Source organism: Paraburkholderia silviterrae, from assembly GCF_004353915.1.
Lineage (GTDB): Bacteria > Pseudomonadota > Gammaproteobacteria > Burkholderiales > Burkholderiaceae > Paraburkholderia > Paraburkholderia silviterrae.
The window spans coordinates 376,512-488,067 of the sequence record NZ_SMRP01000002.1 but is presented as its reverse complement, the minus strand read 5'-3'; the positions used below and the strand labels follow the sequence as shown (position 1 = coordinate 488,067).

At 64.9% G+C, this 111,556-nt stretch carries 114 protein-coding genes, 1 tRNA gene, 1 other RNA gene and 1 pseudogene (2 of these 117 only partly in view); 44 read left to right on the top strand and 73 right to left on the bottom strand.

All coding sequences use genetic code 11. The features are described 5' to 3' along the window. A protein-coding gene (rlmD, locus tag EYW47_RS06435) for a 23S rRNA (uracil(1939)-C(5))-methyltransferase RlmD (RefSeq protein ID WP_240763589.1) crosses the window boundary here: on the bottom strand, positions 1–929 show its 5' portion. The gene continues 376 nt to the left of window position 1, outside the view; only the first 929 of its 1,305 coding nucleotides appear in the window; it begins with the start codon at positions 927–929; its stop codon lies off the left edge, out of view. Between the two features lie 448 nt (positions 930–1,377). On the opposite strand from rlmD, the gene EYW47_RS06430 reads away from it, so the two are divergent. The 3 genes from EYW47_RS06430 to EYW47_RS06420 all read left to right on the top strand — a co-directional run bounded on the left by EYW47_RS06430 (position 1,378) and on the right by EYW47_RS06420 (position 3,083). Continuing rightward, complete coding sequence (locus EYW47_RS06430) at positions 1,378–1,584, top strand: hypothetical protein (RefSeq protein WP_133194018.1); 207 nt, start codon at positions 1,378–1,380, stop codon at positions 1,582–1,584. A gap of 160 nt (positions 1,585–1,744) precedes the next feature. Then, on the top strand, positions 1,745–2,092 hold the full coding sequence (locus tag EYW47_RS06425) for a hypothetical protein (RefSeq protein ID WP_133194017.1): 348 nt from the start codon (positions 1,745–1,747) through the stop codon (positions 2,090–2,092). 82 nt (positions 2,093–2,174) lie between these two features. Next, entirely contained in the window at positions 2,175–3,083 is a 909-nt protein-coding gene (locus tag EYW47_RS06420; RefSeq protein ID WP_133194016.1) for an endonuclease/exonuclease/phosphatase family protein, read from the top strand. Positions 3,084–3,131: 48 nt separating this feature from the next. Here EYW47_RS06420 and EYW47_RS06415 read toward each other — a convergent pair whose 3' ends face one another. The 5 genes from EYW47_RS06415 to surE are packed head-to-tail and all read right to left on the bottom strand — an operon-like array spanning position 3,132 to position 7,802. After that, positions 3,132–3,911 (bottom strand): 3'-5' exonuclease, encoded by a 780-nt coding sequence (locus EYW47_RS06415; protein ID WP_133194015.1) that lies wholly within the window; start codon positions 3,909–3,911, stop codon positions 3,132–3,134. Positions 3,912–3,943: 32 nt separating this feature from the next. Next, positions 3,944–5,020: an RNA polymerase sigma factor RpoS gene (gene rpoS, locus EYW47_RS06410; RefSeq protein WP_133194014.1), complete on the bottom strand. Its 1,077-nt coding sequence runs from the start codon at positions 5,018–5,020 to the stop codon at positions 3,944–3,946. Between the two features lie 12 nt (positions 5,021–5,032). Beyond that, positions 5,033–5,908, bottom strand: coding sequence for a peptidoglycan DD-metalloendopeptidase family protein (locus EYW47_RS06405; RefSeq protein ID WP_133194013.1), 876 nt, complete (start codon positions 5,906–5,908; stop codon positions 5,033–5,035). A 5-nt stretch (positions 5,909–5,913) separates the two neighbouring features. Further along, entirely contained in the window at positions 5,914–7,044 is a 1,131-nt protein-coding gene (locus EYW47_RS06400; protein WP_133194012.1) for a protein-L-isoaspartate(D-aspartate) O-methyltransferase, read from the bottom strand. Next, positions 7,041–7,802: a 5'/3'-nucleotidase SurE gene (gene surE / locus EYW47_RS06395; RefSeq protein WP_133194011.1), complete on the bottom strand. Its 762-nt coding sequence runs from the start codon at positions 7,800–7,802 to the stop codon at positions 7,041–7,043. Before surE ends, EYW47_RS06400 begins: the two co-directional genes overlap by 4 nt. Positions 7,803–8,116: 314 nt before the next feature. On the opposite strand from surE, the gene EYW47_RS06390 reads away from it, so the two are divergent. Continuing rightward, complete coding sequence (locus EYW47_RS06390; RefSeq protein WP_133194010.1) at positions 8,117–9,088, top strand: NADPH:quinone oxidoreductase family protein; 972 nt, start codon at positions 8,117–8,119, stop codon at positions 9,086–9,088. 93 nt (positions 9,089–9,181) lie between these two features. On the opposite strand, the gene EYW47_RS06385 is transcribed toward EYW47_RS06390, so the two are convergent. The 5 genes from EYW47_RS06385 to ffs all read right to left on the bottom strand — a co-directional run bounded on the left by EYW47_RS06385 (position 9,182) and on the right by ffs (position 14,625). Further along, entirely contained in the window at positions 9,182–10,441 is a 1,260-nt protein-coding gene (locus EYW47_RS06385; RefSeq protein WP_133194009.1) for a CaiB/BaiF CoA transferase family protein, read from the bottom strand. Between the two features lie 105 nt (positions 10,442–10,546). Next, positions 10,547–11,143: a recombination mediator RecR gene (recR, locus tag EYW47_RS06380; protein ID WP_133194008.1), complete on the bottom strand. Its 597-nt coding sequence runs from the start codon at positions 11,141–11,143 to the stop codon at positions 10,547–10,549. A 199-nt stretch (positions 11,144–11,342) separates the two neighbouring features. Then, positions 11,343–11,669, bottom strand: a complete 327-nt coding sequence (locus tag EYW47_RS06375; protein WP_028204938.1) for a YbaB/EbfC family nucleoid-associated protein — start codon at positions 11,667–11,669, stop codon at positions 11,343–11,345. An 81-nt stretch (positions 11,670–11,750) separates the two neighbouring features. After that, a complete protein-coding gene (locus tag EYW47_RS06370; protein WP_133194007.1) occupies positions 11,751–14,231 on the bottom strand; it encodes a DNA polymerase III subunit gamma/tau in 2,481 nt (826 codons plus the stop codon). Positions 14,232–14,526: 295 nt separating this feature from the next. Beyond that, positions 14,527–14,625: signal recognition particle sRNA small type (gene ffs, locus EYW47_RS06365), an RNA gene on the bottom strand. A 520-nt stretch (positions 14,626–15,145) separates the two neighbouring features. Between ffs and trxA the strand changes: the two genes are divergently transcribed. The 8 genes and pseudogenes from trxA to EYW47_RS06325 all read left to right on the top strand — a co-directional run bounded on the left by trxA (position 15,146) and on the right by EYW47_RS06325 (position 24,258). After that, on the top strand, positions 15,146–15,472 hold the full coding sequence (gene trxA, locus EYW47_RS06360; protein WP_027818380.1) for a thioredoxin TrxA: 327 nt from the start codon (positions 15,146–15,148) through the stop codon (positions 15,470–15,472). A gap of 280 nt (positions 15,473–15,752) precedes the next feature. Next, positions 15,753–17,015: a transcription termination factor Rho gene (gene rho, locus EYW47_RS06355; protein WP_133194006.1), complete on the top strand. Its 1,263-nt coding sequence runs from the start codon at positions 15,753–15,755 to the stop codon at positions 17,013–17,015. A gap of 199 nt (positions 17,016–17,214) precedes the next feature. After that, positions 17,215–17,694, top strand: a pseudogene (locus EYW47_RS06350) (MerR family transcriptional regulator); the annotation flags it as partial. 173 nt (positions 17,695–17,867) lie between these two features. Then, positions 17,868–19,424 (top strand): MFS transporter, encoded by a 1,557-nt coding sequence (locus EYW47_RS06345; protein WP_133194004.1) that lies wholly within the window; start codon positions 17,868–17,870, stop codon positions 19,422–19,424. A gap of 53 nt (positions 19,425–19,477) precedes the next feature. Beyond that, a complete protein-coding gene (locus EYW47_RS06340) occupies positions 19,478–20,323 on the top strand; it encodes a M90 family metallopeptidase (RefSeq protein ID WP_133194003.1) in 846 nt (281 codons plus the stop codon). 182 nt (positions 20,324–20,505) lie between these two features. Beyond that, positions 20,506–20,769: a type B 50S ribosomal protein L31 gene (locus tag EYW47_RS06335; RefSeq protein ID WP_028219179.1), complete on the top strand. Its 264-nt coding sequence runs from the start codon at positions 20,506–20,508 to the stop codon at positions 20,767–20,769. A 359-nt stretch (positions 20,770–21,128) separates the two neighbouring features. Continuing rightward, positions 21,129–22,883, top strand: a complete 1,755-nt coding sequence (locus EYW47_RS06330; RefSeq protein ID WP_133194002.1) for an ArnT family glycosyltransferase — start codon at positions 21,129–21,131, stop codon at positions 22,881–22,883. A gap of 7 nt (positions 22,884–22,890) precedes the next feature. Beyond that, positions 22,891–24,258, top strand: coding sequence for an MATE family efflux transporter (locus tag EYW47_RS06325; protein ID WP_133194001.1), 1,368 nt, complete (start codon positions 22,891–22,893; stop codon positions 24,256–24,258). A gap of 70 nt (positions 24,259–24,328) precedes the next feature. Here the strand turns inward: EYW47_RS06325 and lipA are convergent, their stop codons facing one another. From lipA to EYW47_RS06300, 5 genes are all read right to left on the bottom strand, one after another. After that, positions 24,329–25,363, bottom strand: a complete 1,035-nt coding sequence (gene lipA / locus EYW47_RS06320) for a lipoyl synthase (RefSeq protein WP_133194000.1) — start codon at positions 25,361–25,363, stop codon at positions 24,329–24,331. A 2-nt stretch (positions 25,364–25,365) separates the two neighbouring features. Beyond that, the gene (locus EYW47_RS06315) at positions 25,366–26,487 is read right to left on the bottom strand and encodes an acetoin dehydrogenase dihydrolipoyllysine-residue acetyltransferase subunit (RefSeq protein ID WP_133193999.1); all 1,122 of its coding nucleotides are present in this window, start codon (positions 26,485–26,487) and stop codon (positions 25,366–25,368) included. 4 nt (positions 26,488–26,491) lie between these two features. After that, positions 26,492–27,496: an alpha-ketoacid dehydrogenase subunit beta gene (locus EYW47_RS06310; protein ID WP_133193998.1), complete on the bottom strand. Its 1,005-nt coding sequence runs from the start codon at positions 27,494–27,496 to the stop codon at positions 26,492–26,494. A gap of 46 nt (positions 27,497–27,542) precedes the next feature. After that, on the bottom strand, positions 27,543–28,520 hold the full coding sequence (locus tag EYW47_RS06305) for a thiamine pyrophosphate-dependent dehydrogenase E1 component subunit alpha (RefSeq protein WP_133193997.1): 978 nt from the start codon (positions 28,518–28,520) through the stop codon (positions 27,543–27,545). A gap of 118 nt (positions 28,521–28,638) precedes the next feature. After that, a complete protein-coding gene (locus EYW47_RS06300) occupies positions 28,639–29,715 on the bottom strand; it encodes an ATP-NAD kinase family protein (protein ID WP_133193996.1) in 1,077 nt (358 codons plus the stop codon). A 511-nt stretch (positions 29,716–30,226) separates the two neighbouring features. On the opposite strand from EYW47_RS06300, the gene EYW47_RS06295 reads away from it, so the two are divergent. The 3 genes from EYW47_RS06295 to EYW47_RS06285 all read left to right on the top strand — a co-directional run bounded on the left by EYW47_RS06295 (position 30,227) and on the right by EYW47_RS06285 (position 33,710). Next, positions 30,227–32,236, top strand: a complete 2,010-nt coding sequence (locus EYW47_RS06295) for a sigma-54-dependent Fis family transcriptional regulator (protein WP_133193995.1) — start codon at positions 30,227–30,229, stop codon at positions 32,234–32,236. Positions 32,237–32,470: 234 nt separating this feature from the next. After that, entirely contained in the window at positions 32,471–33,073 is a 603-nt protein-coding gene (locus EYW47_RS06290; protein ID WP_133193994.1) for a ComEA family DNA-binding protein, read from the top strand. 196 nt (positions 33,074–33,269) lie between these two features. Further along, positions 33,270–33,710, top strand: coding sequence for a YidB family protein (locus EYW47_RS06285; RefSeq protein ID WP_133193993.1), 441 nt, complete (start codon positions 33,270–33,272; stop codon positions 33,708–33,710). A 126-nt stretch (positions 33,711–33,836) separates the two neighbouring features. On the opposite strand, the gene EYW47_RS06280 is transcribed toward EYW47_RS06285, so the two are convergent. Continuing rightward, positions 33,837–34,109 carry a type II toxin-antitoxin system RelE/ParE family toxin gene (locus EYW47_RS06280; protein ID WP_240763588.1) on the bottom strand — a complete coding sequence of 91 codons (273 nt, stop codon included), beginning with the start codon at positions 34,107–34,109 and terminating at the stop codon, positions 33,837–33,839. Between the two features lie 5 nt (positions 34,110–34,114). Beyond that, positions 34,115–34,423 carry a type II toxin-antitoxin system RelB/DinJ family antitoxin gene (locus tag EYW47_RS06275; protein ID WP_133193991.1) on the bottom strand — a complete coding sequence of 103 codons (309 nt, stop codon included), beginning with the start codon at positions 34,421–34,423 and terminating at the stop codon, positions 34,115–34,117. A gap of 354 nt (positions 34,424–34,777) precedes the next feature. Between EYW47_RS06275 and EYW47_RS06270 the strand changes: the two genes are divergently transcribed. Beyond that, complete coding sequence (locus tag EYW47_RS06270) at positions 34,778–35,392, top strand: GIY-YIG nuclease family protein (RefSeq protein WP_133193990.1); 615 nt, start codon at positions 34,778–34,780, stop codon at positions 35,390–35,392. Positions 35,393–35,548: 156 nt separating this feature from the next. Here EYW47_RS06270 and clpB read toward each other — a convergent pair whose 3' ends face one another. Together clpB and EYW47_RS06260 are read right to left on the bottom strand one after the other, a co-directional pair. After that, positions 35,549–38,146, bottom strand: coding sequence for an ATP-dependent chaperone ClpB (gene clpB / locus EYW47_RS06265; protein ID WP_133193989.1), 2,598 nt, complete (start codon positions 38,144–38,146; stop codon positions 35,549–35,551). 259 nt (positions 38,147–38,405) lie between these two features. Further along, positions 38,406–38,906 (bottom strand): Rrf2 family transcriptional regulator, encoded by a 501-nt coding sequence (locus EYW47_RS06260; protein WP_133194224.1) that lies wholly within the window; start codon positions 38,904–38,906, stop codon positions 38,406–38,408. 221 nt (positions 38,907–39,127) lie between these two features. On the opposite strand from EYW47_RS06260, the gene EYW47_RS06255 reads away from it, so the two are divergent. Then, positions 39,128–39,688, top strand: a complete 561-nt coding sequence (locus tag EYW47_RS06255; protein ID WP_133193988.1) for a group III truncated hemoglobin — start codon at positions 39,128–39,130, stop codon at positions 39,686–39,688. Positions 39,689–39,856: 168 nt separating this feature from the next. Here EYW47_RS06255 and EYW47_RS06250 read toward each other — a convergent pair whose 3' ends face one another. From EYW47_RS06250 to EYW47_RS06225, 6 genes are all read right to left on the bottom strand, one after another. Then, entirely contained in the window at positions 39,857–40,336 is a 480-nt protein-coding gene (locus EYW47_RS06250; protein ID WP_133193987.1) for a molybdenum cofactor biosynthesis protein MoaE, read from the bottom strand. Between the two features lie 36 nt (positions 40,337–40,372). Then, entirely contained in the window at positions 40,373–40,630 is a 258-nt protein-coding gene (moaD, locus tag EYW47_RS06245; RefSeq protein ID WP_133193986.1) for a molybdopterin converting factor subunit 1, read from the bottom strand. Positions 40,631–40,640: 10 nt separating this feature from the next. Then, positions 40,641–41,909 carry a molybdopterin molybdotransferase MoeA gene (locus tag EYW47_RS06240; RefSeq protein ID WP_133193985.1) on the bottom strand — a complete coding sequence of 423 codons (1,269 nt, stop codon included), beginning with the start codon at positions 41,907–41,909 and terminating at the stop codon, positions 40,641–40,643. Between the two features lie 304 nt (positions 41,910–42,213). Next, the gene (thrC, locus tag EYW47_RS06235; protein WP_133193984.1) at positions 42,214–43,665 is read right to left on the bottom strand and encodes a threonine synthase; all 1,452 of its coding nucleotides are present in this window, start codon (positions 43,663–43,665) and stop codon (positions 42,214–42,216) included. A gap of 10 nt (positions 43,666–43,675) precedes the next feature. After that, complete coding sequence (locus EYW47_RS06230; protein WP_133193983.1) at positions 43,676–45,007, bottom strand: homoserine dehydrogenase; 1,332 nt, start codon at positions 45,005–45,007, stop codon at positions 43,676–43,678. A gap of 98 nt (positions 45,008–45,105) precedes the next feature. Beyond that, entirely contained in the window at positions 45,106–46,344 is a 1,239-nt protein-coding gene (locus EYW47_RS06225) for a pyridoxal phosphate-dependent aminotransferase (RefSeq protein WP_165976504.1), read from the bottom strand. A gap of 449 nt (positions 46,345–46,793) precedes the next feature. Here EYW47_RS06225 and EYW47_RS06220 point away from each other — a divergent pair, with 449 nt between their 5' ends. From EYW47_RS06220 to EYW47_RS06155, 13 genes are all read left to right on the top strand, one after another. Continuing rightward, positions 46,794–47,168 (top strand): Mth938-like domain-containing protein, encoded by a 375-nt coding sequence (locus EYW47_RS06220; RefSeq protein WP_133193981.1) that lies wholly within the window; start codon positions 46,794–46,796, stop codon positions 47,166–47,168. Positions 47,169–47,320: 152 nt separating this feature from the next. After that, a complete protein-coding gene (locus EYW47_RS06215; RefSeq protein WP_133193980.1) occupies positions 47,321–49,012 on the top strand; it encodes a glycosyltransferase family 39 protein in 1,692 nt (563 codons plus the stop codon). Positions 49,013–49,404: 392 nt separating this feature from the next. Further along, a complete protein-coding gene (locus EYW47_RS06210; protein WP_028219199.1) occupies positions 49,405–49,776 on the top strand; it encodes an SMR family transporter in 372 nt (123 codons plus the stop codon). A 133-nt stretch (positions 49,777–49,909) separates the two neighbouring features. After that, positions 49,910–51,085, top strand: a complete 1,176-nt coding sequence (locus EYW47_RS06205; protein ID WP_133193979.1) for a DegT/DnrJ/EryC1/StrS family aminotransferase — start codon at positions 49,910–49,912, stop codon at positions 51,083–51,085. Between the two features lie 123 nt (positions 51,086–51,208). Continuing rightward, the gene (locus EYW47_RS06200) at positions 51,209–52,303 is read left to right on the top strand and encodes a glycosyltransferase (RefSeq protein ID WP_240763565.1); all 1,095 of its coding nucleotides are present in this window, start codon (positions 51,209–51,211) and stop codon (positions 52,301–52,303) included. Continuing rightward, complete coding sequence (locus tag EYW47_RS06195) at positions 52,300–53,244, top strand: formyltransferase (RefSeq protein WP_133193978.1); 945 nt, start codon at positions 52,300–52,302, stop codon at positions 53,242–53,244. Before EYW47_RS06200 ends, EYW47_RS06195 begins: the two co-directional genes overlap by 4 nt. Further along, on the top strand, positions 53,241–54,305 hold the full coding sequence (locus EYW47_RS06190; protein ID WP_133193977.1) for a bifunctional UDP-4-keto-pentose/UDP-xylose synthase: 1,065 nt from the start codon (positions 53,241–53,243) through the stop codon (positions 54,303–54,305). Before EYW47_RS06195 ends, EYW47_RS06190 begins: the two co-directional genes overlap by 4 nt. A gap of 19 nt (positions 54,306–54,324) precedes the next feature. Next, a complete protein-coding gene (locus EYW47_RS06185; protein WP_133193976.1) occupies positions 54,325–55,221 on the top strand; it encodes a polysaccharide deacetylase family protein in 897 nt (298 codons plus the stop codon). A gap of 112 nt (positions 55,222–55,333) precedes the next feature. After that, positions 55,334–55,795, top strand: a complete 462-nt coding sequence (locus tag EYW47_RS06180; RefSeq protein WP_133194223.1) for a peroxiredoxin — start codon at positions 55,334–55,336, stop codon at positions 55,793–55,795. 90 nt (positions 55,796–55,885) lie between these two features. Then, positions 55,886–56,083: a hypothetical protein gene (locus tag EYW47_RS06175; RefSeq protein WP_133193975.1), complete on the top strand. Its 198-nt coding sequence runs from the start codon at positions 55,886–55,888 to the stop codon at positions 56,081–56,083. Positions 56,084–56,198: 115 nt separating this feature from the next. After that, positions 56,199–58,049: a PhoH family protein gene (locus EYW47_RS06165; RefSeq protein ID WP_133193974.1), complete on the top strand. Its 1,851-nt coding sequence runs from the start codon at positions 56,199–56,201 to the stop codon at positions 58,047–58,049. Between the two features lie 257 nt (positions 58,050–58,306). Then, the gene (locus tag EYW47_RS06160; RefSeq protein ID WP_133193973.1) at positions 58,307–59,485 is read left to right on the top strand and encodes a C40 family peptidase; all 1,179 of its coding nucleotides are present in this window, start codon (positions 58,307–58,309) and stop codon (positions 59,483–59,485) included. Between the two features lie 152 nt (positions 59,486–59,637). Next, on the top strand, positions 59,638–60,444 hold the full coding sequence (locus tag EYW47_RS06155; protein WP_133193972.1) for an SDR family oxidoreductase: 807 nt from the start codon (positions 59,638–59,640) through the stop codon (positions 60,442–60,444). 83 nt (positions 60,445–60,527) lie between these two features. Here EYW47_RS06155 and EYW47_RS06150 read toward each other — a convergent pair whose 3' ends face one another. The 10 genes from EYW47_RS06150 to EYW47_RS06105 all read right to left on the bottom strand — a co-directional run bounded on the left by EYW47_RS06150 (position 60,528) and on the right by EYW47_RS06105 (position 68,687). Further along, positions 60,528–61,538, bottom strand: a complete 1,011-nt coding sequence (locus EYW47_RS06150; RefSeq protein WP_133193971.1) for an inorganic phosphate transporter — start codon at positions 61,536–61,538, stop codon at positions 60,528–60,530. A 10-nt stretch (positions 61,539–61,548) separates the two neighbouring features. Beyond that, positions 61,549–62,175, bottom strand: a complete 627-nt coding sequence (locus EYW47_RS06145) for a DUF47 domain-containing protein (protein WP_133193970.1) — start codon at positions 62,173–62,175, stop codon at positions 61,549–61,551. A gap of 189 nt (positions 62,176–62,364) precedes the next feature. Continuing rightward, on the bottom strand, positions 62,365–63,747 hold the full coding sequence (locus EYW47_RS06140) for a replicative DNA helicase (RefSeq protein ID WP_133193969.1): 1,383 nt from the start codon (positions 63,745–63,747) through the stop codon (positions 62,365–62,367). Between the two features lie 211 nt (positions 63,748–63,958). Then, entirely contained in the window at positions 63,959–64,411 is a 453-nt protein-coding gene (gene rplI, locus EYW47_RS06135) for a 50S ribosomal protein L9 (RefSeq protein ID WP_133193968.1), read from the bottom strand. 27 nt (positions 64,412–64,438) lie between these two features. Further along, positions 64,439–64,714 (bottom strand): 30S ribosomal protein S18, encoded by a 276-nt coding sequence (gene rpsR / locus EYW47_RS06130; protein ID WP_133193967.1) that lies wholly within the window; start codon positions 64,712–64,714, stop codon positions 64,439–64,441. A gap of 2 nt (positions 64,715–64,716) precedes the next feature. Then, positions 64,717–65,016 (bottom strand): primosomal replication protein N, encoded by a 300-nt coding sequence (gene priB / locus EYW47_RS06125; protein ID WP_133193966.1) that lies wholly within the window; start codon positions 65,014–65,016, stop codon positions 64,717–64,719. 46 nt (positions 65,017–65,062) lie between these two features. Then, positions 65,063–65,434 (bottom strand): 30S ribosomal protein S6, encoded by a 372-nt coding sequence (rpsF, locus tag EYW47_RS06120; RefSeq protein ID WP_028216785.1) that lies wholly within the window; start codon positions 65,432–65,434, stop codon positions 65,063–65,065. A gap of 215 nt (positions 65,435–65,649) precedes the next feature. Next, positions 65,650–66,609: an anti-sigma factor family protein gene (locus tag EYW47_RS06115; protein WP_133193965.1), complete on the bottom strand. Its 960-nt coding sequence runs from the start codon at positions 66,607–66,609 to the stop codon at positions 65,650–65,652. Further along, positions 66,599–67,420, bottom strand: coding sequence for an RNA polymerase sigma factor (locus EYW47_RS06110; RefSeq protein WP_133193964.1), 822 nt, complete (start codon positions 67,418–67,420; stop codon positions 66,599–66,601). The genes EYW47_RS06115 and EYW47_RS06110 overlap by 11 nt, the downstream gene beginning before the upstream one ends. A gap of 355 nt (positions 67,421–67,775) precedes the next feature. Then, positions 67,776–68,687: a LysR family transcriptional regulator gene (locus EYW47_RS06105; protein ID WP_133193963.1), complete on the bottom strand. Its 912-nt coding sequence runs from the start codon at positions 68,685–68,687 to the stop codon at positions 67,776–67,778. A gap of 240 nt (positions 68,688–68,927) precedes the next feature. Here EYW47_RS06105 and gcl point away from each other — a divergent pair, with 240 nt between their 5' ends. The 4 genes from gcl (at position 68,928) to lysM (ending at position 73,711) form a co-directional block, all read left to right on the top strand. Then, positions 68,928–70,712, top strand: a complete 1,785-nt coding sequence (gcl, locus tag EYW47_RS06100; RefSeq protein ID WP_133193962.1) for a glyoxylate carboligase — start codon at positions 68,928–68,930, stop codon at positions 70,710–70,712. Positions 70,713–70,831: 119 nt separating this feature from the next. Next, positions 70,832–71,629, top strand: a complete 798-nt coding sequence (gene hyi, locus EYW47_RS06095) for a hydroxypyruvate isomerase (RefSeq protein ID WP_133193961.1) — start codon at positions 70,832–70,834, stop codon at positions 71,627–71,629. A 93-nt stretch (positions 71,630–71,722) separates the two neighbouring features. After that, positions 71,723–72,640 (top strand): 2-hydroxy-3-oxopropionate reductase, encoded by a 918-nt coding sequence (locus EYW47_RS06090; RefSeq protein WP_276322934.1) that lies wholly within the window; start codon positions 71,723–71,725, stop codon positions 72,638–72,640. Between the two features lie 570 nt (positions 72,641–73,210). After that, entirely contained in the window at positions 73,211–73,711 is a 501-nt protein-coding gene (gene lysM, locus EYW47_RS06085; protein ID WP_133193959.1) for a peptidoglycan-binding protein LysM, read from the top strand. Between the two features lie 158 nt (positions 73,712–73,869). On the opposite strand, the gene EYW47_RS06080 is transcribed toward lysM, so the two are convergent. From EYW47_RS06080 to EYW47_RS06055, 6 genes are all read right to left on the bottom strand, one after another. Next, entirely contained in the window at positions 73,870–74,913 is a 1,044-nt protein-coding gene (locus EYW47_RS06080; protein ID WP_133193958.1) for an asparaginase, read from the bottom strand. A gap of 213 nt (positions 74,914–75,126) precedes the next feature. Then, positions 75,127–76,053 carry a CysB family HTH-type transcriptional regulator gene (locus EYW47_RS06075; protein WP_133193957.1) on the bottom strand — a complete coding sequence of 309 codons (927 nt, stop codon included), beginning with the start codon at positions 76,051–76,053 and terminating at the stop codon, positions 75,127–75,129. A gap of 126 nt (positions 76,054–76,179) precedes the next feature. After that, positions 76,180–77,235: a sulfate/molybdate ABC transporter ATP-binding protein gene (locus EYW47_RS06070; protein WP_133193956.1), complete on the bottom strand. Its 1,056-nt coding sequence runs from the start codon at positions 77,233–77,235 to the stop codon at positions 76,180–76,182. A 2-nt stretch (positions 77,236–77,237) separates the two neighbouring features. Further along, positions 77,238–78,227: a sulfate ABC transporter permease subunit CysW gene (gene cysW, locus EYW47_RS06065; protein ID WP_133193955.1), complete on the bottom strand. Its 990-nt coding sequence runs from the start codon at positions 78,225–78,227 to the stop codon at positions 77,238–77,240. Further along, the gene (cysT, locus tag EYW47_RS06060; protein WP_133193954.1) at positions 78,224–79,141 is read right to left on the bottom strand and encodes a sulfate ABC transporter permease subunit CysT; all 918 of its coding nucleotides are present in this window, start codon (positions 79,139–79,141) and stop codon (positions 78,224–78,226) included. The genes cysW and cysT overlap by 4 nt, the downstream gene beginning before the upstream one ends. Before the next feature lie 182 nt (positions 79,142–79,323). Then, a complete protein-coding gene (locus tag EYW47_RS06055) occupies positions 79,324–80,367 on the bottom strand; it encodes a sulfate ABC transporter substrate-binding protein (RefSeq protein WP_133193953.1) in 1,044 nt (347 codons plus the stop codon). Positions 80,368–80,661: 294 nt separating this feature from the next. Between EYW47_RS06055 and lexA the strand changes: the two genes are divergently transcribed. From lexA to EYW47_RS06040, 3 genes are all read left to right on the top strand, one after another. Next, positions 80,662–81,312 carry a transcriptional repressor LexA gene (lexA, locus tag EYW47_RS06050; RefSeq protein WP_028216772.1) on the top strand — a complete coding sequence of 217 codons (651 nt, stop codon included), beginning with the start codon at positions 80,662–80,664 and terminating at the stop codon, positions 81,310–81,312. 21 nt (positions 81,313–81,333) lie between these two features. Continuing rightward, on the top strand, positions 81,334–81,708 hold the full coding sequence (locus EYW47_RS06045; RefSeq protein WP_133193952.1) for a hypothetical protein: 375 nt from the start codon (positions 81,334–81,336) through the stop codon (positions 81,706–81,708). Between the two features lie 107 nt (positions 81,709–81,815). Beyond that, positions 81,816–82,541 (top strand): DUF2939 domain-containing protein, encoded by a 726-nt coding sequence (locus tag EYW47_RS06040; protein ID WP_133193951.1) that lies wholly within the window; start codon positions 81,816–81,818, stop codon positions 82,539–82,541. A gap of 153 nt (positions 82,542–82,694) precedes the next feature. Here EYW47_RS06040 and EYW47_RS06035 read toward each other — a convergent pair whose 3' ends face one another. Then, the gene (locus EYW47_RS06035) at positions 82,695–83,165 is read right to left on the bottom strand and encodes a universal stress protein (RefSeq protein ID WP_028216770.1); all 471 of its coding nucleotides are present in this window, start codon (positions 83,163–83,165) and stop codon (positions 82,695–82,697) included. Between the two features lie 292 nt (positions 83,166–83,457). Between EYW47_RS06035 and nodI the strand changes: the two genes are divergently transcribed. Both nodI and EYW47_RS06025 read left to right on the top strand, forming a co-directional pair. Then, positions 83,458–84,366 carry a nodulation factor ABC transporter ATP-binding protein NodI gene (gene nodI / locus EYW47_RS06030; RefSeq protein WP_133194222.1) on the top strand — a complete coding sequence of 303 codons (909 nt, stop codon included), beginning with the start codon at positions 83,458–83,460 and terminating at the stop codon, positions 84,364–84,366. A gap of 61 nt (positions 84,367–84,427) precedes the next feature. Further along, positions 84,428–85,264 carry an ABC transporter permease gene (locus EYW47_RS06025; RefSeq protein WP_133193950.1) on the top strand — a complete coding sequence of 279 codons (837 nt, stop codon included), beginning with the start codon at positions 84,428–84,430 and terminating at the stop codon, positions 85,262–85,264. Positions 85,265–85,421: 157 nt separating this feature from the next. Here EYW47_RS06025 and EYW47_RS06020 read toward each other — a convergent pair whose 3' ends face one another. The 4 genes from EYW47_RS06020 to EYW47_RS06005 form a co-directional block, all read right to left on the bottom strand. Next, the gene (locus EYW47_RS06020) at positions 85,422–85,844 is read right to left on the bottom strand and encodes a hypothetical protein (protein ID WP_028216767.1); all 423 of its coding nucleotides are present in this window, start codon (positions 85,842–85,844) and stop codon (positions 85,422–85,424) included. A 112-nt stretch (positions 85,845–85,956) separates the two neighbouring features. Next, the gene (locus EYW47_RS06015; RefSeq protein ID WP_133193949.1) at positions 85,957–87,027 is read right to left on the bottom strand and encodes a permease; all 1,071 of its coding nucleotides are present in this window, start codon (positions 87,025–87,027) and stop codon (positions 85,957–85,959) included. A 132-nt stretch (positions 87,028–87,159) separates the two neighbouring features. Beyond that, entirely contained in the window at positions 87,160–88,212 is a 1,053-nt protein-coding gene (locus tag EYW47_RS06010; protein WP_133193948.1) for an NADP(H)-dependent aldo-keto reductase, read from the bottom strand. A 296-nt stretch (positions 88,213–88,508) separates the two neighbouring features. After that, a complete protein-coding gene (locus EYW47_RS06005) occupies positions 88,509–88,838 on the bottom strand; it encodes an RcnB family protein (protein WP_133193947.1) in 330 nt (109 codons plus the stop codon). A 197-nt stretch (positions 88,839–89,035) separates the two neighbouring features. On the opposite strand from EYW47_RS06005, the gene EYW47_RS06000 reads away from it, so the two are divergent. Then, complete coding sequence (locus tag EYW47_RS06000; protein WP_133193946.1) at positions 89,036–89,278, top strand: hypothetical protein; 243 nt, start codon at positions 89,036–89,038, stop codon at positions 89,276–89,278. Between the two features lie 119 nt (positions 89,279–89,397). On the opposite strand, the gene EYW47_RS05995 is transcribed toward EYW47_RS06000, so the two are convergent. Continuing rightward, complete coding sequence (locus EYW47_RS05995) at positions 89,398–89,673, bottom strand: hypothetical protein (RefSeq protein ID WP_133193945.1); 276 nt, start codon at positions 89,671–89,673, stop codon at positions 89,398–89,400. A gap of 440 nt (positions 89,674–90,113) precedes the next feature. Here EYW47_RS05995 and dusA point away from each other — a divergent pair, with 440 nt between their 5' ends. The 4 genes from dusA (at position 90,114) to EYW47_RS05975 (ending at position 92,144) form a co-directional block, all read left to right on the top strand. Then, complete coding sequence (gene dusA / locus EYW47_RS05990) at positions 90,114–91,139, top strand: tRNA dihydrouridine(20/20a) synthase DusA (protein WP_133193944.1); 1,026 nt, start codon at positions 90,114–90,116, stop codon at positions 91,137–91,139. A 97-nt stretch (positions 91,140–91,236) separates the two neighbouring features. Further along, positions 91,237–91,312: transfer RNA gene (locus EYW47_RS05985), tRNA-His, on the top strand. A 202-nt stretch (positions 91,313–91,514) separates the two neighbouring features. Continuing rightward, positions 91,515–91,949 (top strand): hypothetical protein, encoded by a 435-nt coding sequence (locus EYW47_RS05980; protein WP_133193943.1) that lies wholly within the window; start codon positions 91,515–91,517, stop codon positions 91,947–91,949. Beyond that, entirely contained in the window at positions 91,950–92,144 is a 195-nt protein-coding gene (locus EYW47_RS05975) for a hypothetical protein (RefSeq protein WP_133193942.1), read from the top strand. Positions 92,145–92,412: 268 nt separating this feature from the next. Here EYW47_RS05975 and EYW47_RS05970 read toward each other — a convergent pair whose 3' ends face one another. The 25 genes from EYW47_RS05970 to EYW47_RS05850 all read right to left on the bottom strand — a co-directional run. Further along, positions 92,413–93,258, bottom strand: coding sequence for a hypothetical protein (locus tag EYW47_RS05970; RefSeq protein ID WP_133193941.1), 846 nt, complete (start codon positions 93,256–93,258; stop codon positions 92,413–92,415). Between the two features lie 81 nt (positions 93,259–93,339). Next, positions 93,340–93,879, bottom strand: a complete 540-nt coding sequence (locus tag EYW47_RS05965) for a lysis system i-spanin subunit Rz (RefSeq protein ID WP_133193940.1) — start codon at positions 93,877–93,879, stop codon at positions 93,340–93,342. Next, positions 93,879–94,376, bottom strand: coding sequence for a lysozyme (locus tag EYW47_RS05960; RefSeq protein ID WP_133193939.1), 498 nt, complete (start codon positions 94,374–94,376; stop codon positions 93,879–93,881). Before EYW47_RS05960 ends, EYW47_RS05965 begins: the two co-directional genes overlap by 1 nt. After that, positions 94,369–94,581, bottom strand: a complete 213-nt coding sequence (locus EYW47_RS05955; protein ID WP_133193938.1) for a phage holin family protein — start codon at positions 94,579–94,581, stop codon at positions 94,369–94,371. Before EYW47_RS05955 ends, EYW47_RS05960 begins: the two co-directional genes overlap by 8 nt. 62 nt (positions 94,582–94,643) lie before the next feature. Further along, on the bottom strand, positions 94,644–94,958 hold the full coding sequence (locus EYW47_RS05950; RefSeq protein ID WP_133193937.1) for a hypothetical protein: 315 nt from the start codon (positions 94,956–94,958) through the stop codon (positions 94,644–94,646). Positions 94,959–94,966: 8 nt separating this feature from the next. Then, positions 94,967–95,716, bottom strand: a complete 750-nt coding sequence (locus EYW47_RS05945) for a hypothetical protein (RefSeq protein WP_165976503.1) — start codon at positions 95,714–95,716, stop codon at positions 94,967–94,969. Next, a complete protein-coding gene (locus tag EYW47_RS05940) occupies positions 95,716–96,045 on the bottom strand; it encodes a hypothetical protein (protein ID WP_133193935.1) in 330 nt (109 codons plus the stop codon). The genes EYW47_RS05945 and EYW47_RS05940 overlap by 1 nt, the downstream gene beginning before the upstream one ends. Beyond that, entirely contained in the window at positions 96,030–99,461 is a 3,432-nt protein-coding gene (locus EYW47_RS05935) for a TipJ family phage tail tip protein (RefSeq protein ID WP_133193934.1), read from the bottom strand. Before EYW47_RS05935 ends, EYW47_RS05940 begins: the two co-directional genes overlap by 16 nt. 2 nt (positions 99,462–99,463) lie before the next feature. After that, positions 99,464–100,027 carry a tail assembly protein gene (locus EYW47_RS05930; protein ID WP_133193933.1) on the bottom strand — a complete coding sequence of 188 codons (564 nt, stop codon included), beginning with the start codon at positions 100,025–100,027 and terminating at the stop codon, positions 99,464–99,466. Then, positions 100,024–100,773: a C40 family peptidase gene (locus tag EYW47_RS05925; RefSeq protein ID WP_133193932.1), complete on the bottom strand. Its 750-nt coding sequence runs from the start codon at positions 100,771–100,773 to the stop codon at positions 100,024–100,026. The genes EYW47_RS05930 and EYW47_RS05925 overlap by 4 nt, the downstream gene beginning before the upstream one ends. Continuing rightward, positions 100,774–101,457, bottom strand: coding sequence for a phage minor tail protein L (locus tag EYW47_RS05920; RefSeq protein WP_133193931.1), 684 nt, complete (start codon positions 101,455–101,457; stop codon positions 100,774–100,776). Continuing rightward, a complete protein-coding gene (locus EYW47_RS05915; RefSeq protein ID WP_133193930.1) occupies positions 101,454–102,599 on the bottom strand; it encodes a hypothetical protein in 1,146 nt (381 codons plus the stop codon). The genes EYW47_RS05920 and EYW47_RS05915 overlap by 4 nt, the downstream gene beginning before the upstream one ends. A 6-nt stretch (positions 102,600–102,605) precedes the next feature. Beyond that, the gene (locus tag EYW47_RS05910; RefSeq protein WP_133193929.1) at positions 102,606–102,947 is read right to left on the bottom strand and encodes a phage tail protein; all 342 of its coding nucleotides are present in this window, start codon (positions 102,945–102,947) and stop codon (positions 102,606–102,608) included. Then, positions 102,947–105,676, bottom strand: a complete 2,730-nt coding sequence (locus tag EYW47_RS05905; RefSeq protein WP_133193928.1) for a phage tail tape measure protein — start codon at positions 105,674–105,676, stop codon at positions 102,947–102,949. Before EYW47_RS05905 ends, EYW47_RS05910 begins: the two co-directional genes overlap by 1 nt. Further along, on the bottom strand, positions 105,666–106,109 hold the full coding sequence (locus EYW47_RS05900; RefSeq protein WP_133193927.1) for an HK97-gp10 family putative phage morphogenesis protein: 444 nt from the start codon (positions 106,107–106,109) through the stop codon (positions 105,666–105,668). The genes EYW47_RS05905 and EYW47_RS05900 overlap by 11 nt, the downstream gene beginning before the upstream one ends. Next, on the bottom strand, positions 106,109–106,387 hold the full coding sequence (locus EYW47_RS05895) for a phage tail assembly protein T (protein WP_420819398.1): 279 nt from the start codon (positions 106,385–106,387) through the stop codon (positions 106,109–106,111). The genes EYW47_RS05900 and EYW47_RS05895 overlap by 1 nt, the downstream gene beginning before the upstream one ends. 17 nt (positions 106,388–106,404) lie before the next feature. Continuing rightward, complete coding sequence (locus EYW47_RS05890; RefSeq protein ID WP_133193925.1) at positions 106,405–106,830, bottom strand: hypothetical protein; 426 nt, start codon at positions 106,828–106,830, stop codon at positions 106,405–106,407. 45 nt (positions 106,831–106,875) lie between these two features. Further along, complete coding sequence (locus tag EYW47_RS05885; protein WP_133193924.1) at positions 106,876–107,517, bottom strand: phage tail tube protein; 642 nt, start codon at positions 107,515–107,517, stop codon at positions 106,876–106,878. 66 nt (positions 107,518–107,583) lie between these two features. Then, entirely contained in the window at positions 107,584–107,940 is a 357-nt protein-coding gene (locus EYW47_RS05880; RefSeq protein WP_133193923.1) for a DUF3168 domain-containing protein, read from the bottom strand. Beyond that, positions 107,933–108,262, bottom strand: a complete 330-nt coding sequence (locus tag EYW47_RS05875) for a phage head closure protein (RefSeq protein ID WP_133193922.1) — start codon at positions 108,260–108,262, stop codon at positions 107,933–107,935. The genes EYW47_RS05880 and EYW47_RS05875 overlap by 8 nt, the downstream gene beginning before the upstream one ends. Then, positions 108,262–108,936 carry a head-tail connector protein gene (locus EYW47_RS05870; protein WP_133193921.1) on the bottom strand — a complete coding sequence of 225 codons (675 nt, stop codon included), beginning with the start codon at positions 108,934–108,936 and terminating at the stop codon, positions 108,262–108,264. Before EYW47_RS05870 ends, EYW47_RS05875 begins: the two co-directional genes overlap by 1 nt. Positions 108,937–108,938: 2 nt before the next feature. Continuing rightward, on the bottom strand, positions 108,939–109,214 hold the full coding sequence (locus EYW47_RS05865) for a hypothetical protein (RefSeq protein WP_133193920.1): 276 nt from the start codon (positions 109,212–109,214) through the stop codon (positions 108,939–108,941). 72 nt (positions 109,215–109,286) lie between these two features. Further along, positions 109,287–110,543: a phage major capsid protein gene (locus EYW47_RS05860; protein ID WP_133193919.1), complete on the bottom strand. Its 1,257-nt coding sequence runs from the start codon at positions 110,541–110,543 to the stop codon at positions 109,287–109,289. A gap of 94 nt (positions 110,544–110,637) precedes the next feature. After that, entirely contained in the window at positions 110,638–111,381 is a 744-nt protein-coding gene (locus tag EYW47_RS05855) for a head maturation protease, ClpP-related (protein WP_133193918.1), read from the bottom strand. Then, positions 111,378–111,556: the final stretch of a phage portal protein gene (locus EYW47_RS05850; RefSeq protein ID WP_133193917.1), read on the bottom strand. It continues 1,180 nt past the right edge of the window; the window shows 179 of its 1,359 coding nt (coding positions 1,181–1,359); its start codon lies off the right edge, out of view; its stop codon occupies positions 111,378–111,380. Before EYW47_RS05850 ends, EYW47_RS05855 begins: the two co-directional genes overlap by 4 nt.

The window sequence follows — 111,556 nt, the reverse complement described above, 5'->3', positions numbered from 1 at the left end:
CTGCCCTCGATGCCCACCACCTCGCGCGCGAGCCGCGCGAGCGGCAGCGTGAAGTTGCCGATGCCACAGAACAGGTCGAGCACGCGGTCGCCCGGCTCGGGCGCGAGCAAACGCAGCGCGCGGCCCACGAGCACGCGGTTGATCTGATGATTGACCTGGGTGAAATCCGTCGGCTTGAACGGCATGCGGATATTGAACTCGGGCAGCGTATAGTCGAGCGCCTTGTCGAGCGGATAGAACGGGAACACCGTGTCCGGGCCCTTCGGCTGCAGCCAGAACTGCACGTTGTGCTCATCGGCAAAGGCGCGCAGCAAGTCTTCGTCGGCCGCGGTGAGCGGCTCGAGAATGCGCAGCACGAGCGCCGTCACGCTCGCCCCGACGGCGAGCTCGATCTGCGGCATGCGCTCGCAAATCGACAGCGCCTCGACCAGCCGGCGCAGCGGCACGAGCATGGCCGACACCTCGGGCGGCAAGACCTCGCAGCTCGTCATGTCGGCGACGTAGCTGCTCTTGCGTTCGTGGAAGCCCACCAGCACGCCGCCCTTCTTCGGCACATTGCGCACGGTCAGACGCGCGCGATAGCGATAGCCCCACGACGGGCCATGGATCGGCCGGAACATCGTTTCCGCACGCACCTTCGAGAGATGCATGAGATTGTCTTCCAGCACGCGCTGCTTGACCGCGATCTGGGCGCGCACGTCCAGATGCTGCATCGAGCAGCCGCCACAGGTGCCGAAATACGCGCACTTCGGTCGCGTGCGGATCGCGCTCTCGCGCAGCACGCTCACGACCTGAGCCTGCTCGAAGCTCGGCTTCTTGCGATAGCTCAAATAGGTGACGCGTTCGCCCGGCAACGCGCCCTCGACGAAAATCACTTTGCCGGGCTCGCCCGTTTCGGTGACGGTGCGGCCTACGCCCCGCGCCTCCATGTCGAGGGACTCGATTTCCAGAATCGGGGCATGAGCAACCGATGCTTCCACGGCGGCGCGCTTCTCGGCGCGGCGCTCGCGCTTGCTGAGCTTTTTCGCGGGCGTGGGCGCCGCGGTGGCTGACTCGGCGTGGACGGTTTCGGCACGGCCAGTTTCGGCACGGCCAGTTTCGGCTTGAGGGTCGGGGGCAGCTTGGGACACCAGCGGGTTCCTGACAGACAGTGGGGTGAATTTTTCAGGCGAAGGCGAGATTGTAGTCGATTCGGCGTCGGCTCCCCTACGTATGCCGGGCCACGTGCGCCGGCGCTCGAGCGCATCGCGATGCCGGCGGATCCGGGGCATTCGCCCCCCTGCACTTTCAAACTCGTCCGATATTCGATGCGAGCACCCGTCCGTACGATGGTTTCAGCGACGTGCCATTTGAGGCCGACGCCCGAGACCCGACATCATGGACACGCTCATCTCCGCTTACGGTTTTGCGATCGCTCTCGCCATGCTTTGCGCGGCGGTCCTCTTGCTCGCACCCTTCCTGGAAGCGCTGCCTCGCCGCGCCGCCGCGCAACGCGACGCGTATCTCGTCGCCGCGGCCATGTTGGGTAGCCCTGTGCTGATGATCGGCCTCCTCTACCTTGTCGTGCGCTTTTTCTTCGAATGACCGGCACGCCCACGCGTCATCCAGTTCATCGTGCGTCGCGCTGTGAACGCGCTGGACGGCCTTTGGATTTTCCCTCGAGCATTAATTGGGACGAGTCCGATTGGAAGCTTCGCGCCGAGGACGTACAGATAGCGCACCCACCATGATCTTCAGATTTGCCATGAACAAACTGTTTTATGCGACGCTTGTCGCAGCCGTTATCGGTGTGAGCGCCTGCTCGTCGCCGACTCCCGCGCCGGACGTTACGATTTCCTCCATCACCCAGGGCATGACGCAAAACGACGTCATGAAACGCATCGGCCCACCCGACCGGGTGCTGGGCGAAAACGGCAACGAATGCTTCCAGTATGCGCTCGGCAAATATGGCGACGTGCCCTTCGCCGTGTATTTCAAGCAGCGTGCCGTAGCGGCGACAACGCGCGCCAAGTGCGATCTGGCGGTGGTGCGCGCCGCGGCCGGGCCGGCCCTGACCTATCATTCATCCGACTACGCGGTAATGCGTCGATAACCCGCTCGCGGCCCGCTCTCGCGGAGCCGCTCCGGAGGCCGGCGCCATCGGCCGCTCAATCTTGCGAGAGCCGGAGCACGTCATGAGACTCGTCAGCTGGAACGTGCAGTGGGGGCGCGATGCCTCGGGTGTCGTGGACCTCGCGCGCACCGTAAGCGAAGCACGCGGCCTCGCCGACTTCGACGTCCTGTGCCTGCAGGAGATCACCCGGGGGTTTCGCGCACTGCCTGGCGGCCCCGGCGACGATCAGTTCGCCGAGCTGGCCGCGCTGCTGCCCGGCTTCACGGTGATCGAGGCGATCGGGGCCGATCTGGCTGGCGCTGCGTGTGCCGATCCGGCCGCTGCGCCGGGCGGGCCGGCCATGGGACGCGCGCCGCGCCGGCAGTTCGGCAATGCAATCGCCACGCGTCTGCCCGTCGCTCAGGTGTTCCGTCATCTGCTGCCCTGGCCCGCCGAGCCAACCGCGCCATCGATGCAGCGTGTTGCGCTCGAAGCGGTGCTCGACATCTCCGGCGCAACGTCGTCGAGCGGCGCGTTGCGCGTGCTCGTGACGCATCTGGAGTTCTATTCCGAGCGCCAGCGGCTCGCGCAGGTCGATGCGCTGCGGCAACTGCAACAGGAAGCCGCCGCCCACGCGGCGCACCCTGCCCCCGCTGAAAATGCCGAAGGACCGTTCGCACGGACCGCGCGGCCGGCGAGCGCGATCGTCTGCGGAGATTTCAACAGCGCTTTCGGCAGCGCGGCTTATGCGCGGATGCTCGAGCCGCTCGCGGGCAGTCCAGCTTTCATCGATGCCTGGACGACGCTGCATCCCGGCGCGACGCCGCCGCCCACGGCAGGTGTCTACGATACGGAGCAATGGTCCGACGGGCCGTTAGCCTGCGACTTCGTGTTTGTGACCGAGGACTTGCGCGGTCGGCTCAAGCGCTGCGAGATCGACGGCGCCACGCAGGCCTCCGATCATCAGCCGATCGTGCTGGAGCTGGACTGAGGCCACGCGTGCGCAGGCGCACATGCGGCCGCCGCCCCGCCTTCGCACTCACTTGCCGAACGCCTCCAGATATTCCTTCCAGTGCGACGCGGGCTCGGCCGCGAGCGACTGCTTCACGAACTCGATCTCATCGTCGTATTCGCGCTCGGTGAAGCCTCCGCGCATCTTCTGGAAGCGGCAATAGAGCAGATACGTGTTGACCACGTCGGTTTCGCAGTAGTTGCGGATTTCCTCGATGCGGCCCTGCTGGAACGCCGTCCACACCTGGCCGCCGTCCATCCCGAGCTTGCCGGGAAAGCCGCACAGCTTCGCGAGCGCGTCGAGCGGCGCGTTGGCGCGCGCCTGATACATCGCGAGCAGATCCATCAGGTCGGTGTGGCGCGAGTGGTAACGGCTGATGTAGTTGTTCCACTTGAAGTCGCGGTCCTCTTCGCCCATTTCCCAGTAGCGCACGGCGCGAATGCCGTGCACCAGCGCCCGATAGTGCAGCACCGGCAGGTCGAAGCCGCCGCCGTTCCACGAGACGAGCTGCGGCGTGTACTTCTCGATGGTGCGGTAGAACGAATCGATCAGCTTGGCTTCACCGTCCTCGGGCGTGCCGAGCGAGCGCACGCGAAAACCCTGGCCATCGCGGAACACGCACGAAATCGCGGCCACGCGCTGCAGGTGATGCGGCAGGAAATCGCTGCCGGTTTTCTCGCGGCGCGCGGCGAACGCGTGCTCAGCCACTTCGGCGTCAGTGAGCGAGGCGGGCAGATCTTCGAGACGGCGAATGCCGTCGACATCGGGAATCGTCTCGATGTCGAATACGAGTACAGGAACTGTCATTCAGGTGAACTGCAAAGAAGAGCAGCGAGGTTTTATAGAACGGCGTCCTTGCGCACGCCGTTCGAGGCGAAAAAGCGCTTGAGGCGCACCAGCGCTTCCTGCTGGATCTGCCGCACGCGCTCGCGGGTGAGGCCCATTTCGTCGGCCAGCTCTTCGAGTGTGGCGGGCTCGATATGGTTCAGGCCGAAGCGCCGTTCGATGACATGGCGATGCTTGTCCGAGAGCCGGCCAAGCCACGCGCGCGTGAGCGTCTCAAGCTCTCGGTGCTGCACTTCGGCGTCGGGCGACTGGCTCTGGTCGTCGGACAGGAGATCGAGCAGGCTGCTCGCCGGATCGAGGTCGAGCGGCGCATCGAGCGACGCGGTGTGCTCGTTGAGCGCGAGTATGTCGGTGACCTCCTCGGTCGTCTTGCCCGTGAGATAGGCGATGTCGTCGATGCTCGCATCGCGCCGGTCGGAGGCCGAGTCGGCGTTCAGCGAATTCTTCTCCAGATGGCGCTTGGCGCGCAGCACCTGGTTGAGCTCGCGGATCACGTGGACCGGCAGGCGCACCGTGCGCGCCTGGTTCATGATCGCCCGCTCGATGCTCTGGCGGATCCACCAGGTGGCATAGGTCGAAAAGCGGAAACCGCGCGTGGGATCGAATTTCTCGATCGCATGCATCAGACCGAGGTTGCCTTCCTCGATCAGGTCGAGCAGCGGCACGCCACGGTTCAGATAGCCCTTCGCAATGCTGACGACGAGACGCAGATTGCGCTCGATCATGACTTGCCGCGCCTCGAACTCGCCGGCCTTGGCGAGCCGCGAATAGCGCTGCTCCTCCTCGACGGTGAGCAGCGGCTTCACACTGATCCGGTTCAGATAATGCTGGATGGTGTCGGCCGTGAGCTCGGCCTGCAAGATCGCGCGGAAGTCGTCCGCGTCGGACGGCGCTTCCGCGGGTTCTTCGGTTTCGCGGCCGCCCTCTTCGGACGCGGACTCGCGCTCGTCGAACTCGCGTGCGTTTTCGAGTTCTTCGTCGTCGCCCTGCCGAGCGCCGTCCTCCACCGAAACCTGGGCGGCTTGACTGTCAGACTCGGACTGCTGCAGACGGCGCTTCGATTTCGGCATGGTCGGCTCGCATTATTGCGGCGGCAAGTACTTCAGTGGGTCGACGGGCTTGCCCTGGCGGCGTACTTCGAAATGCAGCATCACGCGGTCCGAGTCAGTGTTGCCCATCTCGGCGATTTTCTGACCCTTCGTGACCGCATCTCCCTCTTTTACCATCAAAGCCCGGTTGTGTGCGTACGCTGTCAAAAACGTGGCGTCATGCTTGATGATAATGAGATTGCCGTAACCGCGCAGCCCATTTCCGGCATAAACCACCCGCCCATCACCCGCCGCCTTGACCGCCTCGCCCGTTGCGCCGCCGATATTGATGCCCTTGTTCTTCGAATCGTCGAAGCTGTTGAGCACCGGTCCGCGCACCGGCCACGCGAGCGCAAGGCTGCCGGGCGCTGCGGCCATGTCGCCGCCGCTCGCCTGTGGCGGCACGGCTGCAACCGGCGGCACCGACGTCGCGCTCGCGCCCGAACCGTACATCGGCGGCATTGCTGCCTGCGATCCCGGCGCCGGCACGGCGACGACACCCGGCGTATTCACGCCATTGCTCGCACCCGGCGGCACCACGCGCAGCAACTGATCCACCTCGATCTGATTCGGGTTGGTGAGATTGTTCCACGCGGAGATATCGCGGAAGTTCTGACCGTTTTCGAGCGCAATCCTATAGAGAGTGTCGCCCGGCTTCACCCGGTAGTATCCCGGAGGCGGCGGTCCGAGCGGCACTGCCGGCTGTGCGCCCGCGGCCCCGAGCGGCGCCGTGCGGTCTACGACAGGCGCGTTGTCGAGGCGCGTCGCGCAGGCCGTCAGCAGGCAGAGCGCGATGACCGAAGCACCGTTACGGGCCGCGGTCAGGTCGATATTCAAGCGTTTTCTTTGCATCGCGCGCAACATACTCATCGGTTTCAAATTACTCCGGATTTTAAGGGGACAAAGAAAACGCGATCAAGCCGCGACTCCCGCCACTGCGCCGGCCCCGTGCGCTCGACGAGCGTGAGCACCTGGGTCGCTTCATCCTGCTCGGCGACCGGCGCGACGAGCCGTCCGCCGATGGCGAGCTGCTCGAGCAGCGCCTGCGGCACCTCGAAGCCGGCGGCGGCGATCACGATCGCGTCGAACGGCGCCGCCGATGGCAAGCCGAGCCGTCCGTCGCCGTAGTGCAAGCGGATGTTCGGGATGCGCAGCGGGCGCAGGTTCGTCTTCGCGCGCTCGTATAACGGCTTGATGCGTTCAATCGAATACACGTCGCGTGCAATCCGGCTCAGCACGGCGGCCTGGTAGCCGCAGCCCGTGCCGATTTCGAGCACGCGCTCGAGGTTGCGCCCCGCGCCCGCGAGTTCGAGCATGCGGGCGACGACCGAGGGCTTCGAGATGGTCTGGTGATGACCGATCGGCAGCGCCGCATCTTCGTAGGCCTGGGTCGCGAGGCCGGGGTCGACGAACATGTGGCGCGGCACACCCGCGAGCGCCTGGAGCACGCGCGGATCGGCAATGCCGTTTGCACGCAGGCGTTCGACCATGCGTTCGCGAACCCGTTCCGAAGTCAGTGCGTGCGCGCCGTTCAGCGCGACGCCCGGCGCGCCCGAGCTCGGCGCCACGCCCACGCGGGCATTGCCGGCGCCGCGCGCCTGGGCGCCCTTGGGCGCGGGCGTTGCCGCAGCGGAAAAAGACGAGGTGGAGCGCAGCGCCGGGTCGCTGCGGCGCGCATCGGACTTGCGCAGCGGCGCCGCCGCGGCGTGCAGCGTGCCGGGCGCTTTTGCGGCTTGAATACCACCCGCCTTGCCCGCGACATGCGTGCCGGATGCGGTGGAGCCGGCCGCGCCGGCCGCCCCTTTCACGCCCGGGCTTTTCACGGGCGCCGCTTTCGCTACGGGGTTGGGCGCGCGCTTCGATGCAGCGGGCTGGCCCGCGCGCCCAAGCGGCGCGCGCGCCTCGCCGAGGCGAGTGTCGTGACGATCCTGGCCGTCGTGGCGTCGCGGCTCGCGCACGAGATCGGCAAGGCCGAGCGGGAAACGCTTCGTGCGCTCGCCCGTCATGAAGCGCTGCCGCCCTGACGCGCCCAATCGTGCGTCTCTGGCAACATCTGCGTATGCGTCAGGTCGAGTTGCAGCGGCGTAATCGACACGTGGCCGTGCGACACCGCATGGAAATCCGTGCCCTCGCTCGCGTCGCGCGCGCTGCCGGCGGGGCCGATCCAGTAGATCGGCTCGCCGCGCGGATTGGTCTCGCGGATCACGGGCTGCGAGGGATGGCGTTTGCCGAGGCGCGTGACGCGCCATTCGCCAAACTCGTCGTACGGCAGATTCGGAATGTTGACGTTGAGCAGCGGGCTGCCCGGCAACGGATGCGCGAGATAATGCGCGACGATGTCGGCCGCCACGCGTGCAGCGGAGTCGAGGTGCACCCAGTCTTTGTCGACGAGCGAAAACGCAATGGCCGGCACGCCGAACATGATGCCTTCGGTGGCCGCAGCAACCGTGCCCGAATAGAGTGTGTCCTCGCCCATGTTCTGGCCGTTGTTGATGCCGGACACCACGAGATCGGGCTTTTGATCGAGCATGCCCGTGAGCGCGATATGCACCGAGTCGGTGGGCGTGCCGTTGACGTAGTAGAAGCCCGTGCTCGCCGAGCGCAGCACCGAGAGCGGGCGCCACAGCGTGAGCGAGTTCGAAGCGGCGCTACAGTTCTGCTCGGGCGCCATCACCGTGACCTCGCCGAGCGGCTTGAGCGCTTCGTAGAGCGCGGCAAGGCCGGGCGCGAGATAACCGTCGTCGTTGCTGAGTAGGATTCGCATCCGCCGATTGTAACCGAGGAAACAAGGCAGGCGAACGACAGGCCGGTGCACGCCGCGCCGCCGCGCGCATGCCCATGTGCGGCGCATTCCGACGTGCGCCGGGGATCTCGCGCACAGCGCTTTTCGTGGCGCTTTAGGCCTCTTTTTCGCATCCTTTGCATGCGCTTGCCGCACGCCCTTTCTGCCCGATGCGTGCCGGATTCGTCACCGATCCACAATAATAAACGCACGATCGTTCGCATATCGCCGGATTGCCGTACACTGTGACGCTGTGCCGAACCCATGACCGACCTACCAGGAAAACAGGAGACACGATGCGCGCAATCCGCTGCAACCAGTACGGCCCACCTGAGACGCTCACGCTCGAAGACCTGCCCGAGCTCGTGCCCGGCGCGGGTCAGGTTGTGATCGACGTGAAGGCGGCCGCAGTCAATTTTCCGGACGTCCTGATCATCGAGAACAAGTATCAGGTCAAGCCGCCGCTGCCCTTCACGCCCGGCGCCGAAGTCGCGGGCATCGTGCGCGCCGTCGGTGCTGGCGTGAAGCTCACGCCCGGCACGCGCGTGGTCGCCTATGTGGGCAATGGCGGGTTCGCGGAGCAGGCGCTTGCCGATGCCGGCGCGTGCGTGCCGCTGCCCGACGGCGCAGACCTCGCCACCGCGGCCGCCTTCACGCTCGCTTACGGCACCTCGCACCACGCCGTGGTGGACCGTGGCGCGCTGCGTGCCGGCGAGACCATGCTCGTGCTCGGCGCGGCGGGCGGCGTGGGTCTGGCGGCGGTCGAGATCGGCAAGGTGCTCGGCGCGCGCGTGATCGCGGCTGCGTCGAGCGACGAAAAGCTCGAGGTCTGCCGCCGCTTCGGCGCCGACGCGACCATCAACTACAGCACCGAAGACCTGCGCGAGCGCGTCAAGGTGCTCACCGACGGCAAGGGCCCCGACGTGATCTACGACCCCGTCGGCGGCATCTATGCCGAACCGGCGTTCCGCAGCATCGGCTGGCGCGGGCGCTATCTCGTGGTCGGCTTCGCCAACGGCGAAATCCCGAAGCTGCCGCTGAACCTTACGCTGCTCAAGGGCGCGAGCATTGTCGGCGTGTTTTGGGGCGATTTCGCGCGCCGCGAGCCACAGCACAACGCGGCGGCGTTCGCAGAGATGATGGGCTGGATTGGCGAAGGCAAGCTCAAGCCCTATGTCTCGAAGCGCTACAAGCTCGCCGATACCGCGCAAGCGCTCATGGACATGGCCTCGCGCAAGGTGACGGGCAAGATCGTGATCGAGCCCTGAGCGGCGCGCGGCATCGCCCGTGCGTAGACATGAAAAAGGCTCGCAGCGCGCGAGCCTTTTTACGTTTTCACTGCGATGAGAACATGCGTGCCATTAGACGATTTGTTGCGCGCGCAACTGTGCGATGCGCTCCGCATCGTAGCCGAGCGCCTGCAAGACTTCGTCGGTATGCTCGCCCAGTTCGGGGCCGAGCCAGCGCGTGTCGCCGGGCGTCGCCGAGAGCTTGGGCGTGACCGCGGGCAGCGCGATATCGACGCCTTCGCCCTCCTGCGCATCTTTCTTCTGCCAGCGGAACTGCTGGATCATCTGGCGCGCGGCGAACTGCGGATCGGCGAACATGTCGGCCGCCGTGTAGATGCGGCCCACGGGCACGTCGGCGGCGTTGAGCACGTCGAGCGCCTCGTCGATGGTACGCGTGGAAAGCCACGCCGCGATGGCGCCGTCGATCTCGGCGGTGCGCGGCACGCGGCCATCGTTGTGCGCGAGGCCCGGATCGTTGGCGAGATCGTCGCGCTCGATCGCCGACATGAGACGCTTGAAGATCGGGTCGCTGTTGCCGCCGATCACGATGCTGCCGTCACGGCACGGATAGGTGTTCGACGGCACGATGCCCGGCAGCGAGGCGCCGGTGCGCTCGCGCACCATGCCATAGACGCCGTACTCGGGCACCACGCTCTCCATCATGTTGAACACGGCCTCGTAGAGCGCGACGTCGACGATCTGGCCGCTGCCGCCGTTCATGTTGCGATGATGGAGCGCCATCATCGCGCCGATCACGCCGTGCAGCGCCGCAATCGAGTCGCCGATCGAAATGCCGATGCGCGGCGGCGGCAGCTCGGGATAGCCGGTGATGTGGCGCAGGCCGCCCATCGACTCGGCAATGGCGCCGAAGCCCGGACGGTCGCGATACGGGCCGGTCTGGCCATAGCCCGAGAGCCGCACCATCACGAGCCCGGGGTTCTCCTTCGAGAGCACGTCATAGCCGAGCCCGAGCTTTTCGAGCAGGCCGGGCCGGAAGTTCTCGATGACGATGTCGGCCTCTTTCGCGAGACGCCGCACGATCTCCTTGCCTTCTTCGGCCTTGAGATTGACGGTCACCGACTTCTTGTTGCGCGCCTGCACCGCCCACCAGAGCGAGGTGCCGCCCACTTCGGGATAGAGCTTGCGCCACTTGCGCAACGGGTCGCCGCCCTTGGGGTCTTCGATCTTGATGACCTCGGCGCCGAACTCGCCGAGAAAGCGCGCCGCAAACGGGCCCGCAATCAGCGTGCCGAGCTCGAGCACCTTCACGCCCGCGAGCGGGCCGGCCGTGCCGGTTTTCGTGCCGGATTCAGGGAAAGGGGCTGCGTTCATGGGTCTCCTTTCATGTTCTTCGAAGCTGCGCGACAAGGCGCGCGTCTTGCGTGTCGATCTCTAGCGGCCACGCGCTCGCCGCCGCCATGCGGCGCGGGGCTGGAGCTACATCGAGCGGCGGTCGAGCATCGCGCGCGCGATGGTGCCCGCGTCGACGTATTCCAGCTCGCCGCCCACCGGCACGCCGCGCGCGAGGCGCGTGACGGCGAGGCCGCGTGCCTTGAGCGCCTGGCCGAGGTAATGCGCGGTTGCCTCGCCTTCATTCGTGAAGTTGGTTGCGAGCACGACTTCCTTGACGACGCCGTCCGAGGCGCGCTTCACGAGGCGGTCGAAATGAATCTCTTTCGGGCCGATTCCGTCGAGCGGACTCAGATGGCCCATCAGCACGAAATACAGTCCGCGCCAGGTCATGGTCTGCTCGAGCATGATCTGGTCGGCGGGCGTCTCGACCACGCACAGGAGCGTGGGATCGCGCTCTTCGTCGAGACATGTTTCGCATACCTGAGCTTCGGTGAAGGTGTTGCACTTCTCGCAATGCTTCAGGTGGTCGGTCGCGAACAGCAGCGCGCGGCCGAGCTTTTCTGCGCCGTCGCGATCGTGCTGCATCAGGTGATAGGCCATGCGCTGCGCCGACTTCGGCCCGACGCCGGGCAACACGCGCAGCGCCTCGACGAGCGCCGACAGGGCGGAAGGTTGTTTCATGCGGATTCAGCGTGGCAATGCATAGTCGAGCGTGGCAGCGCGCGGCCGAACGTGGCCGGATAGCGCAAAACATGCGCGCACATACCGCGCGCGCTCAAGCGTGCCTGACATCGGAACCATGCGCGGCAGCCTTGCAGAATCTGGAAGGCCGCCGCGCACGAGGCTGCGCGCAGCCATCGGGCCGCGCGGCGCGCCTCACTTAAAACGGCATCTTGAAGCCCGGCGGCAGCGGCAGACCGGCGGTCATGCCGCCCATCTTTTCCTGCGACGTGGCTTCGGCCTTGCGCACGGCGTCGTTGAACGCAGCGGCGACGAGGTCTTCGAGCATGTCCTTGTCGTCGGCGAGCAGGCTCGGATCGATCGATACGCGGCGCACGTCGTTGCGGCACGTCATCGTCACCTTGACGAGACCGGCGCCCGCCTGACCCTCGACTTCGATCTGGGCAAGCTGCTCCTGCATCTTCTTCATGTTTTCCTGCATCTGCTGGGCTTGCTTCATGAGCCCGGCGAGTTGACCTTTCAACATTTCACTGCTCCTTCTGGATCATGTGTGATTCGTAAGTGATTCGATCGCACCCGCGGCGCCCGGAGCACCGCGCGGCGCAATTCAATGGGCGGTCTGGCTACCGCCCTGCGCGGCCTCGGGCGCGATCGGCCGGATCGAACCCGGCACGATGCTCGCGCCGAAGTCGCGAATCAGTTGCTGCACGAAAGGATCGGCGCCAATTTCGCGCTCGGCGTCGCGCTGGCGATCGGCGCGCGCAGCGGCGTCGAGCGCAGCCGCTGTGCGGCGCGCGGGGCCGACCGTTACGTCGACTTCCACGGGCTTGCCGAGGCTTTCGGCCAGCGCGGCCTTGAGCTTGGCGACCTGCGAGGTCTCCGCGTACTGCGGCACCGGCACGCTGAGCTTGAGCACGCCGCCTTCGAGCGCGGTCAACTCGCTGTTGAACGCGAGCTGATACGAGATGCCCTTGAGCGGCAGGGTCGCGGCAAGCGCCGGCCAGTCGCCCGCGAAGCCGATGGCATCGAGCGGGATGCCCGGCGGCAGCTTGCTCACGTCGACTACGGCGGCGGACGGGGCCGATTGTGCCGACGATGCGGACGATGCGACGGCGCGCGGCGCGGCGGACCCGCTCTCGTATGCAGGCGCGAAACTTTCGTCGGCGGACGAGAAATAAGCGTCGTCGGCACCGAGCGGCACGTAATCGTCGGGCGGGATGTCGTCCCACGGCGGCGCACCCGATGCGTCCTGCTGCGGGTTCGTCTCCCGCGCGGGCCGGCGCGCCTGAGCTTCTTGCGCGGCCGCGGCTCGACGCGCGGGGTCAGGCGTCGGCACTTTCACTTCCATGCGCGGCGCGGCGGGCTTCGGGGTGGCCGCGGGCGACGCCGTACTGGCTGCCCCGCGGGGGCCACGTTCCGTGGCGACGCGCATGCCTTTGCTGCGCAGCACGTCGAGCGCCGCGCTCGCGCCGCCGGCACCGGCGGCGCGAGCCGAAGGTGCCTCCATCGCGGGCGTCTCATCTGTCGCAGATTGCGCAGGTGGCGCTGCTGGCGTCTCGATAGCGGGCTCAGCAGCCGGTGCCGCCGCAACCTGCGCCTTGGCCTGCGCTTCAGGCTTCGCATCGTTGCCCGATGCGGCCGCGCTATCGTCTTCCCAAGGCGGCACGACGCGCGCTTGCGCTGCAGGCGCGGCTTTCCCAGCGCTCTGTGCCGCCGGTTCCGCAGTGGCTTGAACGCTCGCGGGCGCGGCATGCACATCGGGACGCGGCGATGAGTTGGCGGCGCCCTGCTTCGCGTCTTCCGCCGACACGGCGCGAGGTGGCGTGCTCGCGGCTTCTACCTGCGTTTGTTCAGCGCGCGGCGTAGCGGCCACCGGCCGCGCAACAACACGCTCGGCGGGCGCAACGCCCGCCGCCGAAGCGACCGCCGGTGCAGCCGCACGCACGCCGGAACCTGCCGCCGCCGGCTTCGAAGCCGGCGCGCTGCCGGCACTGCCCGCGCTCACCGAAGGCTCGAACGCCAGCATGCGCAGCAGCGTCATGGTAAAGCCCGCGTACTCGTCCGGCGCGAGACCGAGCTCGCTACGCCCAAGCGTCGCGATCTGATAGAAAAGCTGCACCTGCTCCGCGCTCAGCAGATCGGCGAAGCGGCGCAGATCGTCGGCCTCGGGCCATTCGTCGAGCACCGAAGCCGGCGCGAACTGCGCCCACGCCACGCGATGGAACAGGCTCGCGAGGTCCTGCAGCGCGGTCGAGAACGACAGGCTGCGCAGCGACATTTCATCGGCGATCGCGAGCACTTGCGCGCCGTCGCCGGCGACCAGCGCGTCGATCAGGCGAATCAGGTAGCTCTGGTCGAGCGCACCGAGCATCCCGCGCACGGCCTCTTCCGTCACCTGATTGGCCGAATAGGCGATGGCCTGGTCGGTGAGCGAGAGCGCATCGCGCATCGAGCCATCCGCGGCGCGCGCGAGCAGGCGCAGCGCCTGCGGCTCGAACTCGACCTTCTCCTCGCCGAGAACATGCGTGAGATGCTCGACGATATTGGCGGCCGGCATCTGCTTCAGATTGAACTGCAGACAGCGCGACAGCACCGTGACCGGAATTTTTTGCGGATCGGTGGTCGCGAGGATGAACTTGACGTGCGGCGGCGGCTCCTCCAGCGTCTTGAGCATCGCGTTGAAGGCGTGGTTCGTGAGCATGTGCACTTCGTCGATCATGTAGACCTTGAAGCGCGCATCCACCGGCGCATAGACCGCGCGCTCGAGCAGTGCGGCCATTTCGTCGACGCCGCGATTGCTCGCCGCGTCCATCTCGACATAGTCGACGAAGCGCCCTTCATCGATTTCCCGGCACGCGCGACAGACGCCGCACGGCTTGGACGTCACGCCGGTCTCGCAATTGAGCGCCTTGGCGAAGATGCGCGAGAGCGTTGTCTTGCCCACGCCGCGCGTGCCCGTGAAGAGGTACGCGTGATGGAGGCGCCCGCCGTCGAGCGCATGCGTGAGCGCGCGCACCACGTGCTCCTGTCCGACGAGCGAAGCGAAATCCTTCGGTCGCCACTTGCGTGCGAGAACTTGATAGGTCATCCGGAAATTGTATCAGCAACGCCCGCGCGTTCCGATGAATCGAAAAGCGCCTGGCGCCCTGTGCACGGGCGCGCCGGGCTGCCGCCACCGCATCGCTTCGAAACATCTCGCGCGGGGCCCTGCGCCCCGCTTCCCTGCACACGATCCGCATACGCGCAAAGCCCGCATGCATGCCGAAAACGCGCGCAACGGGACAAACACGCAGCACGCGAGAGCCGGCGACGCGGCAATGGCGTACTCAGCGAGAGCCTGGGACTACGAGGGGGAGAAGGAACAGCGGGAGAAAAAAGCGGAAGGTGACGAGCCTGACCCTCGGCACTGGCGGAAAACGGCTGTGGCTGCTTCGTTCCCGACCTGACCAGGTTGACCGCCCCTCCATGCGAGGAGGCCCGTCACGGCGCATTCTAACATCGGTTGCGCCGCATTGCGAATGCCGCATTGCAAAAGTCTTCAAACAGGCCCCTGGCCACGGCCGCGAAGCGAGACGGCGCGGCGGATGCGGGACCGCGCGGCACAGGTGTGCGAGCTCTTGCAAACGCGCGTGGCATCGCCATATCAGCATCGTGAAGTGTATGCCGCCACGTGCCGTTGCCTGGCAAGCCGACCAAAAAGCGAACGGCAAACCGGTTCAGCGCTGTCAAAACGGCACGGGGCGGCATATGGAAAGGCATGCGCTCAGGGCTGGAAACGTCGGGAAACCCTGTTGCCGATATGCGTACTATCACCGTCGGCAACGCATAGGGATTTAGGCTACACTGGCGTCGACCGTTGCCCTGGCAGCCTCGGCGACCGGATCTCGGCGACCGGATCCGGTGCCGCCTGGCAAGGCCTTGACATCCCCGGATAGTTTTTGAGTTTTGGTGTATCGTGGCGAGCAATTCAGTCAGCCTCGATCCGAAAGAGGTATTCATACAATGAGCGAACAAATCAAGCACATCAGCGACGCATCGTTCGAACAGGACGTCGTGAAATCCGACAAGCCCGTGTTGCTGGACTTCTGGGCCGAATGGTGCGGCCCCTGCAAAATGATCGCGCCGATTCTCGACGAGGTCGCGAAGGACTATGGCGATCGCCTGCAGGTCGCGAAGATCAACGTTGACGAGCATCAATCGACGCCGGTGAAGTTCGGCGTGCGCGGCATCCCGACGCTGATTCTCTTCAAGAACGGCGCCGTCGCAGCGCAAAAGGTCGGCGCGCTTTCGAAGTCGCAGCTCACCGCGTTCCTGGATAGCCACCTGTAAATAGCGCGTCGCTGCCCTGCCACGCCAATTGATCCATTCTTTGAATCAGGATGTGGCAGTGTAAAGAGCAGCGAATCAAAGGTGCGTGTTGTCCACCGACAACACGCACCGAAAAAACATGCCGAAACTTGCCGCCGGGCTCGACTGGCGGCTTCCGGCGTGTGCTATGCTAGAATTCATAAAGCGTCTACCCGGCGCCCTTATAAGTCCTTGAGCGGTTCCGCTCGCTTCTTTTCCCCCAGACTTCTTTTCGTCGCATCCTCCCCGACGGGTTCTCCGTATGCATCTTTCCGAGCTCAAGTCTCTGCACGTGTCCGAATTGATCGAGATGGCCAATGGCCTCGAGATCGAAAATGCGAACCGCCTGCGCAAGCAGGAACTCATGTTCGCGATTCTCAAAAAGCGCGCCAAGACGGGCGAAACGATCTTCGGCGACGGTACGCTCGAAGTGCTGCCGGACGGCTTCGGCTTCCTGCGCTCGCCGGAGACCTCGTATCTCGCGAGCACGGACGATATCTACATCAGCCCGTCGCAGATCCGCCGCTTCAACCTGCACACCGGCGACACGATCGAAGGCGAAGTGCGCACGCCGAAGGACGGCGAACGCTACTTCGCGCTCGTCAAGGTGGACAAGGTCAACGGCCAGCCGCCCGAGGCCTCGAAGCACAAGATCATGTTCGAGAACCTCACGCCGCTGCACCCGAACAAGGTGCTGCTGCTCGAGCGCGAGATGCGTGGCGAGGAGAACGTGACCGGCCGCATCATCGACATGATCGCGCCCATCGGCAAGGGTCAGCGCGGCCTGCTGGTCGCCTCGCCCAAGTCGGGCAAGACCGTGATGCTTCAGCACATCGCGCATGCGATCAAGCAGAACCATCCCGACGTCATCCTGTTCGTGCTGCTGATCGACGAGCGTCCTGAAGAAGTGACCGAAATGCAGCGCTCGGTGGCAGGCGAAGTGATCGCCTCGACCTTCGACGAACCGGCCGCGCGCCACGTGCAAGTGGCCGAAATGGTGATCGAGAAGGCCAAGCGCCTCGTCGAAATGAAGCACGACGTCGTGATTCTGCTCGACTCCATCACGCGTCTCGCACGTGCATACAACACCGTTGTGCCCGCATCGGGCAAGGTGCTCACCGGCGGTGTGGACGCCAACGCGCTGCAGCGTCCGAAGCGCTTCTTCGGTGCCGCGCGCAATATCGAAGAAGGTGGCTCGCTCACCATCATCGGCACGGCGCTGATCGAAACCGGCAGCCGCATGGACGACGTGATCTACGAAGAGTTCAAGGGCACCGGCAACATGGAAGTGCACCTCGAGCGCCGTCTCGCGGAAAAGCGCGTCTATCCGTCGATCAACCTGAACAAGTCGGGCACGCGCCGCGAAGAGCTGCTGATCAAGCCGGACATCCTCCAGAAGATCTGGGTGCTGCGCAAGTTCATCCACGACATGGACGAAGTCGAGGCCATGGAATTCCTGCTCGACAAGATCCGCCAGACGAAGAACAACTCCGAGTTCTTCGACATGATGCGCCGCGGCGGCTAACCCCTCGCGCACCGTTGCTCTTTGATGTACCGCAAACGCCCGCCTACGCGGGCGTTTGTCATTTCTCTCATCTTGCTGGCGCGCCTTTGCGGCTGCGCCCCTTTGCGCCCGGGCAAGCGCACAACCTGTACGTGAACGTTCACGTTGGACTATAATCCGGTCGTTGTTTTCACCGCCGCTGCCCTGCGGCTGCCCACCGATGTCGAGAGATGCCAGCGCGCTGCTGACGGTGCGCGACGCCGCCCAGCGGCTCAACGTCACGCCGCGCACGCTCAAGTATTACGAGGAGCGCGGCCTCGTCACGCCCACGCGCAGCGAAGGCCGCTACCGCCTCTACGATGAACACGACCTCGAGCAATTTGCCCGCATTCTGAGGCTGCGCGCGCTCGGCTTCTCGCTGCACGGTATTACCGAGATGCTCAAGCGCCCGCTCGAATCGGTCGGTGACGGCCGCCGGCGCTATTCGCAGGACTCGTTGCAGCAGATCGCCGACGCACTCGCACAGCAGATCGGCACGCTCGACACGCGCATCGCCGCCGTACGCCGCGAGCTGAAAGAGGCTCAGACGGTGCGCACCGAACTCGCCGACGATCTCGACTATCTGCGCCAGCGCCTTGCCGGCGTGTCATCGGAGGCGCTGATCGGCGAGCGGCTTGCCGCTACGCGGCGGCGCAAGGAGTCGGCCGGGACAACCGGGGCAAGCGCATCACGCGCAGGCGCGGCCTCTCACGCTAGCCCGAAAAGCGGCAAGCGCGGCGACAATGAAAGCGACATTTCGGTCAATCCCGACCCAGCCGAAACAAGTGCCGATGGCGAAAGCACGGGTGCGCGCAAGCACGGGAGCGGCCGCGAATGAGCAGCGTCCCCACTCGCGAGCCGATCCTCAGCGCGACGCGCCTGCGAGGCGACTTTTTCCCCTGGGTGCTCGCACTCGCGACCGGTCTCGACTACTACGACAACGCCATCTTTTCGTTCTTCACGAGCTATATCGCCGGTGGCATCAACGCCTCGCCCGACGAGCTCGTCTGGGCGTCCAGCGCTTACGCCGTGTGCGCCGTGCTCGGCATCTTGCAGCAGCAATGGTGGGTCGAGCGCATCGGCTACCGGCGCTACGTGAGCGGCTGCCTGCTCCTCTATGCGGCGGGCTCGCTGGCGGCGGCGCTCTGCGAGTCGTCGATCGAACTCGCCTTCGCGCGCGGTTTTCAGGGCTATTTCATTGGCCCGATGATGGGCACCTGCCGCATCCTGATCCAGATTTCCTTCACGCCGCAGCAGCGCCCCGTGGCGACGCGCGCGTTCCTGATCCTGATCGTGCTCTCCAGCGCGCTCGCGCCCCTCGCGGGCGGCTTTCTCGTGTCGCATTTCGACTGGCGCGCCCTCTTCGCGTTTTCCGCGCCCGCAGGTGTGCTCTATGCGGTGCTCGCCCTGCTCGCGCTACCCAACTCCGGCCACGTGCTGCCCGAGGAACGCGGCGATTCGCATTTCTGGCCCTACATCATCTTTGCGCTTGCGCAAGGTGCTCTGCAGATCGCCATGCAGCAGGTCCGCTTCGAGCTGTTCAGCACCTCGCCCGGCATCATCTTGCTGACTGTGGCCGGCATGGCCGCGCTCGCGTGGTTCGTCTGGCACCAGTGGCATCATCCGAAGCCGCTCATGCGCCTGCACGCGCTACGCGAAAAGCCGTTTCGCGTCGGGCTGCTGCTCTACATGGTCTATTACTATCAAAGCACGGCGCTCAGCTATCTGGTCTCGCGCTTTCTCGAAGGCGGCCTGAACTATCCCGTGGAGAATGCCGGGCGCCTCACCGGCATCACCTCGCTGATTTCCGCTTCGGCGCTGTTCTTCTATTTCCGCTACTCGAAGTTCATCACGCACAAAAAGTGGATCATCGTGCCAGGCTTCGTGCTCGCGGCGTTCATCTCGTTCTGGATGACGCGCCTCACGCCCGACACCAGCGAGAGCTGGCTCATTTTCCCGCTCCTGCTGCGCGGCCTCCTGCTGCTCTTCATCGTGCTGCCGGTGGCGAACCTCACCTTCCGCATCTTCGCCATCGAGGAGTTCACGCACGGATACCGCTTGAAAAATGTCGTCCGTCAGATAACGATATCGTTCGCGACCGCAACGATTATCATCGTCGAGCAACACCGCCTGGCACTGCACCAGTCGCGGCTCGCGGAATTCGTGAACCCGCTCAACCCGATTTTCCAGAATACCTACGCGACGCTCACGCAGGCCTTCGAAGCGCTCGGCCGGGCGCCTGGCGAGGCGCACGGGCTCGCGCTCGTGCAGGTGAGCCGCATGGTCGCGCAGCAAGCGAGCTTTCTGAGCTCGCTCGACGGGTTCTATTTTCTGATCGGCGTGGCCGTGTGCGGCGGGATTTTCGCCGCGTTGCAAAAGCAGATCGACTGAACCGAACCACACCTGAACTGACTCGACGACGCACCTGAAAACGCAACTGAGCGATGCTTTCGAAACTGACCCACTGGTTCGACGCCCGCCGCCGTGAAAAGGCGCTGCGCACCCATGCGATCGACGACGCGCTCTGGCAAGCGACGCTCGCCGGCCTGCCGTTCCTCGCACACCTCGATGCCGCCGATCTCGTGCGCCTGCGCGAGCTCACGAGTCTCTTTCTCGCGCAAAAGGAGTTTTCCACGGCGCACGAGCTCGAGCTCACCGACCAGATCGCGGTGGCGATCGCCGCGCAGGCATCGCTGCCGGTGCTCAACCTTTCCCTCGATCTCTACAAGGGCTGGGTCGGCGTGACCGTCTACCCCGGCGAATTCGTGATCCGCAAGACCGTCGAGGACGAGGACGGTGTGGTGCACGAAGTCGAGCACGACGCGAGCGGCGAAGCGTGGGAAGGCGGGCCGGTGATCCTCTCGTGGGAAGACGCGCAGATGACCGACGGCAGCGACGCCTACAACGTCGTGATCCACGAATTCGCCCACAAGATCGATATGCTCACCGGCGAGGCCGACGGCCATCCACCCCTTTTTCGCCGCTGGCACGCGCCGCTCGACGCGCAAGCCTGGGCCGACGTGTTCGACAACGCCTACGACCAGTTCTGCGACAAGGTGGACGCCGTGCCGGAGCGCCGCTGGGCGCGCTTCGAGCGCGATTCGCTGATCGATCCCTATGCCGCCGATCATCCGTCGGAGTTCTTCGCGGTGTGCAGCGAGGCGCTGTTCGTCAAACCCAAGGCGTTCGAGGCCGAATATCCCGAGCTCTACCGGCTGCTCGCGTGCTATTACCGGCAGGATCCGGCCAGGGTGGGTGCACTGGACGCGCTCGCCGCCCCACCTGCGTGAAGGCGCCGCAAGGGCAAGCAAATGGGGCAGCAAAAATTCGCCAACCGGCTGATTTTCTGGCATAATCGCCGTTTTTCGACCTTGGGCAAGTGGCTCGCGCCTAATTGTTAGGTAAAAGCGCCTTGTACTGCTTGCTGCAGCGGGGCACGCGGGTTGGCTACCGCCAGATTTAAGGAATAACCATGAAAGAAGGCATTCACCCGAATTACCGCGAAGTCCTGTTCATCGACGTGTCGAACGACTTCAAGTTCGTGACCCGCTCGACCATCCAGACGCGCGAAACCGCCGAATTCAACGGCAAGACCTACCCGCTCGCGAAGATCGAAGTGTCGTCGGAATCGCATCCGTTCTACACGGGCACGCAAAAGATCATGGACACGGCAGGCCGTGTCGAGAAGTTCAACAAGAAGTTCGGCGCGCGCGCCACGGGCAAGGCCACGAAGTAAGCTCTCGGAGCGAACTTCGCGCACCGGCCTCGCAGCCGGTCCCGCACAAAAAGGGCAGCGTACGCTGCCCTTTTTTGTTGCCTGAAATGTTGTCCGCGTTATTGCCGGAATCGTGGGCGCCAGGCTTTTTGCGCCTGTCGAGCCCAACGAAACCTCGTCCTCGCCCGATTTTGACAACGTTGTTTCATCCGTTTCCTTGCATTGGCATCGAGCCTGCGCCGTGACGCGCGCTGGCGCAGCCAGCTAGAATGCCGGATGCTCCCGACCGGCGGCGCACGACGATCGTGCCACAACCTTCGCGCCACTGCCCGAGGCAACGGCCGCGTCCCGCTCCGCTTACCCGAATTCCTTCACACTGCATGAAGCCTGCCATTCGCCTGACCGCCTCCGCCACTAGCGCCTTGCCGCGCTCGCTGCTGCTGACCCTCTGTATCGTCTTCGCTTCGTTCGGCCTGTTTGGCCGCGACCCGTGGAAGAACGAGGATGCAGCGGGCTTCGGCGTGATGTGGACGATGGCGGGCGGCACCACGCACGACTGGCTGCTGCCGAACCTCGTCGGCAAATACGTGACAGCGAACGGCCCGCTCGGCTACTGGCTCGGCGCCCTGTGCATTCGTCTTTTCGCACCCTGGCTGGATGCGAGCAACGCCTCGCGCGTCGCCACCGGCGTGCTGTTCTGCTGCGCCTGCGCCTTCGTCTGGTATAGCGCCTATCTGCTCGGCCGGCGTCCGGAAGTGCAGCCGTTCAAATACGCCTTTGGCGGCGAGCCCGAGCCGCGCGACTACGGCCGCACGCTCGGCGACGGCGCCCTGCTCGTCCTGCTTGCCTGTTTCGGCCTTGCCGAGCGCGGTCACGAAACCACGCCGCAGTTGATGCAGTTCGTTGGTATCGCGATGCTCGTGTACGGCCTCGTGCGCGCCATCGACAAGCCCATCCAGGGCGCGCTCTGGTGGGGTCTCGCGCTCGGCGTCGTGATGCTCTCGAGCGGGCCCGTGCTGGTGGGGGCGCTGCTCATCGGCACGCTCGTCATGCTCGCCGTTGCGCCCGAGACGCGCTCACGCTGGCTTCTCGTGGCCGGCCTGCCGGTGGTGCTCGTGGTCGCGCTCTCCTGGCCGCTCTACGCGCTGCACCTCTATCCCACCGATGCCGTGTGGTTCCTCAACCAGTGGGCGCGCACCAGCGTCAATGCGTTCGCCGGCCCCCCGGGCACGGTGCTGCGCTATGCCGCGAAGAACCTGCCGCTCTTCACCTGGCCGGCCTGGCCGCTCGCGATCTGGGCGTGGGTGAGCTGGGCGGGACTGCGCCGCGCGCCGCACATTGCGATTCCGCTTTCGGTCATCGTGCCGCTCTTGATCCTCGTGGTCGTGCAGAGCCACGAAACAAACCTGCTCTTCATGCTCGTGCTGCCCGCGCTCTCGGTGCTCGCGACCTTTGCGCTGCCCACGCTCAAGCGCGGCGCGATCAACGCGATCGACTGGTTCGCTGTGCTGAGCTTCACGATCCTCGGCACCTTCGTCTGGCTCGTCTGGCTCGCGGGCATGACCGGCTTCCCGGCGCCGCTCGCGCGCAATCTCGCGCGCCTCGCGCCCGGCTTCGCGCCGCAATTCAAGATTCTCTCGTTCGTGTGCGCGGTGGCCGTCACCGTGTGCTGGATCGTGCTCGCGCAGTGGCGCATCGCACGGCACCCGAAGGTGCTCTGGCGCAGCGTCGTGCTCTCGAGCGGCGGCACTACGCTCATGTGGGTGCTGCTGATGACGCTCTGGCTGCCGGTCGTCAATTACAGCCGGACCTACAAGGACGTCGCACAGCAAATCGCCGCGCACCTGCCCGCCGACTATCAGTGCATTTCGCCCGTGCGCCTCGGCGATGCGCAGATCGCCACCTTCGCGTACTTTGGCAAGATGCACTTCTCGTTCGACGACGACTGCGACGTGATCCTGCGCCAGGATACGCACGACTACGGCGAGCCGAGCTCGATGTCGAACTTCGAGTGGAAACTCGTCTGGGAAGGCCGCCGCGCCGCCGACCGCGACGAACGCTTCCGCCTGTACGTGCGTATCGATCGCCCGCAGCTGCCACTGAAGAAGCACATCTGGCGCAAGCGCCCGGACTGAGGCTCCGGTGACGACGACTTTCCTCGGCGACATCCGGCGCATCGCCGCGCTCGCCTGGCCGGTGCTGATCGGTCAGCTCGCGATCATCGCATTCGGCGTGATCGACACCGCGATGGTCGGCCGCTATTCGGCGCTCGATCTCGCGGCTCTCGGGCTCGGTTCGTCGATCTACGTGTCGGTTTATATCGGCCTGACCGGGATACTCACGGCGCTGCAGCCCGTCGCGGCCCAGCTTTACGGCGCACGCAAGGACATCGAGATCGGCCTCGAAGTGCGTCAGGCATTCTGGCTCGCGCTCGTGCTGATGGTGATCGGTTTCACGATCCTTTACTTCCCCGGCCCGCTGCTCGACCTCGCCCGCGCGCCCGAGGCGCTGCACGAGCGCACCATCGCCTATCTGCGGCTGCTTTCGTTCGGGCTGCCCGCGAGCCTCGCGTTCCGCATCTACAGCTCGCTCGCCAATGCCGTGAGCCGGCCGCGCCTCGTCATGTTCCTGCAGGTGGCCGCGCTCGCGATCAAGGTGCCGCTGAACACCTGGCTCATCTTCGGCGGCCTCGGCATACCCCCGCTGGGCGGCCCGGGCTGTGCGCTCGCCAGTACCTCGATCAACTGGGCGCTCGCCCTGTGCGCCGCCATCGCGTTCACGCGCGTCGAAGTGTTCGCACCGTTCGAGATCTTCAAGCACTTCTGCTGGCCCGAATGGAAGCGCCAGGCGGAGCTGCTCAAGCTCGGCATTCCGATGGGGCTCTCGTACCTCATCGAAGTCACCTCGTACACCTTCATGGCCATCTTCATCGCGCGCCTCGGAACGACGACGCTCGCCGGCCACCAGATCGCCGGGAATCTGGGCGCGGTGCTCTATATGACGCCGCTCTCGATTGGCGTGGCAACGTCGACACTGGTGGCGCAGGCGCTGGGCGGCGCGCGCCCCGCCGAAGCGCGTACGCTCGCGCGGCACGGTGTGATGACCGCGGTCGCGATCGCGTGCTGCTACGGCGCGATCGTGTTCGTGCTGCGGCCACTTCTGATCAAGGGCTATACGCCCGATCCGGCCGTCGCTGTGGCAGCGATGCCGCTCGTGGCAATCGTCACGCTCTATCACGTGTTCGATGCGCTGCAGGTCACCACGGCATTCGCGCTACGCGCCTACAAGGTTGCCGTGGTGCCCACCGTGATTTACGCCATCGCGCTCTGGGGCGTGGGCCTGGGCGGCGGCTATGCGCTCGGCTTCGACGTGTTCGGCACCCTGCCCGCCTGGGCGACAGGCGCGCGCGGCTTCTGGATCGCCAATGCGACGAGCCTCGCAATCGCCGGCGCCGGCCTCGCGATTTATCTGTCGCGCGTCAGCACGCGGCATCTGCGCGTGCAGGCATGAAGGACCGCCGCCTTGCGGCCATTGAGGTGGCCGCAAGGGCTGGCAGTTAGTTGCAAAACGGCCGATGCCTTCATGCCGGCTCGTGATGCCGTGCAGCCTCCACGGTCTGCGCCGCGTGATACGAGGAGCGCACGAGCGGCCCGGCCACCACTTCGCTGAATCCCATGGCGAGCCCCGCCTCGCGCAGCGCCGCAAACTCGTCCGGATGCATGTAGCGGCGCACCGGCAAGTGATAGCGCGACGGCGCGAGGTACTGCCCGATCGTCAGCACTTGCACGTCGTGCTCGCGCAGATCGCGCATCGTCTCGAGCAATTGCGCATCGGTCTCGCCTAGCCCCACCATCAATCCCGACTTCGTGACGAGCGCCCCATGCGCGGCCTTTGCGCGCGCGAGCAGCGCGAGCGAGCCGCGATAGTCGGCGCCCGGCCGCGCCGCCCGGTAGAGCGACGGCACGGTCTCGACGTTGTGATTGAACACGTCGGGCCAGGCCACCGAGAGCGCGTCGAGCGCGCGGTCGATACGCCCGCGAAAGTCCGGCGTCAGCACCTCCACGCCGATGCCGGGCACGCGCTCGCGCACGCTGGCGATGCAGCGCGCGAAGTGCGCCGCACCGCCGTCGCGCAGATCGTCGCGGTCGACCGAGGTAATCACGACATGGCGCAGGCCGAGCGCCGCGACGGCCTCAGCGAGGTGCGCGGGCTCGTCTTCGTCGAGCGGCGCAGGCCGTCCGTGCGCGACGTCGCAGAACGGACAGCGACGCGTGCACAGCCCGCCCATGATCATGAAGGTGGCCGTGCGCTGCGCGAAACACTCGCCGATGTTCGGGCACATCGCCTCCTCGCACACCGAATGCAGCCGGTGTTCGCGCAGCACGGCAGCCACCCCGGCGACGGTCGTGCTCATGAGCGGACGCGCGCGCAGCCAGGGCGGTTTGGGCAGCGCCGCGCCCTCGTCCGCCGGCACGATCTTCACGGGAATGCGCGCGAGCTTCTCGCGGCTGCGCAGGCCGTGCTGGCCGAGCGCCGTGTCACCCGATGAGGCGCCGCCCGGCGCGCCCCGCGTTGCGGCTCCCGGCAACGCCGAATCAACCGTGACGGCGTCCATATTCAGCCTCCCGCTTCGAAGAAGGCCTTGAGCAGGCGATTGACCTCGGCGGCGGCCTCCATCTGCACCATGTGCCCCTTGCCGGCGATCACCTCGACGCGCACCGCTGGCGACAAACCTTGCGCATGCTTTACCGGAATGATCTGGTCGGCCTCGCCCCAGATCACGAGCACCTTCGGTGCGAGCGTCGAAAGCCGGTCGCGGAACACGCGTCGCTGCGCGCCGCCCTCGAAGGCCTGCGCTGAGATCTTCCTGAGCGCGTCCTGCACCCCTTCGAGCCGCTTGTACTTCACGAGGTCTTCCACGAGCTGACGCGTGACGAGCGCGGGATCGGCGAACAGCTTCGTCACATGGGGCTTGAGCGCGTTGCGGTTCGCGGCCGCGACAAAGCCTTCGATATACGCGCCGTCGATTTCATCGCCGAGCCCCGCACTGGCGATCAGCGAAAGCGAAGCGACGCGCGTGGGCACGCGCTCGGCCACCGCCATCGAGACCGCGCCACCCAGCGAATGCCCGACGAGATGCGCGCGCTCGATCTGCTGCGCGTCGAGAAAATCGATGACGCTCTGCGCGAGCTCATCGAGCGCGCCGCTCTCCACGGCCTTGCCCGATTCGCCGTGTCCCGGCAGATCGAGCGCCCAAACGGTGCGCCCCGCGGCGAGATCGGCGTGATTGAAGAGCCAGTTGTTGAGATCGCCGCCGAAGCCGTGAATCAGCACGACGGGCGTTGCATCGCCCTCGCCGAGCTTCAGATAGCGCAGCGTGCGTCCGCCGATCTGAGCCTTCTCGGGCTGCGGGCCGGCATCGGCTTCGCCGGCTTTAGCGGGCACGAAATCGCGCTGGAATTCGGCCACTGCCGCGTCTATTTCGGCGTCCGAATCTTCTACGCTGGCGACCACACCGAGCAGCGCACCTACCGGCAGCGTATCGCCCTCCTGCGCAATCTGCCGCCGCAACACGCCCTCGAACGCGCACTCGACGCCCGATGCGATCTTGTCGGACTCGACGTCGAGCAGTTCCTCCCCCTTGGAAACCTTCTCGCCCAGCGACTTGAGCCAGCCGTTCACCTGGCCCTGCTCCATCGAAAGGCCCCATTTGGGCATCGTGATCATGTGAATCGGCATGACTTCAGCTCCTTGCTGCGCGCGCGGCATCGGCGATCTGCTGCGCCGACGGGATATAAAGGTCTTCGAGCGAGGCCGCGAACGGCACCGGCGTGTGCGGCGCGGTCACCATGCCGACTGGCGCCTTCAAATCGCGAAACGCCTTTTGCGCCACGAGCGCCGCGATATCGGTCGCGATCGAGCAACGCGGGTTCGCCTCGTCCACCACCACGACGCGGCCCGTGCGGCGCGCGCTCTCCAGGATGGTCTCCTCGTCGAGCGGCGAGGTCGTGCGCAGGTCGATCACATCGGCTTCGATACCGTCCTTCGCGAGTTGCTGCGCCGCGTCGAGCGCGTAGTGGACCATGCGCCCGTAGGTGACGATGGTGACGTCGTCGCCGTCGCGCGTGATGTTCGCCTCGCCGAACGGGATCGAATACGACTCCTCGGGCACGTCGCCCTCCATCGTGTAAAGCAGCTTGTGCTCGCAGAAGATCACGGGGTCGTTGTCGCGGATCGCCTCGATCATGAGGCCCTTCGCGTCATAAGGCGTGGCCGGGCACACGACCTTGAGGCCCGGGATATGCGTGAAGAGCGACGTGAGCATTTGCGAGTGCTGTGCCGCCGCGCGCAGTCCCGCGCCGTACATCGTGCGGATCACGACCGGCGTGACCGCCTTGCCGCCGAACATGTAGCGGAACTTCGCCGCCTGATTGAAGATCTGGTCGAAGCACACGCCCATGAAGTCGATGAACATCAGCTCCGCCACCGGCCGCATGCCGCACGCCGCCGCGCCCACCGCCGCGCCGATGAAGCCGCCCTCCGAGAGCGGCGTATCGAGCACGCGCCCCGGAAACTTGCCATAGAGGCCCTTCGTCACGCCGAGCACGCCGCCCCAGGCGTCCTGCTCGCCGGGCGAGCCCGCGCCGCCCGCATTGTCCTCGCCCATCACGATCACGCTCTCGTCACGCGCCATCTCTTGCGCGAGCGCTTCGTTGATCGCCTGAGAATAGGTGATTTTCCGTGCCATTTCCGTCTCCTTGATCTGGAATCCTGATGACCTGGGCGTGCCGCGCTCAGGGATACGACACGTACACGTCGGTGAGCAGCGCCTCGGGTGCGGGCAACGGCGCGGCCAACGCCTTCGCCACCGCATCGTCGATCAGAGCCTTCACCTCGGCGTCCACCTTGCGCAAGTCATCGGCGCTCGCAAGCTCCGCGCGCACCACGCGCTCTTCGAAGCGCTTGAGGCAGTCCTTTTCCTCGCGCAGCTTCTGCACCTCGCCGGGCGCGCGATAGGTCTGCGCATCGCCCTCGAAGTGGCCGAAATAGCGCGAAAGCTTCATTTCCACGAGCGTCGGGCCGCCGCCGTTGCGCGCGCGAGCAATCGCTTCGCCGAGCGCCTCGTACACAGCGAAAAAGTCGAAACCGTCGACGATCACGCCCGGCATGCCGAAGCCGTTGGCGCGGTCGGCGATGTTGTCGGCCGCGACCGACCACGTGGACGACGTCGCTTCCGCGTAGCCGTTGTTCTCCGCGACGAAGATCACGGGCAGGCGCCACACCGAAGCGAGATTCATCGACTCGAAGATCACGCCCTGGTTCGACGCGCCGTCGCCGAAGAAGCACACGCCCACGCCGCCTGTCTTCTTTTGCCTGGCGGCGAGCGCCGCGCCGCACGTGAGCGGACCGCCCGCGCCGACGATGCCGTTCGCGCCCAGCATCCCCTTCGCGAGGTCGGCGATATGCATCGAGCCGCCCTTGCCGCGGCACGAGCCCGTGGCGCGGCCATAGATCTCGGCCATCATCTCGCGCACGTCCACGCCCTTCGCAATGCAATGGCCGTGGCCGCGGTGCGTGGTGGCAACGTAATCGTTGTCGTTCAGATGGCTCATGGTGCCGACCGCGGATGCCTCCTCTCCCGCATACAAATGCACGAAGCCCGGAATATCGCCGGTCGCGAATTCGACGTGCAAGCGCTCCTCGAACTCGCGGATCGTGCGCATCGAGCGATACGCCGCGAGCAACTGCTCCTTGTTCAACGTGACAGACATGGTTGTCTCCTGTGTATAGACGCTGGTGATGCCTGCTGCTCCGCTGCTACCGGTATGACTGCCTGGGTGAAATGGCTCCTTTCTCGAGGGAAGTTGGACAGCATTCAGCGAAACGGGCTTATTGAGGCGCTGCGGCATACGCCGCCTGGCGCAACAGCTGATGCGAGGCCGCGTAGCGCAACGTGCGCGCGACATCGACGGTCAGCGGCCCGGCCCAGTCGAGCGCGATTTCGTAGCGGTCGCCGCGCGCCGGCTCGATCTCGCGCTCGCCGTCGAAGGCGAGCGTGCCGTGATCGGCGTCGAGCGGCAGCGCCATGCCCACTTCGAGGCGCTGGCAAGTGCGCATCGTCAAGCGCTCGATGCGCCCCGGCGCGATGGGCGCGATGAGCGGCACGCCTTCGCCCTCCCCGCCTCGCGTGGACGCATGCGCAAACGTCATGTGCAGGCCGTGTGCGGCGTCGCGCCCGACTGGCGCCCACGCGCCGCCGATCGACGCGAGCCCAATGCCGTCGGGCGGCGCAAAGGCCAGAAACAATGATTCGATATCCGAACTATCAGAAATAGCCCGGGCGCCGATGAACGGCTGACGCGACACGCAGATGTCGACCAGCGCGATCTCCTCGCGTCCACGACCCGGTCCCTCGACACAGCGCGCGACGAGACGCTTGTTGCGCACGAGGGCCGTTTCGGCCGGCACCGCGCCGGTAGCGACGAGCGCGCCCGCAAGGCCCGCGACCGTGGCTTCGCGCAACTCGGGAAAGGCGTTGTTGGTGCCGGTGGACAGCGCGAGCAACGGCGTGTCGCCGCAATGCGCAGCGACGGCGCGATGCGTGCCGTCGCCGCCGAGCACGGCGATCAGCGCGACCTGCTCGCGAACCATATGCGCGACGCCAGCGTGCGTGTCGGCCACGCTCTCGCTGATCGGCAGATCGACGAACTCCACCACGGGCCAGCGTTCGTTGCGTGCTACGGCGGCATGGGTTTCGAGCGCGCGCAGCACGAGCGCGGCCACGCCGGTGCGATCGCGCAGCGTGAGCACGCGCTCCACGCCCAGCGCGCCGAGACCCGCGAGCAGGCGCACGACCATGTTGGCCTTTTCCGCCGTCGGAAAGACGGAGGCGTGCGTGGTAAGACGGCGGATGTCGCGTCCCGATGCGGGGTTCGCGATCACGCCTACGGTCACGGGCGTTGTCACGGGCGTTGTCTCCTTGTCGACCGGAGTTAGTGCAAAGCGCTTACTCCGGTCCCATGCAGAGCCCTACGCGATCCAAAAGAATTGCGCGGACTCGTTCTGATCGCGTCGCATGCGTGCGCCGCTCTTGCCGTCACTCTCTGCAAGCGCTGTGCCAGTGCACTCGAAAAGCCGCCAGGCGCCTGCAGAACGCCTTGCCTGCGGGCTTTGCGTCGATCGGAGCCGCGCGCCCGCACCGTCGCTCATGGCTCACACAGCGTCTCAGCCGCGGCTTTGCACGCGCGGCCCGCGAGACGCCGCCAGCTTCCCGCACCGATGCACGCCCAGCTCAGCCCCACGCAGTAAGCCTGTGCGGCCTTCGCGCCGCGTCTCACGAGCGTCTCGCGTCGCGTTGAGACGATCGTCTCAACCGTCTCGCATGCTGCGCTGCGGTGTGATCGCGCACGGCAGATGTGCTACAAAAAGGCTCCCGCCGAACGCCCCGAGCGCCGACGCCCCCCGTCTGGAACCGTCCATGCCCTACGCACTCGCGCCCACCCGCCACGCCGAACGCGTACGCGGCGCCGTCGAAGGCCGGCTGCCCGCGCCGAACGACTCGCCGCGCCTCGCCCTGTCCTGGCAGCGCTCGTTCGAGCGCTATCAGCTCGATCCGGGCTCGGTGATCGGCCCTCGCGTGCTGAGCGCCGCCGAGCTGCGCGAGATCCGCGATCGCGAAGAGGCTTTCCTGCGCGCTTCGGGCCAATGCCTCACGCGCCTGCACGAAACGGTGCGCGACGCCGACTATTGCGTGATGCTCACCGACGCGCACGGCGTCACCATCGACTACCGTATCGACCGCGAGCGCCGCAACGACTTCAAGCATGCGGGCCTCTTTATCGGCTCGTGCTGGTCGGAGAGCGAGGAAGGCACGTGCGGGATCGCGAGCGTGCTCACCGACCTCGCGCCCATCACGGTGCACAAGACCGATCACTTTCGCGCCGCGTTCACGACCCTCACTTGCAGCGCCGCGCCCATCTTCGCGCCGGATGGCGAGCTGATTGGCGTGCTCGATGCCTCTGCCGTGCAGTCGCCCGACAATCGCGACAGCCAGCGCATCGTCAACCAGCTCGTGCGCCAGAGCGCGACGCTCATCGAAGACGGCTACTTCCTGCATCGCACTGGCGCGTGCTGGATTCTCTTCGGACACCAGAACCGCAACTACGTCGAGGCGCAGCCCGAACTGCTGATCGCCTTCGACGAGAACGGCAACGTGGCCGCCGCAAACCGCCGCGCGCGCGAGTGCATTCCGGGCCTCGACGGTCCGCGTCATATCGACGAGATTTTCGATTCGTCGCATGTGCAGCTGCGCGATATCGGCCGTATCGAAGCCATAGCGGCGCTGCGCCTGCGCGCGAACGGCAGCATGCTTTACGCGCGCATTCGCGCGCCGCTCGGGCGCACGGGGTTCCCCGGCGCGGCGCGCACCCAGGCCCCCGCCGTGCACGGCGCGACGCCACTGCGCGACGCGCGTGCCGGAGACACCTACGATCGCAGCGCGCTGGGCCCGTTCCTGCGCAGCGCGGATGCGCGCGTCGCCGAAAACGCGCGCATCGCGCAGCGCGTGGCAGGCAAGCATCTGCCGATTCTGCTGCTCGGAGAAACGGGGGCGGGCAAGGAAGTGTTCGCCCGTGCGATTCACGACGCGGGAGCGCGCCGCAACCGGCTGTTCGTGGCCGTAAACTGCGGCGCGCTGCCCGAGTCGCTGATCGAGAGCGAGCTCTTCGGCTACGCACCGGGCGCGTTCACGGGCGCGCGGCGCCATGGCGCACGCGGCAAGATCGCGATGGCCGACGGCGGCACGCTGTTTCTCGACGAGATCGGTGACATGCCGCTCGCGCTGCAGACGCGCCTCTTGCGCGTGCTCGCCGAAGGCGAGGTGCTGCCGCTCGGCGGCGAAACGCCCATGCGCGTGGACCTGGACGTGATCTGCGCGACCCACCGCGATCTCGCGCAAATGGCCTGCGCAGGCGCGTTCCGCGAAGACCTCTACTACCGGCTCTGCGGCGCCGTGCTCATCTTGCCTGCGCTGCGCGAGCGCCGCGATGTCGCAACGCTGATCGAAACCGTGTTCGCCGAAGAAGCACAGGCGGCGGGCCGCCCGCTCACGCTAGATGCCGATCTGGCTGCGCGGCTGGCTGCATTCGCCTGGCCCGGCAACCTGCGCCAGTTGCGCAACGCCATGCGCTACGCATGCGCGGTGTGCGATACGGTGCGCGTCGAGGCGCGGCATTTGAGCGCCGATCTCGCGGCGCAACTGCCAGCGGCCAGCGCGTCGGGCGCATCTCCCACGACTCGCGCAACTTCCGCCGCCGTCATGGCCGGCGATCCCGCTTACGACAGCGGCGACGAACGCTCACGCATCATCGCCGCGCTCACTGCACATCGCTGGCGTCCCAATGCAGCCGCAGCAGCGCTAGGCATCTCGCGCGCGACGCTGTATCGGCGCATTGCGAAACTCGGCATCGTCGGGCCACACCGCACCTGAAGCGCACCTGAAGCGCCCCTGAGGTGCGCCGCATGGTTGCGTCCGCCGCCTTCGAATTGCACAGAAGTATTAAAGATTGTGCGGCGCGATTGTGTTGCCACGAAAGCGTGGGTATAAATCGACCGCTTCCGGTCCACGGATACGCCAACTGTCTTATCCTTGTAGCGCAGCACCACCGACTGGATGCGTCGTCCGTTCCCGGCTAACCGAAATGCCCTCAATGGAGTGATTGCCATGCTCAAGAAGCTGCTGATGCTGTTCCTCGCGCTGGGTCTGTCGCTGTCCGCCGCGCTGGCGGTGGCCGTCGAAGTCAACACCGCGGACCAAACCGCGCTCGAAACCGTCAAGGGCATTGGCCCGGCCCACGCCAAGGCGATCATCGACGAACGCAGCAAGAATGGCCCCTTCAAGGATGCCGACGACCTCGTGAACCGCGTCAAGGGCATCGGCCCGAAGTCGGTGCAGAACCTCGAAGCCGCGGGCCTGACGATCAACGGCTCGTCGGCGCCGCCTGCGGCCAAGAGTGCCGCGTCGTCGAAGAGCAGCAAGAGCACCGCCACGACAAGCACCGCTCCCACTGCCGCAGGCACCACGCCCAACCCAATGACAACAGCCCAGACGCCTGCGGCCACGACCGCACCGCAAGCCGCGTCGGCGGCCGGCACGAGCAAGTCGAATCACAAGAGCAAGAAAGACAAGGCAGCCGCAGCGGCAAGCGCGCCTGAGGCGGGATCCGCCGCCGCGGCGCCGGGCGCCGCTTCGGACGCCATGGCGAAGAAGTCCAGGAAGTCGACGAAGAGCAAGGCCGCTTCCGACGCGGCTGCGTCGGGTGCATGATTCGCGTGCCGCAATCAAGCACCCGATTCGAGCGCCTGATTCCGGCGCCCGGATTTGACCCGCTTCGGCGCGTGCGGCCCTCGCCCGCCGCCGGACAGCCCGGGCAGCCCGGGCAGTAATACGCGGTGCACCTCGCGTGCGCCGTCCGATTTTCCGGCCGCGTCCCCTGTCGCGGCCATCATCCAGTGAGATTGTCATGAGCCTGCTAGATACCCTCGGTTCCCTGCTCGGTTCCTCGTCGCAGCAACAAGGCGGCGGCCAAGCCCAACTCCTCGCCGTCGCGATGGAATTCATCAACAACCAGCCGGGTGGCCTGAACGGCCTCATCCAGAAGTTCCAGCAAGGTGGCCTTGGCGATATCGCGCAGTCGTGGGTCGGCAACGGCGAGAACCAGGCAGTTTCTCCGGATCAGCTCCACAACGTGCTGGGCTCCGACGTGGTTTCGGGTCTCGCGCAAAAGGTCGGCATGCAGCCCGAGCAGGTGAGCGGCCTGCTCGCGCAGGTGCTGCCGCACGTGATCAACGCCGGCACGCCGAACGGCGAAGTGCCCGCCGGCGGCCAGATCAACTCCGAGAGCGTGCTGGGGACGCTCGGCAGCCTCGCTTCGCTGCTAGGTGGCGGCAACAAGCAGGCGTAAGGTGGTGCGCGCTCCGCGCGCGGCGCATAGAAAGAAAAAGGGCAACGGAAAAACTCCGTTGCCCCCAAACTGCTGACGTCCTGATGCTTTTCAAAGCATGGGATGAGTCCGACGAGCAAGCTGCCCTTATGGCCACTGCTGCCAGTTGGTCAGGATGCGCAAAATCTCTACGCAGCGTTCCTGCTCGTCGAGTTGATAAACGGCGATATAGGGCGTGCGCGAAATCACCAGTTCGCGGGTGCCAAGAATCCGGCCGGAGCGGCCAATCTTGGGATAGATGATCAGCGCATCCACCTGCCGTTCAATTTCATCGTCCATCTCGATGGCAGCAGCCGGGCTGTCGTTCCCGACGTATTCCATATTTCCATCGCGATCGTCCAGCGCATGCTGGTTCCACACGATCTTCAAGCCTTGGCTCCCGCGCGTTTTCGAAGCGCTTCACGCCGGGCCGCGAAATGTGCCTTGACGTCCTCATTGCTCACGCGCGGGCGTGGGTCGTCAAGTGCCTCCTGGACCTTGGCCTTGAACCAATCGTCATATGCATCTTCGTCCATGGTAAGCCCTACAGGCAAACCTCCCTCCCGAACGACACGGGTAAGCAGGATTCGGACAGCATCCGAGACCGTCAGGCCAACGGTTGCGAGCTTTTCGCTTGCAGCGGCCTTCAGTTGATCATCGATCCGGATGTGCAGCATCGAAGTTTGCGCAGCCATGTTTGCTTCTCCATCGGGACAATAACTCATTGTATCTCAATTGAGATGCGTTCGCGCGAGCTCGTTTCCAGCAGCTTCCAAGTCGTTTAACTCCGGGAAATGACGATGATCAACAATTACGTACCGGTCCCGAATTTAGAATCCATTCCTCAGTGCGCCCGCTTCCCGCACACGAGCACGGTCACCGCTGCGAAAACACGAAGTGATATTTCGACCGTTGACAGCACGATGGATCGTGCCAGCGCAAACGCACACCTCGTCAAGCGCCATTAAGCAGTGCCATGTATCGGAGCGACTTGCGAGATGGCGTTGACAAGATAGAGAACGGTCAATGACCAGCCCTGAGAATATGCCATGACATTGAGTGTTGTTTATGTCCTGACCAATCCGGCTATGCCGGGTTTGGTCAAGATTGGTTGCACTTCGCAGGAAGATGCGAATACGCGGCTTGGACAGCTGTACACCACAGGAGTACCTGTGCCGTTCAAATTGGAGTTTGCCTGCAAGGTGCAAAATCCGGAAGAAGTCGAACGAGCATTACACCTCGCTTTTGCTCCCGACCGGATCAACCCTAGACGAGAGTTCTTTCAGATTGATCCGGACCAGGCAATTGCCATTCTCCGGCTATTGCACGTCGAAGAGGCCACGGAAGAAGTGGAAAGTCAGCCATCGCCAGTAGACGAGCAATCGAAGAGCGCGGCTGACAGAATGAAATCACGTCGGCCCAACCTGAATTTCGAGGAAATGGGCATTCCAATAGGAGCTGAGCTTCGGTCAGTCCATACCGATGCTGTGGCCACAGTAACGGGCAATCGCAAGGTGCGATTCGATGGCGAAGAGATGTCTCTGACTGCGGCTACCCGCAAGGATCTAGCGCTCGAGTACAGCGTGGCGCCAGGACCCAATTGGACCTACGACGGTAAGAGCCTTCGCGTTATCTACAACGATACGTATGGAAGTAATATATAAAAATATGGAGGAACGCCCGGCAGCAATTGCCGTGCAGGGAAAACACACAAATAAAAAAGGGCAACGGAAAAACTCCGTTGCCCTTTTCGTTTGCCCTTCCTGCTTCTGCTACGGCGCGCACCTCTCGGCACGCGCCTTCGCCACATGAACCGCGCTTCAGTGCACGACGCGTTCGAACACGAACTTGCCGTCGTGAATGTCGACCGGAATCACGTCCTTCGGCCCGAACTTGCCCGCGAGGATCAGCTTGGCGACCGGATTCTCGATCTCCTGCTGGATCGCGCGCTTGAGCGGCCGCGCACCGAACAGCGGGTCGTAGCCGACCTCGGCGATCTTGGCGAGCGCCTCATCCGACACCACCAGCTCCATGTCGAGCTTCTCCAGACGCTCGCGCAGGCGCTGCAACTGGATCTTCGCGATCGACTCGATGTTCGAGCGGTCGAGCGCATGGAACACCACGACTTCGTCGATCCGGTTCAGGAACTCAGGCCGGAATTGCTGCTTCACTTCGTTCCAGACAGCCTCCTTCACCGCTTCCTGCGGCTCGCCCGTCATCGACTGGATGAGGTGCGAACCGAGGTTCGAGGTCATCACGATCACCGTGTTCTTGAAGTCGACGGTGCGCCCCTGGCCATCGGTCATGCGGCCGTCGTCGAGCACCTGCAAGAGCACGTTGAACACGTCGGGGTGCGCCTTCTCGACTTCGTCGAGCAGGATCACGCTATACGGCTTGCGGCGCACGGCCTCGGTCAGATAGCCGCCTTCCTCGTAGCCCACATATCCCGGCGGCGCGCCGATCAGACGCGCGACGCTATGCTTCTCCATGAACTCGCTCATGTCGATGCGGATGAGATGATCCTCCGAATCGAACAAGAAGCCCGCGAGCGCTTTGCAGACCTCGGTCTTGCCCACGCCCGTCGGCCCGAGGAACAGGAACGAGCCGTAGGGCTTGTTCGGGTCCGCGAGACCGGCGCGCGAGCGGCGGATCGCATCGGCCACGGCGTTGATCGCCTCGTCCTGGCCGATCACGCGCTCGTGCAGTTTGTCTTCGATCAGCAGCAGCTTTTCACGCTCGCCCTGCATCATGCGCGAGACCGGAATGCCAGTCGAACGCGACACGACTTCGGCGATTTCCTCGGCGCCCACCTGCGTGCGCAGCAAACGCGGACGCGACGGGTTGTTCTGCTCGTTCGCCTCGGCCTGCGTGACTTGCTTCAACTGCGCATCGAGTTGCGGCAGCTTGCCGTACTGCAGCTCGGCAACCTTCTCGAGCTTGCCTTCGCGCTGGAACTTCGTGATCTCGGCGCGCACGCGGTCGATCTCTTCCTTGAGTTGCGCGCTGCCCTGCACCGCCGCTTTCTCGGCGGTCCAGATCTCTTCGAGGTCCTTATATTCGAGGCTCAGACGGTCGATCTCTTCCTCGATCAACTGCAAACGCTTTTGCGACGCTTCGTCCTTCTCTTTCTTGACGGCTTCGCGCTCGATCTTCAACTGGATCAAGCGACGGTCGAGCTTGTCCATCTCCTCGGGCTTCGAGTCGATCTCCATCTTGATCTTCGAAGCGGCTTCGTCGATCAGGTCGATGGCCTTGTCCGGCAAGAAGCGGTCGGTGATATAGCGATGCGAGAGCTCCGCCGCCGCAACGATCGCCGGGTCGGTGATCTCCACGCCGTGGTGCAGCTCGTACTTTTCCTGCAGACCGCGCAGGATCGCGATGGTCGCCTCGACCGACGGTTCGTCCACGAGCACCTTCTGGAAGCGGCGCTCGAGCGCGGCATCCTTTTCGATGTACTTGCGATATTCGTCGAGCGTGGTCGCGCCGATGCAGTGCAGTTCGCCGCGCGAGAGCGCCGGCTTGAGCATGTTGCCCGCATCCATCGCGCCTTCGGCCTTGCCCGCGCCCACCATCGTGTGAATCTCGTCGATGAAGACGATGGTCTGGCCTTCGTCCTTCGCGATGTCGTGGAGCACGGCCTTCAGGCGCTCCTCGAACTCGCCGCGGTACTTCGCGCCCGCGAGCAGCGCCGCCATGTCGAGCGAAAGCACGCGCTTGCCCTTGAGCGTTTCCGGCACTTCGCCGTTGACGATGCGCTGCGCGAGCCCTTCGACGATGGCCGTCTTGCCCACGCCCGGCTCGCCGATCAGCACCGGGTTGTTCTTGGTGCGGCGCTGCAGGATCTGGATCGAGCGGCGAATTTCGTCGTCGCGGCCAATCACGGGATCGAGCTTGCCCGACCGAGCGCGCTCGGTCAGGTCGACGGTGTACTTCTTGAGCGCTTCGCGCTGGCTCTCGGCGTCCTGGCTATGGACCTGCGCGCCGCCGCGCACCGCGACGATCGCCGCTTCGAGAGCCTTGCGCGTGAGGCCGTTCTTGCGCGCGATCTGGCCCGCGTCGCCTTTGTCGTCGGCGACCGCCAGCAGGAACATCTCGCTCGCGATGTAGGTGTCGTTGAGCTTCTGCGCTTCCTTGTCGGCCTGATTCAACAGGCCCGTGAGCTCGCGGCCGACCTGCACGTTGCCGTCGGTGCCCTGCACCTGCGGCAAGCGGTTGATGGCATCGTTCAGCGAGTTCTGCAGCGCCTGAATCTGCACGCCCGCGCGCGACATGAGCGAGCGCGCCGAGCCGTCCTGCTGCGCGACGAGCGCCGCCAGCAAATGGACCGGTTCGATGTATTGATTGTCATGGCCGACGGCAAGGCTTTGGGCGTCGGCGAGTGCTTCCTGGAACTTGGTGGTGAGTTTGTCGACTCTCATTTAAATGGAGACCTCCAATATCTTAACTGTCACCAAATTTGAGGGGCATTGCGCTGGTTTCAAGCGGGCACCCTGTCATTTTTTCCGATTGTTCCGCGCGAGGCCCGGTTTAGCCGCCCGCCAGCCCGGGCAGATCTGGGCGAACGACCGCGCCCGGCCTGCCGCAAAACGGCGGACCGGCCAGGTGAACCAGGGTAGCTCTATGAGAATAGACCGCAGGAGCGCCGACGGAATAAGCGGACGCCGGTCGCGCCGCGCTTCAGTGCTCGCGCGACGGCGCGTGCCGGGCGGCCCGCGCGCGGGGTACGAACGTAATGGGCGCGAGGCCCAACAAGCCGGTCAGCTCACCCGCGGGCTGCACCAGCTCGCCGATGGTGTGCCGGTCGAGTTCGGCGAGGAAGGCGTCGCGCGCCGCCGCCAGCGCGTGCTTGAGCCGGCATTGCGGCTCAATGACGCAGCTTCGGCGCTCGCCATGCTCGTCGGGGAAGCATCCGACGAGCGCGAAATCGCTCTCGGTCTGCCGCACCACCGCGCCGACGCTCAATTCGAGCGAATTCGGCCCGAGCCGCAAGCCACCGTTGCGCCCGCGGATGGTATCGACCCAGCCCAGTTCGCCCAAACGCTGCACCACCTTCATCAGATGGTTCTTCGATATGCCGTAGGCGTCCGAGATCTCCTGGATCGTCGAGAGCCCGTCGCGGCGCAGTGCGAGATAAAGCATCACGCGCAGCGAATAATCGGTGTAATCGGTCAGTCTCATGGTGCCGGCAGGTGGGTGGGCGCGCAGGCGCGGGAATCCGTACAATAACATGCAAGCCGCATGCAAGTTTTTGATCGCCTGTGTATTATGGGCGCTTCGACTAGGACTTCGACCAGCGCTTCGACCAGGACTTCACAGTCGTTCGCGCCGCAGTTTGCTGCAATTCGCATGACCCGTGAACCGCCGCACGGCGGCTCAGCGCATCGCCCCAGGCTTCCGACATGACTCATCCCGACGCCAGCGCCGCTCCCGTGCGGCACACTGCACCCACCGAAGAGAACATCCGCGAGCTTGTCTACGCGTTCTACGACCGCGTGCGCGACGACGCCCTGCTCGGCCCTGTTTTCGACGGCGTGCTGGCCGGCCGTTGGGACGAACATCTGCCGAAAATGTGCCGCTTCTGGTCGAGTCTCGTGCTCGGCACGAAGACATATCGCGGCAATGTGCAGCAGGCGCACGATCCGGTGCCGGGCGTCGAGCCGAAGCATTTCAGCCACTGGCTCTATCTCTTTCTCGACACGGTAGAGGCGCATTACGAGCCTGCGGCGGCGGTGCAGTTCATGGAGCCCGCGCTGCGCATCGCGCAAAGCCTGCAGTTGAGCCGCTTCGGCTGGGATTACGCGATTCCGCCTGAGCAGCAGGCGTTGCTGGAATCGGTTGCGCCACGGCGACGCCCGGTTGGCCACGGCCATGATCTGCCCACCCGCCCGACTGGCGAACCGTTTCCGGCTAAATTCATCGGACGCTCGATGGACGAGGACGAAGCCACCCGTTCGCACTGAACCACCCGCCTTGCGCGGGCTGGACTCATAGGCTGTTAGTTGCACATTTACGGCCGATGGTCCTGATCGTGAACCATCGTTCCGATATCACAGGAATCACGGTGGCTGACAGCCCATGCGCCGCCATAATTCCGCAACACCGGAACTATGCTGCGGCCGGCTGTGCGCTCAGGTTTCCTTCTCCGCATTCGTCGAGCTCACGCCCCAGCGCGCCAGCGCCGCGTCGTCGCTCTCGCGCGCGTCCACCCAGCGCGCGCCGTGCTCGGTCTCTTCCTTCTTCCAGAACGGCGCCTCGGACTTCAGATAGTCCATGACGAACTCGCACGACGCGAAGGCATCGCCACGATGCTTCGAAGTCGTCGCGACCAGCACGATCTGGTCGAGCGGCGCGAGCTTGCCCACCCGGTGGATGATCAGCACTTCAATGCCGGGCCAGCGCCGCTGCGCCTCGGCGACGATGCCCTCCAGCGCCTTCTCCGTCATGCCCGGATAGTGCTCGAGCTCCATGCCCGCCACCGCACTGCCGTCGTTGAGGTCGCGCACCGTCCCGACGAAGCACGCCACCGCGCCGATCGCCGGGTTGTCCGCGCGCAGTTGTGCAACCTCGGTTGTCAGGTCGAAATCTTCGGTCTGGACACGCACTGGCATGACCGCACTCCTCGTCGTTTGGGTCGTATTCGTGGGTCAACCGCCCGTGACGGGCGGGAAAAACGCCACCTCGCAGCCCTCGGTGATGCGCGTGCCCGGATCGGTCATGACGTGATTGCAGGCCATGCGCAGCGCGCGCCCCTCCGCCAGCGTTTCCGCCCAGACGCCGCCGCGTGCGCGCAGCCAGCCGCGCACGTCGCCCACCGTGACGATGCTCTCGGGCAGCGTGACCGTTTCGTCGGCCACACCTAGTGCCTCGCGCACGCTCGCAAAAAATTTCAACTGGATCTTCATCGGATGACGCTCAGTACAGCAATTCGGTGAAAGGAATGAAACGCACGGTCTCGCCCGCACTGATCGCATGATTCGGCGGGTTGTCGATGAGCCCGTCGCCCCATACGGTCGACGTGAGCACCGCCGAGCTCTGGTTCGCGAACAGGTCGAGGCCGCCCGCCGGGTTCACGCGCGCGCGCAGGAATTCGTTGCGGCGGTCGGCCTTGGCCTGCGTGAAGTCGGCGCGCAGCGAGAGCGCGCGCGGGCTCACGTGCGCCGCGCCGGCGAGGCGCAGCAGGAAAGGCCGCACGAACAGCAGGAAAGTGACGAAGCTCGAGACCGGATTGCCGGGCAGGCCGATGAAGAACGCTTCATCGGCGCTCATGCTGGCGTCCTTGCCTGCGGCAGTCTGCGCTCCGTCTTGCGGCCGCCGCACCGCGCCGAACGCGAGCGGCTTGCCCGGCTTCATTGCGATCTGCCACATGTTGATGCGGCCTTCGGCCTCAACCGCGGGCCTCACGTGGTCTTCCTCGCCCACGGAGACGCCGCCCGAGGTCAGGATCAGGTCGTGCTTCGCGGCAGCCTCGCGCAGCGTCGCACGGGTGACATCGAGCCGATCCGGCACGATGCCGTAATCGGTCACCTCGCAGCCCAGATTGCGCAGGAGGCCCGTCAGGGTGAAGCGGTTCGAGTTATAGATCGCGCCCGGCTTGAGCGGCTCGCCCGGCATGGTCAGTTCGTCACCGGTGAAGAACACCGCCACTTTCACGCGGCGCGCGACCGTGAGCGTCGCAGACCCCACCGACGCCGCCAGCCCGAGCGCCGCCGGCGAGAGCCGCGTGCCCGCAGGCAAAATCACCGAGCCGCTCTTGATGTCGGCGCCCTGTGCCGTAATCCACTCGCCCACTTTGGGCGTGTGCAGGATCGTCACGTCGCCGCCGTCGGTCTCGGTCTGCTCCTGCATCACCACGGCGTCGGCGCCCGGAGGCACCGTCGCGCCCGTGAAGATGCGCGCGGCCGTCCCTGCAGCGAGCGGCTGCGGCGCATGTCCGGCAGGAATGCGCTGCGAGACCGGCAGCCGGCGGCTGCCTTGCGTGAGATCGGCCACGCGCACCGCGTAGCCGTCCATCGCGCTCGTGTGCATCGGCGGCACGTCGAGCGGCGAGACGACCTCGACCGCCAGCACGCGATTGAGCGCATCGAAGGTCGAAAGTGTCTCGGTTGCGCTCGCGTGCGCTGCTTCGGTCAGCGGCTTCGCGGCGGCAAGCAGCGTGGCGAGCGCGTCGGCGGTCGACAGCATCGGCGCGCGCGGCGCAGGCGCGGCGGAGGATGGGGATTGAGGCGTGGACATTGGCGGGGATAGTGGGCTTGGCTGGGCGCCGCTCGCGGCGCGCTCGACAGGGATGGTCTGTCGTTATTGTAGCGGCGGGGACGCGGCATTGCGCCGCTGCGCCTTATCTCCTGCATTCGCTGCAACCTTACCGCGACGGCCGGAACCCCGGCGCCACGCATGTGCAGCGCCCCGACCGCGAGCGGGCAACGCCCGCGGCCGGGGTTCATACGGCCCTCGAAAAGACATCAAACCGGGGCATCAAACCGGGCCATCAAAGCCCCGTATGCGCGGCGATGTAGTCCTTCACGCGCTGCGCATCCGCCGGCATCACTTCGAAGCGCTGCGGCAGCGCCTCGAGGCCTTCGAACCCGGCCGGACGCTCCGGCTCGCATTCGAGCGCTTCGCGGATCGTCTCGCCGAACTTCACCGGCTGCGCGGTTTCGAGCACGATCATCGGCACGCCCGGCTGCAGGTGCTCGCGCGCGACCTTCACGCCGTCGGCGGTATGGGTATCGATCATGGTCTTGTAGCGCGTATGCACGTCGCGGATCGTGGCGATACGGTCCTCGTGGCTGCTGCGGCCCGAAACGAAGCCGAACTGCTGCACGCGCACGAAGTCACCGCTTGCCGCGAGATCGAAACCGCCCTTTTCCTCGACGTCGCGGAACAACTGCGTCACGCGCGCCGGATCGCGGCCGAGCAGGTCGTAGACGAACCGCTCGAAATTCGACGCCTTCGAGATGTCCATGCTCGGGCTGGTCGTGTGATACGTCTGCTCCGCGCCGCGCACGCGATAGATGCCCGTGCGGAAGAACTCGTCGAGCACGTCGTTCTCGTTCGTCGCCACCACGAGCTTCTCGATCGGCAGGCCCATCATGCGTGCGATATGGCCCGCGCAGACGTTGCCGAAGTTGCCCGAGGGCACCGTGAACGAGACGCGCTCGTCGTTGCTCTTCGTGGCCGCGAAATAGCCCGCGAAGTAGTAGACGACCTGGGCCACGACGCGCGCCCAGTTGATCGAGTTGACCGTGCCGATCTTCTGCTGCGCCTTGTACGCGTGATCGTTCGAGACGGCCTTGACGATGTCCTGGCAGTCGTCGAACACGCCTTCCACGGCCAGATTGAAGATGTTCGGGTCCTGCAGGCTGAACATCTGCGCCGTCTGGAACGCGCTCATCTTCTTGTGCGGCGAGAGCATGAACACGCGCACGCCCTTCTTGCCGCGCATCGCGTATTCGGCGGCGCTGCCGGTGTCGCCGGAAGTCGCGCCGAGGATGTTCAGCTGCTGCCCCGCCTTCGCGAGCGCGTACTCGAACAGGTTGCCGAGCAGCTGCATCGCCATGTCCTTGAACGCGAGCGTCGGACCGTTCGAGAGCTCGAGCAGCGAGAGCTTCGCGCCGTTTTCCTCGCCGAGCGTGGTGAGCGGCGTGATCTTGCTGGCGTCCTCGCCGTGACGCACGTTGCAGTACGTCGCGGCCGTATAGGTGCGGCGCGTCAGGTCGCGCAGGTCCTCGGCGGGAATGTCGTCGCTGAACTTCGAGAGGATCTCGAACGCGAGATCCGCGTACGAGAGGCCGCGCCAGCGCGCGAGTTCTTCCTCGGCGATGCGCGGATATTCGGCCGGCAGATACAGGCCGCCGTCGCGCGCGAGGCCGCCCAGCAAGATGTCGGAAAACGAGTGATGCTCGCCGGCGCCCGCGCCGCGCGTGGATACGTAATTCATTGCCTTGCCCTTAGTTCAGTCCTTCCATGCGCAGCTTCGTCACCGACGACTTCACAGTCGCCAGCTTCTCGATCTGCGCGATCGCCGCGTTGACGCGCTTTTCAACCGTCTCGTGCGTGATCAGGATGATGTCGGTTTCCGCCTTGCCCTGCGCGTCGATCTGCTCCGACTCCTTTTGCAGCAGCGCGTCGATCGAAATGCCGCTGTCGGCGAGGATGCGCGTGATGTCGGCCATCACGCCGGTCTGGTCCGCCACGCGCAGGCGCAGGTAGTAGCCGCTCGTGACTTCCTCGATCGGCAGGATCGGCGTGTTCGAGAGGCTCTCCGGCTGGAACGCCAGATGCGGCACGCGGTGCTCGGGGTCGGCCGTGTGCAGGCGCGTGACATCGACGAGATCGGCCACCACAGCCGAGGCCGTCGGCTCCGCACCCGCGCCCTTGCCGTAATAGAGCGTCGTGCCCACGGCGTCGCCGTGCACGACCACCGCATTCATCGCGCCTTCCACGTTCGCGAGCAGGCGCTTGGCCGGAATCAGCGTCGGATGTGTGCGCAGCTCGATGCCCTTGTCCGTGCGGCGCGCGATGCCGAGCAGCTTGATGCGATAGCCGAGCTCTTCCGCGTACTTGATGTCGATGGCGTCGAGCTTGCTGATGCCCTCGACATACGCCTTGTCGAACTGCACGGGCACGCCGAACGCGATCGCGCTCATGATCGTGGCCTTGTGCGCGGCGTCCACGCCTTCGATGTCGAAGGTCGGATCGGCTTCGGCGTAGCCCAGCTCCTGCGCACCCTTCAGTGCGGTCGCGAAGTCGAGGCCGCGCTCGCGCATCTCCGAGAGGATGTAGTTCGTGGTGCCGTTGATGATGCCGGCGATGTACTCGATGCGGTTGGCCGTGAGGCCTTCGCGCAGCGCCTTGATGATGGGAATGCCGCCCGCGACCGCCGCCTCGAACGCGACCATCACGCCCTTGGCGCGCGCCGCTTCGAAGATCTCGGTGCCGTGGACCGCCAGCAGGGCCTTGTTCGCGGTGACCACGTGCTTGCCGTTGGCGATCGCGCGCAGCACGAGATCCTTCGCGACACTCGTGCCGCCGATCATTTCGGCGACGATCGAAATCGACGGGTCATCGACGACCGCATTGAAGTCGCTCGTCAATTCGACGGTGCCGGCCTCGCTGCCGAGCGCCGCCGTGGCTTTGGCCGGGTTGCGCACGGCGATGCGCGCAACCTCGATGCCGCGGCCCGCGCGGCGTTTGATTTCTTCCTGGTTGCGGCGCAGTACCGTGAAGGTGCCGCTGCCTACCGTGCCGAAGCCCAAGAGACCTACTTTGATCGGTTCCATGCAGCGTGTGTTCGTCTAAGTGTGTAAAAAGGAAAAGCGGTTGCGCCGCACCTGAACATCAAGCGGGCGGCGCGCATGTCGTGTGCCTCAGGCGCCGCTCAAGTGCCGTGCCTTTGGCGATAGCCGTCGAGGAAGCGCGCGATGCGGTTGATAGAATCGGTCAGGTCGTCGACGTTCGGCAGGAACACCACGCGGAAGTGGTCCGGCTGCTTCCAGTTGAAGCCCGTGCCCTGCACCAGCAGGACGCGCTCCGCAAGCAGCAGGTCCAGGATGAACTGCTGATCGTCCTGGATCGGATAAAGCTTGGGGTCGAGGCGCGGGAACATATAGAGCGCGGCCTCGGGCTTCACGCAGGTCACGCCGGGAATGGCCGTGAGCATGTTGTAGGCGAGCTCGCGCTGGCGATACAGGCGCCCGCCCGGCTGGATCAGCTCGTTGATGCTCTGGTAGCCGCCCAGCGCCGTCTGGATCGCATACTGGCCGGGCACGTTCGCGCACAGACGCATCGAGGCCAGAATGCCGAGCCCTTCGGTGTAGTCCTTCGCGCGGCGACGGTTCTCTGCCGTCAGGCCCGAAATGAACATCCAGCCCGCGCGGTAGCCGCACGCGCGATAGCTCTTCGAAAGGCTGTTGAGCGTGACCGTGATGACGTCTTCGGAGAGCGAGCCGAGCGCCGTGTGAGTCTTGCCGTCGTAGATGATCTTGTCGTAGACCTCATCGGCGAAGATGATCAGGCCGTGCTCGCGCGCGATGGCCACGAGGCCGCGCAGCAGCTCGTCCGAATACAGCGCCCCCGTGGGGTTGTTCGGGTTGATGACCACGAGCGCACGCGTGTTCGGCGTGATCTTCGCGCGAATGTCGTCGAGGTCCGGCATCCAGCCGTTCGACTCGTCGCAGATGTAATGCACGGGCGTGCCGCCCGACAGGCTCACCGCCGCCGTCCAGAGCGGATAGTCGGGCGCCGGCAGCAGGACTTCGTCCTCGTCGTTCAGGAGCGCCTGCATGGCCATCACGATCAGCTCGGACGCGCCGTTGCCGATGTAGATGTCGTCGAGCTCGACGCCCTTGACGCCCTTTTGCTGCGCGTAATGCATGATCGCCTTGCGCGCGGCGAACACCCCCTTCGAGTCCGAATACCCCGAGGAGCCCGGCAGGTTCAGGATCATGTCCTGGATGACTTCGTCGGGCGCGTCGAAACCGAACGGCGCGAGATTGCCGATGTTCAGCTTGATGATGCGGTGGCCTTCTTCTTCGAGGCGCTTGGCATGCTCGAGCACCGGCCCGCGGATGTCGTAGCAAACGTTCTGCAGCTTGTTGGATTTGAGGATCGGTTTCACGGCGGGCGGTTGGTCCAAAAAGCGGGTCTAGGAGCGGTCTAAAAACCTGAAACGCGCTGCAACGGGGTTGATCGGTGTAGAACGGCGCGCGGGGCCGCGAGCCGTGCAGGGGCAGCACGGATGACGCCCACGGATTGTACGCATTGCACGGAATGGCAGCCTGCCTGCAGCTTGTGACTGCGTTCGCCCTTCAATGGATGACTGGGGCGGATGGCGTAATGCGGATGCTGCAGGCGCGCACGTTGGGCTGACGGCCGGGTCCGGCGCTGGTTGCACCGCTTGCTGCACCTTCGGGCGCCCGTTCGGGCACCATTGAGCGGGGTCCGTCGTCGCAGCCGCCAAAAAGCTATAATTTAGCGGATTTTGGCCAACTTCCGCAATGCGCAATAAGCCGCGCGGGCCCGTCCCGCCGCGGACGAGGCAAACCGAGACCTTCCGGAACCGAAGTTTTGAAACTACACCAGGACTCCAGCGGCGCCCTGAACACCGTCACCGGTTACGGCGCCGATTACGTCGAAATCAACCTCGAACGCCACACCGGCAGCATCATCGTGATGCCCGACTCGCCCGTCGTGCCCTGGCCGGTCAGCGGGTTCGACGCCTTGACCCCCGAACTTTTCGCCATGCTGCTGCCGCTGAATCCCGAGGTCGTGGTATTCGGTAGCGGCGAGCGGCTGCGCTTTCCTCATCCGCGCCTGACCGCGGCACTGAGCGCGAAGCGCATCGGCGTCGAGGCGATGGACTTCAAGGCCGCCTGCCGCACCTACAACATCCTGATGGCCGAAGGCCGGCGCGTAGCCGCCGCGCTCCTGATCGAGAACTGACTCGCCCGAAGCACGCCTTAAGCCTGCCTTCAGGCAAGCCCGGCGTGCCGTAGTACACTTGCGCGCCGCGCAGGCGTTGCGCGCTTCCCGCGAAGGCGCGGGCGGCGCGCCGCCTGACCGACCGCAACATCAACAAGAACAGGCTGGAACCCATGAACGATACGCCCTCGAGGCTGCCGCTCAACCGCAGCGCGATCCTGCTCCTGATCGTCGCTCTCGCCGTGATCTGGTTCGTACCGCTTGGCTGGCGCCATCTGCTGCCGAGCGACGAAGGCCGCTACGCCGAAATGGCGCGCGAAATGCTCGCCAGCGGCGACTGGATCACCCCGCGCTACAACGGCTACAAGTATTTCGAGAAGCCGCCGCTGCAAACCTGGATGAATGCGCTCACGTTCGCATGGTTCGGCATTGGCGAATGGCAGGCGCGCCTCTATACGGCCCTCACCGGCTTCGCCGGCGTGCTGCTGATCGGCTTCACCGGCGCGCGCGTCTTCAACGCCGCCACCGGCTTCTTCGCCGCGCTCGTGCTAGCCTGTGCACCGTACTGGTACCTGATGGGCCACTTCAACACGCTCGACATGGCCCTGTCGTTCTGGATGGAGCTCACGCTGTGCGCGCTGCTGCTCGCCCAGCGCCCGAACTTGCCCACGCGCACGGCACGCCTGTGGATGTGGGTCTGCTGGGCGGCGATGGCGCTCGCCGTGCTCTCGAAGGGCCTGATCGGTCTAATCCTGCCGGGCGCCGTGCTGGTGCTCTACACCGTGATCGCGCGCGACTGGGCGATCTGGAAGCGCCTGTACCTCGTGAGCGGCCTGATCGTCTTCTTCGCGATCGTCTCGCCGTGGTTCGTGCTGGTGCAGCAGCGCAATCCGGAATTCTTCAACTTCTTCTTCATCGTCCAGCAGTTCCAGCGCTATCTCACGCCCGCGCAGAACCGTCCCGGCCCGTTCTACTACTTCGTGCCCGTGATGCTCGTGGGCTTCCTGCCGTGGCTCTCGGTCAGCGTGCAAAGCGTGCGGCACGCGCTGCGCGCACCGAACCAGCCGAACGGCTTCGCCCCGGTCACGCTGATGCTGGTCTGGAGCGTGTTCATCTTCCTGTTCTTCAGCGCGTCACACTCGAAGCTGCTTTCGTACACGTTGCCGGTCGCGCCGCCGCTTGCGCTCATCATCGGCCTGTATCTGCCCCTCATGACGCGCAAGCAGTGGAGCCGCCATCTGACGGGCTATGCCGTGCTCGCCGTCGCGCTGATGGCCGGCTCCTTCGTGCTCACGCGCCTCGGCGATGCGCGCAATCCCAACGCGCTCTATCGCGAGTTCCAGGTCTGGGTATTCGCCGCCGCCGCGGTCGCCTTCGTCGCCACCATGATCGGGCTGCGCCTGAATCGCGCTAAACGCACGCCCGAGACGGGCGCGAGCGCGCCGGCCGTGGCGCTCGGCACCGCGTGGCTGCTGCTCGCGACCATCGCGGGCACGGGGCACGACGTGTTCGGCACGCTCAGCTCGGGCGCGCCGCTCGCCCCCGCCGTGCGCGCCGCGATCGCGAAGCTGCCGCCCGACACGCCGTTCTATTCGGTGGGCGTGCTCGACCACACGCTGCCCTTCTACGTGCGCCACACGATGACGATGGTGGAGGTCACCGACGAGTTGTCCTTCGGTATCTCCGAAGAGCCACAAAAATGGGTGCCGACCATCGCCGCCTGGGAGCAGCGCTGGAAGAGCGAGCGTTACGCACTCGCGTTGCTGCCGGTGCAGCGCTACGACGAACTGGCCGCGCAGGGTTTCCCGATGCAGGTGATCGCGCGCGACTCGCGCCGCGTGATCGTCGAGAAGCCGCAATCCTGACGCTTCACCGGTTGGCGGCGGCCATGCTCCGCGCATGAGCGATAATGCTGGGCGCCGACGGCGCGAGGCGGCGTGCCGGACGGCTGGCCCAGTCGGGCAGCACCGGCTGTAAAGGCCGCCTTCGTGGGCGACCGGCGTGGGCGACCGGCGTCGGCGACAAGCGCCAGCGCGCCCGGCCAAACGGCTGCACGGGCGCAGCGGGAGCGCAGTTGTGTGGGCCCGGCGAGCACGCCGGGAACCGGTACCGGGTCAGGGACGCGCAACGCGCGAGCGACCCCGCCCCGCGAGCCGGAGCGAGCCCGCCAGCCGGACACCGGCCCCGCGAGCGTCCGGGCGCACGCGGCAATCCCGCCCCAAATTCACTTTAGTCACCCCATTAACCATCCGACACGATGAATCCGATTTCCCTCATCTGCATCCTTGCCGGCGTCAGCCTGAATGCCTGCGCGCAACTGTTGCTGAAAGCCGGTGTCAATGCCGTTGGACACTTCGAATTCACCCGTGCGAACATCCTGCCCATCGGCTGGAAGCTCGCGACGCAACTGCCGATCATCGGCGGGCTCACCTGTTACGTGTTCAGCGTGGTCGTGTGGATCGTGGGGCTCTCACGCGTGGACGTCTCGATCGCCTACCCGATGCTCTCGCTCGGCTACGTGGTCAACGCGTTCGCGGCCTGGTATCTGTTCGGCGAGGTGCTGAGCGTGCAGCGCCTCGTTGGCATCGGCATCATTCTGATCGGCGTGTTCGTGCTCGCGCGCAGCTAAGGCGCCCATAAGCGCACGCATGAGATAAGCGCAGGCATGAGCGCACGCATCGAAGCGTGTTTTCGCACCTCTGGCATCCTTGCACCGCAGCCGAATTCTGACTTTTTCTGACGTTCTCACGAGCAAAGCACTCATGACCCAGTCATCCGCGCAGTCCTCCGTTCCGTTCCTGCCGTTCGTCAAGCCCGAGATCGACGAAGAAACCATCGCGGGCGTCGCCGACGTGCTGCGCTCGGGCTGGATCACGACCGGTCCGCAGAATCAGGCGTTCGAGGCCGCGCTCTCCGAATACTGCGGCGGCCGCCCGGTACGCACTTTCAACTCGGGCACCGCAACACTCGAAATCGGCCTGCGCATCGCGGGCGTGGGCCCCGGCGACGAGGTCATCACCACGCCCGCCTCGTGGGTCTCCACGAGCAACGTGATCTACGAAGTGGGCGCGACGCCGGTGTTCGCCGACATCGACCCCATCACGCGCAACATCGACCTCAACAAGCTCGAAGCCGCCATCACGCCGCGCACCAAGGCGATCATCCCCGTCTACCTCGCTGGCCTGCCCGTCGACATGGACCGCCTCTACGCCATCGCCCGCCAGCACAAGCTGCGCGTGATCGAGGATGCCGCGCAGGCGTTCGGCTCGACCTGGAATGGCAAGCGCATCGGCGCGATCGGCGACATCGTCTCGTTCAGCTTCCACGCCAACAAGAACCTCACGTCGATCGAAGGCGGCGCGCTCGTGCTCAACGACGAGGCCGAAGCCGAGCTCGCCCGCAAGTACCGCCTGCAGGGCATCACGCGCACGGGCTTCGACGGCATGGACTGCGACGTGCTCGGCGGCAAGTACAATCTCACCGACGTCGCGGCGCGCGTGGGCCTCGGCCAGTTGAAGCACATCGAGCGCTTCACCGAGCAGCGCCGCAAGCTCGCGCATGCCTACTTCACGGGCTTCGAGGGCAGCGCCGCGGTGAAGCTCGGCGTGGGCCTGCCGGTGGCCGACTTCACCAATTGCAACTGGCACATGTTCCAGATCACGCTGCCGCTCGAGAACCTCACGCTCGACCGCGCGGGCTTCATGGAGCAGCTCAAGGAGCGCGGCATCGGCTCGGGCGTGCACTACCCGGCCATCCACCTCTTCACGCTCTATCGCGAGCGCGGTTTCCGTGCGGGCATGTTCCCGCACGCCGAGCGGTTCGGCGCGACCACGGTCACGCTGCCGCTCTTCACGCAGATGAGCGTCGCCGACGTGGCCCGCGTGTGCCGCGCCGTCGACGAGATCTGCAAGCAGCACGCAGTCGGCGCCGCGGCCTGATCCACAGCTTCACGTAGGGATTCAGGCGATCAGCGGATGCGGCAGCCCAGGGGGGCGCACCCGCTTGATAGTGGCAATATCGACGCCAATTACACGCATTACCAGAACGGAAAAGACGCACTCATGACCCAAGCGGAACAACGCACCTTGACCCCGGAAGCGCCGGAAGTCTCGGTCATCATTCCGGTCTACAACGAGGAAGCGGGACTGGCCGCGCTGTTCGCGCGCCTGTACCCCGCGCTCGACAAGCTCGGCACCTCGTACGAAATCATCTTCATCAACGACGGCAGCCGCGACCGCTCGGCAGCGATGCTCGCCGAGCAGTTCCGCGCTCGGCCCGACACCACGCGCGCGATCCTGCTCAACGGCAACTACGGCCAGCACATGGCGATTCTCGCGGGCTTCGAGCAAGCGCGCGGCGAGATCGTCATCACGCTCGACGCCGACCTGCAGAACCCGCCCGAGGAAATCGGCAAGCTCGTCGAGAAGATGCGCGAAGGCTACGACTACGTGGGCACCATCCGCATGCAGCGCCAGGACAGCCTGTGGCGCCGCAAGGCCTCGCACGCCATGAACCGTCTGCGCGAGCGCATCACGCGCATCAAGATGACGGACCAGGGCTGCATGCTGCGCGCCTATAGCCGCCACATCGTCGACACGATCAACCGCTGCGGCGAAATCAACACCTTCATTCCGGCGCTCGCCTACACGTTCGCGCAGAACCCGGTCGAGGTCGACGTCGCGCACGAAGAGCGCTTCGCGGGCGAGTCGAAGTATTCGCTCTATAGCCTGATCCGCCTGAACTTCGACCTCGTGACCGGCTTCTCGGTCGTGCCGCTGCAGTGGCTCTCGTTCATCGGCGTGATTCTTTCGCTCGGCTCCGCGGGCCTGTTTGTACTGCTCCTGATTCGCCGCTTCATCATCGGCGCGGAAGTGCAAGGCGTGTTCACGCTCTTCGCCATCACGTTCTTCCTGCTCGGCGTGATCATCTTCGCGCTCGGCCTGCTCGGCGAATACATCGGCCGTATCTACCAGCAAGTGCGCGCGCGTCCGCGCTATCTCGTGCAGACGATCCTCGAGGAGCGCAACGGCCGCGAAGTGGTCGGCGTGCCGCGCCAGGATGTCGTGCAGGGCGTGCAAGCGTCGCTCAACATCGGTACCGGGCCCGCCGCCAATCAAGGCGCAAACCAGGGTACGCAGCGAGGAGCCCAGTCATGAAGCCGCGTGCCGTCGTCTTCGCGTATCACAATGTGGGCGTGCGCTGCCTGCAGGTGCTGCTTGCGCGCGGTGTGGACGTGGCGCTCGTCGTCACGCACGAGGACAGCCCGACCGAGAACATCTGGTTCGGCAGCGTGAAGTCGGTGGCCGAGGAGCATGGCATCGACGTCATCACGCCCGCCGACCCGAAGAGCGCCGAGCTGCGCGCGGCCGTTTCCGCCGCGCGGCCCGACTTCATCTTCTCGTTCTACTACCGACATATGCTGCCGGTGGACCTGCTCGCGATCGCAGCCCGCGGCGCGTATAACGTCCACGGTTCGCTCTTGCCGAAGTACCGCGGCCGCGTGCCCACGAACTGGGCCGTGCTCAAGGGCGAGACCGAGACCGGCGCGACGCTGCACGAGATGGCCGCCAAGCCCGATGCGGGCGCCATCATCGCGCAAACACCTGTGCCGATCCTGCCCGACGACACGGCCGCGATGGTGTTCGACAAGGTGACCGTGGCCGCCGAGCAGACGCTCTGGCGCGTGCTGCCCGCGCTGATCGCAGGCGAGGCGCCGCATCTGCCGAACGATCTCGCGCATGGCAGCTACTATGGCGGGCGCAAGCCCGAAGACGGCCGCCTCGATTTCACGCAAAGTGCGCAGGACGTCTACAACCTGATCCGCGCGGTCGCGCCGCCCTATCCCGGCGCGTTCACCGACATCGGCAGCGAGCGTTTCGTGGTTGCCCGCGCGCGGCTGGCGCGCCCCGGCACGGATCTGTCGAAACTGGCCGGATTGCCCCCCGGTATCCACGTAAGCGATAATGCGCTTTTCGCCGTCTGCGGCGACGGCCGCGCCATCGCGATCCACGAGCTGCGGCATGCGCATAACGGTCAAGAGACCGTCATCACCCCCGCCGCGTTCTCCGAATTCATTTCATCTGTCCCCCGTCCATGAAAACCGAAGGCTACGCCAAAAAAGTTCTGATCCTGGGTGTCAATGGCTTTATCGGCCATCACCTCTCCAAGCGCATCCTCGAAACCACGAATTGGGAAGTGTTCGGGATGGACATGCAGACGGACCGCCTCGGCGACCTCGTCAAGCATGAGCGGATGCACTTCTTCGAAGGCGACATCACGATCAACAAGGAATGGGTCGAGTATCACGTCAAGAAGTGCGACGTGATCCTGCCGCTGGTGGCGATCGCCACGCCCGCGACCTACGTGCAGCAGCCGCTGCGCGTGTTCGAGCTCGACTTCGAGGCGAACCTGCCGATCGTGCGTTCGGCGGTGAAGTACCGCAAGCACCTCGTCTTCCCCTCGACCTCCGAGGTCTACGGCATGTGCGAGGACGAGCAGTTCGACCCGGACGCGTCCCCCCTCACCTACGGCCCGATCAACAAGCCGCGCTGGATCTACGCGTGCTCCAAGCAGCTCATGGACCGCGTGATCTGGGGCTACGGCATGGAAGGCCTGAACTTCACGCTGTTCCGTCCGTTCAACTGGATCGGCCCGGGCCTCGACTCGATCTACACGCCGAAGGAAGGCAGCTCGCGCGTCGTGACGCAGTTCCTCGGCCACATCGTGCGCGGCGAGAACATCAGCCTCGTCGATGGCGGCGCGCAAAAGCGTGCGTTCACCGACATCGACGACGGCATCGAAGCGCTGATGAAGATCATCGATAACAAGGGCGGCGTCGCCACGGGCAAGATCTACAACATCGGCAACCCGACCAACAATTTCTCGGTGCGCGAGCTCGCGCACAAGATGCTTGCGCTCGCGGCCGAGTTCCCCGAGTACGCCGAAACGGCCAAGAAGGTTCAGCTCGTCGAAACGTCTTCGGGCGCGTACTACGGCGCGGGCTATCAGGACGTGCAGAACCGCGTGCCGAAGATCGAGAACACGATGCAGGAGCTCGCCTGGGCGCCGAAGTCGACCTTCGACGAAGCACTGCGCAAGATCTTCGAAGCGTATCGCGGCCACGTGGCCGAAGCGCGCGCCCTCGTCGAGCAGCAATAAGCGCGAAGGACCTGGTCACTTGGCCCGCATCGTCCTGAAAATCGACGTCGACACGCTGCGCGGCACGCGCGAAGGCGTGCCGAATCTCGCGCGCATCTTCGATCGCTACAAAGCGCGCGCGACCTTCCTCTTCAGTCTCGGCCCGGACCATACGGGCTGGGCACTGCGCCGCGTGTTCCGCCCTGGCTTTCTCAAGAAGGTCTCGCGCACGTCCGTGGTGGAGCACTACGGCGTGAAGCAGCTGATGTACGGCGTGCTGCTGCCCGGCCCCGATATTGGCGTGCGCGCGGCGGCCGAGATGCGTGCGATCCACGAAGCCGGCTTCGAATGCGGCATACACACGTGGGATCACGTCTACTGGCAGGACAACGTGCGCAGCCGCGAGGCCGACTGGACCGCGCGCGAGATGCGGAAAAGCCACGAGCGCTTCGCGCAGATCTTCGGCGCGCCGCCCGTCACGCACGGCGCCGCGGGCTGGCAGATGAACGACGCCGCGTTCGAGCAGATCGACGCGTGGGGCATGAAGTACGCCTCGGACGGACGCGGGCATTCGCCCTATCGTCCGGTGGTGGCCGGGCGCACGCTGAACCACGTGCAGATGCCCACCACGCTGCCCACGCTCGACGAAGTGCTGGGCGTGGACGGCGTGGACATCGATAACGTTGCCGCGTGGCTGCTCAAGCGCACCGAGCACAATCCGCACGATCAGGTGTTCACGCTGCACGCCGAGCTCGAAGGCCAGAAGCTCGCACCGGTATTCGAGCAACTGCTCGCGGGCTGGCGCGCGCAGGGCCATACGTTTGCCACGATGGGCGACTACCATGCGACGCTGGACCCGGATTCGCTGCCATCGTACCCTGTCACCTGGGGCGAGATCGCTGGCCGTTCGGGCGAGCTGATCGTCCAGCCCGACTGAATTCCGCTGCAAGGCGATGCGAGAGCGCCGCGCGCACGAGACCATGCTGCGCCGCCCATTCCGATCATCGCCGCCGTGCAGCCCATAACAACAGGAGAGCCACGTGCCTGACGTGACCATCGCAGTCGACCAACCCGTTCCCGATTTCACCGCACCCGCCACCGGCGGCGACTTCACGCTCTCGAGCCTCAAGGGCAAGAAGGTCGTGCTGTACTTCTATCCGAAAGACAACACGCCTGGCTGCACGCGCGAAGGCATGGAGTTCCGCGACCTCTTTGCGAAGTTCAAGAAGGCGGGCGCCACGATCGTGGGTGTCTCGCGCGACAGCGTGCGCTCGCACGAGAACTTCAAGACCAAGCTCGAATTGCCGTTTCCCCTGGTATCGGATGGCGACGAAGCGCTCTGCTCGCTCTTCAACGTCATCAAAATGAAGAAAATGTATGGCAAAGAAGTAAGGGGAATCGAGCGCTCCACGTTCCTCATCGACGCCGACGGCGTACTGCGCCAGGAGTGGCGCGGGCTCAAGGTGCCGGGCCATGTCGAGGAGGTCCTGGAGGCTGTACAAGCGCTGTGAGGCGCGTTATATTGGGCTGCAATGAGTGCCTGTCCACCCCATTTTTTGTCGCATTTGCCACACCCGCGCAGTCTCGACAACGGTCGCAAGATGACCGGTCCAGCGCATCCGGGGCAACGCGCCATTAAAGCAGTCAAGCCGCTTGCCTCGTCATCCGGGGCGGCGGCTTTTTTGTTGGTTTTTTCGTTTGTAGTCACTCCCTCCACGTCGTGCCGGATTAGCGACCCGGCGCGCGTCAACGTCAAGGAGCCGATCGAAAAACAGGCGAACCGGCATTTTCAAACCTGAGCGCGCACCCAGCGCGGTCACGGCGGGCGCCTACCCGGCACCCGCACGCGCCGCCCGAAAGCGCACCGTACGGTTAACACCGCGACCACTCGACCCGAATTTTTCGAGGGACACCATGCCTTTGCCTACTCCCCCCAGCAAGCTCGGCAACCTGCTGCCGCCCGATGAATACAAGGCCCGTGCGCGCACGACGCGCAGCACGCGCAAAGCGGCCAGCGAGAACGACGCCGCCGATGTCGCCGAATATGGCGCGGAGAGCGTTGCCGATCCGATGACCCCCGCCGCCAACGCGTCGACCACGCTGCGCACCGTGCCCATGTACACCGCCAGCGCCGAACTGGCTGCGCTCGAACCAGTCGCGCCGGCACCGGCGCGAAAACGCAAACAGCAAACCGCGGCGCTGCTGCAGCCGGTGCAGGCTCATGCCGAGCCGCAGACCGAAGCGCCCGGCGCACCCTCTGCACCGGTCGCGCGCGGCGACAAATCGCCTTCGGCCAAAACGGCCGGTGGCGCCGCCGCACCCGCCCCGCGCGCCAGCACGAAGAAACGCGTGCACCCCGAGGAAACCATCGAGGTCCAGAAGCTCTTCGTGCTCGATACGAACGTGCTGATGCACGATCCGACCTGCCTCTTCCGCTTCGAGGAGCACGACGTCTTCCTGCCGATGATGACGCTGGAAGAGCTCGACAACCACAAGAAGGGCATGTCGGAAGTGGCGCGCAATGCGCGCCAGGTGAGCCGCACGCTCGATCGGCTCGTCGCGAACGCCGGGCCGATCTCGGAAGGCATCTCGCTGGACCGCCTCGGCAGCCGCGAGGCGCTCGGCCGGCTGTACTTCCAGACCACGCTCACGCATATCGATCCGGTCGACGGCCTGCCCGAAGGCAAGGCCGACAACCAGATCCTCGGCGTCGTGCGCGCGCTGCAGCGCGACCGGCCGGACAGCCTCGTCGTGCTGGTGTCGAAAGACATCAACATGCGCATCAAGGCGCATGCGCTCGGCCTGCCTGCCGAGGACTACTTCAACGACCAGGTCCTCGAAGACAAGGACCTGCTCTACTCGGGCATCCGTGCGCTGTCGCAGGACTTCTGGACCAAGCACGCCAAGGGCATGGAGTCCTGGCAGGACACCAAGACCGGCACGACCTACTACCGCGTGACGGGGCCCGAATGCGCCTCGATGCTCGTGAACGAGTTCGTCTATCTGGAGCCGCAGAACGGCGAGCCGACGTTCCACGCGATCGTGCGCGAGCTCAACGGCAAGACGGCGCTGCTGCAGACGCTGCGCGACTACGGCCACCACAAGAACAACGTGTGGGGCATCACGGCGCGCAACCGCGAGCAGAACTTCGCGCTGAACCTGCTCATGAACCCCGAGATCGACTTCGTCACGCTGCTCGGCCAGGCCGGCACGGGCAAGACGCTCGTGGCGCTCGCCGCGGGCCTCGCGCAAGTGCTCGACGACAAGCGCTACAACGAGATCATCGTGACGCGCGCGACGGTGCCGGTGGGTGAAGACATCGGTTTCCTGCCCGGCACCGAAGAAGAAAAAATGCAGCCGTGGATGGGCGCCTTCGACGACAACCTCGAAGTGCTCCAGAAGACCGACGACGCCGCCGGTGAATGGGGCCGCGCCGCAACCCAGGAGCTGATCCGCTCGCGCCTGAAGGTCAAGAGCATGAACTTCATGCGCGGCCGTACGTTCGTGGACAAGTACCTGATCATCGACGAGGCGCAGAACCTCACGCCGAAGCAGATGAAGACGCTCGTCACGCGCGCGGGTCCCGGCACGAAGATCGTGTGTCTGGGCAACATCGCGCAGATCGACACGCCGTATCTGACCGAAGGCAGCTCCGGCCTCACCTACGTGGTGGACCGCTTCAAGGGCTGGGCGCATAGCGGCCACGTGACGCTCGCGCGCGGCGAGCGCTCGCGCCTCGCGGATTACGCGTCGGACATTCTCTAAAGCCGCGCCGCAAGACGCGCGTTTGCGGCGCTTTCCGAAGCGCCAGCGCACCCCGAAGGACCGTATCCGGGCAACTGGATACGGTCCTTTTTTCATGCTTCACAGTGGTTTTCAACGTGCCGCGCCGGCAACGGATCGCGCACGAACTTCAAGTAAGTTGTGAAGATTTCTTGCCGAAGCCATGTTCGGCGGGCTACCATCCGCTGATTACCGGTTTTCCCCAATGGCGAATGCACAGCATTTGCCTACTGCATTTCATGCGGCGACTCTGGCTTCCTTTACTGATCGTGGTGTTTCTTGCGGCGTGCTCCAGCACGCCGCAGAAGACCTCGCGCAGCGGCGGTTCGAGTTCGGGTGCCGACGCGTGGCGCACGCGGCCGCCGGGCTTCCCCAATTTCGTCGATCACAGCGTCGGACGCGAGGAAATCTCCATTCAGGCGATGAGCCTCGTGGGTATTCCATACCGTTGGGGTGGTAATACGCCCGATAGTGGCTTCGATTGCAGCGGTCTCGTGAAGTACGTGTTCTCGCGCTCGGCCCAGGTCGACCTGCCGCGCACCACCGCCGACATGAGCCAGCGCGGCGAGACCATCGACCCCGACGAGATCGCGGCAGGCGACCTTGTGTTCTTCAATACGACCGGCCGACCGCACTCTCACGTGGGCATCTACGTAGGCAAGCTGCGCTTCGTCAATGCGCCTTCGACGGGTGGCACCGTGCGGCTCGACTACCTGACCAATCCGTACTGGGCGAAGCATTTCGACGGCATTCGCCGCATGGCGCCGCCCAAGCGCGCCCCGACCACGCCGTTCGATACGCCGACGTGGGAAGCCTCCGCGCCCGCGCCAGCCACACCGGCCGTTGCGGCTATAGCTCCCGCAGTTACTCCTGCCACGGCCCCCGTGACGCCTTCGGCCGCACCGCCCAACGCCACAGTGGCAGCCTTGCCTGCCGCCTCGGCAGCGCCTGCGCCGCGCATGGCCACAACGGACCAGAGCCGTCTGACGTCGACGCCTCAGGCCGCCTATGCGGGCGCCGCGCCCACTTCGGGCGCGACTTCCGCGGCGCCAGCCGACGCCTTCGAGCCACCGCCCGCAGCGCTCGGCGCGGCGCAGGTGCAGGCTCGCGAAGCCGGCGCGGTCGCACCCCCCGTTACGCCAGCCACTTCCGCTGTTGCACCCTCAGCCGCGCCGCGCGACGCCATCAACGCCGCCGCCGATGCCTTCGAGCCGCCGCCCTCGGGCGTGCGTGCCGCAGAACGCCAGGCTGCACAGGCCGGATCGACGCCTGTCGTTTCCGCGCCCTCCTCAGGCGCACCCGTGCAGATCATGCGCGCATCGACAGCGAGCGGGAGCACGCCCGCGCCCACGCCCATGCCCATGCCCACGCAATCCAGCGACGATCCGATCGCCCGCTTCGCCAACGGCTCGTACTGAGCACAACGCCCGGGCCGCGCCGTCCTTCGGCGCCCTGCGCCCGCCGGCCCCTGGCCGGAAGGCCAATCGAAAGGCGGATACGGTTTCGCGCGCCCTCTGCGTCTGCTATCGTTTTGGGACTGTTTTTCATACTTTCGCGCAGCGAGGCAGCGATGGATCTCGGACTCGGCAACAAAGTGGTTCTGGTCACGGGCGGCAGCAAGGGAATCGGTCTGGCATGCGCCCGTGCGTTCGCGAAGGAAGGCGCGAAGGTCGCGATCGTCTCGCGCGACCCCGCCAATCTGGCGCGTGCGCGCGAGCAACTGGCGAGCGAGGGGCTCCACATCCATCTCACACGCGCCGACCTGCACGAGCCGCATAGCGCCGCCGATGTGGTCGAGGAAGTCACTGCGGCCGTCGGCGCCATCGACATCCTCATCAACAGTGCGGGCGCCGCGCGCCGCTACGACCCGGAATTGCTCGACGCCGAGGCGTTCAAGGCGACCATGGAAGCCAAGTACTTCCCGTACATCTATCCACAACAGGAAGTGCTGCGCCGCATGGTGGAGCACATCAAAGCCGGCACCACCACGGAGCCGGGCGCGATCGTCAACATCATCGGCATGGGCGGCAAGTACGCCAGTGACATCCATATCGCGGGCGGCGCCGCGAATGCGGCGCTCATGCTCGCCACGGTGGGGCTTGCGCATTATCACGCGCGCTACGGCATCCGCATCAACGCGATTAATCCGGGCGCGACACTCACCGAACGCGTTGAGGATGCCTTGCAACTGGAGGCGGAGCGCGAAGGCGTCAGCGCCGAAGAGGCGCGTGTGCGCAGCGAGGCCAGGGTGCCGCTCGGGCGCTACGCCAAGCCCGAGGAAATCGCCGACGTCGCCCTGTTTCTGGCGAGCCGCCGCGCGAGCTATGTGACGGGCGCCATCGTGCCGATGGACGGCTGCACGACGCCTGTGATCTGAACCGCAGCCAGCAGCCTGCGCCTGGCCTTGCCCCAAAAAAAACACGGCGCCCGAAGGCGCCGTGCTTTCTTACCTGTCGTGCTTTACAGGAACCGGTGACCGAGCCACCAGGCCGCAGCCGCCAGGATGGCCGAAGCCGGAATCGTCAGAATCCAGGCCCAGACGATGTTGCCCGCGACGCCCCAGCGCACGGCGCTGAGCTTCTGCGTCGCGCCCACGCCCACGATCGCGCCGGTGATCGTATGCGTCGTAGACACGGGAATGCCCAGCGCCGAAGCCGTGAAGAGCGTAAGCGCCCCACCCGTCTCCGCGCAGAAGCCGCCCACGGGCTTGAGCTTGGTGATCTTCTGGCCCATGGTGCGCACGATCCGCCAGCCACCGAAGAGCGTACCGATGCCCATCGAGAGATAGCAGCCACCAATCACCCAGATCGGCGGCGCGGCGGCCGTAGCCGACGCGTAGCCTGTCGCGATCAGCAGCATCCAGATGATGCCGATGGTCTTTTGCGCATCGTTGCCGCCGTGACCGAGGCTATAGAGGCCCGCGGAGATCAGCTGCAGGCGCCGGAAGCGCCGGTCCACCTTGCTTGGTGGGGTGCGGAAGTAGAGCCACGACACCGTGAGCATGAAGAACGAGCCCAGGATGAAGCCGAGCAGCGGCGAGATGAAGATGAAGGCAACCGTCTTCATGAGGCCGTCGAAGTTCAGCGAGTGCCAGCCCGACTTGGCGAGCGCCGCCCCCACGAGACCGCCGATCAGCGCGTGCGACGAGCTCGACGGAATGCCGTAGTACCACGTGAGCACGTTCCAGCCGATCGCGCCCATGAGCGCGCCGAACACTACGTAGTGGTCGACGATATCGGGGTCGATGGTGCCCTTGCCCACCGTCTGCGCCACCTTCAGGTGGAAGACGAAATAGGCGATCACGTTGAACATCGCGGCGAACGCCACGGCCTGCTGCGGCTTGAGCACGCCCGTGGACACGACGGTGGCGATGGAATTCGCCGCGTCGTGAAAGCCGTTCATGAAGTCGAAGACGAGGGAAATGGCCACCAGCCCGACGACCACCCAGATGGCGAGTTGTATCGAATGCATCGTGGTCCGCTCAGGCGTTCTCTAGCACGATGCCTTCGATGATGTTCGCGACATCCTCGCACTTGTCCGTGATCGTTTCGAGCAGCTCGTAGATCGCCTTCAGCTTGATCAGCGTCTTGACGTTCTCTTCCTCGCGGAAGAGCTTGGAGATGGCGCCGCGCAGCAGGCGGTCCGCATCCGATTCGAGGCGGTCGATGTCCTCGCACGCCTTCAAGATTTCGCGAGCCTGCTTCATGTCGGAGAGCATCGCGACGGCCGCCTGCACGCGCTCGGCCGTGGCCGTGACCACGTGCGCGAGCTGGCTGGCCTCCGAGGTCACGGACTGCACGTCGTAGAGCGAGATGGCCGTGGCGACGTCCTCCATGAGGTCGAGGCAATCGTCCATCGTCGTGATCAGCTTGTGGATCTCGTCGCGGTCCAGCGGCGTGATAAACGTCTTGTGCAGCAGGTCGATGGCTTCGTGCGTCAGTTTGTCGGCGGCCTTTTCGGCGGCCTGCACGTTCTGCTTGTGGATTTCCGCGTCCGCCAGATTGTCGATCAGAAGCTCGAGCTCACGGCTTGCGGATACGATGCACTTCGCGTGCGCGTTGAAGATTTCGAAGAACTTGCCCTCGGTGGGCATGAATCGACCGAACATTGGAATCCCGGTAATTGGTCTCGGATCGCCGTCACAAAACAGCAAGATAGCCGTCACAAAACGGCAAGATAGCCGTCACAAAACGGCGACATTGTATCGTCACGGACAGCTCGCCGCACTCGTCTGGGCATGCGCAATCGGCATTTGCGCCACTTTGGCGCAAGTGCCCCGCTTCCCAGCTCCTATGCCTTATTCGCTGTAGAAGTTCTGCGCGCCGGCAAAATTGTCGAACTTCGTGTATTGGCCGTGGAACGTGAGTCGAACGGGCCCGATTGGGCCGTTACGCTGCTTGCCGATGATGATTTCGGCCGTGCCCTTGTCCGGGCTGTCCGGATTGTAGACTTCGTCGCGGTAGATAAACAAAATGACGTCCGCATCCTGTTCGATAGCGCCCGATTCGCGCAGGTCGGACATGACCGGACGCTTGTTGGGACGCTGCTCGAGGCCGCGGTTGAGCTGCGACAGCGCGATCACCGGAACGTCGAGCTCCTTGGCAAGGCTCTTGAGCGAGCGCGAAATTTCCGAAATCTCGGTCGCGCGGTTTTCGCCCGATGAAGAACCGCTCATCAGCTGCAGGTAATCGATGATGATGAGCCCGAGCTTGCCGCACTGGCGCGACAGGCGCCGCGCGCGCGAGCGCAGCTCCATCGGGTTCAGGCCGCCGGTTTCGTCGATGAAGATCTGCGCCTCGCTCATTTTCTGCACGGCGTGCGTGAGCTTGGGCCAGTCCTCGTCCGTCAGGCGGCCCGTGCGCATACGGTGCTGATCGAGACGCCCGACCGAGCCCAGCATACGCATGATGAGCTGCGTGCCCGGCATTTCCATCGAGAACACCGCAACCGGCAGCCCGTACTCGACGGCCACGTATTCACCGATGTTCATCGAGAACGCGGTCTTGCCCATCGACGGGCGGCCCGCCACGATGATCAGCTCGCCGCCGTGCATGCCCGAGGTCATGCGGTCGAGGTCCATGAAACCCGTGGGCGTGCCCGTCACATCGCTCGGATTGGCCGTGTGATAGAGCGTGTCGATGCGCTCGACCACCTGCGTGAGCAGCGGCCCGATTTCGAGGAAGCCCTGGGTGCCGCGTGCGCCGTCCTCGGCAATCGAGAAGACCTTCGACTCGGCCTCGTCGAGCAACTGCCGCACTTCCTTGCCCTGGGGGTTGAAAGCATCGGCCGAAATTTCGTCGGCGACAGAAACGAGACGGCGCAACACCGCGCGGTCGCGCACGATTTCCGCATAGCGGCGGATGTTCGCGGCGCTCGGCGTGTTCTGTGCGAGCGCATTCAGGTACGCGAGGCCGCCTACATCATCGGCTTTGCCCGAGGTCCCGAGCGCCTCGTACACCGTCACCACGTCCGCTGGACGGGTAGCGGCGATCAGACGGCCAATATGCTCGAAGATGAGACGGTGATCGTAGCGGTAGAAGTCGCTTTGCGAGAGGAAGTCGGCAATCCGGTCCCACGCGGCGTTATCCAGCAACAGGCCGCCGAGCACCGATTGCTCGGCTTCGATCGAATGCGGCGGGACCTTCAGCGAGTCGAGTTGGGGATCTTTCGGAGCGTTCATGGAGGGCAATTATCGGACAAGCCGGCTACCTGGAACAAGCGGAAACCAGCAGCAAAACGCCAGCAAATCAGCGGCAAAAGCGCAGCAAGTCGGCGGCAAAACCGCAGCGGCTCTTGCGCGCAACAAAAAAGGCAGAAGCCGCGGGGCTCCTGCCTTCCTTGAAATGACAGCGGTCAAACGACCTCGGGTCACCCCAAGGCCGTCTGGATGCTTAGACGTGCTCGCCCAGCACCGACACCGTGACGTCGACGAGGACGTCGGTGTGCAGCGAAACCTGCACCGGGTGGTCGCCCACCATCTTCAGCGGGCCTTCCGGCAGACGCACTTGCGCCTTTTCCACTGCGAAGCCTTGCTTCGTGAGCGCGACGGCGATGTCGGCGTTCGTGACCGAGCCGAACAGACGGCCGTCCACGCCAGCCTTCTGGCCGATCTGAACGGTCAGGCCGTTCAGCTTCTCGCCTTCTGCCTGAGCGGCTGCCAGCTTTTCAGCGGCGGCCTTTTCGAGTTCAGCGCGGCGAACTTCGAATTCGGCGATGGCTTCCTTCGTGGCGCGGCGTGCCTTCTTGTTCGGGATCAGGAAGTTACGTGCGTAACCGTCCTTCACCTTGACGATGTCGCCGAGGTTGCCCACGTTGACGACTTTATCCAGAAGAATGATCTGCATTCTATTGCTCCTTATCGCGTCGTCTTGTTAGGCCTTGTGCTGGTCGGTGTACGGCATCAGCGCGAGAAAACGCGCGCGCTTGATAGCCGTGTCCAGCTGACGCTGATAGTGGGCCTTCGTACCCGTCAGACGAGCCGGCGTGATCTTGCCGTTTTCGCCGATGAAGTCCTTCAGCGTGTCGAGGTCCTTGTAGTCGATCTGATCGACGCTTGCAGCCGTGAAGCGGCAGAACTTCTTGCGCTTGAAGAGCGGGTTTTGTTGTTGACGACGCTTGTCGAATTTCTTACCAGTCGGGCGGGGCATGATTAGTCCTTTCCTGTGCCTTGCATTTCGGTGATGTGAAACACCAGGGTTCGCGCGTTGCGGTGCTTTTTCGCCAGAAAGCCGGTGAAGAGCGCTTCCACGCCCATCTCGCAGCTTTCGACGAGACCGCAGGCCTTGCCGGCCGCCACCGCGGGCATCGTGAGCTCGACCAAGCGGGCAATGCCGGCTTCGACGACCTCCGTGCGGTGCTGCAACGTGACGCTTGCGATCGGAACGCCGGCGGGGGTGTACCGCACCGGTTCGCGTTCCACGACGCTAGCCGTGAGTTGCAGCCTGTTCACGGGGCTAACTTGGGCAACTGAGCTCGAATCCTGATGGCTTGTGTTATTAAGCCTGCGCTTCGGTCGGCTGGGCAGCCGCCTTCTTGGCTTCTTCGCGCTGCACTTCCTTCATCATCGGCGACGGGCCGGTTTCGGCCTTCTTCATCTTGACGATGAGGTGACGCAGGACGGCGTCGTTGAACTTGAACGCGTGTTCCAGTTCGTCGAGCGTGGCCTGGTCGCATTCGATGTTCATGCAGACGTAGTGAGCCTTCGCGAGTTTCTCGATCATGTAGGCCAGTTGGCGACGGCCCCAGTCTTCGATGCGGTGGATCTGGCCACCGTGCGACGTGATCGTGCTCTTGTAACGCTCGATCATCGCGGGCACTTGCTCGCTTTGATCGGGATGCACGATAAAGACGATTTCATAATGACGCATGTGTCACTCCTTGTGCTTACTTTTGGATAGAAGCCGCCCGGGCGTCGGAACCGGTGCGGCAAGTGAGAAGCCGAAGATTGTAGCGCGATCCGCTCCGCTCATGCAACCTGAATTGTGGTTTCGGGCGTATTTTCAAGGACTTGCGCGGCCGCGCAGGGCGTCGGGCGGCCGCTTTCGCGGCGCTGGCGCGCGTCGGTCTGTGTCTCAGCTGTGTCTCAGCCGCCGCTGCCGCCGCCCGCCAGGCGCGCCTCGAGCGCCGCGTGCAGGCCGACGAGCGCATCCGGCCCCGCATCGGTGACGGCCCACCAGGTCATGCCGGCGGCCTGCCAGCGCTCGAGCGCATAGCCCTCGCTCGCTCGCGGCGCGGCCGCATCCGTCATTGGCCCCGTCGAGCCTGGCGGGAAGACGTAGACGTCGATGACGTGCTTGCGGTAGCGATAGACCAGCACCGCGACTCGCTCACGCCCCACGTAATCGAGGCGCCCGCCCACGAGCGGGAAGCCTTGCGCGGCGAAATCCTCCACCGGCGGCGCATAGTCGATTCGGCCGTTGAACCATGGCTTCACCGTATGGCGGTCCGTGGAAATCACGTCGAGGTCGCGCCCGGAGATCTGCGCACGCACGTGGCTCGCCACGAGTTCGTCGACGAAAGCCCCATCGGCTGCAGGTTTGCGCAGATGCAGGACCGCCGCCACGCTCAAGGCACAGAGGACCAACGCGGCGCCGGCAAGCCATGCGAGGCCCGCTGCGGGCACGCCGAGCGCATCCGCCCCGCCCGGCACGCCGCCTCGTGCGGGGCCATTGCCATTGCCACCGCCCCTGCCGGCCGCTCCGGCTCCAGTGCCGGACAGCGGCCATAGCCAGCGCAACCCTCGGAATCGTCCGCGCGGGGTCGCCGCAGCGGTGCTTTGCGCTTCATATTGAGTGCTTGAGGCGTTTTGCGCAGACTGGGCCTGCACGGGCGGCAAAGCCGCCGCAATGCGCACCGCCAGGCTTTCCGGCGCCCGATGGTAGGGCGCCGCACGCGTCATACGGGAAATGGCCTGCACGTTCGCGGCCTCCTGGCGGCATTGCGCGCAGCCAGCGAGATGCTCGCGCACGCGCCATTCGTCGGCGGCGGAAAGTTCATGGTCGATGCTCGCGTCGACCAGCGGGCGCGCTTCGTCACAGTTCATCTGGCGCCTCCGTAGCAGGGCCTTGCGCAAGCGGATCATTGGGCCCGCGCGGTCCGCCGTCGACGGCCGGCTCCTCACGGAACCGGCCGTCGGGCCCCCGGCCGGATGGTCTCCACGCTTTGCTGCTTTCCCCGTAATCCGTCTTGCTGCTTGTGCCGCTAGCCTGCCCCTGCCCCTGCGTCTGCCCTGCCACGCCGCTGCCGCATGGCGCAGCATTGCCGCGCCCCGGTACCGCCAGCAGCGCGGCGAGGCGTCTGCGGCCTCGCGCAAGCCGCGACATCACCGTGCCCATCGGCACGTCGATGACCGTCGCGATCTCGCGATAACCCATCTCCTCCAGCTCGCGCAGCACCAGCACCTCGCGATACTCCACCGGCAAGCGCTGCAGCGCCTCCTGCACGCGCCGCGCATCCTCGGCGCGAATCGCGAGCGCTTCCGGGTCGGCGCTGCCCGTGTCCCAGCCGTCGGGCGGCTGGTCGTCGCGCAATTCATCGAACGGCGCCACTTCCTCCGCGCCCGCGCGCCGCCGCCATTCGTCGTACCAGACGCGCCGCACGATGGCGAGCAGCCAGGGCCGCGCCTGTTCGCCGCGAAACGTGTCGAAGAAGCGAAAGGCGCGCAGAAACGCTTCCTGCACGATGTCCTCGGCGTCGCCGGGATTGCGCGAGAGCCAGCGGGCCAGGTTGTACGCGGCGTCCAGATGCGGCAGCGCCAGCGCCTGAAAACGGCGGCTGCGCTCGGCCTCGGCATGCGCGCCGTTCTGCACCTCACGCGCATGCTGGCCGTCCTGCCCGTTCGCGGATTCGCCCACGTTGTCCCCCGTGCCCCACGCCTCGCGCGCCGTGCGGCTTCAGCCACACCCGGCGCGCACGCCAGCGCCCTTTGCCGCGCCGCACATTCTGTTCGCCCGCGCAGCCCGGCGTCGACACGGCTCCAGTACACCGGTCCCGCACATGCATTACTTGCGCAGCGGCCAGTTTATTCCCGCGAAATGCGGACGAAAAAGAAAATAAATCGGGACTGCACGGGGGCGCAAACCGGCCGAACAGTCAAGCGCGTGCGGCGCAATCCCAGTCGCCGCCCGCCATAGCCGATGAGCGGCGTGATTCCCGTCGGCCACGTTGCGCGTACACACCGCACAACCAGGGCGAAAGCGGGCGCCAGGCTCACACCACACCGCTCCAGTACCCCGGCCGCGCGTAGACCTCCTTCAGATAGTCGATGAAATAGCGCACCTTGGCCGGCACGTAACGCTGCTGCGGATAGACGGCGAGGATGTCGTAATCAGGTAGCGCGTACTCGTCGAGCACGGTCTCGAGCTCGCCGCGCGCGAGTTGCGCGTCGATCTCCCACGTCGAGCGCCAGCCGAGCCCGAGCCCCTCGGTCACCCAGCGGTGCAGCAGCTCGCCGTCGTTGCAGTCGAGCGTGCCGCCCACGCGCACAGTCGCGAGCTTGCCGTTGCGGCGGAAATACCAGCCGCGGTTCTGGCCGCCCTGCAGATTGAACGCGAGGCAATTGTGACTGGGCAGGTCTTCGAGCGTCTTCGGCTTGCCGTGCTTGCGAAAGTATTCGGGCGTGCCGCACACCACGCGCCGGTTCGTGGCGAGCTTCACGGCGACGAAATTCGGGTCGACGGACCCGCCAATGCGAATCGACAGGTCATAGCCCTCGCGCACCAGATCGACCACACGATCGGTCAGGTTGAACGAGACTTGCAGCTCTGGCTTGTCGGCCAGAAACGCGGGCGCGAGCGGCGCCACGTGCTTGCGACCGAAGGCCGCCGGCGCCGAAACGATCAGGTGCCCGTTCACCACGCGCCGCCCCGCCGAGAGCTCGTTTTCAGCCTGTTCCCATTCCGCCAGCAGGCCGCGGCAACGCTCGAGGAACGCGCCGCCCTCTTCGCTCACCACGAGCCGCCGGGTCGAGCGGTACATGAGTTTCACGCCAAGGCGCTTTTCGAGCGCGTCGATCCGGCGCCCGAGTATGACCGGCGAGACGCCTTCCTCGAGCGCGGCGGCCGCGAGGCTGCCCGCGTCGGCCACGCGCACGAAGGTTTCGATCTGCTTGAAGCGGTCCATCGCCTGTCTCCTGTGTCGCCTACTGCGACGCCATGCCGCGCACCGAAGGCGCCGGCGCACGGCCTGCCTGCGGGAGCTGGCGCCCGAAAGCGCCGCCCCACGGCATTCCATACTTTTTGTTTCGGAATAAACGACCCGGACTGATCTTATCAAACCTTTCCTGCGAGCCTACAGTGGCCATCAAACGCTGTATCCAATGCGTAGCCATTTCAGCCATTTGCCATATTCAGGAGACTTTTCATGGCCAAGATGAGAGCCATCGACGCAGCCGTGCTGGTGCTCGAGAAAGAAGGTATCGATACCGCGTTCGGCGTGCCCGGCGCAGCAATCAACCCGCTGTATTCGGCGCTCAAGAAGGCCGGCGGCATCACCCACGTGCTCGCACGCCACGTCGAAGGCGCCTCGCACATGGCTGAAGGCTACACGCGTGCCGCACCCGGCAACATCGGCGTGTGTATCGGCACCTCGGGCCCCGCGGGCACCGACATGATCACGGGTCTGTACTCCGCTTCCGCCGACTCGATTCCTATCCTCGCGATCACGGGCCAGGCCCCGCGTGCGCGTCTGTACAAGGAAGACTTCCAGGCCGTCGACATCGAGTCGATCGCCAAGCCCGTCACGAAGTGGGCCGTGACCGTGCGCGAGCCGGCGCTCGTGCCGCGCGTGTTCCAGCAGGCTTTCCACCTGATGCGCTCGGGCCGCCCGGGCCCGGTGCTGGTCGACCTGCCGATCGACGTGCAGCTCGCCGAAATCGAATTCGACATCGACACCTACGAGCCGCTGCCGGTCTACAAGCCGCACGCCACGCGCAAGCAGATCGAAGCCGCGCTGGAACTGCTCAACGCAAGCGAGAAGCCGCTGATCGTCTCGGGCGGCGGCGTGCTCAACGCTGCAGCTGAAGACCTGCTCGTGCAGTTCGCCGAAATCGTGGGCGTGCCCGTGATCCCGACGCTCATGTCGTGGGGCGCCATCCCCGACGACCACCCGCTCATGGCGGGCATGGTCGGCCTGCAAACCTCGCACCGCTACGGCAACGCGACGATGCTCGCCTCGGACTTCGTGCTCGGCATCGGCAACCGCTGGGCGAACCGCCACACGGGCAGCGTCGAGGTCTACACGAAGGGCCGCAAGTTCGTGCACGTCGACATCGAGCCCACGCAGATCGGCCGCGTGTTCGGCCCGGATCTGGGCATCGTGTCGGACGCGAAGGCAGCGCTCGAGCTGTTCGTCGAAGTCGCGCAGGAATGGAAGGCCGCAGGCAAGCTCAAGGATCGCAGTGCGTGGGTGACCGATTGCCAGGAACGCAAGCGCACCATGCTGCGCAAGACGCACTTCGAGAACACGCCGATCAAGCCGCAGCGCGTGTACGAAGAGATGAACAAGGTGTTCGGCCGCGATACGTGCTTCGTGAGCACGATCGGCCTCTCGCAGATCGCAGGCGCCCAGTTCCTGCACGTCTACAAGGCGCGCAACTGGATCAACTGCGGCCAGGCAGGCCCGCTCGGCTGGACGATTCCGGCAGCGCTGGGTGTGCGCGCAGCCGATCCGTCGCGCCCCATCGTGGCGCTCTCGGGCGACTACGACTTCCAGTTCATGATCGAAGAGCTGGCCGCCGGCGCGCAGTTCAAGCTGCCCTACGTGCACGTGCTCGTGAACAACTCGTACCTCGGCCTGATCCGCCAGGCACAGCGCGCGTTCGACATGGACTACTGTGTCCAGCTCGGCTTCGAGAACATCAACGCGCCTGAGCTGAACGGCTATGGCGTCGATCACGTCACCGTGGTCGAAGGTCTCGGCTGCAAGGCGCTGCGCGTGTTCAAGCCCGAAGAGATCGAGCCGGCGCTCAAGCAAGCGCAGGCAATGGCTGCGCAGTACAGCGTGCCGGTGGTCGTCGAAGTGATTCTCGAGCGTGTGACCAACATTTCGATGGGCACCGAGATCGACGCGATCAACGAGTTCGAAGAGCTCGCCGAGAAGCACGAGGATGCGCCGACGGCCATCAGCGCCCTCAATGCACTCGACTAAGCAGAGCGCATTGAACTGAGCAACGCCCTCGTGCGTGCTCAAAGCAGGCGGCGCGCCCCGTACCGGCGCGTCGCCTGCCTGATTTCCTTTTTACTGACCGACCCGCGAGACCCAGCACCATGCCAAAATTCGCAGCGAATCTCACCATGCTGTTCAACGAAGTGCCGTTCCTCGACCGCTTTGCCGCGGCAGCCGAGGCGGGCTTCGATGCCGTCGAATTCCTGTTCCCGTATCCGTACAAAGCCGCGGAGCTGGCCGAGCGCCTCGCCGCGCACAACCTCAAGCTCGTGCTGCACAACCTGCCCGCCGGCAACTGGGAAGGCGGCGAGCGCGGTATCGCCTGCCTGCCCGATCGCAAGGGCGAGTTCAAGGAAGGCGTCGGACGCGCAATCGAATACGCCAAGGCACTGAACGTGCCGCAACTGAACTGCCTCGTGGGTATTCCGACGGCCGGCGTCGAGCGCGACACGGCGCTCGCGACCATCGTCGAGAACCTGGGCTACGCCGCTGGCGAGCTCAAGCGCGAAGGCATCCGCCTGCTCGTCGAGCCGTGCAATTCGTACGACATCCCGGGCTTTGCGCTGAACCGTTCGGCCGAAGCGCTCGACGTGATCGCGCAAACGGGCTCGGACAACGTGTTCCTGCAGTACGACATCTATCACATGCAACGGATGGAAGGCGAGCTCGCCGCGACGATCAAGAAGCACTTCGCGAAGATCGCCCACATCCAGCTCGCCGACAACCCGGGCCGCAACGAGCCGGGCACGGGCGAAATCAACTACCCCTTCCTGTTCGATCTGCTCGACACGCTCGGCTACGAGGGCTACATCGGCTGCGAATACAAGCCGCGCACGACGACCGTCGAGGGCTTGAGCTGGCTGCGCAGCGCGCAGCGGCGCGCGGCGGAACTCGCCTGATCAGTCCGCATCGTCAGCCTTGACCGCTGCTCGCGTGACGCGCCCGCTGCACTGGGTGCGCGCCGGGTCGCGTCGACCCACACATCGAACCGCATTCGACTCAACGGAGACATAGAGATGGCAAAGATTGGTTTTATCGGCCTCGGCATCATGGGCTCGCACATGGCGCGCAACCTGCTCAAGGGCGGCCACTCGCTCGTCGTGAACGGCAAGTTCCCGGTGCCTGAAGACCTGCAAAAGCAGACCACCGTGGTCGCCGACTCGACGGCCGTGGCGCAGGCTTCGGACATCGTCATCCTGATGGTGCCGGACACCCCCGACGTGCAGAAGGTCCTGTTCGCCGATGACGGCGTCGCGAAGGGCCTCTCGGCCGGCAAGCTCGTGATCGACATGAGCTCGATCTCGCCGATCGAAACGCAAGAGTTCGCCAAGCAGATCAACGCGCTCGGCTGCGACTACCTCGACGCACCGGTCTCGGGCGGCGAAGTGGGCGCGCGCGAAGCGACGCTCACGATCATGGTCGGCGGCCCGGAGAAGTCGTTCGAAATCGCCAAGCCGCTGTTCGAGCTGATGGGCAAGAACATTTCGCTGATCGGCGAGAACGGCGCGGGGCAAACCACCAAGGTCGCGAACCAGATCATCGTCGCGCTGAACATCGAAGCCGTGGCCGAAGCCCTGCTGTTCGCCGCACGCTCGGGTGCCGATCCGGAGCGCGTTCGCCGCGCACTGATGGGCGGCTTCGCTTCGTCGCGCATTCTCGAAGTGCACGGCGAGCGCATGACCAAGCGCACGTTCGACCCGGGCTTCCGTATCGAGCTGCACCAGAAGGACCTGAACCTCGCGATCGACGGCGCACGCAAGCTGGGCATCGCCCTGCCGCACACCGCAAGCGCGCAGCAGCTCTTCAGCGTGTGCGCCGCGAACGGCGGCAAGGCATGGGACCACTCGGCGATGATCCGCGCACTCGAGATCATGGCGAACTTCGAGATCACCGAAGGCAAGAAGTCGTAAGTCCTGGCGGCTTGATCGCCTGCTGAGCTCATCTTTGAGCCCAGTGATGGAGTTGAGGCGTTGCGCGCGGGCTTCGCGCGCAACGCTTCTCGAAAGAATGCTTCTACAGCGGTAGATCACACAAAAATTCAGGCTGGCGCGCACGCGCGCGACGGCCACAAGTGGGGCGCTTCGTGGTGGCGGCAACCGCCGCGGAGCAAATCGGGGCCGCTCTGGGCTGAGGGCGGCCAGTGGGGTCCGAAAGCGGCACTCGGTGACGACGGGGAAGCCTTGGTCGGTCAGACGTTGTCTCCGGGTGTCCGCCTGTCGGATCGCGGCACCCTGTCAGCCTTCGCGCACTCAGCGCACAGCAGCACCCTCCTCCACATCACACCCACCCCTGCTCTCGCGCAATGCATGCCGCGGAGTTCCCCTTCTTTTCACACTCTTTAACGCTGCGGCGCTGGACGTCTTCGTGCCCGCGTTTCTAGAATCATGCTTTCATTCGTCTGTCATGTAGACGGTGCAAGGTGGACCCGCTACCCGATGCGTGGCTACGCAACCAATCCCAGCACGTGAGGAGTGTGATCGATGGGCATTATCAACTTCATCAAGGAAGCCGGCGAGAAGCTGTTCGGCGCCGCGGCCGCACCGGCCCAGGCGGCCGAAACCGCAGCCGCACCGGCCGCGAATCTCGCCGACCTGAACCAGAAGGCCGGCGATGCGATCGCCGCCTACATCCGCGCGCAGGGCCTGAACGCCGACAACCTCGGCGTGACCTATGACGGCGTCTCGCACACGGTCACGGTGAGCGGCAATGCGGCCGACCAGGCAACGAAGGAAAAGATTCTCGTGGCCGCCGGCAATGTCCAGAACGTGGACAAGGTCGACGACCAGATGACCGTGACGAATCCGGCGCCGCAAGCGCAGCACCACACCGTGGTCGCGGGCGACAACCTCTGGAAGATCGCCGAGAAGTACTACGGCAGTGGCGCGAAGAACGACGTCATCTTCCAGGCGAACACGCCGATGCTCAAGAGCCCGGACAAGATCTATCCGGGCCAGGTGCTCGTGATTCCGCCGCTGCAATAAGGCGTGCGATATCGCGTGCAATAAAGCGCGCGCACTATCGCGCGCAACTGGAAACAAAACGGGCCTTGGCGGTGCAATCCGCAAGGCCCGTTTGCATTTCTCTTCGCGTGGACGGCGAGGCGCATGTAAGCGCGAGCGATCCGCACGCTCAGTACGACTCAGTACGTATCGAACACCCGCTGCAACGCGGCCTTCTCGCTCGTGCCCGCAGCAAGCGCGAGCATCAACAACACGCGCGCCTTATAGGGGCTCAACGTGCCCGCCGAAACGAAGCCGAGCGCATCATCCTTCGCCGCGCCGTTGTGCATCACGTGACCCGAGCCCACGCGCGACGCGCGCACCACAGCGATGCCCCGCGCCGCCGCTTCAACGAGCGCCTGCTGCAGCGTGGCGTGAATCGAGCCGTTACCGGTGCCCGCCACGACGATGCCGCGCACGCCCGCACTCACGAGTGCATCCACAGCAATGCGCGATACGCCTGCATAGCTCGTAACGATCTCGACGTGCGGCCATTGCGCGTCTGCCGTGAACGGCGCATCCACGGTATGGGGGCGCAGCGCGCGCCGCTGGAACTCCACCCGGCCATCCTGCACCCAGCCCAGCGCGCCGATCTCGGGCGACTGGAACGCGTCCACCGCGTAGGTGCTGATCTTGGTAACGTCGCGCGCGCAATGGATGCGGTTGTTGAACGCCACCAGCACGCCCTGCCCCATTGCCTCGCCGCTCGCCGCCAGCGTCACCGCGTTGAGCAGGTTCAGCGGGCCATCCGCGGAAAGCGCCGAGGCGGGCCGCATGGCTGCGGTCAGGATCACGGGCTTGGCGCTCTTCACCGTGAGATGCAGCAGATAGGCGGTTTCTTCGAGCGTATCGGTGCCGTGCGTGATCACGACGGCGTCGATGTCGTCGCCGGCGAGCAGCGCGTTCACGCGCTGCGCGAGCGTGCTCCAGAGCGCGAACGACATGTCCTTGCTGTCGACGCTCGCCACCTGCTCGGCGTGGATCTGCGCAACCGTGTCGAGGCCAGGCACGGCCGCAAGCAACTGCGCCACGCCGATCACACCGGCCTGATAGCCGGCGGTATTGGCTGCGTCGGGGGCAGAGCCCGCGATGGTGCCGCCGGTGGCAAGCACGGCAACGCGCGGCAGCGCCTTGGCGCCGGCTGCGGTTTGGGATGGGGTGGGAGCAGTGGTGGGCGTATTCATGGCGCCGATTTTAAGCGATCCGCGCGGCACCCCGACATAGACAGAAGCCCCACGAAAGACCGGGCCAGACGCCGATGGCGGAATCCGGACGGAATCGGGCCCAAGCCCGGCGCGAGCACGTCCGAAGCCCGGCCCGAGCCCGTTCAAAGCCCGTTCAAAGCCCGTCCAAAGCTCATCCAAAGCCCGTCCAAAGCCCGGCCAGGCTCGCGCCGCTCAGGCCGGCTCGCGCAACTGGCTCGCGATCTGCTGCTCCGTGAGCTGGGGCGCAAACATTTCAATGAGCTTGTAGGCGTATTGGCGCAGGAAGGCGCCCTTGCGCAGGCCAACGCGCGTCGTGCTGGCCTCGAACAGATGTTGCGTGTCGAGCGCGACGAGCTCGCTGTCGCGCTTCGGGTCGTAGGCCATCGCCGCCACCACGCCCACACCCATGCCCAGCTCGACGTAGGTCTTGATCACGTCCGCGTCGATGGCGGTCAGCACCACGTCCGGCACGGTGCCGGCCTTCGCGAACGCCTGGTCGATATGCGAGCGGCCCGTGAAATCCTGATCGTAAGTGATGATCGGATATTCGGCGATCTCCTCGAGCGTGAGGTTCTCGCGGCCCACGAGCGGATGCGCCTTCGGCACGACCACCACGTGATGCCACGAATAGCACGGGAACGTCACGATATCGGGGAAACGGTCGAGCGCTTCGGTCGAGATGCCGATGTCGGCCTCGCCATTGATGATCATCTGCGCGATCTGCTGCGGATTGCCCTGGCGCAGCGCGAGATGCACCTTCGGAAACACTTCGCGGAACTGATGCACGACCTTGGGCAGTGCGTAGCGCGCCTGCGTGTGCGTCGTGGCCACCACGAGGTGGCCGCTGTCCTGGTCGGCGAACTGGCGCGCCACGCGGCGCAGGTTCTCGGCGTCGAGCAGCATGCGCTCGATCAGCTGATGCACGGCCTTGCCCGGCTCCGTGAGGCCCGTGAGGCGCTTGCCGCGGCGAATGAAGATGTCGACGCCGAGCTCGTCCTCCAGATCCTTGATCTGCTTCGAGACGCCCGACTGCGACGTGTAGAGCACGTTTGCCACTTCGGTCAGGTTCATGTTCTGCCGCACGGCTTCGCGCACGAAACGCAACTGCTGAAAATTCATGTTCTTCTCTCCGGAACTGCCGACCGATTATTCGTTATTCGTTGATCCGCTGTGCGACGGCGCATGGGCTGCGCCCCTTGTCGCAAGACGCATTCTGACGATTATCACATCGCTCTCATTGGGCGATCAGGCGGGAAACACGCGCAGCCCGCGCGGCACCGCCGTCACGCCGTCGCCGACCGAAAGGCTCAGCGTGCGCCACGTCTCGCGGTCGAGCTGCGCCTCGAGCGCGCCGCCCGTGCGGCTTTCCAGTTCCACGCGCACGGCGCCGGCCAGTGTCACCACACGGCGAACGTCCACGACGATGCCGTCGCGATGCGCATCGGCCTCGCGGTGCAGCACGAGATCGTGCGGCCGCACATAGGCGAGTGCGGGGCCTTCGAAGCCGGCCTGGACCGCGATAGGCTGCGCCGCGCCGTCGGCCACGAAGCCGTGCGCATCGACGCGGCCACGCAGACGGTTCGCCGCGCCCAGGAACTCGTAGACGAACGCCGATTGTGGGTGATCGTACACGTCCTGGGGGCTGCCCACCTGCTCCACATGCCCATGATTCATCACGACGATGCGGTCGGCCACTTCGAGCGCCTCTTCCTGGTCGTGCGTGACGAAGATCGTCGAGATGTGCAGGTCGTCGTGCAGGCGCCGCAGCCAGCTGCGCAGCTCCTTGCGCACCTTGGCGTCGAGCGCGCCGAACGGCTCGTCGAGCAGCAGCACTTTTGGCTCCACCGCCAGTGCGCGCGCGAGCGCGATGCGCTGGCGCTGGCCGCCCGAAAGCTCGGACGGATAGCGCTGCGCGAGCCAGTCGAGCTGCACGAGCTTGAGTAGCTCATGCACTTTCTCGCGGATCTGCGCTTCGGAGGGACGCTCGTTGCGCGGCTTCACGCGCAGCCCGAAGGCCACGTTCTCGAACACGGTCATATGGCGAAACAGCGCGTAATGCTGGAACACGAAGCCCACCTGGCGCTCGCGCGCGCCCACCGTGCCCACGTCCTGGCCTTGAAGCACGACCTGGCCTTCATCGGCGTATTCGAGACCCGCGATCACGCGCAGCAGCGTGGTCTTGCCGCAACCGGAAGGCCCGAGCAAAGCCACCAGCTCCCCTGCCGGGAAATCGAGCGAAACATTGTCGAGTGCCGTGAAGTCGCCGAAGCGCTTTTGCAGATTGCGAACGATGATGCCCATCTTTACAGCTCTCCCTGTTCAAGCGCCTGGCGCAGGACGCCGGCGTGCTGTGCGTGTTGTGCGTTGCCGGTGCCCGGCGCACCCAGCGGTCCCGCGAAGGCCGGCACGTCAGCCGCATCGCGCAATTCGGCGGACAAGTGGCGCTCGGCCAGCAGCTTCAGACCGAGCGTGACGAGCGCGAGCAACGCGAGCAGCGAGGCCACGGCGAACGCGGCCGCGAAGTTGTATTCGTTGTAGAGGATCTCGACGTGCAGCGGCATGGTGTCGGTCTGGCCGCGAATGTGGCCCGACACCACCGAGACCGCGCCAAACTCGCCCATCGCGCGCGCATTGCAGAGAATCACGCCGTACAGCAGGCCCCAGCGGATATTGGGCAGCGTCACGCGCCGGAACATCTGCCAGCCCGACGCGCCCAGCACGTGCGCCGCTTCTTCCTCGTCGTTGCCTTGGGCCTGCATCAGCGGGATCAGCTCGCGCGCGACGAACGGGAACGTCACGAAGATCGTCGCGAGCACGATGCCCGGCACCGCGAAGATGATCTGCACGTCGTGGTCGGCGAGCCAGGGACCGAGCCAGCCCTGCGCGCCGAACAGCAGCACGTAGATGAGCCCTGAAATCACGGGCGAAACCGAAAACGGCAGGTCGATCAAGGTCGTGAGCAGCGCCTTGCCGCGGAACTCGAACTTGGCGATCGCCCACGACGCGGCGAGACCGAACGCCAGATTGAGCGGCACGGCAATCGCTGCGGTGATCAGCGTGAGCTTGATTGCGGCGAGCGCGTCGGTGTCGGCGAGCGATTCGAAATAAAAGCCGATGCCCTTGCTCAAGGCCTGCCAGAACACCGCGACGAGCGGCACCACCAGAAACAGCGCGAGAAACGCGAGCGCGATGCCGGTGAGGAGCCAGCGCACCCACAGCGCTTCGGTAACGGGATCTGGACGACGGGCCACGCCCGCTCGGCGCGCGCCCTTTTGACGGACTGCAGTGCTCATTGCGCACCTCCTGCGGTGGCTGACGCATTCGCCGCAATCGTCGCATTCGGCACGTTCCGCGCGCCTGCCGACGACGCCCCGCGGCTCGTGCGCCGCTGCAGATACCACTGCAGCGTATTGATGAAGAGCAGCATGACGAACGACACGCACAGCATCACCACCGCGAGCGCCGTTGCGCCCGCGTAGTCGTATTGCTCGAGCTTCGTGATGATGAGCAGCGAAGTGATTTCCGACTTCATCGGCACATTGCCGGCGATGAAGATGACCGAGCCGTACTCGCCCAACGCGCGCGCGAACGCGAGCGCAAAGCCCGTGAGCAGCGCGGGCAGCGCGGCCGGCAGCACCACGCGGCGAAACGTCAGCCAGCGCGACGCGCCCAGGCACGCGGCGGCCTCCTCCTGCTCGCGCTCGAACTCCTCGAGCACGGGCTGCACCGTGCGCACGACGAACGGCAAGCCGATGAAGGTCAGCGCCACGAGCACACCGAGCGGCGTGAACGCGATCTTGATGCCTAGCGGCTGGAGGTACTGCCCGATCCAGCCGTTGCCCGCATACACGGCGGCTAGCGAGATGCCCGCCACCGAAGTCGGCAGTGCGAACGGCAGATCGACGAGCGCATCGATCACGCGCTTGAACGGAAACGTGTAGCGGACCAGCACCCACGCGAGCAAAAATCCGAACACCGCGTTGATGAGCGCGCCGCCGAGCGCGGAGAAAAACGTGAGGCGGTAAGACGCGATCACGCGCGGCGACGCCACGGCGCGCACGAACTGCGCCCAGTCGAGCGTCGCGGTCTTCAGGAACGTGGCCGCCAGCGGAATGAGCACCACGAGGCTCAGATACGCCACCGTGATGCCGAGCGTCACGCCGAATCCCGGCAGCGCGCCTGGCCTCTGTAATCGAAACGTCGTCATGCTCTATCTCTTCACATGGGTTGCGCGGGGACACCCTCGTTGCGTGCGGCGCATGGGGCGTCCCGCGTCGAAAAGCGCGCCTCGTCGGGCGCGCCTTGTTGTCGTCGTCTGCGTTGCTTGCCGCAGCCGCTTGTTCGAGCCGCGTTTTGCAGCCGCTCATTGCAGCCGCGTTTTGCAGCCAATTACTGCGGTTGATAAATCGAATCGAACACGCCGCCATCGGCGAAATGCGTTTTCTGGGCGTTGGTCCAGCCGCCGAAGGTGTCGTCGACCGTGTAGAGCTTGAGCTTCGGAAACTTCGCCGTGAGCGCTGCGGGCACCTTGTCCGAGCGCGGACGATAGAAGTTCTTCGCAGCAATCTCCTGGCCTTCTTCGCTATAGAGGAACTGGAGGTACGCCTGCGCCACCTTGCGCGTGCCGCGCTTGTCCACGACCTTGTCGACCACGGCAACCGGCGGCTCCGCCAGGATGCTCGCTGAAGGCACCACGATCTCGAACTTCTCCGGCCCGAACTCCTTGAGCGAGAGGAATGCCTCGTTTTCCCAGGCGATCAGCACGTCGCCGATGTCGCGCTGCACGAAGCTCGTGGTCGCGCCGCGCGCGCCCGAGTCGAGCACGCCGGCGTTCTTGTAGAGCTTCGTGACGAATTCCTTCGCCTTCTGCTCGTTGCCGCCGGGCTGATGCAGCGCATAGGACCAGGCCGCGAGGTAGTTCCAGCGCGCTCCGCCCGAAGTCTTCGGATTGGGCGTGACGATCGAGACGCCAGGCTTCACTAGATCGTCCCAGTCCTTGATGTGCTTCGGATTGCCCTTGCGCACGAGAAACACGATGGTCGAGGTGTAGGGCGACGCATTGTCGGGCAGGCGCTTTTGCCAGTCCCTCTCGATCAGCCCCTTGTTGGCGAGCGCGTCGATGTCCCAGGCGAGCGCGAGCGTCACGACGTCGGCCTGCAGCCCGTCGAGCACCGAGCGCGCCTGCGCGCCCGAGCCGCCGTGCGACTGCTTGATGGTGAGCGTCTCGCCCGTCTTGGCCTTCCACTCCTTGATGAAGGCCGCATTGATGTCCTGATACAACTCACGCGTGGGATCGTAGGAGACGTTGAGCAGCGACGTGTCCGCATGAGCGGCCGGCGCCAGCGCTGCCATGCCCAGAAGCGGCGCCACGCCAATCACCAGTTTCGCCGCCAGCGTCCTGACCCATGCGCGCCCCGTAGTGCCTTGTTTCATCTGCTTTTTCTCCGTGTCGTCGTGCGTTTTCGTTTGTCGTGCAGCAATCGATGGAGGCCAGTCTAGCGATTGGCTTACATTATTAAAAATGATGTTTTCTCATTTTTTAATACGCAAAAGTGGTAAGGACGGAGGAATCGGGCGTTCGAGCGCGTTTTCGTCTGCGATTTCGTCGGGATGAGCGCAGGAAAGCGCCGCCGCGGCGCCATCCCGATCACAAACCTCAAGTAACACTTGAAAAGCGGCGAGTACTGTATAAAAATACAGTCACCTGTTCAAACATACAGTGGCGCCATGACCAAACTCACCGCACGACAGCAGCAGGTTTTCGATCTGATCCGCCGCGCGATCGAGCGCACGGGCTTTCCGCCCACGCGCGCCGAAATCGCCGCCGAACTGGGCTTCAGCTCGGCCAACTCGGCGGAGGAACACCTGCGGGCGCTGGCGCGCAAGGGCGTGATCGAGCTGGCTGCGGGCGCTTCGCGCGGCATTCGCCTGCTGCCCGGCCCGGACGACCTGCCGCACCAATTCACGCTGCCGCACGCGAGCATCATGCAGCTCTCGCTGCCGCTCGTTGGCCGCGTCGCGGCGGGCAGCCCGATCCTCGCGCAAGAGCACATTTCGCAGAACTACACCTGCGACCCGGCGCTCTTCTCGAGCCGGCCCGACTATCTGCTGAAGGTGCGCGGCCTGTCCATGCGCGACGCGGGCATCCTCGACGGCGACCTGCTCGCCGTGCAGAAAAAGAGCGAAGCGAAAGACGGCCAGATCATCGTTGCGCGCCTGGGCGACGACGTGACCGTGAAGCGCCTGAAGCGGCAGCCCAACGGCATCGAGCTGATTGCCGAGAACCCCGACTACGAGAACATCTTCGTGGCGGTCGGCAGCGCCGACTTCGCACTCGAAGGCATTGCCGTCGGTCTGATCCGCCCCACCGAATTCTGATAATTCCGCCTGGAGAGAGTCATGGAACGCCTTGCCCGCCTGTTGCCCTTTCGTCAATTCGGCCGTCTGCGTCATCTGCGCGGGATTGCCTCGTGCGCAATGCGTGAGGCGCGCGCCTCCGCGGCCGCGCTGGGCCGCCAGGTCAATGGTTCGCTCTTCGAGAACATGGAGCGCGAAGATGCAGCCCCCGCGCTGCCTTCGGCGCAACCGGCCTTCGCGCGCGTCTCGCTCAACAGCACGCTGAATGCGGAACAGCCGGGCCGCCGCGCGCCGGTGCGCGTCTATCATGGCCAGTCGCGGCTCATCATGGTGGGCACGATGGAGGCGGTCTGCAGCGCCATCGACCGCTGCATCGCGGAACAGCAAGCCGACCTGCCCTCCGCGCTGGCGAAGTAATCGCGCCGCAGTCGCCCCGCAGTCGCTCAGTAATCGACACGCCAGGGATCGTTTTTGATTGCGCGCGGTCAACACCCTGTTTGCCTATTTCAGGGTTGCCCTACTCAATGACCGACATCCAAACGAATCCCCGCAAATCGGCTAGCTGGAAGAAGCCCGTCGCAATCGCCGTCGCGGCGGTTGCGATCGTGGCTGCGGCAGGCTACGGCTATGCGTCGCCTTACATCGCCCTGAATCATCTCAAGGCAGCCGCCGACGCGCGCGACGCCACCGCTCTGGACGAGTACGTCGATTACCCGGCGCTACGCGTGAGCCTGAAGCAACAGATCGGCGAGATGCTGCAACAGCGTATCGAGGCAGCGCATGCCAGCAACCCGCTGCAGCTCTTTGGCGCGGTGATCGGCAGCGTGCTGATTGGCCCGCTCGTGGACGCATATGTCACACCCGACGGCGTCGCCGCGCTGCTCAGCGGCATGCCGCCGACTGGCAAGCCAGGCGAGCGGCCCGCGCCTGCGCAACCGTCCGGGGCACCGCCATCGTCGCAAGCGGGCGAATCCACGCCGGGCGAGTCCACGCCGGGCGAATCCACGCCTCCCGCGTCCGGCAATTCGGGCGCACAGGCGCAACCGCCACAACCGCAACCCGAGCAGTCGCGTGCGCAATCCTCGGCGGGCTATCGCGGGCTGAACACGTTTGCCGTCACCTGGCAACGCAACGCCAGGAGCGAGCGCTATGCCGCCATTCTGCAACGCCATGGACTGTTTTCGTGGAAGCTCGCCGCTGTGGAATTGAACGAGCCGGATACCGGCAACGGCGCAAACGCGTCGAATTGAGGGTACTCGCGAGAAATGGAAGGACCGCGGGAAGGACCGCGGGAAGGACTGCGGGAAGAACTGCGGCGAGCCATTCTGACCGAGGCCGCTGCCTTGGGATCGTTGTGTGGACGCCGCAACAGCGCCCACACAACGCGTAGATCGCAGCCGCGGCTAGGCGGCCGCCTGCTGCTGTTTTTCCTCGGCCGCCGAAGAACAGGCCACGAGGATGCTGCACGTCACGCGGTCGAGCAGCGGCGTATTGCCCGCGCCCATCCACCAGCGCGAAAGCCCGGTGCGGCAGCGGTGCCCCACCACCACGAGATCGACGTGCAACTCGTTGGCAAGATTTGCAATCTCGTCGATCGGATGCCCGAACGCGAAGTGGCCCTGCGCGCGCACGCCACGCTCGGTCAGCCAGTCCACGCCTTCCTGGAGAATCTCGCGCGCCGTTTCTTCGAAGCGCCCACACGCCACATCCGTGAGCAAGCCCGCGCTTTGCGCGATCGTCGAGCGCATGTCGACCACCGATAGCAAATGCGTCTCCGCGTGCAGGTCCAACGCCAGATCCGCTCCACAACGCAACGCCTTGCGGCCTTCGCGCGAGCCGTCGTAGCAAAGCAGAATCTTCTTGTAGCTCGCCATAATCACCTCTCCCTACCCGCCTGGAAACGCAGGTCACAATCGCATGATGGTGCGCCGCAATTCGACACGCAAGGGATGGAAAACGCCAGGTGTGCGTGCACGCGCATGGTGCACCGGCACTGGGTTTGCGCGAAAACGATAATTGTCGCGGCAGCCATTGACGGGGCATCGGTGCGTCGCACGCATCGCGGATGCGCTCGTGGCGCCGCCAACCGCATGCCCGGCAATGCACTAGAATAGGCCGCCTTACAACGTGCACTACGCACGCGCTTACATGAACGGCCGCTCAAACATGCCCGCCATCGAATTCGAGCAGGTGATCAAGCACTATGGAGACAGGGCGGTCGTGAACGGCCTGTCGTTCGACGTCGTTCCCGGCGAATGCTTCGGGCTCCTTGGCCCCAACGGCGCGGGCAAGACCACCACGTTGCGCATGCTGCTCGGCATCGTTTCCCCCGACGCCGGACGCATCAGCCTGTGCGGCGAACCCGTGCCCACGCGTGCGCGCCATGCGCGCGCACGCGTGGGCGTGGTGCCTCAGTTCGACAATCTCGACCCCGACTTCACCGTGCGCGAGAACCTTCTCGTGTTCGGCCGCTACTTCGGGCTGTCCGCGCGCGAAACGCGCGCGCTCGTGGCGCCGCTGCTCGAATTCGCGCGCCTCGAAAGCAAGGCCGACGCGCGCGTCGGCGAGCTCTCGGGCGGCATGCGCCGGCGTCTGACGCTGGCGCGCGCGCTCGTCAACGACCCCGACGTGCTGGTGATGGACGAACCCACCACGGGCCTCGACCCGCAGGCGCGCCATCTGATCTGGGAACGGCTGCGCTCGCTGCTCGCGCGCGGCAAGACGATCCTCCTCACGACGCATTTCATGGAGGAAGCCGAACGGCTTTGCAATCGCGTCTGCGTGATCGAGGAAGGCCGCAAGATCGCCGAGGGCGCACCGAAGGCGCTGATCGAATCGGAAATCGGCTGCGACGTGATCGAGGTCTACGGCCCGGACCCAACGGCGCTGCGCGACGAGCTCGCCCCGCTCGCCAAGCGCACCGAGATCAGCGGCGAGACGCTCTTCTGCTATGTCGACGAAGCCGCGCCCGTGCACGCGTTGCTGCGCCATCGCTCGGATTTGCGCTATCTGCACCGGCCCGCGAATCTCGAAGACGTCTTCTTGCGGCTCACGGGCCGCGAGATGCAGGACTAACCATGCGGCAACACTGAGCCTGCGACAGGGCCGACCCCGAGCGCATCCACGAACAGCCACCATGCAGACACGCACTCAATCCCCGCCGCCCACACGCCCCGCCACGTCGCCCCTGCGCGAGCCGCGGGCGGCGCTACCGTCCAACGCGACGCACTGGATCGCCGTGTGGCGACGCAATTACCTCGTCTGGCGCAAGCTCGCGATCGCATCGATGTTCGGCAATCTCGCCGATCCGATGATCTATCTGTTCGGCCTCGGCTTCGGGCTCGGGCTGATGGTGGGCCACGTCGATGGCGTCTCGTATATCGCGTTTCTGGCGGCGGGCACGGTGTCGTCGTCGGTGATGATGTCGGCGAGCTTCGAGTCGATGTACTCGGGCTTCTCCCGCATGCACGTGCAGCGCACGTGGGAAGCGATCATGCACACGCCGCTCTCGCTCGGCGACGTGGTGCTCGGCGAAGTGGTGTGGGCCGCCAGCAAGTCGGTGCTATCGGGCGCGGCCATCATGATCGTGGCGGGCCTGCTCGGCTACGCGAGCTTTCCGTCGATGCTGCTCGCCCTGCCCGTGATCGCGCTCGCGGGCCTCGCGTTCGCAAGTTGCGCGATGATCGTCACCGCGCTCGCGCCGTCCTACGACTTCTTCATGTTCTATCAGACGCTCGTGCTCACGCCGATGCTGCTGCTTTCCGGCGTGTTCTTTCCGATCGCGCAATTGCCCGCAGCGGCACAGCACGTCACGCTGATGCTGCCGCTCGCGCATGCCGTCGAGCTGATCCGCCCGGCCATGCTCGGGCGCCCGATCGAGCACGCGGGACTGCATCTCGCCGTGCTCGTGCTTTATGTGCTGGTGCCTTTCGGCGTCGCCTCGATCCTGTTCCGGCGGCGCATGATGCGCTAAGGCGCGTGGGCGTTGCCGAACGCGCGGCGCCGGGTGTCTGTGCGCGTGTGCATGCCCGACGCGCCCGAGATCCGCGCTCCGCGGCCGGCCCTCAGGCGGTCCTCATGCAGCCCTCACGCAACCTTCAGGCAACCCTCCGGCGCAATACGCAAGCCGCTCAGTCCTCGTCGTCGCCCCAGGGAATGTCGACGTCCGAAATGAACGCGACGGTGGCGAACGGCCCCCCCTCCTGTCTGCCGATCTTGCCATCGGCGCGATGCCATTCGACGCGAAACAGCGTCCCCTGCGACTGGGCAAGCAGGCGGATCGTGCGGATCTCCTCGGGGTCCGAGTCTTCAACGGGGCCGTCGAGCGAGATCAGCAACTGCTGCGGCCAGAGGCCGTCTGCGGGATCGTAGATGCGGTCGCCGTCGGGGATCGACGTGTGCGCCTCGACGCCGATGGTCGCCGATGCCTCGACGATCATCTTGCCGAGCGCGCGCAAGACCGCCGTCGCGCGAGCGGAGTTGGCCTGACGGATGGCGAGATCGCCGCGCGTGAGGGCCTGTTCGAGTTTCGGATTCGTTTTTTGCTTTGCCATGGCGGTTCCTGGGCCGGAGCCCTTTTCTGTGCGGATGGCCAGCCAGCAAGCCAGCCTTCCGCCGTTGATGCATAAGCCTTATCTTAGGGCTCGTTCGCGCTAACGACAGGCCCTAGAACCCCAGCGTGAGCGCCGCGAGCCCCGCCACGACGCCGAACGCCACGACCACCGCGCCCACCAGCGCCAGCGTGCGCACGCGGAACGACCCGGCCAGCATCGCGAACGACGGCACGCTCACGGGCGGCAGCGTCAGCAGCAGCGCGCCGGCCGGCCCCACACCCATGCCGAGCGCGAGCATCGCCTGAATGATCGGCACCTCGCCGGCGGTCGGGATCACGAACAGCATGCCGGCCACCGCGAAAGCGACGATCCAGCCGAGACTGCTGGTGACCTCGGGCCCGATGTGGGGAAACAGCCACGCACGCGCCGCGCCCAGCAACAGCACGAGCACGATGTATTCCGGCACGAGGCGCACCGCCATGCGTACGAAAAGCCGCAGCCAGCGCGCGAACACGTTGCCAGCTTCGGCCTGCTCCTGCGCGAACATCGCGAGCCGCGAGTCGGCGGCAAGCGCCTCCTCCTGCGTCACCAGCCGGTTCGCGAGCCAGCCGAGGCCGAACACCATCAACAGACCCAGCACGAGGCGCAGCGCGCTCCACTGCCAGCCCAGCACGAAGCCCATGAACACGAGCGTCGCGGGGTTGAGAACCGAGTTGCCGAGCCAAAAGGCGATCGCCCCGCCCGGCGACGCATTGCGCGCCCGCAGCCCCGCCACCACGGGCGCCGCGCAGCACGTGCACATCATGCCAGGCACCGCGAGCAGGCCGCCCGCCGCCACGCTGCCGAAGCCGTGGCGTCCGAGCACGCGCGCGATCCACTGCGCCGGCAGCAGCGCCTGGACGCCCGAGCCGAGCAGCAGGCCCAGCACCATCGCTTGCCAGATCGCCTTGCCATAGGCCAAGGCATAGTCGAGCGCGGCGCCCAGGGAAGGCTCGGGCGCGCTCGCCTCACCGCCCATCAGGATGGATTTGCCGATCGAATGCGTTGCCTCGGCCGTGAATGCGCGGTGGTAATACGGGAACCACTTCACATAGAACAGACCGGCAACGGCCAGCAAAATAAAAAGGGGCCAGCCCCATGAGGGCGGCGATTGGGGTGGTTGCGCGTCGCGTGCGCTCGTCATTGTTGTGATACTCCGCTAAGGGGCTCGGGTCGGATGATTCGGGTCGAGCGGGTCAAGCAAGGCGCGCGTCCAGTGGACTGGACGGCGCGCGCCGCATGATGCCAGCACGCGCAACGCTTGATCAAGCCAAATTCACGGCGCGGGATTGGGCTGCTCTTCGTGCAGCACGTCGATCTGCGCGAGCACTTCGGGCGAGAGCCTGACATCGACGCTGCCGATATTCTCCTTCAACTGCGTCACCGAAGTCGCGCCGATCAGGTTGCTCGTCACGAACGGGCGGCTGTTGACGAACGCGAGCGCGAATTGCGCAGGCGTTAGCCCCAGCTCCCTCGCGAGCGCCACATAGCGCGACGTGGCCGCCACCGCCTGCGGCTTGCTATAGCGCTGAAAGCGCTCGAACAGGGTGATGCGCGCGCCCTCGGGCCGCGCGCCGCCCTCGTACTTGCCCGAGAGCCAGCCGAACGCGAGCGGCGAATACGCCAGCAGGCCAATGCCGTCGCGATGCGAGAATTCGGACAGCCCGCTTTCGAAGGTGCGATTGAGAAGGCTATACGGATTCTGAATGCTGACGATGCGCGGCAGACCCAGCTTTTCGGCGGCGCGCAGGAATTGCGCGACGCCCCAGGGCGTCTCGTTCGACACGCCGATATGGCGCACCTTGCCCGCCTTCACGAAATCCGCCAGCACAGCGAGCGTCTCCTCGATCGGCACCGTATAAGCATCGTCGATCCACGGATAAGCGTTGCGGCCGAAGGTCATCGTGCTGCGATCGGGCCAGTGCAACTGATAGAGATCGACGTAATCGGTCTGCAGGCGCTTGAGGCTGCCGTCGAGCGCCTCGGTCAGGTTCTTGCGGTCGAACTGATTGCCCGCGCCGCGGATATGACGCGGATTGTGCGGCTGACGCGCCGGGCCCGTCATCTTGGTCGCGAGCACGATGCTGTCGCGCGCGCCGCGATGCTGCGCGAGCCACGTGCCAATGAAGCGTTCGGTCTGCCCTTGCGTTTCAGGGCGCGGCGGCACCGGATACATTTCCGCGGCATCGATGAGCGTGACGCCGCGATCGAGCGCGTAATCGATCTGCTCGTGCGCTTCGCGCTCGGTGTTCTGCTCGCCCCAAGTCATCGTGCCGAGGCCGATCAGGCTCACCTTGACGTCCGTGTCGCCGAGAGTGCGGTATTCCATCGAAGCGTTTTCCATCGTCTGGTTGGAGGGAACGGCGAAACTATCACGCCGGCCGATTTTTTTCAGGCGCCGGACCATCCGTCCGGCCCGCGCGAGGCCCCCGCATGGGCGCGGCAACACGCGTGGTGGCAGCACAGCTACCGTGCGGTTGCCGGGTCGGCACGCAAAAAAGGCCGAACGCGGCTCAGCCGGCCCGGCCCTGCGATCGACAGGCTGCGCGGCACGCGGCAACTCAGGCCACAGCGGCTCCAGCCGCCACACCATTGACCGCGCGCATGTCGCCTTCTCAGGTGGTGTTACGGCCCGACGCGCTCCACGGTCCAGTTCGAATTGCGCACCAGATAGTACTGACCGCCCACGCCGACCCAGTGATAGCCGCGCGGCGGCGGCTTCAGGTGATACTCACGCCAGTCTTCGACTACGTATTGACGATCGCGGAACTCGGGCGCGACCCGGTCGCCCTTGTGCCACTGCGGTGCGGGCATATCGGGCGGCGGATGATCGGGCGGCGGCCCGCCGTGGTATTCGTTCGGCCCCGGACGGGGCGGCTGCTGAGCGAAGGAATACGCCGACACGAGCACGCCCGGGAGCGCCAGCGCGGCAAGAAGCAACACACGTTTCTTCATTGTTCACCTCCGGGTTGGCCAGCAACGGTCTAGCGTTGCAAATGCGCGCCGCGGCACGCGCGAAGCACACCCTCGCAGGTCATGTTAGTACAGCGTACGGGACGGCCGGTTCGAATGCGGCCGTGCCATGCGCAGCGCACGGCGCCGGGCGCGCCAGTCGTGCCAGAATCGGCAGGAACGCGAGAGGAGAAAGGGGCATGGAAAATCGACGCAGCTACAACTACATGGGATTCGACATGACCGCGGGCGTGGATGGCGACCATGCGGCCGGCTACTTCGTTTCGACCCAGGCGATCCACAGCCTCACCGACAACACGCACGCCAACGTGCCCATCGACGGCGTAGCCGCCGGGCGCTTTCCCACCCAGGACAACGCATTCGATGCCGCATTCGACCGCATCCGCGAGGCGATCGACCAGCGCGTGCGCGCCGCGCCCTGAGCGAGACCGGCACCACCCATCGCCGGCTGTGCGAGCGCACAAACAAAACGCCGGGGTCCTGAGGACACCCGGCGTTCGGGCCGCCCGGCTGACGGGCGGCGCTTCAGACAGCGAAAGGCTTACTGGCCGAAGAACACTTGCTGCGCGCGCGGCGTCTGCGCGGTGCGGGTGCCCGACTGCGTCGCCACACCCGTCACACCGCCGTACGACGAATCGACGCCTTGCTGCTGGGCGCGTTCGGCGGTGACGGTCTGGACGCTCTGGCCTTGCTGCGAAGCCGGTGCGCCAACGTCCGGACGGTAGAACGGTGCCGGGCCATAGCCGCTCGCGAAGGCGGGAGCGGCGATAGAAGCGGAAGCTGCGACCAGCAGCGCTGCGATCAGTTTGGTCTTCATGGTGGGCTCCAAGATCAGGTTCAGTTGCGGTTCGGGGATGGCGCCGCGCCTGGGAGGTCATTGCCCACGAGCTGCGTCAATGAGACCTAGTGTATACACCTACTATTGAAAAATAATCGCGATAATCCGAATTTACTATTCCAGCGCCGGAAACAATCGCGTCTGCCAGTCCTGGCGTGCCTGAGCGACGAACAGACCCTAAAAGGACGTCCCAAAATTTCTTGCGCGGAGCACCAAACAAACCAGGGATTACATAACCCGTGAAGGGTCTTTCGCGCTTTAGGGCACGCTGGAAGCGCTTCCCGCAAGCCACTCCGCATATCACCCTGGGTGCCCACCCGCATTGCCGCAGTGCAAAATCGCAGAGAACGGTCGTGGCCGCTTGCGATAAAATAGAAGGCTGATCCACGCTTGCCGCGCCTCTCGCGCACCGATTTGCCATGTCCGCCAACCGTATCGCCAGTCCCCGCCGCGTGTCCGTCGCCCCGATGATGGACTGGACCGATCGCCACTGTCGCTCGCTGCACCGCTTCATCTCCCGGCACACGTGGCTGTATACGGAGATGGTGACGACAGGCGCCCTGCTCCACGGCGACGTGCCGCGCCATCTCGCGTTCACGCCCGACGAAGCGCCCGTCGCGCTGCAGCTCGGCGGCAGCGAACCGGCCGATCTCGCCCGCTCGGCCAAGCTCGGCGAGCAATGGGGCTATGACGAGATCAACCTGAATTGCGGCTGCCCGTCCGAGCGCGTCCAGCGCGGCGCGTTCGGCGCGTGCCTGATGAACGAGCCGCAGCTCGTGGCCGATTGCGTGAAGGCGATGCGCGACGCGGTCTCAGTGCCGGTGACGGTCAAGCACCGTATCGGCGTGGATGCGGTCGAGGACTACGCGTTCGTGCGCGATTTCGTCGGCACCATCGCGGATGCGGGCTGCACGGTTTTCATCGTCCACGCGCGCAACGCCATCCTGAAGGGCCTGAGCCCGAAGGAAAACCGCGAGATCCCGCCGCTCAAGTACGACTACGCGTACCGGCTCAAGCGCGATTTCCCGCAGCTCGAGATCATCATCAACGGCGGCATCAAGACGCTCGACGAAGTGGCTGAGCACCTCGAGCACGTCGACGGCGTAATGCTCGGACGTGAGGCTTATCACAACCCCTACGTGCTGGCCGACGTCGATGCGCGTTTCTACGGCGCAAGCGAAGCGGCACTCACGCGCGACGAAGTCGAAGCGAAGCTCGTGGAATATTGCGCGAGCGAAATCGCGCGCGGCACCTACCTGGGCGCGATCACACGTCACGCGCTGGGGCTGTATCGCGGCGAAGCAGGCGCACGTGGCTGGCGTCGCGTGCTGTCGGACAACCGCAAGCTCGCCAAGGCCGATCTCGCGATCTTCGAAGAAGCGCGCGCGCATCTGCGCGGTCCCATGGAAGCGTCGGCCGAGCTTTCTTCTGAAATATTTGAATAAAGGGGCTAGGCAAGCCCGATCTGTCGTGTATATAATCTTGCTTCTTGATTGACGCCGCTCACAAAGCAGCGACAGCAAGAAGATAGTTGGAACAGCGGTGGCTGTAGCTCAGTTGGTAGAGTCCAGGATTGTGATTCCTGTCGTCGTGGGTTCGAGTCCCATCAGCCACCCCAAAGAATTCAAGCACTTACGAGTGCTCGCAGCGCAGAAAACAAGATTTTTGGAAGATGAAATTCCAAATTTTGGAAGTTGCGACGCACAGGAAAGCCCGCTAACGCGGGTTTTTTTTCATCTAGCGATTGCGCAAAGTGCGCCGGGGGAGTCAAGGCACTAGCGCGGTGTCAAAATCGCGATCAGAACGACCAGAACAGCGGCATGCTTTTTATTCATACGATAGTTTGGATAGTCGTTGCGATTCTGTTGCCACTGTTCCCCATCGCCCTCGGCTGGATCATCGTGTTCTTTATGGGCGGGGCAACACCGTTCACGGAATATGCAGCGGAGATCGTCCAAGACGGCCAGCTCTGCTTTTATTCGGTGGCAATAGGATGTGCGGAAGGGCTTGAGGTCTGGGAGTGGCATGAAGCGTCACACCCCTACCGGGGGATAGTAGCCGTGCTCTGCATGGCAGCAATTGCAGCTTCCCTAGTGATGTACGGAATCATCGCGGCGGTGAAGGAGGCTAAGACACACTCGTCGACACTTGCTGCTAAAGAAAAGGCTATTGCGGTCGTTAGTATTGTGATTGCCACAGTCAGCGCTATATTGGTAACGTTGACTCACGTTTGGATTAAATGGAACGGAGGGTAGATGGAAAAATTGATACTGAAGGTGTTCGCACTCTTCCAAGGCAGCGCGTTCGGCGGCTTGGCGGGTTCGGTCGTCAGCGTCGCGTCGATCCCGTTCAAGCCACAATATCTGCCGCTGACCTTGTTGGTTGCTACGACGATTGGCGCAGCCGTGGGAGCAGCCGCTGCTGCAGTCCGACTCCGGCATGCACACTGATCTGACCGTCGATGCTAAAAAAGCCACCCTAGGGTGGCTTTTTCTTTGGTCTTGAAACATCCGCGGGGCGCAACATGGCTGACGACCACGCATGTGACAAGTGCGGGCACTATGGCGGTCTCGCACGAGGTGGTCCGCACGCAATGGGGGGGTGCCTTCTATCAGCGGTCGTTCGAATCGGTTGAGGCGAGGCTGGAGAGACTGCGGAGGCAGCGGGGATAAGTGAGCGACCGCGCGAGGAATAACGGCGCGGCCGCGTGATGCGTGGTTACTGCGTTGCTGATGCTCCGGAGGCCGGCGCCGCGGCGCCCGTATCCTTGTATGCGCTCGCGATCGAGTCGGCAATCGAGTCGACCTGAAGGTTCTGCACAAAAGCATCGGGAGACCTGCAATCAGCGCCGAAGTGCTCAATGCCGGGCGACGTGGTGGAGGGAACCGCCTTGCCACTCAAGAAGCCGAAGCTCACGGGCGTGCCACCGATGAAGCGGATTGGTGCGCCGTCGACGAATGCAGACTGCATTGCTGAAAGCAATCCCATCGAGGCTGAGTTTTGCGTATCGCACGTCTGAATCGGGGTCACGACAAACACCGCCTTACCGGCCACGGCCGCCCATTGCGAGAACACCAGCAGATCGGACGCGAATTGCTTCATCGCTACCTGCTGCGCGGGATCATCAGCCGGCGTCACCATGTCGTCGAGCTGGAAGTTGACGATGATCCATTCGCCAGGGTCAGTCTTGAACTGATCGACCGTCGGCGGCTTGCCGTTGTATTCGGTCGTCACGATCTGATGCAGGGCCGCGCCGTCCATTACCTGCGTGGTGATCTCCGCAGTCACCCCGCGCGCGGCGAGCGCGTCAGTGAGCGATTTCGCCGTCGCCTGCGCATCCGATGCGACGCTCGGCGCATCGGCGGCAACGGCGGCAGAGATCAGGCTGAACTGCGCATGCGCGACTGCAGTCGATGAGCTCGACACAATCGGCTTGCCATACATCGAAATCGTCAGCGCCTTCGCCGTCGGCGTCGTGCCACCGCCGTCATTTCCGCCACCACCACCGCCGCACGCGGCCAAGCCGACTGCAAAGATAAAGGCTGCCGCCAGCGTCTTTTTCATTCTTGTTCCCCGGTTCGGTTCTTGTTGGAGCGGCCCTCTCAAGCCGCCCCGAAAGTTTACAAAACATTTACGTTTTGCCTACTAGCAGCCGGGGGTGTGCGGGCGCACTGCGCAGACGTATGCCTGCAGCACCTTCACCTTGTCGATTTCGCGTTGGTCGTCTCCTGCGACGCCGAAAACGCGCTCTGCAACCGCTGGGTCGAGGTCTGCGACGGCGGCGGCTCCATAACCCACGCCGGCGGCGCCGGAAGGTCCGGTTGCGTCACCGCTACCGGTTGCTGAACAGTTGCGCACTGCGACGCGCACGCGCTCAGTGCCAGCAGCGAGAGCACTGCGATAGTTACGGTTGTCAGCTTCATGTGCGTCTTTCTCCTTCGTGATTGCGGCATCCGCCGCGGCGAGCGCATCCTGCGCCACGTTGTGCGCGTCGATCGCGCGTTGCTCTCCCTCCAGCGCCGCACGCGACACGGCGAGCATGTCGCGTGCGTGTTGCTCGTCGTCGCGCGCGTGCGCGGCCCGCTCAGCAGCGAGGCGCGCGCTTCCGACAAGGTGCATGCACCCCGCGCCTGCCAAGGCGCCGAGCAGCGCGGCGATCAGGTACGGCAAAATCGGTTTCAGCATCACAGCCCCCTCTCACAGATGGCCCGCTCTTTCGCGCGCCGTTTCACTAGGCCGGGCAGTACTTGGCCCCTCGACGTCACCCACTGCGGCTTGCCTGCGTCGGACTCGTTCATCGCCTTGCACGCGCCGCGGAAATCGCCGGCGTTGAAACGGCGCGCCGTCGTGCTGCCGCAATACGCGTTCGTGCCGATGTTGTAGGCGAAGCTCACCGCGGCGCCGAGCTGGTACGTACGGCCGGCGAGGCCCGGCGTGCACTTCAGCACCGTCTCCGCATGCGCGACGAGCTGCGTCTCGAGTGACTCGCGGCACTCAGCCTCGCTATAGAGCTTGCCGACCACCACGTCGTGCGTGTCGCCCATGCACTTCGTCGGGATTCCTACCGGGTCGAGGTAGCCGCGCAGCACGACGCCCTCGAATTGCGGAACCACAGAAAGCAAAAGGGCTGCCGTAGCAGCCCCCACAACACCCACAAGCGCCTTCTTCGATCCATTAGCCATCGTGCCTCTCCATCTCGCGCAGGCGCTCTTCAGACTCGCGCTGCTCGCGCTGGTCCTTGCGCCACATGAAAAATGCGTTCAATGCGAATGTGAGACATGCCGTGGCGATACCGACTATCACACCAATGTCGGTAAGCGTCAGCGACGCCCCCATGGCAACCCCGCTTCCCGCGTAGCTCGCGGCCTCTGTTGGGCTTACTCGCATCAATCCCCCGGAAATAAAAAAACCGCCTCAAGGGCGGCGCATACTCTTTGCTGCCTACTCGCTCAATCGACGAGCTCAGCACCGGCGAACACGTATCGATTGGTGCCCACTGATGCGCTTCCATCCGCCAGGGCCGCGACAATCAGCGAGGACTCAGCAAACGAACGCGCATCCGCCCCAGCATCCGGCAGACCGTCGATCTGGATCTGTTGCGTGTACATGGGGAATTTGCCCGCGCCCTTCGCGCTGCTGTCGAGGTATGACGCGACGGTCGCATTGGTGAGGCTAGACACGTAGTCGAGCCCAACCTGCTGAACCACGTGATAGCTCGCCACCGCGCCAGTGGACGGCGTGGTGAAGTTGAGTTGAAGCGGCATCTGCTCTCCTAGATGTTGCTCAAGTCGATTGCCATGAATCGCCAATCATACTGGGACCCAAAGCACGTGTTATTTCCGGGATGCGATGGAGTCCCGTTCTGGTAATACTGGTACAGGAAATTGACCGCGTTTCCGGAGGTCTGCAATCCACTGATGTTGTACCAGCCGTGATTGGTGCCGCCCGTGGGGCTTGCTACGAACGCCGCGCCGATGGCGGCCACTCCGACCTTGCTGACGCCGGCATACGGACCGAACGCGTACGTGCGCGTGTCGACCTGGTTCCATTGGCCCCAGCCAGGCCCGGCACCCATGATGTTGCCGCTCTGGTTGTCGAGGATGCGCGCGATACGCTGACGGGCATCGAAAACCAACTCGCCGCTCTCGGAGAAAACCTGCAGCCCATATCCTGGCCCGGATGGCGCAGCGGCTGATGAGCGATCAAAAATGTACACCGAGACGTTCGCGGCAACATCGGTCCAGACCTGAACGGACCAGGTTCCGTCGTTGTTGTTTCTGCACCTCGTGATCGCAGCGTAGGCATTCGGGCTGTATAGCGCGACCAACGGCGCCACTGCGGTGATCGTGAAGTTCGCCACATTCGCTGTGAACGTGTACATCGATCCAGCGTTAGATCGGCCCACATTGATGCTGCCTGCGCCTGTCGTAACAGTGAGCGATTGCCGGAGCGCGTAGTTCGGCGTGGTGCCGTCGATCTGCACGAATCCGCTATCTGTCCAAGCCTGAAATCCCGCAGTCATCAACTGGCCCCGTAGAAAAGTGTCCCGTCCTGATAGATGTCATATGTGCCACTGTTTTTGGCGGCATATGACCAAGCCAGGGTGTTGCCAGAGATCGAAAACCGCGGCGCGATGACACCCCCGGACATGTACCCGTCACCAAGGCTCACGTCCGGCTGAAACGACACCCACCCTCCCTGCGTTAGGCGATCGTCGAACCGGTTCCCGCTCGAGCCACTCGAGAGCCGCACCGAATCGATGATTCGCAACACGCGATACGTGACATCGAGAATGATGTTGCCGTTCGCGTCCCAAACCTGTAGTCCTGCCGGCATTACCAGATCCCCCATCGCACCCGCATGGTGCCGTTACCGTCATATGCGCGGCCACCTTGGTCGTCGTGCACCGCGTATCCGCTACCGGTGTTGGCGCCGGTCATCGTGAGCGAGGCGTTCTTGTCGAGCTTCCAGCGCGGCTGCCCGTTCGCACCGACGGTCGTCGACTGGATTACATCGCCGATCATGGCGTTTTGAATCCAGCCGGTACCGATGAACGCCTGCGAGATAAACACCTGGCCGCCCTGCACGACGAATGGCGACGACACAGCGGATCCGGTGTTGTCTAGGATCGCGAAGCGCTGCGCCGCGACGAGTACCTGCGATTCGATTTGACCGCTGCTGTTGTCGATGCCGACGCCAATGCCCGCGACGTACGTCCGCCCGTTCGCAGTGACCTGCGTCTTGATGGTGTACGAAGCATTCACGCGGCCATTGAGGTCCGCATAGGCGTTTGCGTTCGTCTGCACCGATGCGCTGAGGTCGGTCACCTGACCCTGAAGACCATCAACGCGACCGCTAACGCCGGTCACGCTCGCCTGCACCGTCGTGATCTGCTGCGCTTGCGCGCTATCCGCATCGACGCGCGCCTGCGTTTCCGTGCGGACCGCGGCGAGCAACGAGGCGCTCGACGAATTCATCTGCGCCGTTGTCGTCTCGATGTTCTTCGCAAGGGCCATGTCGGCCTCGGCGCGCGCCGACTGCTCAGACCAGACGCCCGCATATACCGTGGTCGATCCTGCGTAGCCGCCGGTGTCGCCCGCCATGTCAGGCACGAGCACCTGAGCGCTCACCTTGTCGATGCGCGTGGAGAGCGCGCTGTCGCCACTGATGCGCGACTGCTGCTCGGCCGTGATTGCCGCGGCGTTGTCGGTTACGTTCTGCTGCAGGCCAGGAATCGCGTTGATCGGCGTTAGCACTTCCTGCCCGAGCTGGCTCTTCGTGATCTGGCCGGTGAGGTACGACAGGATCTGGGTCGCATCGCTGCTACTCTGACCGTTCACGCCAGCGCCAGTCGGATACCACGGCCCGACGTTGCCGGACGTGTCGACCAGCCGCGCCCAGAAGAAAAACGACTGCCCCGCAGCAAGTCCCATCAGGCTTGCGCGCGCCTGCGGATAGGGGTACATCGAAAGGCGCGTCGCGGTGCTGCGGTCACTCGTCTTGCTGTACCAGACATCCGTGTACGCCGTATCGTTGGCAGAGCCATCGGCGGGGAACGTCCAGTCGAGCTGGATCGCAAACACCTGCGTCGTAGTTGTCAGCGACGTGACCGCCGGCGGCGGGCTCGTCTTGCCAGTGAGCTGCGTCTCAGCGCTGTACGCCGGGATCGACGTCACGCCCATCGCGTTCTGCGCGCGCACGCGGGCGAGATACTTGCCCTGATAGATGCCCGCCACCTCGACCTGCAGGCCGCCAGTCTGGTTAGCCGGCACCCATTCGCCGCTGTCCTTCCTCCATTCGGGGATGTAGTTCACCGCCTTGTCGGCGGCGTCCCACGCGATCACCATGTTCGTCTTGGCAATGCCCTGGTCCGTGAACGAGTACGTCGAGACACGCACATTCGACGGCGGCGTTTGCGCCGACGGCGGGATGACCGTTATGGGCCGCTGCTGGATCTGCGCCCCGTTGTCGATCGCCGCGTACTTGCCCGGCTCGTGCTGCGCCGCCGTGATCGTGTACGTGATCTGGCCGTTGTCGTCGACCTCCTCGACTCCCGTCACGCGGAAGAGTTGCGAGACCAGGCCAGTGCTTTCCAGCATCCAAACCGCGCCGGGCACGGCGTCGCTATCGAATGCCGCAGTCATCGTGAACGTGTCGCCGCTCACAGATTGCACCGTGCGCGCCTGCGCGACGCCGTCAGGCATGATCACGGTCAGCGTGTCGCCGGCCGCCGCCGTGGGCGCCTTGTCGAGCACCACCGCGCGCGCGCTCATCGATCGGATACGGCCTCCGATGCGGCGCCCCGCCTTGTTCACGTCCGCGACGGCGATCACCTCGCCGGGCATGCAGAGCGTGCCGTCGAGGCCGACCTGAAACGATACCGTGTTCGTCTCGTAGCGGCTCGTGAGCAGCGTCCAGAGCCCGAGGCGATGCGCCTGCGCCTGCGACGTCGTGCCGAACGCCGTGATCTGCGCCTTGATGACGCCATAGCGCGCGAGACCGTCATCGTCGGGCACATATTCGACAGCCTGCTTGTACTGGTTCGCTGGGTCGTTCCAGCTTACCTGCGCGACGGTGTAGCGCGTCTTGCGCTCCGAGCCGACATACGAGAACTGACCGCCGACCACATTCGCCTGCGTGTACACGTGCACCGGATCTGACGGCATGTCCGCCGTTGCGATGACGCTGCCCGCACCCCAATACGCCTGCCCACGAAAGATGCCTGCGATGTCCTGCAGTACCTTGAACGCGTCCGCTTGCGACTGGATCACGCAGTTGCACGTGAAGCGCGGCTCCTGGCCACCCTTCCCGTCCGGCACCATGATGTCGCAGTACTGCCCGATCTCGTAGAGCTGCCATTTGTCGATCGTCGACGCGTCGACGAACTTGCCAGCGCCGTATCGATCATTCAGCACGAGGTCGAAAAAGACCCAGGCAGGATTGTTCGTCCATGCCTGTTTGAACGTGCCATCCCAGACACCCGAGTAGACGCGGGCGTTGGGATCATAATTCGTCGGCATGCTGATGATGCGGCCCTTGACATCGTAGGAGCGCGTCGGCACAGAGCTGAACGACTGCGCATCGAACGACATGCCAACGAGCGCGCTCATCGGATAGCGCAGCTTGCGATCGATGATCTCGGTGATCGCCTCGATGTTGACGGTGTCCTGAATGTAGCTCGCGTGCGCGTTCGGCGTGACGCGACGCACGCGCACGAGCCAGCCCGTTTTCGCCTTCGGCAGCTCGATGCGCACGCTGCGCTCGTAGAGGGACGTCGTCTTGCCGTCGAACGCGCCAGTCAGTACCTGAGCATACGATCCACCGTCGACACCCACATCGACCGCATAGGCGACGCGATAGCCGGTAACGTCGCCCGTCGAGGTATTCGTCTGGGCGAGCGCGGGCACGCCAAAGCGAATGCGCGCTGCAGTGAGCTGCACATTCTGGATCTGACGCACCCAGGGCGCGTCGCTTGTGAGCGCAACACCGACAGCCGTCTCATTCTCGACGGCCGGGAAGCCCGACATGAAATCTTGGTCTGGTGTGCCAACGCGCGTGTCGACGCTGTAGTTCTGGAAGTTGCTCGACCCGTCGCCGTTCAGAATGGGCGTGCCGTCGAGATAGACGGACTGCAGACCGCTCGCCAGACCAACGATCGGCCCCTCCGAGATGAGGTCGAGCACCTTCGCATAGGCGATCGAGTGCAGGCTGTCCGGCGATTCCGCCGCCGCGCCACCGCCGCCACCTTTTGCCCCTGAAATCCGCATACTCAGTTTTGATCCTGTGCGTAAATGCCTGAACTGATCACCTTCGAGCCGACCACCATGCGCCCGTACACAATCGGCACGGGCTCACCCTGCGCGGCGCTGTTCACCGGCCCGTTGAAGTAGTACGAGGTGCCGTTATTGGCGACGCCGGCCAGGCCGCCCGTCTGCGGGCTAAGCATCTGCACGACGCCGCCGAGCGCCATCGAGGCGCCCAAACCGATCAACGTCGGCATCTGCGTGAACACCCCCACCACGACGAGCGCAGCGCCGAGGATCGTCTGGAACAGGCCGCCGCGCTTGCTGCCGACCAGCACCGGCGCGACGCGAATCTCTTCGGGCCCGACCGGGTATTCGAGCTCGTCGCGCGCGAGGTTCTGCTTGCCGACGAACACCGCGAACGTGAGCCCCTGCTCCCGCGACCGCGCCATGAACTGCCGAAAGCCCGGCAGCACGACGCCGAGCGCGCGCATGGCCTCGGACGTCGAGCGAACGGCGAGACGATGCACGCGCCCGAAGCGCGCGCCGAGTACGCCGTACAGCCTGATCGTTCGCAATTGATCGTTCATTCGCTTCCCCTGTATCGCAGCACCGTGCGAAGGCATTGCGCCCACATGCCGCCCCATACGGCGCGTCCCGAGAGGCGTCCATGCATGTGGTGCAGGAAATGGCCGTCGCCGAGATAAACGCCCGCGTGATTCGGCACGCCGTTGCGGCTGCGGATCTGCATCAGCAGCACGTCGCCGATCTCCAGCTCGGCAGCGAGACCTACGTCCTCGAAGCCCGCAGCGCGGTAGTTGTCGACGTAGAGCGACGAATGCCCGTCATCCCACCAGTCGTCGCGCCGCTCGAAATCCGGCAGATCGATGTCACGCTCGAGGCGATACCAGTCGCGCACGATCGCGTAGCAGTCGTGCACGCCGTGCGCAAACTCGCGCCCGATGAGCGGCGCGATGTAGCCGCTTGGCCCGAACTCGCACCAGTCGTCGACGGCGATCGAGCCATCGGCCTGCACCCCGAGCGATACGATCACCCAGCGCGCGATGCCGCTCGCCTCGCACATTGCCTTGTCGGAGACGCTGGGCCGCGCCGGCGCGCCTGGGTGCGAATGCGCGAGCGCGACAATCTCGCCCGCGTCCTCGGCGCGCGCATAGTCCTCCGCGGCAAGTACGAAATGCTCCGTCGGCGTGGCCGCCCAGTTCGCGCACGGCATGTACACCTCCGCGTCATGGGCGAGCACCACCAGCCCGCAGCACTCGCGCGGGTACTCCGCGATCGCGTGCGAGGCGATCGCGGCCTTGGTCGTTTCGTTCATTCAGGAAAGGGTGTCGCTGAGAAAGCCGCCGGTGGACAGCGGATTGTTGACGCCGAAGCGGCACTCGCAGCCGCTGATCTTCATGCTGCAGCGGTCAAGCGCCGCATCGCTCACAGGCTGGTCTTTTGCATCGAAATACGCGGTGCCCGTATAGCCGCAATTCGCATCGCGATACTTCCACTGGCAGATGCTCACGATCTGGCGCGCGGGAAGCTGCTGACCGCCGAAATCGAGCGGCGAGGCGAGCGTGAACTCGACCCGCAGGCCCGGTTGCTCGTTGCTCTTCTGCTCGACGCGCCAGATCTCAGCAGCCATCTCCGCAGTCGGATCGGCCGTCGGGTTGCCGCCTGCGAAGTTGACGGCGTCGAGATACTTTGTGAGCGTCCGCCGGCGGCGCACCGTCGCGCCCACAAGATCAGCCAGGTAGACGCACAGCGCCGAGATCGTGCCATTGACGTCGCCCACGGTGAGCGTCGGCGTAGGCTGCTGCGAATCCGTCGTGCGCTTGAAGCCGCTCGCGTGGATCGGCCACGGCTTGTACTCGTTGCCCTGCCACCAGATCGACGTCGATTGCAGGTGGCCGTGGAAGCGCAACATGTCGCCGCCGATTGCCGTGCAGTCGACCTCGAAGAGCTCCACGAGGCGACCGGGCTCAAGCTGTTGTACGTCTGCGTTGATAGTCATACGGACCCGTAACATTCGACAAGTACAACGCCAGGCGTGGCGGGACCACCAACTACCGCGCCAGCGCTTTGTACCTGCATAGTCCCGCCGCCGCCCGCACCAAAACCAACCGCAGCACCACCCGTAACCCCGGCATTTACACAACCCCCTCCCGCACCGAGAGGCGAGCTACCGCCCATGCCGCCCACACCCCACGACATGGCAAAAGCAAGTGACGGCGAAGGCGCCACCCCCCCGCTCAAGACATACGCTCCAGCCCCCGATGCAGCGGGACCCCGGCCAATCCACCACCCAGTAGGGGCGCCGGTAATTTGCCCCGACACCGATCCCCCGTAACCTCCCGGACAAACAAGTAATGAACCGAATGACGACTGGCCGCCGTTCCCTCCAGCCACGCCAGAGCCGTATGTCCCAGCCGCGCCCACTGTAACGGCAACACCATTGAATCCGCTGGTGAAGTACCCCTCCGCATACGCGCCTGACGTTCCTGGTGCACCTAGGGACACAGTGCCGACCGATGTAGCAATTGCGCCGCCGCCGGCGCCTCCGCCGCCCAGGCATTTAACGCGAACCGCGGTTGTCCCTTGCGGCGCGTTAAATGCCCCGGATGCATAGAACGGAACCACCCCCAGTAGCCGGCCCTGTGCTTGACCAAGGGGGAGCGCATGACTTGCGGCTACGGCATTAGCGACGGTCAGCGTTCCGTTGACAATTTCGTTGTCAGCATTCGTACGCCCGCGCATCAACACATTCCACGCATGCACGCCATCCGTATCGAGCAGCGCGCTTTCGCCTGGATTGAGCTTCGTGAGTGCCAGCGTATCGCCGGAGCCCGTCGTGATCGCGAGCGTGACAACCGTGCTGCCGACGTTGCGCAGATGGATTACGCCATCGGCGCCGCCCGTCGAGGCAGATGGAACATTGATCGTGCCAGCCGAGGCAAGGTTGATGTTCACCCGTTTGCCGAGGTGCGCGGCGGCGGTCAAGGCCTGCGCCACCGTGATCGTCGTGGCAGACGTGAGTGCCGATTGTGCATTGAGCACCGCGACGTTCGAGTTGCCCTTCGTCATCGCTACGCGAACGGTATCCCCATCGGTGCCCGCTGGCGCGGTGCCGAGATTGACTGTTTGAAGTGCCGTCATGTTGATTTACGGTGCAAAGGTTTGATCGAACGTCGCAGTGAACGTGTATGCGTTGCCGTCTTTCGTTGGCTCGGTGTACGTCTCGCACGTGAAAAGCAGCGCCTGTGTTCGAAGCGGCGGCGTCCACAGGAACGCCGTTGCGCCCGCTCGCGCGTCGAGGAACGCGATGATCGCGGCGATGGTTGCTGCGTCGTTGATGAATTGCAGTTGGAACGACGAGGACCGGTTATTGATGCCGTCCTGTACACGTTGCGCATATCCGTCGCCGAATTGCGCCTTGCGCACGCGCTGCGTCGCCGTCCCGGTCGACTGCGCGACAGTAGGGACCCAGGTGAAGGTGTCGGCCATTAGCCCACGCTCCCGTTCTTGATCTGCCAGGCGTACCCACCCTGGCCCTTCATCTTCTGGGCAAGGCGACTATCGACGAGCTTCTGCACCTGCGATTGCAGCCACGCCGCGTCGCTCTTGTCGAACGAGCCGCCGCCCCCAGAGACGGTAATCGGCACGATCGTGTCGCCCCCGCCGCCACCTGTGAATGGCGTCAGCGCGTGGTTCGGGACGACTGCGCCCGATGCGCCGGGCACGAAGAGCTCCGGACCCTTCTCGCCAACGAGGTAGGCTGCCCCGCCGTCTACCGGTCCGCCGCCGGCCCGCGCGGGCAGCGTACCCCAGCCGCCCATCGCGCCAATCAAGCCATCGATCCCGGAGCCCTGAATGTTCGCGGTGATCGTCGCGCCGGCATTGCCAAACATACCGCCGAGCGCATTGATGCCCGCACCCAGCAGGCCAGAGATCGCGGCGCGCGCCTGAATGCGCGCAATATCCGCGATGACGCTGGTCGCGAAGCTGCCGAAATTGAACTTGCCCGTCGTCACGAACGACGTGAGCGAATCCTCCATGCTCTTCATCACGTTCGTGAATGCGCTTTCGGTCTGAGCGGCCATGTTGTGCGCAGAGTCGAGGTAGTTCGCGACGCCCGCCGTGAAGCCGTTAACCCAATCGCCCTGCTTCACCTTCAGCGCGGCATAGTAGGCGTCGTAATCCTGCAGCGATTGCTCGAGCCCTGCCTTGATGTTCGCGGATGCCGCCTGATACTCAGCGCCGCCGATCAGATCCTTCGGGGTCGCCTTGTCGAGCTGCTCCTGCAGGTGCTGGTACTCGGCAAAGATCGACTTGACGGCCTGGGCGTTTCTGACCGCATCGGCGCCCATGCCGAACGCGCCGAGCTGCCGAGCGTACTGGTCCGTCTGCCCCTTCTGGTAGCTCGCAATCGACGCGGTGATCTGCGCCGAGCGCTCGAACATCTTCTGCACATCCTGCCGATGCGCAACCTCTTTTTCGAGCTCGACGTTCGTTTGCAGTTGCGCACGGATCTGGTCCTGATGCGCGAGCAGGCTCTTTTGGTCCGCCGTGAGGGTCTTACCTTTCCAGTCGCTGACTTGCTGGTTGAACTTCGCGAGCTCCTTTTCGGAGTTCGTCAGCTTGTCGGTCGTCGAGAGATGCGATTGCAGCTCGGCCGCCTGGTCGCGAAGCTGCTGCAGAAATCGCGTCGCCGCATCATCCGTGTATGCCTTGTGCTGCCCGCCGCCGCCTCCCTTAGAAAAGGAAATCGTCGGTCCGGACGGGGCTGCACTTGCATGCGCAGGCGGCACCGCGTTCGACCACAGCTTCGACATGAACTGCGAGTAGCCCTCTCCCTCCCGCTTCAGATTTTCATACCCGGCCTTAGCTGAATCGACGGCCATCTTGAACTGGCCCGTCATGCCGTAATACGTGACCGTGGCGACGGTCGCAATCACCTCCGAGAGCTGCTCGAAGCCAATCGCAACAGTAGCGATGGCTGATGCTGCCGACTTCATGATGAGGCCGACGCCGTTATAGAAATCCTCCAGCACTGGCTTCATTGCAACGTTGTCGCCCAGCGCATTCGTCAAATTGATGATCGTCGGCAAGAGCTGCGTTTTCGCGCTCAGCGTCATCGCATCCATCTTCGCGTGCGCGAGCTCCATCTGCTCCTTCAGAGCCGCCATACGCGCAACGGTCTCACCACCGATCACTGCACCCGAGGCCTGCGCCGCGGCGCGCAGGTCATCGAGGCCAGTGCGCCCGCGGTCGAGCAGTGGTATCAACTCGTCGCCGGATGCGCCGAATAGCTCGTTGGCAACGGCCGCCTTCGACGCGCTGTCGGCCGTCTTGCTGAACGCGTCAGCAATCTGCGGCAGCAACTGGTCCGGACTGCTCTTCTTCAGGTCCGCGAGCGAAATGCCGATTGCCGAGAACGCCTTTGCAGCGTCCTTGTTACCGTTGATCGCCTTATTCTGAGCATCGCCAAGGGCCGCGAGCGCCTTGGTCGCATCCTTCGTGTCGACACCGGCCGACTTCGCCGCGAATGCCCATTGCTGGATGTTGTCCGTCGAGATGCCAGTCTTCTTGCTCAGGTTCTCGATCTGCTCGCCGTACTCGGCTAGTGCATCGCGCGCGTGGTAGGTGATCGATGCAGCCATCGCGATCACGCCGACAACGGCACCGATCGAAAGCGCAGTCTTGTTCATCAGCGCCGACAGAGCGTCCGTGCGCTCGCCGAGCACAAGCAGCGAGCCGCCAAAGTTCTTCCAGCTACCCTGCGACGCCTCGTGAGCGAGCACCAGCAGCTCGCGGCGTGCGCCGGCCGTCGCGAGGTTGAATTCGTGAGCAGCATGGCCGCCGCCGTTCATCGCCTGCTCGGCAGCTTTGATCTTGTCGATGTATGGCTGCGCGGCGTCCGCCACGCCAAGCTCGGCTGCGCGCAGCTCCATCAGCTGCGCGCGCGTCTTGCCCGCCTGGTCAGCCTGCTTCTGCAGCGACGTCAGCCAACCCTCAGCGGATCGCGCCGATTTGTTGAATGCGGCCAGTGCTTCATCACCCTGGTCCTTCAGCACCTTGCGCGTGTTTTCGATGGCATTGGCAGAGTTCGTGAGGCGCTGGCGAAGTGTGTCCTGGCTCGTTACGAAATCGGCAGCGCTCTTCCGCGCCCGGTCCATCTCCTGGACGAAACCGGATGCATCTCCTGTCAACCGTACGACGGTGTCATTGGCCACTCGTCAACTCCCTGACTTTCTCGTCAATCACATCGCTGAACTTCTGTGCAGCGGCATCGCGCGTCGCCTCATAAGAGGGGCGCATAAACGGGTTTGCTGCCATCTTCGAGGTGCCGTACTCCACGAATCGGCCATAGAAGGCGTCTTTGCTCCACGTCACGAGATACGTCGCGCGCACGCCCTCGGCCGAGCGCTCTTTGTCGAACGCGAGGAGGATGTTGTCTCGCAGGAAGCCGGGGTAGCGCTTCTGCTTGCTATCTCGGCTCTCCCACGAGACCACGCCAACGGGCGCGCGCAACTTCACCTCTTCGAAGATCACGCGCGCGCCCGCGACAGTTGCTTGGCGAAGTGCCGACTCGCTGGCCACCTGCGTCAGCGCGTCAATCGCGGCCGTGAGACCGTCCGGGTTATCGACCGTCAGCTTGAATGCCATCAGGCTGCCTTGTTCGGGAACATCATCGTGAGCAGGAGATTCGATTGCGCCTCGGGGTCTTCGAGCAGAATTGGCACGGGCTCAGCGGCTCCCGTGCGACTGTGCTCATTCCACGGCGTCATTTCGAGCGCCGTAAACGGCTTGTCGCGCACCTTCGTATCGCGGTGCACATTGGCGATCATCGAAGCGATCGTCCCGGCGCGAAGATCGTCGTAATGGCTGCCCCACGGCTCCAGCTCGTAGAAGGCCATCCACTCGACGAACTCCGCGCTGCCGATTTCCTCTTGCGCCTGCCTTACTGACTTCCCGAGACGGGCAGCGAGTCGGAACCAGAAGCGCCGCTCGTGGCGGCGCCGGAGTTTTTTGCAGCCCCCTCCACCGCGCCCGGCTTCATGCCGTTGATACGCATCGCGGCGTCCGCCACGCGATCGAGCGCGGCGCTGCCCTGCGCGCGCAACGCTTCGATGTCGCTTTCATCGAGCACCTGCGTGCCCGACTCATCCACGACGGTCACCAGCAGCAGATCGGCCTGCACGGCGCTGATCGGCACGTCCTTGTCATCCGCCTTGTGCTTCGCGTAGTAGGCGTCGCGCGCGAGGCCCGACATTTCCGAGACGATGACGGCGACACCGTCGCCCCACTCGGGCACGTCGACCGTCTCGGTCTTGAGGTGGGGCGCGCTGAGGATGGCGCCCTTCGTTGCTTTCGAGAGAATCGGCACGTTGGATTCCTGAATTCGTTGTTTTGGTGAGAACGCCGACGCGGATTACGCGTAGGTGACGTCGCCGCTGATGCGCAGCGAAACGCCGGTCGTGGTGAGCAGCTGATCGACGCCGCCATCGAGCGGATCGTTCTTGACATAGGCAGCCCAGGTCGCCGTCTTGCCGTTCGGCAGCGTGAGCTTGAAGTTCTTGAGCGAGCCAGCGCGCTTTGCGGCGCTGCACGCGACCTGACCGGGATCGTTGAAATCCTTGTCGACGTCGAACGTGAAGTGGCCGAAGTCCTGAAGGCCGAGCATGTATTCCTTCGCGGTGCTCGACAGATTGGTTTTGTCGATCTCGTTCGCTTGACCGTCGAAGCCCTTGAAGCTCTTCAGGTTGTTGATCAGCGTCCACGCGACAGGCGTCGCCGTACCGCCCGCGGTGATCGTCTTGCCCGTCGTATCGACGTTCACAGCGAACGTATTCGCCGTGACGTGGTGAACGACCACTGCCTGGCCATTCAGCAACGCGGCATCGGCACCGGTCAGCCCCGCAAGCGTTTCGATGTCGCCATTGGCGAAGCCGTGAGCAACGGACGTCAGGATGGTCGGGAACCCCAGCGCGATCGCGGTGATGTTCTTCGCGGCACCCGAGCCGCCAGATACCTGCAGCGTCGATCCCTGAGCGGAAATCGCACTCGAAGTCATATCAAACCTCACAAATGAAAAAGCCCGCTCAGGGCGGGCATACGGTTGAAGATGAAGCGGTGCCGGTTACGGCGTGAACCAGATTGAGAAGTCCTCGCGCGAGCCGTAGAGCTTCGTGTCGGACTCGTAGACGCTCACCGGTCCGCCAATAGTCGCAGCGCCAATAGGATCGGCAGTCAGAGCCTTGATTACGCTTCTCATTAGAGCGCGCGCGGCTGCGCGAGAGTCAGCCCACACATTGACCTGCATGCGGGCGTTCTCCAGCTCGACCGTGTTCGACAGGTAATTCGGCGACTGGCCGCCTACGTCCTGATACGTCACATACGGGCGCGGCGTGTTCTGCGGCGCGACATCGGGATAGCAGCGACCGTCTACGAGCGCCTTGGTGGCACCGTAGACGATCGCCTCGGCGGAATTAGCCATTGTTCGCCCCCATGCTGCACGCCAGATCGACATAGCGTCGCCCGGCGTAGTCCGGCAGGACCGCCTCAATGTTGAAGATGCCGCCGTCGTACAGAACGCGCATCGCCGCGGTTATGTCGGTCCGCCATCGGATGCGCATGCTCACCTGGGCCTTGCTGACCTCTTCGCCAGAGGCCACGTATTCCTTGCCGTTCGTAGCAAGCAGGTTCGTCGGCACGTCCTTGGCGAGATTGATCCACTCGGTCAGCGGCTGGCCCAGCTCGTCCTCGCCTTCCTTCTTGACCTGAATCGTGATGCGCCGGTTGAAATCTCCAGACCGCACTACGCATACCCCATGATCCGGTACGAATCGAGAAGCTGGTCGACATACGGAAGATCGTGGACCTGGCCGCGATTGAGGATCGCGACCTGTTCGCGGTTCTCATAGAGCGTTGCGACGCGCAGCATGATCCACGACTTGATGCCAGCCGGCACGTCCTTGGCATCGCCGTAACCCGCCGTGAAGCTGATCTGCACGGCGTTGGTCGTGTTGAGCGTGTCGGGCCAGTACGTGCCCGTCTTCGGCGTCAGCACACCCGGCTCGCTCACGTTGTCGACCACGTACAGCGAAGGGTCGAGCGCCTGCTTATTGCCGAGCGCGTCGATGTACTGCACCGCATCGACCGACTGCAGGCGCGGGAACGGGATGTCGATCTTGCTGCCGCGAAAGCGGACCGCGTAGTTGCGCATCGTCATCCACGCCGACGGCAACTGGTCGACCGGCACGTAGCCGGGGATCACGCCGTAGTACGTGTAGAACGGGAACGCGTCGAGGAACAGGTCCCACTTTTGCGTGACGAAGACGCGGCGACACACATTCTCCGCGTGCGCGCGCGCCGCGGTGATCAGCAGCGAGATCAGCGCGTCCTCGGACGAATCGATGACGCGCAGGTGCAGCTTCGCCTCTTCGAGCGTGACCGGCTCTTCGGCGGGCGCCTGTGTGAGCCTGATCCCCATGCTTACTTCGCGGCCGGATCGTTCGGCGCGCCGTCAGCCTGCTTTTCCTCGATCGCCGCCTCGGCGACTTCAGCGGCGGCATCAGGGTCTGCGAGCTCCACCTGTTTCGCGCCCTGCTTCGTTGCGTACGCGACCGCGTCGGGATGGTCGTCGACTGCGCCGGCCTTCGCGAGGGCCTTGATGACCGCCTCGGGCCCGGTGACGACCTGGTCGCACTTGAGGCCAAGGCCAGCGTTGTCAGCGAGGACGCGCGCCTGCGCCGTTTGAATCTTTGCCATGCTCTACCCCTGAAATAGGAGGGATGTTGGGAGAGCGGCGGACAGCGGTCCGCCGCAGCCTGACGCGCTTGATTACGTCGCCGAGTTGACGTAGGCCTTCACCGCACCGCCGGCATCGATCAGGTTGCCGCCCGCGCGCAGGAAGCCGACGAAGCCGATTTGGCCATTCAGCGTGAATGCCGAATCGGTCATGCGGAAGATCGTGAGGTCCATGACGTCACGGATGACGTACTTCGACATCTGGCCGAAGAGGATCGACTTCGCATTGGCGGCCATCACCGGCACGTCCTGGTTGACCGTGATCGGGCGCCCCATCAGGCGGTCCGGCGCGCCGCCGTTGATCATTGCGTCGGCCTCGTAGCCCGGCACGAAGATCGGACGGTTCTGCGCGTCCTTGATCTTGCGGACGGCACGCACAGACGTGTCGTGCATCATGTAGCCAACGCCCGGCTGGCTGCGATACGCGGGGTCGATGGAATGCTCGAGGTCGACCAGGTCATCGTAGGTGACCGTCACGGTTTGACCGGTCGCGCCGACCTTGCCCGAGCCTGCCGCCGTCACGATGCCGCGAGGCTGGCCAACGCCCGTGCCGGCCGTGAAGTGCGTGTTCTGGATACGGCCGAGGCGCATCGCGAGCAGCACCTGGACGTATGCCTCGATGTCGATGAAGCTATCCTGCACGAGTTCGAACGGCAGCGCGATCTTCTTCGAGCTGTACTTGAAGACGTTGAGGACGATATTGCTGAACGACGTGTCCTGCCCCGTGACCGGCGTATTCTGACCAACGATTTCGCCGACTTCGGACGTCGGATCGGTCGTCGGGAAGTTCATGTCGGCGCCCGTCGCGGTGCGAATTGCGTGCGCGACCTGGCGCATGCCGCCGTATGCCCGCATCGCGATTTCGAGCGAACGCTGATACTCGGTCGCGACCGTGAAGCCGCCCTCCGTCGGCGTCGTCGTCGACATGGCATTGCGGATGTCCTGCGTCTGGCGCGCGAGCATGCGGGCGCGGTCTTCGTCGGCCATGTTGGAGACGCCGCCGGCCATGAAGGCACGCAGTGCGCGCGATTCATCGCTTTGCGCGGCCGGCGTGCGCGTCGCAACGTTCATCGCTGCGGCATGTTGTGCAGTCGGGTCGTCAGCCGCGAGCTGCACGCGGCGATTCTCGCGCGCGATGTCGCCGTCGATCGCCTCGATCTCGGCGAGGATCGCGTCCATGCGCTCCGCTTCCGCTGCGGGCATGCGCTGGTCTGCCGGATACTTGTTGTTCAGTTCGTTAGCTTCTTTCGCCTTCGAATTGCGCAGTTCGCGCAGTTGCTGCAGCTTCATATTGCTCTCTCCGTTCAGGATTGACCGCTCGCGCAGGTCGTAGGGACGAAAAAAAGGCCGCTCATGGCGGCCGTTCTCAGTTGCGCGAGGCGCGTCACTGATGTTTGATGCAGTTCAGCATGCGCATGCGCTGCTGCTGGCGTTCGCGGTGCTCGGCGGTGATTGCATCGATCGGGTCGGGATCGGTGGACGCCTTCGGCTTCGGAGCATTCGCGTAAGCGCTGAGATCCCACGACGCCTGCAACTTCTCGCCGCTTTCTGCGATCCGGTCGGCGAGACCGATCTCGACAGCCTCTTCCGCGGTGAACCACGTTTCGGCACTCATGAGCGCCTTCATGTCGTCGACGCTCTTGCCAGAGCGCTTCGCATACTGGCCAGCGATGACGCCGTCCGTCTTGTCGAGCAGCGCCGAGGTCGCGGCAAGATCGGCCGAGTTGCCGATTGCGATCGTCCAGGCGCAGTGGATCATGTACATCGCGCCGTCGGACATCTCGACCTCATCGGCGGCGGCTGCAATGACCGTGGCGGCACTCGCCGCGTAGCCGTCGATGTGCGCAACGACCTTCGCGCCCGTGTCGCGGATTGCCGCCACAATCGCCTGCGCGGCGAACACGTCGCCGCCGGGCGAATTGATCCGCAGATGGACCGTGCCGCCCTTGATCGCGCGGATCTGCGGCACGAGAGACTGCGCCGAGACGCCGCCCCACCAGTCCGCCGTTTCGTCGTCGGGCACGATGGCGTCGTAGATATAGATCGTGACGTCGTCGCCCTGTACCGCGAACGCGCGCGGGGCGCGCTGCCCGCGATTTTTTGCGAGCAGTTGGATCAGCTTGCTCATGTTGCCCCTTGGTCTGGTTGGCCGGCTGGTTCCGGCGCCGTTTCCGGCTTTGCAGTTGGCTCGGTAACGCTGGCCGCCTGCGTTACACCATCATTCAGCGTATCGCCGCCCTCGACGGGCGGCAACAGCTTGATATGCCGCACCTCGTTCTTCGTCATCCAGCCCGGCTCGCCTG

What these genes read in the sequence shown, in the direction of transcription:
- EYW47_RS06430 (WP_133194018.1), top strand. Translation starts at nt 1,378, where the DNA reads ATGGACACGCTCATCTCCGCTTACGGTTTTGCGATCGCTCTCGCCATG.
- EYW47_RS06425 (WP_133194017.1), top strand. Translation starts at nt 1,745, where the DNA reads ATGAACAAACTGTTTTATGCGACGCTTGTCGCAGCCGTTATCGGTGTG.
- EYW47_RS06420 (WP_133194016.1), top strand. Translation starts at nt 2,175, where the DNA reads ATGAGACTCGTCAGCTGGAACGTGCAGTGGGGGCGCGATGCCTCGGGT.
- EYW47_RS06415 (WP_133194015.1), bottom strand. Translation starts at nt 3,911, where the DNA reads ATGACAGTTCCTGTACTCGTATTCGACATCGAGACGATTCCCGATGTC.
- rpoS (WP_133194014.1), bottom strand. Translation starts at nt 5,020, where the DNA reads ATGCCGAAATCGAAGCGCCGTCTGCAGCAGTCCGAGTCTGACAGTCAA.
- EYW47_RS06405 (WP_133194013.1), bottom strand. Translation starts at nt 5,908, where the DNA reads ATGAGTATGTTGCGCGCGATGCAAAGAAAACGCTTGAATATCGACCTG.
- EYW47_RS06400 (WP_133194012.1), bottom strand. Translation starts at nt 7,044, where the DNA reads ATGACGGGCGAGCGCACGAAGCGTTTCCCGCTCGGCCTTGCCGATCTC.
- surE (WP_133194011.1), bottom strand. Translation starts at nt 7,802, where the DNA reads ATGCGAATCCTACTCAGCAACGACGACGGTTATCTCGCGCCCGGCCTT.
- EYW47_RS06390 (WP_133194010.1), top strand. Translation starts at nt 8,117, where the DNA reads ATGCGCGCAATCCGCTGCAACCAGTACGGCCCACCTGAGACGCTCACG.
- EYW47_RS06385 (WP_133194009.1), bottom strand. Translation starts at nt 10,441, where the DNA reads ATGAACGCAGCCCCTTTCCCTGAATCCGGCACGAAAACCGGCACGGCC.
- recR (WP_133194008.1), bottom strand. Translation starts at nt 11,143, where the DNA reads ATGAAACAACCTTCCGCCCTGTCGGCGCTCGTCGAGGCGCTGCGCGTG.
- EYW47_RS06375 (WP_028204938.1), bottom strand. Translation starts at nt 11,669, where the DNA reads ATGTTGAAAGGTCAACTCGCCGGGCTCATGAAGCAAGCCCAGCAGATG.
- EYW47_RS06370 (WP_133194007.1), bottom strand. Translation starts at nt 14,231, where the DNA reads ATGACCTATCAAGTTCTCGCACGCAAGTGGCGACCGAAGGATTTCGCT.
- trxA (WP_027818380.1), top strand. Translation starts at nt 15,146, where the DNA reads ATGAGCGAACAAATCAAGCACATCAGCGACGCATCGTTCGAACAGGAC.
- rho (WP_133194006.1), top strand. Translation starts at nt 15,753, where the DNA reads ATGCATCTTTCCGAGCTCAAGTCTCTGCACGTGTCCGAATTGATCGAG.
- EYW47_RS06345 (WP_133194004.1), top strand. Translation starts at nt 17,868, where the DNA reads ATGAGCAGCGTCCCCACTCGCGAGCCGATCCTCAGCGCGACGCGCCTG.
- EYW47_RS06340 (WP_133194003.1), top strand. Translation starts at nt 19,478, where the DNA reads ATGCTTTCGAAACTGACCCACTGGTTCGACGCCCGCCGCCGTGAAAAG.
- EYW47_RS06335 (WP_028219179.1), top strand. Translation starts at nt 20,506, where the DNA reads ATGAAAGAAGGCATTCACCCGAATTACCGCGAAGTCCTGTTCATCGAC.
- EYW47_RS06330 (WP_133194002.1), top strand. Translation starts at nt 21,129, where the DNA reads ATGAAGCCTGCCATTCGCCTGACCGCCTCCGCCACTAGCGCCTTGCCG.
- lipA (WP_133194000.1), bottom strand. Translation starts at nt 25,363, where the DNA reads ATGGACGCCGTCACGGTTGATTCGGCGTTGCCGGGAGCCGCAACGCGG.
- EYW47_RS06315 (WP_133193999.1), bottom strand. Translation starts at nt 26,487, where the DNA reads ATGCCGATTCACATGATCACGATGCCCAAATGGGGCCTTTCGATGGAG.
- EYW47_RS06310 (WP_133193998.1), bottom strand. Translation starts at nt 27,496, where the DNA reads ATGGCACGGAAAATCACCTATTCTCAGGCGATCAACGAAGCGCTCGCG.
- EYW47_RS06305 (WP_133193997.1), bottom strand. Translation starts at nt 28,520, where the DNA reads ATGTCTGTCACGTTGAACAAGGAGCAGTTGCTCGCGGCGTATCGCTCG.
- EYW47_RS06295 (WP_133193995.1), top strand. Translation starts at nt 30,227, where the DNA reads ATGCCCTACGCACTCGCGCCCACCCGCCACGCCGAACGCGTACGCGGC.
- EYW47_RS06290 (WP_133193994.1), top strand. Translation starts at nt 32,471, where the DNA reads ATGCTCAAGAAGCTGCTGATGCTGTTCCTCGCGCTGGGTCTGTCGCTG.
- EYW47_RS06285 (WP_133193993.1), top strand. Translation starts at nt 33,270, where the DNA reads ATGAGCCTGCTAGATACCCTCGGTTCCCTGCTCGGTTCCTCGTCGCAG.
- EYW47_RS06275 (WP_133193991.1), bottom strand. Translation starts at nt 34,423, where the DNA reads ATGGCTGCGCAAACTTCGATGCTGCACATCCGGATCGATGATCAACTG.
- EYW47_RS06270 (WP_133193990.1), top strand. Translation starts at nt 34,778, where the DNA reads ATGACATTGAGTGTTGTTTATGTCCTGACCAATCCGGCTATGCCGGGT.
- clpB (WP_133193989.1), bottom strand. Translation starts at nt 38,146, where the DNA reads ATGAGAGTCGACAAACTCACCACCAAGTTCCAGGAAGCACTCGCCGAC.
- EYW47_RS06260 (WP_133194224.1), bottom strand. Translation starts at nt 38,906, where the DNA reads ATGAGACTGACCGATTACACCGATTATTCGCTGCGCGTGATGCTTTAT.
- EYW47_RS06255 (WP_133193988.1), top strand. Translation starts at nt 39,128, where the DNA reads ATGACTCATCCCGACGCCAGCGCCGCTCCCGTGCGGCACACTGCACCC.
- EYW47_RS06250 (WP_133193987.1), bottom strand. Translation starts at nt 40,336, where the DNA reads ATGCCAGTGCGTGTCCAGACCGAAGATTTCGACCTGACAACCGAGGTT.
- moaD (WP_133193986.1), bottom strand. Translation starts at nt 40,630, where the DNA reads ATGAAGATCCAGTTGAAATTTTTTGCGAGCGTGCGCGAGGCACTAGGT.
- EYW47_RS06240 (WP_133193985.1), bottom strand. Translation starts at nt 41,909, where the DNA reads ATGCTGTCGACCGCCGACGCGCTCGCCACGCTGCTTGCCGCCGCGAAG.
- thrC (WP_133193984.1), bottom strand. Translation starts at nt 43,665, where the DNA reads ATGAATTACGTATCCACGCGCGGCGCGGGCGCCGGCGAGCATCACTCG.
- EYW47_RS06230 (WP_133193983.1), bottom strand. Translation starts at nt 45,007, where the DNA reads ATGGAACCGATCAAAGTAGGTCTCTTGGGCTTCGGCACGGTAGGCAGC.
- EYW47_RS06215 (WP_133193980.1), top strand. Translation starts at nt 47,321, where the DNA reads ATGAACGATACGCCCTCGAGGCTGCCGCTCAACCGCAGCGCGATCCTG.
- EYW47_RS06210 (WP_028219199.1), top strand. Translation starts at nt 49,405, where the DNA reads ATGAATCCGATTTCCCTCATCTGCATCCTTGCCGGCGTCAGCCTGAAT.
- EYW47_RS06205 (WP_133193979.1), top strand. Translation starts at nt 49,910, where the DNA reads ATGACCCAGTCATCCGCGCAGTCCTCCGTTCCGTTCCTGCCGTTCGTC.
- EYW47_RS06200 (WP_240763565.1), top strand. Translation starts at nt 51,209, where the DNA reads ATGACCCAAGCGGAACAACGCACCTTGACCCCGGAAGCGCCGGAAGTC.
- EYW47_RS06195 (WP_133193978.1), top strand. Translation starts at nt 52,300, where the DNA reads ATGAAGCCGCGTGCCGTCGTCTTCGCGTATCACAATGTGGGCGTGCGC.
- EYW47_RS06190 (WP_133193977.1), top strand. Translation starts at nt 53,241, where the DNA reads ATGAAAACCGAAGGCTACGCCAAAAAAGTTCTGATCCTGGGTGTCAAT.
- EYW47_RS06175 (WP_133193975.1), top strand. Translation starts at nt 55,886, where the DNA reads ATGACCGGTCCAGCGCATCCGGGGCAACGCGCCATTAAAGCAGTCAAG.
- EYW47_RS06165 (WP_133193974.1), top strand. Translation starts at nt 56,199, where the DNA reads ATGCCTTTGCCTACTCCCCCCAGCAAGCTCGGCAACCTGCTGCCGCCC.
- EYW47_RS06160 (WP_133193973.1), top strand. Translation starts at nt 58,307, where the DNA reads ATGCGGCGACTCTGGCTTCCTTTACTGATCGTGGTGTTTCTTGCGGCG.
- EYW47_RS06155 (WP_133193972.1), top strand. Translation starts at nt 59,638, where the DNA reads ATGGATCTCGGACTCGGCAACAAAGTGGTTCTGGTCACGGGCGGCAGC.
- EYW47_RS06150 (WP_133193971.1), bottom strand. Translation starts at nt 61,538, where the DNA reads ATGCATTCGATACAACTCGCCATCTGGGTGGTCGTCGGGCTGGTGGCC.
- EYW47_RS06145 (WP_133193970.1), bottom strand. Translation starts at nt 62,175, where the DNA reads ATGTTCGGTCGATTCATGCCCACCGAGGGCAAGTTCTTCGAAATCTTC.
- EYW47_RS06140 (WP_133193969.1), bottom strand. Translation starts at nt 63,747, where the DNA reads ATGAACGCTCCGAAAGATCCCCAACTCGACTCGCTGAAGGTCCCGCCG.
- rplI (WP_133193968.1), bottom strand. Translation starts at nt 64,411, where the DNA reads ATGCAGATCATTCTTCTGGATAAAGTCGTCAACGTGGGCAACCTCGGC.
- rpsR (WP_133193967.1), bottom strand. Translation starts at nt 64,714, where the DNA reads ATGCCCCGCCCGACTGGTAAGAAATTCGACAAGCGTCGTCAACAACAA.
- rpsF (WP_028216785.1), bottom strand. Translation starts at nt 65,434, where the DNA reads ATGCGTCATTATGAAATCGTCTTTATCGTGCATCCCGATCAAAGCGAG.
- EYW47_RS06115 (WP_133193965.1), bottom strand. Translation starts at nt 66,609, where the DNA reads ATGAACTGTGACGAAGCGCGCCCGCTGGTCGACGCGAGCATCGACCAT.
- EYW47_RS06105 (WP_133193963.1), bottom strand. Translation starts at nt 68,687, where the DNA reads ATGGACCGCTTCAAGCAGATCGAAACCTTCGTGCGCGTGGCCGACGCG.
- gcl (WP_133193962.1), top strand. Translation starts at nt 68,928, where the DNA reads ATGGCCAAGATGAGAGCCATCGACGCAGCCGTGCTGGTGCTCGAGAAA.
- hyi (WP_133193961.1), top strand. Translation starts at nt 70,832, where the DNA reads ATGCCAAAATTCGCAGCGAATCTCACCATGCTGTTCAACGAAGTGCCG.
- lysM (WP_133193959.1), top strand. Translation starts at nt 73,211, where the DNA reads ATGGGCATTATCAACTTCATCAAGGAAGCCGGCGAGAAGCTGTTCGGC.
- EYW47_RS06080 (WP_133193958.1), bottom strand. Translation starts at nt 74,913, where the DNA reads ATGAATACGCCCACCACTGCTCCCACCCCATCCCAAACCGCAGCCGGC.
- EYW47_RS06075 (WP_133193957.1), bottom strand. Translation starts at nt 76,053, where the DNA reads ATGAATTTTCAGCAGTTGCGTTTCGTGCGCGAAGCCGTGCGGCAGAAC.
- EYW47_RS06070 (WP_133193956.1), bottom strand. Translation starts at nt 77,235, where the DNA reads ATGGGCATCATCGTTCGCAATCTGCAAAAGCGCTTCGGCGACTTCACG.
- cysW (WP_133193955.1), bottom strand. Translation starts at nt 78,227, where the DNA reads ATGAGCACTGCAGTCCGTCAAAAGGGCGCGCGCCGAGCGGGCGTGGCC.
- cysT (WP_133193954.1), bottom strand. Translation starts at nt 79,141, where the DNA reads ATGACGACGTTTCGATTACAGAGGCCAGGCGCGCTGCCGGGATTCGGC.
- EYW47_RS06055 (WP_133193953.1), bottom strand. Translation starts at nt 80,367, where the DNA reads ATGAAACAAGGCACTACGGGGCGCGCATGGGTCAGGACGCTGGCGGCG.
- lexA (WP_028216772.1), top strand. Translation starts at nt 80,662, where the DNA reads ATGACCAAACTCACCGCACGACAGCAGCAGGTTTTCGATCTGATCCGC.
- EYW47_RS06045 (WP_133193952.1), top strand. Translation starts at nt 81,334, where the DNA reads ATGGAACGCCTTGCCCGCCTGTTGCCCTTTCGTCAATTCGGCCGTCTG.
- EYW47_RS06040 (WP_133193951.1), top strand. Translation starts at nt 81,816, where the DNA reads ATGACCGACATCCAAACGAATCCCCGCAAATCGGCTAGCTGGAAGAAG.
- EYW47_RS06035 (WP_028216770.1), bottom strand. Translation starts at nt 83,165, where the DNA reads ATGGCGAGCTACAAGAAGATTCTGCTTTGCTACGACGGCTCGCGCGAA.
- nodI (WP_133194222.1), top strand. Translation starts at nt 83,458, where the DNA reads ATGCCCGCCATCGAATTCGAGCAGGTGATCAAGCACTATGGAGACAGG.
- EYW47_RS06025 (WP_133193950.1), top strand. Translation starts at nt 84,428, where the DNA reads ATGCAGACACGCACTCAATCCCCGCCGCCCACACGCCCCGCCACGTCG.
- EYW47_RS06020 (WP_028216767.1), bottom strand. Translation starts at nt 85,844, where the DNA reads ATGGCAAAGCAAAAAACGAATCCGAAACTCGAACAGGCCCTCACGCGC.
- EYW47_RS06015 (WP_133193949.1), bottom strand. Translation starts at nt 87,027, where the DNA reads ATGACGAGCGCACGCGACGCGCAACCACCCCAATCGCCGCCCTCATGG.
- EYW47_RS06010 (WP_133193948.1), bottom strand. Translation starts at nt 88,212, where the DNA reads ATGGAATACCGCACTCTCGGCGACACGGACGTCAAGGTGAGCCTGATC.
- EYW47_RS06005 (WP_133193947.1), bottom strand. Translation starts at nt 88,838, where the DNA reads ATGAAGAAACGTGTGTTGCTTCTTGCCGCGCTGGCGCTCCCGGGCGTG.
- EYW47_RS06000 (WP_133193946.1), top strand. Translation starts at nt 89,036, where the DNA reads ATGGAAAATCGACGCAGCTACAACTACATGGGATTCGACATGACCGCG.
- EYW47_RS05995 (WP_133193945.1), bottom strand. Translation starts at nt 89,673, where the DNA reads ATGAAGACCAAACTGATCGCAGCGCTGCTGGTCGCAGCTTCCGCTTCT.
- dusA (WP_133193944.1), top strand. Translation starts at nt 90,114, where the DNA reads ATGTCCGCCAACCGTATCGCCAGTCCCCGCCGCGTGTCCGTCGCCCCG.
- EYW47_RS05980 (WP_133193943.1), top strand. Translation starts at nt 91,515, where the DNA reads ATGCTTTTTATTCATACGATAGTTTGGATAGTCGTTGCGATTCTGTTG.
- EYW47_RS05975 (WP_133193942.1), top strand. Translation starts at nt 91,950, where the DNA reads ATGGAAAAATTGATACTGAAGGTGTTCGCACTCTTCCAAGGCAGCGCG.
- EYW47_RS05970 (WP_133193941.1), bottom strand. Translation starts at nt 93,258, where the DNA reads ATGAAAAAGACGCTGGCGGCAGCCTTTATCTTTGCAGTCGGCTTGGCC.
- EYW47_RS05965 (WP_133193940.1), bottom strand. Translation starts at nt 93,879, where the DNA reads ATGCTGAAACCGATTTTGCCGTACCTGATCGCCGCGCTGCTCGGCGCC.
- EYW47_RS05960 (WP_133193939.1), bottom strand. Translation starts at nt 94,376, where the DNA reads ATGGCTAATGGATCGAAGAAGGCGCTTGTGGGTGTTGTGGGGGCTGCT.
- EYW47_RS05955 (WP_133193938.1), bottom strand. Translation starts at nt 94,581, where the DNA reads ATGCGAGTAAGCCCAACAGAGGCCGCGAGCTACGCGGGAAGCGGGGTT.
- EYW47_RS05950 (WP_133193937.1), bottom strand. Translation starts at nt 94,958, where the DNA reads ATGCCGCTTCAACTCAACTTCACCACGCCGTCCACTGGCGCGGTGGCG.
- EYW47_RS05945 (WP_165976503.1), bottom strand. Translation starts at nt 95,716, where the DNA reads ATGACTGCGGGATTTCAGGCTTGGACAGATAGCGGATTCGTGCAGATC.
- EYW47_RS05940 (WP_133193935.1), bottom strand. Translation starts at nt 96,045, where the DNA reads ATGGGGGATCTGGTAATGCCGGCAGGACTACAGGTTTGGGACGCGAAC.
- EYW47_RS05935 (WP_133193934.1), bottom strand. Translation starts at nt 99,461, where the DNA reads ATGCGGATTTCAGGGGCAAAAGGTGGCGGCGGTGGCGCGGCGGCGGAA.
- EYW47_RS05930 (WP_133193933.1), bottom strand. Translation starts at nt 100,027, where the DNA reads ATGAACGATCAATTGCGAACGATCAGGCTGTACGGCGTACTCGGCGCG.
- EYW47_RS05925 (WP_133193932.1), bottom strand. Translation starts at nt 100,773, where the DNA reads ATGAACGAAACGACCAAGGCCGCGATCGCCTCGCACGCGATCGCGGAG.
- EYW47_RS05920 (WP_133193931.1), bottom strand. Translation starts at nt 101,457, where the DNA reads ATGACTATCAACGCAGACGTACAACAGCTTGAGCCCGGTCGCCTCGTG.
- EYW47_RS05915 (WP_133193930.1), bottom strand. Translation starts at nt 102,599, where the DNA reads ATGACGGCACTTCAAACAGTCAATCTCGGCACCGCGCCAGCGGGCACC.
- EYW47_RS05910 (WP_133193929.1), bottom strand. Translation starts at nt 102,947, where the DNA reads ATGGCCGACACCTTCACCTGGGTCCCTACTGTCGCGCAGTCGACCGGG.
- EYW47_RS05900 (WP_133193927.1), bottom strand. Translation starts at nt 106,109, where the DNA reads ATGGCATTCAAGCTGACGGTCGATAACCCGGACGGTCTCACGGCCGCG.
- EYW47_RS05885 (WP_133193924.1), bottom strand. Translation starts at nt 107,517, where the DNA reads ATGACTTCGAGTGCGATTTCCGCTCAGGGATCGACGCTGCAGGTATCT.
- EYW47_RS05880 (WP_133193923.1), bottom strand. Translation starts at nt 107,940, where the DNA reads ATGGCTAATTCCGCCGAGGCGATCGTCTACGGTGCCACCAAGGCGCTC.
- EYW47_RS05870 (WP_133193921.1), bottom strand. Translation starts at nt 108,936, where the DNA reads ATGGGGATCAGGCTCACACAGGCGCCCGCCGAAGAGCCGGTCACGCTC.
- EYW47_RS05865 (WP_133193920.1), bottom strand. Translation starts at nt 109,214, where the DNA reads ATGGCAAAGATTCAAACGGCGCAGGCGCGCGTCCTCGCTGACAACGCT.
- EYW47_RS05860 (WP_133193919.1), bottom strand. Translation starts at nt 110,543, where the DNA reads ATGAAGCTGCAGCAACTGCGCGAACTGCGCAATTCGAAGGCGAAAGAA.
- EYW47_RS05855 (WP_133193918.1), bottom strand. Translation starts at nt 111,381, where the DNA reads ATGAGCAAGCTGATCCAACTGCTCGCAAAAAATCGCGGGCAGCGCGCC.